General features: G+C 41.2%; 88 protein-coding genes, 1 tRNA gene and 1 rRNA gene (1 of these 90 cut by a window edge). 40 read left to right on the forward strand and 50 right to left on the reverse strand.

The window, feature by feature from the left end:
• The 3 genes in view from bshC to ATK78_RS16320 are tightly spaced (at most 59 nt apart) and all read left to right on the forward strand, a layout consistent with a single transcriptional unit that may run on beyond the window.
• A protein-coding gene (gene bshC, locus ATK78_RS16310; protein WP_133577171.1) for a bacillithiol biosynthesis cysteine-adding enzyme BshC crosses the window boundary here: on the forward strand, positions 1 to 583 show its 3' portion. 1,004 nt of this gene lie to the left of the window's left edge; 583 of the gene's 1,587 nt are visible here — the last part of the coding sequence; its start codon lies beyond the left edge, outside the window; the stop codon is at positions 581 to 583.
• 6 nt (positions 584 to 589) lie between these two features.
• A complete protein-coding gene (locus ATK78_RS16315; RefSeq protein ID WP_133577172.1) occupies positions 590 to 1,675 on the forward strand; it encodes an Ldh family oxidoreductase in 1,086 nt (361 codons plus the stop codon).
• Positions 1,676 to 1,734: 59 nt separating this feature from the next.
• Positions 1,735 to 2,244 (forward strand): hypothetical protein, encoded by a 510-nt coding sequence (locus tag ATK78_RS16320; RefSeq protein WP_133577173.1) that lies wholly within the window; start codon positions 1,735 to 1,737, stop codon positions 2,242 to 2,244.
• Between the two features lie 62 nt (positions 2,245 to 2,306).
• On the opposite strand, the gene lepB is transcribed toward ATK78_RS16320, so the two are convergent.
• The 5 genes from lepB to ATK78_RS16345 are packed head-to-tail and all read right to left on the reverse strand — an operon-like array spanning position 2,307 to position 6,663.
• Positions 2,307 to 3,506 carry a signal peptidase I gene (gene lepB, locus ATK78_RS16325; RefSeq protein WP_133577174.1) on the reverse strand — a complete coding sequence of 400 codons (1,200 nt, stop codon included), beginning with the start codon at positions 3,504 to 3,506 and terminating at the stop codon, positions 2,307 to 2,309.
• Positions 3,507 to 3,517: 11 nt separating this feature from the next.
• Complete coding sequence (gene dapB, locus ATK78_RS16330) at positions 3,518 to 4,258, reverse strand: 4-hydroxy-tetrahydrodipicolinate reductase (RefSeq protein WP_133577175.1); 741 nt, start codon at positions 4,256 to 4,258, stop codon at positions 3,518 to 3,520.
• 45 nt (positions 4,259 to 4,303) lie between these two features.
• Positions 4,304 to 4,930, reverse strand: coding sequence for a DUF5683 domain-containing protein (locus ATK78_RS16335; protein WP_133577176.1), 627 nt, complete (start codon positions 4,928 to 4,930; stop codon positions 4,304 to 4,306).
• On the reverse strand, positions 4,930 to 5,850 hold the full coding sequence (locus tag ATK78_RS16340) for a ParB/RepB/Spo0J family partition protein (RefSeq protein WP_133577177.1): 921 nt from the start codon (positions 5,848 to 5,850) through the stop codon (positions 4,930 to 4,932). Before ATK78_RS16340 ends, ATK78_RS16335 begins: the two co-directional genes overlap by 1 nt.
• Before the next feature lie 9 nt (positions 5,851 to 5,859).
• Positions 5,860 to 6,663 (reverse strand): ParA family protein, encoded by an 804-nt coding sequence (locus tag ATK78_RS16345; RefSeq protein ID WP_133577178.1) that lies wholly within the window; start codon positions 6,661 to 6,663, stop codon positions 5,860 to 5,862.
• A 180-nt stretch (positions 6,664 to 6,843) separates the two neighbouring features.
• Here ATK78_RS16345 and ATK78_RS16350 point away from each other — a divergent pair, with 180 nt between their 5' ends.
• Entirely contained in the window at positions 6,844 to 7,365 is a 522-nt protein-coding gene (locus ATK78_RS16350; RefSeq protein WP_133577179.1) for an NADPH-dependent FMN reductase, read from the forward strand.
• On the opposite strand, the gene ATK78_RS16355 is transcribed toward ATK78_RS16350, so the two are convergent.
• A complete protein-coding gene (locus ATK78_RS16355; protein ID WP_133577180.1) occupies positions 7,352 to 7,810 on the reverse strand; it encodes a hypothetical protein in 459 nt (152 codons plus the stop codon). The two genes, ATK78_RS16350 and ATK78_RS16355, sit on opposite strands and share 14 nt — an antisense overlap.
• Before the next feature lie 46 nt (positions 7,811 to 7,856).
• Here ATK78_RS16355 and ATK78_RS16360 point away from each other — a divergent pair, with 46 nt between their 5' ends.
• Complete coding sequence (locus tag ATK78_RS16360) at positions 7,857 to 9,488, forward strand: ABC transporter substrate-binding protein (RefSeq protein WP_133577181.1); 1,632 nt, start codon at positions 7,857 to 7,859, stop codon at positions 9,486 to 9,488.
• A gap of 28 nt (positions 9,489 to 9,516) precedes the next feature.
• Here ATK78_RS16360 and ATK78_RS16365 read toward each other — a convergent pair whose 3' ends face one another.
• The 3 genes from ATK78_RS16365 to ATK78_RS16375 form a co-directional block, all read right to left on the reverse strand.
• On the reverse strand, positions 9,517 to 11,931 hold the full coding sequence (locus tag ATK78_RS16365; RefSeq protein WP_133577182.1) for an outer membrane beta-barrel family protein: 2,415 nt from the start codon (positions 11,929 to 11,931) through the stop codon (positions 9,517 to 9,519).
• A 409-nt stretch (positions 11,932 to 12,340) separates the two neighbouring features.
• Positions 12,341 to 15,139 carry a leucine--tRNA ligase gene (gene leuS, locus ATK78_RS16370; protein WP_133577183.1) on the reverse strand — a complete coding sequence of 933 codons (2,799 nt, stop codon included), beginning with the start codon at positions 15,137 to 15,139 and terminating at the stop codon, positions 12,341 to 12,343.
• Between the two features lie 48 nt (positions 15,140 to 15,187).
• Complete coding sequence (locus tag ATK78_RS16375; RefSeq protein ID WP_133577184.1) at positions 15,188 to 16,423, reverse strand: chloride channel protein; 1,236 nt, start codon at positions 16,421 to 16,423, stop codon at positions 15,188 to 15,190.
• 185 nt (positions 16,424 to 16,608) lie between these two features.
• On the opposite strand from ATK78_RS16375, the gene ATK78_RS16380 reads away from it, so the two are divergent.
• From ATK78_RS16380 to ATK78_RS16415, 8 genes are all read left to right on the forward strand, one after another.
• Positions 16,609 to 17,487, forward strand: coding sequence for a cell division protein FtsX (locus tag ATK78_RS16380; RefSeq protein WP_133577185.1), 879 nt, complete (start codon positions 16,609 to 16,611; stop codon positions 17,485 to 17,487).
• Complete coding sequence (locus tag ATK78_RS16385) at positions 17,487 to 17,708, forward strand: DUF3098 domain-containing protein (protein ID WP_133577186.1); 222 nt, start codon at positions 17,487 to 17,489, stop codon at positions 17,706 to 17,708. The genes ATK78_RS16380 and ATK78_RS16385 overlap by 1 nt, the downstream gene beginning before the upstream one ends.
• 6 nt (positions 17,709 to 17,714) lie before the next feature.
• On the forward strand, positions 17,715 to 18,509 hold the full coding sequence (locus tag ATK78_RS16390; RefSeq protein WP_133577187.1) for an undecaprenyl-diphosphate phosphatase: 795 nt from the start codon (positions 17,715 to 17,717) through the stop codon (positions 18,507 to 18,509).
• 129 nt (positions 18,510 to 18,638) lie between these two features.
• Positions 18,639 to 19,355 (forward strand): tRNA pseudouridine(55) synthase TruB, encoded by a 717-nt coding sequence (truB, locus tag ATK78_RS16395; protein ID WP_133577296.1) that lies wholly within the window; start codon positions 18,639 to 18,641, stop codon positions 19,353 to 19,355.
• Between the two features lie 4 nt (positions 19,356 to 19,359).
• On the forward strand, positions 19,360 to 20,223 hold the full coding sequence (locus tag ATK78_RS16400; RefSeq protein WP_133577188.1) for a YitT family protein: 864 nt from the start codon (positions 19,360 to 19,362) through the stop codon (positions 20,221 to 20,223).
• 24 nt (positions 20,224 to 20,247) lie between these two features.
• A complete protein-coding gene (locus ATK78_RS16405) occupies positions 20,248 to 21,186 on the forward strand; it encodes a bifunctional riboflavin kinase/FAD synthetase (protein WP_133577189.1) in 939 nt (312 codons plus the stop codon).
• A gap of 70 nt (positions 21,187 to 21,256) precedes the next feature.
• Positions 21,257 to 23,479: a cation:proton antiporter gene (locus tag ATK78_RS16410; RefSeq protein ID WP_133577190.1), complete on the forward strand. Its 2,223-nt coding sequence runs from the start codon at positions 21,257 to 21,259 to the stop codon at positions 23,477 to 23,479.
• A 44-nt stretch (positions 23,480 to 23,523) separates the two neighbouring features.
• Positions 23,524 to 24,561 (forward strand): DUF2157 domain-containing protein, encoded by a 1,038-nt coding sequence (locus ATK78_RS16415; RefSeq protein WP_133577191.1) that lies wholly within the window; start codon positions 23,524 to 23,526, stop codon positions 24,559 to 24,561.
• Between the two features lie 49 nt (positions 24,562 to 24,610).
• Here ATK78_RS16415 and ATK78_RS16420 read toward each other — a convergent pair whose 3' ends face one another.
• Both ATK78_RS16420 and uvrA read right to left on the reverse strand, forming a co-directional pair.
• Complete coding sequence (locus ATK78_RS16420; RefSeq protein ID WP_133577192.1) at positions 24,611 to 25,231, reverse strand: lysine transporter LysE; 621 nt, start codon at positions 25,229 to 25,231, stop codon at positions 24,611 to 24,613.
• A gap of 14 nt (positions 25,232 to 25,245) precedes the next feature.
• A complete protein-coding gene (gene uvrA, locus ATK78_RS16425; protein WP_133577193.1) occupies positions 25,246 to 28,047 on the reverse strand; it encodes an excinuclease ABC subunit UvrA in 2,802 nt (933 codons plus the stop codon).
• Between the two features lie 265 nt (positions 28,048 to 28,312).
• Here uvrA and ATK78_RS16430 point away from each other — a divergent pair, with 265 nt between their 5' ends.
• The 4 genes from ATK78_RS16430 to recA all read left to right on the forward strand — a co-directional run bounded on the left by ATK78_RS16430 (position 28,313) and on the right by recA (position 31,190).
• Entirely contained in the window at positions 28,313 to 28,888 is a 576-nt protein-coding gene (locus ATK78_RS16430; RefSeq protein ID WP_133577194.1) for an RNA polymerase sigma factor, read from the forward strand.
• Positions 28,889 to 28,985: 97 nt separating this feature from the next.
• Positions 28,986 to 29,180 carry a hypothetical protein gene (locus ATK78_RS16435; RefSeq protein ID WP_133577195.1) on the forward strand — a complete coding sequence of 65 codons (195 nt, stop codon included), beginning with the start codon at positions 28,986 to 28,988 and terminating at the stop codon, positions 29,178 to 29,180.
• 190 nt (positions 29,181 to 29,370) lie between these two features.
• Complete coding sequence (nth, locus tag ATK78_RS16440) at positions 29,371 to 30,039, forward strand: endonuclease III (protein ID WP_133577196.1); 669 nt, start codon at positions 29,371 to 29,373, stop codon at positions 30,037 to 30,039.
• Between the two features lie 131 nt (positions 30,040 to 30,170).
• Positions 30,171 to 31,190 (forward strand): recombinase RecA, encoded by a 1,020-nt coding sequence (recA, locus tag ATK78_RS16445; protein WP_133577197.1) that lies wholly within the window; start codon positions 30,171 to 30,173, stop codon positions 31,188 to 31,190.
• 77 nt (positions 31,191 to 31,267) lie between these two features.
• Here the strand turns inward: recA and ATK78_RS16450 are convergent, their stop codons facing one another.
• Positions 31,268 to 31,489, reverse strand: coding sequence for a hypothetical protein (locus ATK78_RS16450; RefSeq protein WP_133577198.1), 222 nt, complete (start codon positions 31,487 to 31,489; stop codon positions 31,268 to 31,270).
• 21 nt (positions 31,490 to 31,510) lie between these two features.
• On the reverse strand, positions 31,511 to 32,512 hold the full coding sequence (gene tsaD, locus ATK78_RS16455) for a tRNA (adenosine(37)-N6)-threonylcarbamoyltransferase complex transferase subunit TsaD (RefSeq protein ID WP_133577199.1): 1,002 nt from the start codon (positions 32,510 to 32,512) through the stop codon (positions 31,511 to 31,513).
• 68 nt (positions 32,513 to 32,580) lie between these two features.
• On the opposite strand from tsaD, the gene ATK78_RS16460 reads away from it, so the two are divergent.
• Positions 32,581 to 37,011 (forward strand): translocation/assembly module TamB domain-containing protein, encoded by a 4,431-nt coding sequence (locus ATK78_RS16460; RefSeq protein ID WP_133577200.1) that lies wholly within the window; start codon positions 32,581 to 32,583, stop codon positions 37,009 to 37,011.
• 2 nt (positions 37,012 to 37,013) lie between these two features.
• On the opposite strand, the gene ATK78_RS16465 is transcribed toward ATK78_RS16460, so the two are convergent.
• From ATK78_RS16465 to ATK78_RS16475, 3 genes are all read right to left on the reverse strand, one after another.
• Positions 37,014 to 38,225, reverse strand: a complete 1,212-nt coding sequence (locus ATK78_RS16465; RefSeq protein ID WP_133577201.1) for a bifunctional 3,4-dihydroxy-2-butanone-4-phosphate synthase/GTP cyclohydrolase II — start codon at positions 38,223 to 38,225, stop codon at positions 37,014 to 37,016.
• A 157-nt stretch (positions 38,226 to 38,382) separates the two neighbouring features.
• Positions 38,383 to 39,819 carry an LptF/LptG family permease gene (locus tag ATK78_RS16470; RefSeq protein WP_133577202.1) on the reverse strand — a complete coding sequence of 479 codons (1,437 nt, stop codon included), beginning with the start codon at positions 39,817 to 39,819 and terminating at the stop codon, positions 38,383 to 38,385.
• 30 nt (positions 39,820 to 39,849) lie between these two features.
• Positions 39,850 to 40,230: an START-like domain-containing protein gene (locus ATK78_RS16475; protein WP_133577203.1), complete on the reverse strand. Its 381-nt coding sequence runs from the start codon at positions 40,228 to 40,230 to the stop codon at positions 39,850 to 39,852.
• A gap of 108 nt (positions 40,231 to 40,338) precedes the next feature.
• Here ATK78_RS16475 and ATK78_RS16480 point away from each other — a divergent pair.
• A tRNA-Met gene (locus ATK78_RS16480) sits at positions 40,339 to 40,412 on the forward strand.
• Between the two features lie 158 nt (positions 40,413 to 40,570).
• Here the strand turns inward: ATK78_RS16480 and ATK78_RS16485 are convergent.
• Both ATK78_RS16485 and ATK78_RS16490 read right to left on the reverse strand, forming a co-directional pair.
• Positions 40,571 to 40,768, reverse strand: a complete 198-nt coding sequence (locus tag ATK78_RS16485) for a PTS sugar transporter subunit IIBC (protein WP_133577204.1) — start codon at positions 40,766 to 40,768, stop codon at positions 40,571 to 40,573.
• 7 nt (positions 40,769 to 40,775) lie between these two features.
• Positions 40,776 to 42,239, reverse strand: coding sequence for a recombinase family protein (locus ATK78_RS16490; RefSeq protein WP_133577205.1), 1,464 nt, complete (start codon positions 42,237 to 42,239; stop codon positions 40,776 to 40,778).
• Positions 42,240 to 42,562: 323 nt separating this feature from the next.
• Here ATK78_RS16490 and tcmP (ATK78_RS16495) point away from each other — a divergent pair, with 323 nt between their 5' ends.
• Positions 42,563 to 43,642 (forward strand): three-Cys-motif partner protein TcmP, encoded by a 1,080-nt coding sequence (gene tcmP, locus ATK78_RS16495; RefSeq protein WP_133577206.1) that lies wholly within the window; start codon positions 42,563 to 42,565, stop codon positions 43,640 to 43,642.
• Between the two features lie 3 nt (positions 43,643 to 43,645).
• Positions 43,646 to 44,407, forward strand: coding sequence for a DUF5131 family protein (locus ATK78_RS16500; protein WP_133577207.1), 762 nt, complete (start codon positions 43,646 to 43,648; stop codon positions 44,405 to 44,407).
• On the opposite strand, the gene tcmP (ATK78_RS16505) is transcribed toward ATK78_RS16500, so the two are convergent.
• Positions 44,404 to 45,249, reverse strand: coding sequence for a three-Cys-motif partner protein TcmP (gene tcmP, locus ATK78_RS16505; protein ID WP_133577208.1), 846 nt, complete (start codon positions 45,247 to 45,249; stop codon positions 44,404 to 44,406). The two genes, ATK78_RS16500 and tcmP (ATK78_RS16505), sit on opposite strands and share 4 nt — an antisense overlap.
• A 378-nt stretch (positions 45,250 to 45,627) precedes the next feature.
• Between tcmP (ATK78_RS16505) and ATK78_RS16510 the strand changes: the two genes are divergently transcribed.
• The 3 genes from ATK78_RS16510 (at position 45,628) to ATK78_RS16520 (ending at position 50,891) form a co-directional block, all read left to right on the forward strand.
• Entirely contained in the window at positions 45,628 to 46,626 is a 999-nt protein-coding gene (locus ATK78_RS16510) for a Hachiman antiphage defense system protein HamA (RefSeq protein WP_133577209.1), read from the forward strand.
• A complete protein-coding gene (locus tag ATK78_RS16515; protein ID WP_133577210.1) occupies positions 46,626 to 49,265 on the forward strand; it encodes a DEAD/DEAH box helicase in 2,640 nt (879 codons plus the stop codon). Before ATK78_RS16510 ends, ATK78_RS16515 begins: the two co-directional genes overlap by 1 nt.
• Positions 49,266 to 49,427: 162 nt before the next feature.
• The gene (locus ATK78_RS16520) at positions 49,428 to 50,891 is read left to right on the forward strand and encodes a hypothetical protein (protein ID WP_133577211.1); all 1,464 of its coding nucleotides are present in this window, start codon (positions 49,428 to 49,430) and stop codon (positions 50,889 to 50,891) included.
• Positions 50,892 to 51,423: 532 nt separating this feature from the next.
• Here the strand turns inward: ATK78_RS16520 and ATK78_RS16525 are convergent.
• From ATK78_RS16525 to ATK78_RS16535, 3 genes are read right to left on the reverse strand one after another with little or no spacing between them, the layout of a single operon-like run.
• Positions 51,424 to 53,070, reverse strand: a complete 1,647-nt coding sequence (locus ATK78_RS16525) for a hypothetical protein (protein ID WP_133577212.1) — start codon at positions 53,068 to 53,070, stop codon at positions 51,424 to 51,426.
• On the reverse strand, positions 53,048 to 53,713 hold the full coding sequence (locus ATK78_RS16530) for a hypothetical protein (RefSeq protein WP_133577213.1): 666 nt from the start codon (positions 53,711 to 53,713) through the stop codon (positions 53,048 to 53,050). Before ATK78_RS16530 ends, ATK78_RS16525 begins: the two co-directional genes overlap by 23 nt.
• Complete coding sequence (locus ATK78_RS16535; protein WP_166664902.1) at positions 53,713 to 55,734, reverse strand: reverse transcriptase family protein; 2,022 nt, start codon at positions 55,732 to 55,734, stop codon at positions 53,713 to 53,715. The genes ATK78_RS16530 and ATK78_RS16535 overlap by 1 nt, the downstream gene beginning before the upstream one ends.
• A gap of 586 nt (positions 55,735 to 56,320) precedes the next feature.
• Here ATK78_RS16535 and ATK78_RS16540 point away from each other — a divergent pair.
• Complete coding sequence (locus ATK78_RS16540) at positions 56,321 to 57,715, forward strand: Fic family protein (RefSeq protein ID WP_133577215.1); 1,395 nt, start codon at positions 56,321 to 56,323, stop codon at positions 57,713 to 57,715.
• Positions 57,716 to 57,719: 4 nt separating this feature from the next.
• On the opposite strand, the gene ATK78_RS16545 is transcribed toward ATK78_RS16540, so the two are convergent.
• The 4 genes from ATK78_RS16545 to ATK78_RS16560 all read right to left on the reverse strand — a co-directional run bounded on the left by ATK78_RS16545 (position 57,720) and on the right by ATK78_RS16560 (position 60,480).
• Complete coding sequence (locus tag ATK78_RS16545) at positions 57,720 to 58,055, reverse strand: DUF2200 domain-containing protein (protein ID WP_243732556.1); 336 nt, start codon at positions 58,053 to 58,055, stop codon at positions 57,720 to 57,722.
• Between the two features lie 222 nt (positions 58,056 to 58,277).
• Entirely contained in the window at positions 58,278 to 59,588 is a 1,311-nt protein-coding gene (locus ATK78_RS16550) for an erythromycin esterase family protein (RefSeq protein WP_133577217.1), read from the reverse strand.
• Positions 59,589 to 59,632: 44 nt separating this feature from the next.
• Positions 59,633 to 59,833 (reverse strand): helix-turn-helix domain-containing protein, encoded by a 201-nt coding sequence (locus tag ATK78_RS16555; RefSeq protein ID WP_133577218.1) that lies wholly within the window; start codon positions 59,831 to 59,833, stop codon positions 59,633 to 59,635.
• Between the two features lie 2 nt (positions 59,834 to 59,835).
• Entirely contained in the window at positions 59,836 to 60,480 is a 645-nt protein-coding gene (locus ATK78_RS16560; RefSeq protein ID WP_133577219.1) for a DUF2975 domain-containing protein, read from the reverse strand.
• 349 nt (positions 60,481 to 60,829) lie between these two features.
• Between ATK78_RS16560 and ATK78_RS16565 the strand changes: the two genes are divergently transcribed.
• The 6 genes from ATK78_RS16565 to ATK78_RS16590 all read left to right on the forward strand — a co-directional run bounded on the left by ATK78_RS16565 (position 60,830) and on the right by ATK78_RS16590 (position 64,395).
• Positions 60,830 to 61,240 (forward strand): hypothetical protein, encoded by a 411-nt coding sequence (locus ATK78_RS16565; RefSeq protein WP_133577220.1) that lies wholly within the window; start codon positions 60,830 to 60,832, stop codon positions 61,238 to 61,240.
• A gap of 47 nt (positions 61,241 to 61,287) precedes the next feature.
• The gene (locus ATK78_RS16570) at positions 61,288 to 61,737 is read left to right on the forward strand and encodes a DinB family protein (protein WP_133577221.1); all 450 of its coding nucleotides are present in this window, start codon (positions 61,288 to 61,290) and stop codon (positions 61,735 to 61,737) included.
• Positions 61,738 to 61,965: 228 nt separating this feature from the next.
• Positions 61,966 to 62,820 (forward strand): bifunctional helix-turn-helix domain-containing protein/methylated-DNA--[protein]-cysteine S-methyltransferase, encoded by an 855-nt coding sequence (locus ATK78_RS16575; protein ID WP_133577222.1) that lies wholly within the window; start codon positions 61,966 to 61,968, stop codon positions 62,818 to 62,820.
• A 7-nt stretch (positions 62,821 to 62,827) separates the two neighbouring features.
• Entirely contained in the window at positions 62,828 to 63,541 is a 714-nt protein-coding gene (locus ATK78_RS16580) for a 2OG-Fe(II) oxygenase (protein WP_133577223.1), read from the forward strand.
• A 4-nt stretch (positions 63,542 to 63,545) separates the two neighbouring features.
• Complete coding sequence (locus tag ATK78_RS16585) at positions 63,546 to 63,791, forward strand: Ada metal-binding domain-containing protein (RefSeq protein WP_133577224.1); 246 nt, start codon at positions 63,546 to 63,548, stop codon at positions 63,789 to 63,791.
• Positions 63,778 to 64,395, forward strand: coding sequence for an alpha-ketoglutarate-dependent dioxygenase AlkB family protein (locus ATK78_RS16590; RefSeq protein ID WP_133577225.1), 618 nt, complete (start codon positions 63,778 to 63,780; stop codon positions 64,393 to 64,395). Before ATK78_RS16585 ends, ATK78_RS16590 begins: the two co-directional genes overlap by 14 nt.
• A 122-nt stretch (positions 64,396 to 64,517) precedes the next feature.
• Here ATK78_RS16590 and ATK78_RS16595 read toward each other — a convergent pair whose 3' ends face one another.
• Positions 64,518 to 65,333 (reverse strand): helix-turn-helix domain-containing protein, encoded by an 816-nt coding sequence (locus ATK78_RS16595; protein WP_133577226.1) that lies wholly within the window; start codon positions 65,331 to 65,333, stop codon positions 64,518 to 64,520.
• Positions 65,334 to 65,375: 42 nt separating this feature from the next.
• Positions 65,376 to 66,407, reverse strand: coding sequence for an SDR family NAD(P)-dependent oxidoreductase (locus ATK78_RS16600; protein WP_133577227.1), 1,032 nt, complete (start codon positions 66,405 to 66,407; stop codon positions 65,376 to 65,378).
• A gap of 302 nt (positions 66,408 to 66,709) precedes the next feature.
• Between ATK78_RS16600 and ATK78_RS16605 the strand changes: the two genes are divergently transcribed.
• A complete protein-coding gene (locus tag ATK78_RS16605; RefSeq protein WP_133577228.1) occupies positions 66,710 to 66,943 on the forward strand; it encodes a hypothetical protein in 234 nt (77 codons plus the stop codon).
• A 176-nt stretch (positions 66,944 to 67,119) separates the two neighbouring features.
• Here ATK78_RS16605 and ATK78_RS16610 read toward each other — a convergent pair whose 3' ends face one another.
• From ATK78_RS16610 to ATK78_RS16630, 5 genes are all read right to left on the reverse strand, one after another.
• Positions 67,120 to 68,529, reverse strand: a complete 1,410-nt coding sequence (locus ATK78_RS16610; protein ID WP_133577229.1) for an alkaline phosphatase — start codon at positions 68,527 to 68,529, stop codon at positions 67,120 to 67,122.
• Between the two features lie 169 nt (positions 68,530 to 68,698).
• Positions 68,699 to 70,249 carry a RagB/SusD family nutrient uptake outer membrane protein gene (locus ATK78_RS16615; protein ID WP_133577230.1) on the reverse strand — a complete coding sequence of 517 codons (1,551 nt, stop codon included), beginning with the start codon at positions 70,247 to 70,249 and terminating at the stop codon, positions 68,699 to 68,701.
• 10 nt (positions 70,250 to 70,259) lie between these two features.
• Entirely contained in the window at positions 70,260 to 73,391 is a 3,132-nt protein-coding gene (locus tag ATK78_RS16620) for a SusC/RagA family TonB-linked outer membrane protein (RefSeq protein WP_243732557.1), read from the reverse strand.
• 87 nt (positions 73,392 to 73,478) lie between these two features.
• Positions 73,479 to 74,483: a FecR family protein gene (locus tag ATK78_RS16625; RefSeq protein ID WP_133577231.1), complete on the reverse strand. Its 1,005-nt coding sequence runs from the start codon at positions 74,481 to 74,483 to the stop codon at positions 73,479 to 73,481.
• Between the two features lie 136 nt (positions 74,484 to 74,619).
• On the reverse strand, positions 74,620 to 75,228 hold the full coding sequence (locus ATK78_RS16630; RefSeq protein WP_133577232.1) for an RNA polymerase sigma factor: 609 nt from the start codon (positions 75,226 to 75,228) through the stop codon (positions 74,620 to 74,622).
• 183 nt (positions 75,229 to 75,411) lie between these two features.
• On the opposite strand from ATK78_RS16630, the gene ATK78_RS16635 reads away from it, so the two are divergent.
• Positions 75,412 to 76,356, forward strand: coding sequence for an AraC family transcriptional regulator (locus ATK78_RS16635; protein WP_133577233.1), 945 nt, complete (start codon positions 75,412 to 75,414; stop codon positions 76,354 to 76,356).
• 78 nt (positions 76,357 to 76,434) lie between these two features.
• A complete protein-coding gene (locus ATK78_RS16640) occupies positions 76,435 to 77,277 on the forward strand; it encodes an oxidoreductase (protein WP_133577234.1) in 843 nt (280 codons plus the stop codon).
• Positions 77,278 to 77,343: 66 nt separating this feature from the next.
• On the opposite strand, the gene ATK78_RS16645 is transcribed toward ATK78_RS16640, so the two are convergent.
• Positions 77,344 to 77,859, reverse strand: a complete 516-nt coding sequence (locus ATK78_RS16645; protein WP_133577235.1) for a DinB family protein — start codon at positions 77,857 to 77,859, stop codon at positions 77,344 to 77,346.
• Positions 77,860 to 77,966: 107 nt separating this feature from the next.
• Between ATK78_RS16645 and ATK78_RS16650 the strand changes: the two genes are divergently transcribed.
• The 3 genes from ATK78_RS16650 (at position 77,967) to ATK78_RS16660 (ending at position 81,755) form a co-directional block, all read left to right on the forward strand.
• Positions 77,967 to 78,341 carry a nuclear transport factor 2-like protein gene (locus ATK78_RS16650; protein WP_133577236.1) on the forward strand — a complete coding sequence of 125 codons (375 nt, stop codon included), beginning with the start codon at positions 77,967 to 77,969 and terminating at the stop codon, positions 78,339 to 78,341.
• 23 nt (positions 78,342 to 78,364) lie between these two features.
• The gene (locus ATK78_RS16655) at positions 78,365 to 78,937 is read left to right on the forward strand and encodes a Crp/Fnr family transcriptional regulator (protein ID WP_133577237.1); all 573 of its coding nucleotides are present in this window, start codon (positions 78,365 to 78,367) and stop codon (positions 78,935 to 78,937) included.
• A gap of 220 nt (positions 78,938 to 79,157) precedes the next feature.
• Positions 79,158 to 81,755: an alpha-L-arabinofuranosidase C-terminal domain-containing protein gene (locus ATK78_RS16660; RefSeq protein WP_133577238.1), complete on the forward strand. Its 2,598-nt coding sequence runs from the start codon at positions 79,158 to 79,160 to the stop codon at positions 81,753 to 81,755.
• Between the two features lie 88 nt (positions 81,756 to 81,843).
• Here ATK78_RS16660 and ATK78_RS16665 read toward each other — a convergent pair whose 3' ends face one another.
• The 12 genes from ATK78_RS16665 to ATK78_RS16720 form a co-directional block, all read right to left on the reverse strand.
• On the reverse strand, positions 81,844 to 83,727 hold the full coding sequence (locus tag ATK78_RS16665) for a rhamnogalacturonan lyase (RefSeq protein ID WP_133577239.1): 1,884 nt from the start codon (positions 83,725 to 83,727) through the stop codon (positions 81,844 to 81,846).
• A gap of 9 nt (positions 83,728 to 83,736) precedes the next feature.
• On the reverse strand, positions 83,737 to 85,674 hold the full coding sequence (locus tag ATK78_RS16670) for a glycoside hydrolase family 97 protein (RefSeq protein ID WP_133577240.1): 1,938 nt from the start codon (positions 85,672 to 85,674) through the stop codon (positions 83,737 to 83,739).
• Between the two features lies 1 nt (position 85,675).
• The gene (locus ATK78_RS16675; protein WP_133577241.1) at positions 85,676 to 86,536 is read right to left on the reverse strand and encodes a glycoside hydrolase family 16 protein; all 861 of its coding nucleotides are present in this window, start codon (positions 86,534 to 86,536) and stop codon (positions 85,676 to 85,678) included.
• 53 nt (positions 86,537 to 86,589) lie between these two features.
• Entirely contained in the window at positions 86,590 to 87,276 is a 687-nt protein-coding gene (locus tag ATK78_RS16680) for a DUF4998 domain-containing protein (RefSeq protein ID WP_133577242.1), read from the reverse strand.
• A 36-nt stretch (positions 87,277 to 87,312) separates the two neighbouring features.
• On the reverse strand, positions 87,313 to 88,524 hold the full coding sequence (locus ATK78_RS16685) for a DUF4959 domain-containing protein (RefSeq protein WP_166664903.1): 1,212 nt from the start codon (positions 88,522 to 88,524) through the stop codon (positions 87,313 to 87,315).
• 37 nt (positions 88,525 to 88,561) lie between these two features.
• Positions 88,562 to 90,514: a RagB/SusD family nutrient uptake outer membrane protein gene (locus ATK78_RS16690; protein WP_133577244.1), complete on the reverse strand. Its 1,953-nt coding sequence runs from the start codon at positions 90,512 to 90,514 to the stop codon at positions 88,562 to 88,564.
• A gap of 16 nt (positions 90,515 to 90,530) precedes the next feature.
• A complete protein-coding gene (locus ATK78_RS16695) occupies positions 90,531 to 93,728 on the reverse strand; it encodes a SusC/RagA family TonB-linked outer membrane protein (protein WP_133577245.1) in 3,198 nt (1,065 codons plus the stop codon).
• 559 nt (positions 93,729 to 94,287) lie between these two features.
• A complete protein-coding gene (locus ATK78_RS16700; protein ID WP_133577246.1) occupies positions 94,288 to 95,598 on the reverse strand; it encodes a BNR repeat-containing protein in 1,311 nt (436 codons plus the stop codon).
• Positions 95,599 to 95,618: 20 nt separating this feature from the next.
• On the reverse strand, positions 95,619 to 96,863 hold the full coding sequence (locus ATK78_RS16705) for a DUF2264 domain-containing protein (RefSeq protein ID WP_133577247.1): 1,245 nt from the start codon (positions 96,861 to 96,863) through the stop codon (positions 95,619 to 95,621).
• A complete protein-coding gene (locus ATK78_RS16710; protein ID WP_133577248.1) occupies positions 96,860 to 97,975 on the reverse strand; it encodes a glycoside hydrolase family 88/105 protein in 1,116 nt (371 codons plus the stop codon). The genes ATK78_RS16705 and ATK78_RS16710 overlap by 4 nt, the downstream gene beginning before the upstream one ends.
• Before the next feature lie 3 nt (positions 97,976 to 97,978).
• Positions 97,979 to 100,147 (reverse strand): family 43 glycosylhydrolase, encoded by a 2,169-nt coding sequence (locus ATK78_RS16715; protein WP_208112384.1) that lies wholly within the window; start codon positions 100,145 to 100,147, stop codon positions 97,979 to 97,981.
• Between the two features lie 204 nt (positions 100,148 to 100,351).
• Complete coding sequence (locus tag ATK78_RS16720; protein ID WP_133577249.1) at positions 100,352 to 102,331, reverse strand: alpha-L-arabinofuranosidase C-terminal domain-containing protein; 1,980 nt, start codon at positions 102,329 to 102,331, stop codon at positions 100,352 to 100,354.
• A 368-nt stretch (positions 102,332 to 102,699) separates the two neighbouring features.
• Here ATK78_RS16720 and ATK78_RS16725 point away from each other — a divergent pair, with 368 nt between their 5' ends.
• From ATK78_RS16725 to ATK78_RS16735, 3 genes are all read left to right on the forward strand, one after another.
• Complete coding sequence (locus ATK78_RS16725; protein WP_133577250.1) at positions 102,700 to 104,244, forward strand: alpha-N-arabinofuranosidase; 1,545 nt, start codon at positions 102,700 to 102,702, stop codon at positions 104,242 to 104,244.
• A gap of 18 nt (positions 104,245 to 104,262) precedes the next feature.
• Positions 104,263 to 105,237, forward strand: a complete 975-nt coding sequence (locus ATK78_RS16730; protein ID WP_133577251.1) for a family 43 glycosylhydrolase — start codon at positions 104,263 to 104,265, stop codon at positions 105,235 to 105,237.
• 222 nt (positions 105,238 to 105,459) lie between these two features.
• The gene (locus ATK78_RS16735) at positions 105,460 to 106,089 is read left to right on the forward strand and encodes a hypothetical protein (RefSeq protein WP_133577252.1); all 630 of its coding nucleotides are present in this window, start codon (positions 105,460 to 105,462) and stop codon (positions 106,087 to 106,089) included.
• Positions 106,090 to 106,107: 18 nt separating this feature from the next.
• On the opposite strand, the gene ATK78_RS16740 is transcribed toward ATK78_RS16735, so the two are convergent.
• The 4 genes from ATK78_RS16740 to rrf form a co-directional block, all read right to left on the reverse strand.
• Positions 106,108 to 107,298 carry an aspartyl protease family protein gene (locus ATK78_RS16740; RefSeq protein ID WP_133577253.1) on the reverse strand — a complete coding sequence of 397 codons (1,191 nt, stop codon included), beginning with the start codon at positions 107,296 to 107,298 and terminating at the stop codon, positions 106,108 to 106,110.
• Between the two features lie 81 nt (positions 107,299 to 107,379).
• On the reverse strand, positions 107,380 to 107,565 hold the full coding sequence (locus ATK78_RS16745; protein ID WP_133577254.1) for a LytTR family transcriptional regulator DNA-binding domain-containing protein: 186 nt from the start codon (positions 107,563 to 107,565) through the stop codon (positions 107,380 to 107,382).
• Position 107,566: 1 nt separating this feature from the next.
• The gene (locus ATK78_RS16750; protein ID WP_133577255.1) at positions 107,567 to 109,327 is read right to left on the reverse strand and encodes a S8 family peptidase; all 1,761 of its coding nucleotides are present in this window, start codon (positions 109,325 to 109,327) and stop codon (positions 107,567 to 107,569) included.
• A gap of 349 nt (positions 109,328 to 109,676) precedes the next feature.
• A 5S ribosomal RNA gene (gene rrf, locus ATK78_RS16755) occupies positions 109,677 to 109,788 on the reverse strand.
• Positions 109,789 to 109,990: the final 202 nt, after the last annotated feature.

A 109,990-nucleotide genomic window follows, 5' to 3' on the forward strand; every position in this document is an offset into this window, starting at 1 on the left:
CAACCTTGCTTATATTGGCGGAGGTGCAGAAGTAACCTACTGGCTGCAGTTAAAAGCAAATTTCGACCATTATGGCGTAGATTTTCCGGTACTGCTACTCCGTAATTCTGCGCTGGTCATCGACAAAAGAAGTGTAGACCGGATGCAGATCCTGGGCATCAGCCATAAAAACATTTTTAGCGATACTGAAACCTTAAAGGTCGACTGGATCAAAGCCCATGTCAATTTGCAGCTTACCCTTGATGATGAAGAAAGAGCCATACGGGCAACTTTTGACCAAATCAAGCTAAATGCCTACAAAATTGACAAAACCCTTTCTCAGTCTGCTGAGGGAGCTAAGATCAAGGCTTTAAAACTCATTACCAATCTGGAGAAAAAAATGCTGAGGGCTGAAAAGCGCAAGCATGAAACTTCTTTATCCCAAATCGAAAACCTGAAAGAAAAGTTGTTCCCGACAGGAGTATTACAGGAGCGCGTATTAAACATTGCACCTATGTTCGTTTTGTATGGTGACGATTTTATCGATTCACTGATCAAAACCTTTAAACCCTTAGACCATCAGTTCACCGTTCTGTTTGCATAATATCCAATGACCTTTTACACCTTTACAGAAGAAAAACTCCGGGAATTTACAGAAAATGTATTTCTTAAAATGGGATGCACAACCGCAGATGCTCAACTGGCTGCTGATGTGTTGCTTCGGTCTGACCTGAGAGGCATTGATTCTCATGGTGTAGCCCGTTTGAGCGGTTACATTCGTTTATGGGAAAAAGAACGTATTAATGCTACCCCGGTAATTAAAGTAGTGTATGAAACGGCGACCACAGCTACGGTTGATGGAGATGGCGGCCTGGGATTGGTTGTTGCTCCTTTTGCCATGAAGATTGCCATTGAGAAAGCAAAGCTTTATGGTACAGGCTGGGTAGCAGTAAGAAACTCCAATCACTTTGGAATTGCCGGATACCATGCGTTACTGGCTGTTGAGCAGGAAATGATCGGCATCAGCATGACCAATGCAAGTCCGCTGGTAGCCCCTACCTACGCAAATGAGCGCTTATTGGGTACCAATCCGATGTGCTACGCATTCCCTGCAGGAAAGTATCCGCCAGTAGTGGTAGATATGGCAACAGCCGCAGCAGCAAATGGTAAACTCGAAATTGCACAGCGTGCAAACCTGCCCATACCTGAAGGATGGGCACAGGATAAAGACGGCAACACGTCTACCAACCCGCACCAGTTAAAAGAAGGTGGTTCTTTACTTCCCTTAGGCAGCGATAAGGATCATGGCAGTCACAAAGGTTACGGTTTAAGTGCGACAGTAGACATTCTTTCTGCCGTACTTTCAGGTGCCAATTACGGACCATGGGTTCCGCCATTTGTATCTTTCCTGGAGCCCCCATCAGATCCTGTTGGTGCCGGTATCGGACATTTTTTCGGTGCCATGCGTGTAGATGGTTTCCGCCCTGCACAGGAGTTTAAAGACCATCTGGACAACTGGATTGAGCGCTTTAAACAGGCCAAAACCGTTGATCCGGATAAGCAGGTTATTATTCCCGGAGAGCCGGAATATGCGTTTGAACAAGAACGCAGAACAGCAGGAATCCCTTTGATTGATGCGGTAGTTCATGACTTAAATGAACTTGCTGATAAATTAGGAATCTCCCGGTTAAATTAGTCAGCTATCTTAGTAATTTTCTGGTATCTTGTGCTGTTTATTCAGCGCAATTCCCATTTATGAAAAGAAAATTACTACTTGTTATTTTACTGTCTGCTGTGGCTCTTGACCAGGTTAATGCTCAGCAACGTCTCCCATCTATTCACAGAGCCAAAATTGGTTTAGGACCCGATGTTATCGTCGCGAGAAAAGAGGTTGGATACGGAGGTTCTTTAAATATCCAGGTTCCTATACTTACAAAGCTTAGTCTAACTTCCACAGTAAGTTATTACAGCTTCTATACCCTGGAAAATAAAAAAAAGGTTAACACATTTGATCCTTCATTTGTTCCTGTTAAAGTTGGAGCAAGATATTACGTATCTGATGCAGTCTATCTTCATGGGGATGCGGGCTATGCTTATCCAAAAACTGATGGTGATATAAAAAGTTTTATCATCACACCCGGTATTGGATTTGAGTTCCCTTATAAGAAATCAGCTTTCGACTTCGGTTTCCGTTTTGAATTCTGGACGGATTCGCCGAGAACTTTTGCCGCACTAAATGCTGCCTGGAATTTTGGGTTCCAATAAAAAATCCCCCGTATACAAATCAGCTGATTTGCATACGGGGGATTTTTATATCCTGTTGATCCTTATTTTATGCCTCTCAATAACCTGTTCCAGCGTATTTTGCTGAAGAACGACGCATTGGTATCGTAGCTCATCCAGATGAACAGTGCTTTACCAACGATATGATCTTCCGGTACAAACCCCCAATAGCGTGAATCCAGTGAGTTGTGCCTGTTATCACCCATCATCCAGTAATAATCCATTTTAAACGTATAGCTGGTAGCTGGTTTTCCATTGATTAACCAACCTGTTCCTGAACGTTCTACTTGATTACCTTCATAGATCCTGATACTCCTTTCATACAAGGGCATAGTTACACTATCCAGTTGAACGGTCCATCCTTTTTTAGGAATAGCAATTGGCCCGAAGTTATCAGCATTCCATTTCCTGTTCTTATCAAAAGGAAAAACATCACCTTCCGGCACTCCCGGTGTCTGAACACTTTCTTTAACCGATTGGACGAAGTCAAGCTTTTTAACCTCAGCCATCATTTCTTCAGTTCCGTTAAAGGAGTAAACGGAGCTGTTGGGATCCATTTTAATATCTTCTGATACATTAAAGCCCATATCTTCAAACACAGAAAAATTAACCTCATTGGTTTTAAATACCACCTCATAAGTTATCTGCCCTGTATTTTTCAGTTTCTCTGCTTTTCCGTTCACGTAGACAAGGCCATTTTTCATGCTGATTACGTCCCCTGCAATGCCGATACATCTTTTGATGTAATTTTCACGCTTATCAACCGGACGGCTGATAATGGTGTATGAGCTGTTTACGTATTTCCATCCCAAGCCACGTACCAGTCTGTAATAGTCTGTATCCTGGGCTTCAAGAGCAACGGTATCACCTTGCGGGTAATTGAAAACAACCACATCATTATTCTTGATATCTGAAAATCCCGGTAATCTGCGGTATTTCCATTGTACGCCTTCCCAATATGCTTTTGTTCCTGTCAATGGCATGGTATGATGGGCAAAAGGAAATGCAACAGGAGTCATTGGAATCCGTGGTCCGTAGTTCACCTTACTTACAAACAGGAAATCTCCGATCAACAGGGATTTTTCCATAGAAGCGGTTGGAATGGTGTATGCCTCAATGAAAAATACCCTGATTATTGTAGCAGCAATCACTGCAAACAAAATGGCATCTACCCATTCCCTGGTTTTAGACTTTTTCTTTTGGGGCTTGGCAGCTTTATTTTTTTGCCAGAATTTCCAATTCATATATGTATTCGTTATTTAAAATCAAATATATCGGTTATATTATAAAAACCTTGTTTATTTTCAAGCCATTCTGCCGCCACTACTGCTCCTAAGGCAAAGCCTGAACGATTGTGGGCCGTATGCTTAAACTCAATCTCATCTACTTCCGAACTGTAAACCACGGTATGTGTACCTGGTATATTTTCAATTCTGTGCGATTCGATCAGCAGCTGTTCTTTTTTTAATACGTCATCGAATGGCGTTCCTACCAATTCGTTTACCCATTCTATTTTCCGGTCCAGATTTTCAATGATCCCTTCTGCAACTGTCATAGCTGTACCACTTGGTGCATCTAATTTCTGCGTGTGGTGAATCTCTTCAACCTGCACTTCATAGGCCGGAAAATTGTTCATTAGTTTTGCGAGCACCTTATTCATGTGAAAGAAGATGTTAACGCCTATACTAAAGTTTGATCCATAAAGCAGGGTATTGTTACGCACAAGGCACTCATTCTTGACCTCCTGAAGCTGACCATACCAGCCGGTAGTGCCCACAACAACTGGAAGATTGGCATCGAAACATGCATAAATATTATCTATGGCTGCATCTGGCGCACTAAAATCTATAGCTACATCTGCTTTACGCAAATTGGCTGTAGTTAGATCTGCTCTATTGTCAACACTGATCTTTAAGACAATTTCATGTCCTCTATCTACCGCAAAACGTTCCACAATTTGTCCCATTTTGCCATAACCGAGTAATGCTATTTTCATATATCTTTTTTTTGAAGCCGCAAAGCGCTTGTTATATTTAACTGATTAAAATTGAAGGGTAATTCTTACACCTGGCCTTATCGTATTAAAGCCATACATTTTATTGGTTTGGATCAGATCCGGAGATACCTTAAAGGTAAGATCTTCGTCAACGCTCCAATATTTTAGGCGGGCATCAACATAGGCATCCAATATGTTTAACAGGTAAAGACCGACATAAGAGAAGATGACCACTTCTTTATTTCTCCGGTAGGTATCTCTGGCAGTGATTAAACTTGCGTCAGAAATAGACTTGTAGGGGCTGGTCTCAGAAGGTTTACCATCTACATTATCTGCCCGGTCTTTTAACTCATCATAGTACACATGATACATCTTATTGTTATCAATGTAGGATAAGGTGAGCAGGGTAGCTCCGGTATAGATCCCCGCAACTTTAGCAAGTCTATACAGGTTTGGTCCGCTTTGAATCTGGCCAAGACCAGGAACGATCATTGACCTGAACAAAGCTTTTCTACCCTCAATACGACCTACATTGACGTAAGCCGGCTCTTTTAAGGTATCGACTCTTGCTTTTCTGGTTGTGCTGTCCCTTTTTGTGCGGACAGGCTCCTGGGCATTTACTGTTAACGCCATAAAGAACAACAATCCCGATACCAGTAAAAATTTGTTCATTACCAATCTAATAGTTCTAAAATACGACTAAGGTCGTCTTCAGATACAAAAGGGATCTCAATTGCACCTTTGCCATTCTCTCCTACTTTCAGTTTAACTTTAGTAGAAAACTTAGAGGCCAGGTCACGTTGCAGTTTTTGATATTCAAACGATGCTGCTGCAGGTTGTTTAGCTGGTTTAGGCTTTACCTGAACACTATTGATGCTTCGAACCAGTTCTTCTACTTTACGAACGGAAAGACCTTTGTCAATAATTTCGTCATGTATAAAAAGCTGTTTTTCTACCTGATCTACATTAATCAGTGCACGGGCATGGCCCATAGAGATCTTCTGGTCACGAATAGAAATCTGAATGGCAGGTGGTAATTTCAACAGGCGGAGGTAATTTGTAACAGTAGACCTGTTTTTACCAACTCGTTCACCAAGCTGTTCCTGTTTAAGGCTGCATTCATCGAGCATCCGCTGAAAGCTTAATGCAACCTCAATGGCATTTAGGTTTTCACGCTGGATGTTTTCAATAAGCGCCATTTCAAGCATTTGCTGATCATTGGCATTGCGTATGTAAGCAGGTATTTCTGTTAGACCGGCAAGTTTGGAGGCCCTTAAACGACGCTCTCCGGAAATCAGCTGGTATTTACCTTCTGACTGCTTTCTAACTGTAATTGGCTGTATCAATCCCTGAACCCGGATGGACTCTGAGAGTTCATTTAGAGCTACCTGATCAAATTCGGTACGCGGCTGATAGGGATTGGTTTCGATATCACTGATATTGATGTGGCCAATTGCATTGCTATTGCTTCCCTCTTGCCTGGTTTCACTTACCGGGTTTACTCCGTTCTTGGGTGGATGGGTAGCCTCTGTGTCATCCAAAAGCGCACTTAATCCTCTACCTAAACCTGTTTTTCGCTGAAAAGATGTCATTAATATCGTTTATATAATCGCTATAGTTTCGTCCTGAACTTCGGTAACCAATCCGTTTTTACGAACGATCTCACGCGCCAGGTTCAAATAATTTATCGCTCCCTTACAGTTTGCATCGTGCATAATTACCGATACACCATAGCTTGGCGCCTCACTTAAACGGGTATTTCGCTGAATGATGGTATCAAACACCAATTCCTGGAAGTGCGTTTTCACTTCTTCTACTACCTGGTTAGACAAACGTAAACGAACGTCATACATGGTAAGGAGGATCCCTTCAATCTCCAGTTCAGGGTTTAAACGGTTTTGAACAATTTTAATTGTATTTAGAAGTTTACCAAGTCCTTCCAATGCAAAATATTCGCATTGTACCGGGATAATTACAGAATCAGCGGCAGTCAATGCGTTGATCGTAATTAAACCTAAGGATGGAGAACAGTCCACAATGATAAAGTCATACTGGTCTTTTACCTTTTCCAGAACGGCCTTCATCTTATACTCCCGGTTATTCAGGTTGATCATCTCAATTTCTGCACCAACTAAATCAATGTGCGCAGGAAGAAGATCAAGGTTTGGGGTTTCCGTTTTCTGAATAGCTTCCGAAGGTTCAATATCATTGATAATGCATTCGTATATGCTATTTTTTATGCTTCTTGGATCGAAGCCAATTCCGGAAGTAGAATTTGCCTGAGGATCTGCATCAACCAATAAGGTTCTATACTCAAGAACGGCCAGACTTGCAGCTAAGTTGATTGATGAAGTAGTTTTACCTACACCACCCTTCTGATTTGCCAATGCGATAATTTTACTCATTTATCTTATTAATAATTAGAATTGTTCTGTTAAGGCGTATTTTTCTCGGTGTAAATCTATAAAAAATGCTATTTTTGTGCTGTTTCAGGCATTTTTAAAAGAGTAGCTAAGATACAAACTAAATGATAAAATCGGTAGTAAAGCCATAAGTGTTTTACACATCTTATTAACAATTTTTACATGGTAACTATCATATCCGGCACCAACAGACCTCTAAGTAATACGCTGAAAGTTGCCAAATATTATCAGGATACACTGGCATCAAAAGGCTTAAATGCTAACCTTTTCAGTTTAGAGGATCTTCCTGATTCGTTAATTGTATCTGACCTGTATGGAAAGAGAAGTCCGGAATTTGAAGGCATCCAGGAACTTATCCGCAAGACCAAAAAATTTATCTTCCTGATCCCGGAGTATAACGGCAGCTTCCCTGGTGTGCTTAAAACTTTTATTGATGCGTGTAATTTTCCGGAAAGTTTTTATGACAAGAAAGCCGCTCTCGTTGGTCTTTCATCCGGCAAATACGGCAACATCCGTGGGGTAGATCATTTTGGCGGCGTTTGCAGTTACCTGCATTTAAATGTACTGCCGCTAAGGATCCACATCTCATCCATCAAAGTGGAACTGGATGAAAACGGATCACTGTTTAAAGAAGATACGGTTAAGTTTACCAGTGAGCAGATGGATAAGTTTATTGCGTTTTAAAACTCATCCAGGTTTTTCCTTCATTACCAAAAACAAAATATCCGGGGTACAGCATTTCAGCAAGATCTTCCAGAGCCTCTACCGCTACAGCAGCATCACCTGCTAAAAGAGCAGCGTCATCCCATAAGTAAACCCGGCTATATTCTACTGAAGGCCATTCCGGCCGGAGGAGTGACGGTACCACGCCCATAAGCTGCAGCATACCCATATCTTCTTCCATATAGATAACCACCCTGGCATTCATCACGTCACTTTGTAAGATACCACCTGCATCATTAACCAATCCTTCCAGGCTCCAGTCTAATGTGTTCTTAGTATCCAGACAGGCAACAGTAACCTTATCCATAAACTTGATCTTATGCTGAATTATATCTACCCGATCCTGAAGCATTTCACGCTGTGCTTCGTCTTCCACCTTATTTATAACCGCATTTAAAAAAGACATATTGATTTATTTACTAATTTGGTGCAAAATTAGTATTCCTTAGCTGATGCATCGTATTATAATCAATATTTTTTGCGGCCTGCTGATCGCCCTTACTGTATCCTGCGGAAGTACTTCTTCAGACAACGGCAAGAAAGTGTTCAACATGAACCTGAACGACAACCTGACCTCTCTGGATCCGGCTTTTGCACGCAATCAAAACGCAATGTGGATGATCAACCAGATCTTTAACGGCCTGGTACAAATTGACAGCGACCTGAATATTATGCCTTGTATTGCCAAAAGCTGGCAGAACTCTGCTGATGGGCTAACCTACACCTTTATTCTGCGCAACGATGTTTACTTTCACAACCACCCCCTCTTTAAAAACGGAAAAGGAAGAAAGGTTATCGCTGCTGATTTTGTATACAGCTTTTATCGTTTAATAGATCCAAAAGTAGCATCATCCGGGGGATGGATCTTTAGCGACAAAGCTACCGGCATCGAGAATTTCAAAGCGATTAACGACACCACATTCCAGGTGCACCTGATCAAACCTTTTCCTGCGTTTATGAAGCTGCTCACTACCCAATACTGTTCTGTGGTGCCTAAAGAGATTGTGGAACATTACGGCAAAGATTTCCGCAGCAATCCAATCGGCACCGGTCCGTTTAAATTTAAGCATTGGAAAGAAGATGAGATCCTGGTGTTGCTAAAAAATGAAAACTACTGGGAAAAGCAGGACAACCAGCGCCTGCCCTTTCTGGATGCAGTTAAAGTGACATTCATCAGTGACAAGCAAAGTGCATTTATGAACTTCTTAAAAAAAGAACTCGATTTCTTTGACAAGGTTGATGGCAGTTACCGGGATGATATTTTAACCAAGAGCGGAAAAATGACCACCAAATACAAGGGCAAGTTTAATATTCGCAAAAGCCCTTACCTGTGTACGGAATATGTTGGCATCATGGTAGACAGCTCCAAAGCCATTGTAAAGAACTCACCGCTAAAATATAAAAAGGTAAGACAGGCAATCAACTACGCGATTGATAAGCCAAAGCTCATCAAATACCTGAGAAACGGAGTAGGTATCCCTGCAACATCGGGCTTTATCCCGGAAGGTATGCCCGGGTATGACAGCAGTGCGGTAAAAGGCTATCACTATGATCCCAAAAAAGCTGCGCGCTTACTGGCAGAAGCCGGCTTTCCTAATGGAAAAGGAATGCCCATGGTTACACTGAGCACATCAACTACTTACAAAGATCTGATTGAGTTTATACAGGGTGAACTTCATGCCATAGGCATGAATGTTAAGGTAGATGCCAGCCCGAGTGCGAGTTTACGCGACCTCATGTCTAAAAATGAAGTAAATTTCTTCAGGGGCTCCTGGATTGCCGATTATCCGGATGGAGAGAATTACATGGCCATGTTCTATTCGAAGAACAAAGTTCCTAATGGCCCGAATTATACTGCCTACTTTAACAAAGACTTTGACCGGCTGTTTGAACAGAGTTATTTCATCAGCAATGATGAACAACGCTACCTGCTGTATCAGAAAATGGACCGGATGGTTTTAGAATATGCGAACATTGTTCCTATTTTTTATGACCAGTCTATCGTTATGACCCAAAATAACATTAGCGGATATGCCATAAATGCGCAAAACCTGATGATCCTTAAAACAGTTAAAAAGAAGTAGTTCCGGCAGTACCGGAACTACAGGCTATTTATTTCTGCTGCTGAACGCCACCACCCATTCCACCCTGGTCTTCTTTTTTCAAGTCGTCATTTTTGATTGTTTTCTTCTCTGTAAACTTCAGTTTACCAAATTTATAGCTGAAGTTTAATCCAAATGAGCGCAATGGGTAATGAATATCTGTTCGCTGCACTGAGGTAGCTGTACTGTTATTCGTTTTGATGTTCAGATCCCTGCTGAACGGGTTCAATACATTCAAGCCAATGGTTGCCGTTTTATTGAATATTTCTTTTTTTACTGCTCCTCCATAAAAATACATGGCATCTGTTTTACCTTGGAATGTACGTTTTGGTGAGTTGATCACTCCCCAAAGTTCCGTATTCCACCCGCCAGAAAATGCATAGGCAGAACGTGCATAAATGGTATAATTTAACAATGTTCCGGTACTGATGTTATTGGCGGCGTTATTAACTTCATAAGTATTCAATCCAAAATTACTCATCAACGTCCATTTTGGTTTCGGATTGTATGATCCAAACAGATTGAATCCGTACGACTGGCTGGTGCCTACGTTGATATAGGTGGTGAGGTTTTTATTAACCCCATTTTCGGTAACCGGATTGATCGAACTTTCGATCACATCCTGTGTGCTTCTATAAAATACAGATGCATTGATCACCGATCCTTTAATGAACGTAGAATAGCCAAATTCGATATTATCGGTTAACTCGGGTGACAGTTTCGGATTACCCTCTAATGGGTTATAAATGTCACTTTCATTCCTGAACGGGTTCAGATAAAATAAACTTGGGCGCTGTACCCTGCGGTTATAACTCAGCTTGATTGTAGTCATCCCTTTTAAGGTTTGCGAGACGATCAAACTTGGGAATAGGTTAAAATAATCATTATTGAAGCCCTGGGTATTACCAGCCATTCCATCGATCATTGTATATTCTGCCCTTAGCCCTGCCTTTGCAGTGATCTTTGGTGTTAACTTAAAGCCTATAACCCCATATGCCGAAGCCACATTCTGATCGTAATCAAAGTCTTCGGCATTTAGATCGTAATCACTTACAATGTTCCTTACTATCCCCTTTAACCCAGTTTCAAGCGTTGTTGTCTTACTAAACGGGTAGGTATAGTCTGCTTGCAGCGTGTACTCATTATTTTTTCCGGTATTGTCCCTAAACTGCACAATTTCGGGAACGCCGGCTGTTAAAAAGCGATTTGTAAATTCACTCTCGTTCCTGCCGGTAGACAGCTGTGCGGAAATGCTGAATTCTTCTCCTTCTTTTTTGCTTGTTTTGCGGTAATCAACATTCCAGTCCATATTGTTAAAGCTCATGTCATTATCCCTAATGTTCTGAGAAAGGACTTGGTTTACCAGGATGTCGTTAGTTCCGGGACCTCCGTTAGAGAACCGGTTTAACTTAACGGTTGAGCTGATGTTGTTATAACCATTGATGTCATAATCCAAACCCACACTGCCATTGTATCCAACCCTGGACCAGTCTGAATATCCGTTTTGAGAAACCGTATTGGTAACCCCATTGATTACAGAGCTGTTAAACAGCACTACATTGGATTTTTGCGGATAGGCATGATTTACACCCAGGCTTGTGGTTACAGCCAAACGGCCTGTTTTAACATTAAAATTAAAAGCTCCATTATTGGACCGTGTTCCTGCTGTAGCATTGATGCTTCCGCTGGTTCCTTCTGCGGTCTTCTTTTTAGTGATGATGTTGATGATCCCGCCTGATCCTTCTGCATCGTATTTTGCAGAAGGGCTGGTAATCACTTCTACACTTTTGATCTGCTCTGCAGGGATCATCTTTAACGCATCAGCCACGCTGTTTGCCATGGTACCAGATGGCTTGCCATTGATCAGTATCCGTACTGCACTTCCGCGAAGCTGAACGTTACCGTTCATGTCTACAGAAAGCATCGGTACTTTACGCATCACATCTGTTGCATCGCCACCGGCGTTGGTTGCATCTGCTTCAGCGTTGTAAACCAGCTTATCTACTTTATTTTCAATCAAAGCCTGCGCACCAACAATGGCTACTTCTTTAAGCGTACTTTCTGTAGGACTAAGGTAAATGGTGCCGGCATTCAGATCTGGTTTCTCAGGAGTAGTTTTCACTGATATGATCCTTGATTTGTATCCCATAAACCCAATAGACATCTTGTACTGATCAGGTGTAACATTCTGCAAGGATACTTTTCCTCTTTCGTCAGATACTGCCCCGTTAACTGATTTGTTGTCTTTTTCTTTTAATAAAGAGACACTGGCGTAATCAATCGGTTTTTTAGTTAAAGAGTCTAAGATCACTGCGGTGATCCTACCTGTTACTTTTGGTTTTTGCACTGCGCCCCCTAAAGGGAATTGTGCCTGCGCACTAAATACGAACCCAAAAGCCAATATAAATAGTATAGTTTTTTTCATATAATTTGTATTTCTTCCATTAGTCTACGCAAGGTATATTTTGTTACAGCCTGGAACTATAGAATGATGACCACCTGCGAACAAGAGTCGGTGAAACGCGTCTTTTTATCGGTTAAATTATATAGCCACCGGATACAATACGTAAACGTATTCCAGTATAGGACAGCATGCATAGTCAATTCAAAATTAATTAGGCAAAAGGTATAGCCTATTTAGGATAAGACATGACATTGGTAAGCCAATTCCTTTTGCTTTTCTTTTGCTACCCTTTTGCTATTGTTTTGGTATCCTTTTGCTCAGAGCAATAGAACAGCAGTTTAAAGGCAAAATTATAGCACACAGACAGCAAAGTTATTTACAGTACCTGACCGTAACTTAGCAGTACGCGATCAGGTACTTTATTTTAAATTTAAAGTACGATGTTAACAATACGTCCTTTTACTACGATCACTTTCTTTGGCGTTTTACCATCCAGGTATTTTTGAACCTGCTCATCAGCCATTACTGCATCTTCAATTGCTTTAACGTCCAGTGACAGGCTTAAGTTTAAATTTAAGCGTGTTTTACCATTTACAGAGATTGGGTAACTAAACTCATCTTCTACTAAATAGGCCGGGTTAAACTCGGGGTATTTAGCATAAGACAAGCTTCCTTCTTCATGCCCAAGCTGCGCCCATAGTTCCTCACAAATGTGCGGTGCATAGGAAGAAAGTACAACTACCAAATCTTCCAATACCTGCCTGTTCTTACATTTCAGATCGGTAAGCTCATTAACCGCGATCATGAAGCTCGATACAGAAGTATTGAATGAAAAGCGGTCAATATCGTCCTGAACTTTTTTAATGATCTTATGCAGTGCCTTTAATTCTGCTTTTGAAGGAACAGAATCACTGACATTAAATACCCATGTATCGTTATGGAACAACCTCCAGAACTTACGAAGGAATTTAAATACACCTTCAATGCCGTTTGTATTCCAAGGCTTACTTTGTTCCAGCGGTCCTAAGAACATTTCATACATGCGCAGCGTATCTGCACCGTAGTTTTCGATCAGTATATCCGGGTTTACAACGTTAAACTTAGATTTAGACATTTTCTCTACCTCGACACCACAAATGTATTTGCCGTTCTCCAGGATAAATTCGGCATCTGCAAATTCTGGTCTGAATAGCTTGAACTTTGCAATATCCAGGACCTCATTTTCAACAATATTTACATCAACATGCAATGCTGAAGTTTTATAATCTTTCTTTAAGCCCTGAGACACCAAAGTGTTGGTACCTTTTCCATTTTCGTCAACCACACGGTAAACAAAGTTACTCCTGCCCTGGATCATTCCCTGGTTAATCAGCTTTTTGAACGGTTCTTCTTCCTGCACATAACCCAGATCTTTTAAGAACTTGTTCCAGAAACGGCTGTACAGCAAATGTCCGGTTGCATGTTCTGAGCCACCAATGTACAGATCTACATCTTTCCAATATTCAATGGCTTCTTTAGAAGCAAAACTGCCATCGTTCTGCGCATCCATATAGCGGTACCAATACCAGCTAGATCCTGCCCAGCCCGGCATGGTGCTCAGTTCATATTCATACTGATCTTCATAACTCCAGTCTTCAGCCCTGCCCAATGGCGGCTCGCCGGTTTCTGTAGGCAAATATTTATCAATTTCAGGAAGCATTAAGGGAAGCTCCTCTTCTTTGATCAGGTATGGAAGTCCGTTCTTAAAATAAACCGGGATGGGTTCTCCCCAATAACGCTGGCGGCCAAAAATGGCATCACGCATGCGGTAATTGATCTTTGCCTTACCCGCTCCTTTTTCTGCAAGCCAATTGTTTAATGTGGGGATAGCCTCTGCATAGGTCATTCCGTTAATAAATCCGGAATTAATGTAGGTACCTTCCTTAGTGGCATCAGCCTGAACATCTATTTCTTTTTGCGCATCAAGGATCTGTACAATTGGCAAGTTGAAGTGCTTTGCAAATAACCAGTCGCGCTGGTCACCGCTTGGTACGCCCATTACCGCACCAGTTCCATATCCGGCAAGCACATAGTCTGCAATCCACAGCTGAACACGTTCACCACTAACCGGGTTAATGACATAGCTACCGGTAAAGGCACCCGAAACTGTTTTTGTATCCGCCATGCGGTCCAGCTCAGATTTCTTCTTTGTCTGCGTAATGTAGGTCTCTACTGATTCCTTTTGAGCAGGCGTGGTCAACACCGAAACCATTTCATGCTCTGGAGCAAGCACCAGGTAAGAAACGCCAAATATGGTGTCTACCCTTGTGGTAAATACTTCAATGTAGTTGTCAAACGATGCCGGTGCATTCTCTATCGGGAACCGTACGCTCGCGCCTACACTCTTACCAATCCAGTTGCGCTGCATTTCTTTAACTGGCTCTGGCCAGTCTATCGTATTTAAGCCTTGCAGTAAACGCTCAGCATAAGCAGAGATGCGCATGCTCCACTGCATCATTTTCTTCTGCTCAACGGGATGACCGCCACGCTCAGAATATCCATCCTTTACCTCATCGTTGGCAAGTACAGTTCCGAGTGCAGGGCACCAGTTCACCGTGCTTTCCCTCAAATAGGTTAGGCGGTATTTTAACAGTTCTTCCTGTTTTTCTTCCGGGGTCATGGTAGCCCAGTCTGACGGCATGAAAGACTTAATATCTTCATCACATACCGCCTTAACATCGGCACTGCCCGAGGCATTAAATTTCTCAATTAAGGTGGTGATGTCTTCTGCGCGGTCATTTTCCAGGTTGTACCAGGAATTGAACAGCTGCATAAAGATCCATTGGGTCCATTTATAATAAGAAGGATCACTGGTGCGGACTTCCCTGCTCCAGTCAAATGAAAACCCGATCTTATCCAGCTGGCGTCTGTAGGTATTGATATTGGTTTCTGTAGTTAATGCCGGGTGCTGACCGGTTTGTATCGCATACTGCTCTGCTGGCAGTCCAAAGGAATCGTATCCCATTGGATGCAGTACATTAAAACCCTTTAACCTTTTGTATCTTGAAAATATATCAGAAGCGATGTAACCCAGCGGATGACCCACATGCAAGCCTGCCCCGGATGGGTAAGGGAACATGTCCAGCACATAAAACTTAGGTTTTGAGGTATCTGTATCGGCTTTAAACGTTTGGTTTTGAGCCCAAATTTTCTGCCACTTTTGTTCTATTTCTTTAAATTGGTAATCCATTACAACATTTCCTTTATATAGGGGGCGAAAATAACTAAATAAAGGCTGTTATAGAAACTGTTTGATTAAAAAGTGCTTAGGGGTTTTATTTTCTGCCGGATTATAGATGTTATGTGAGCCGGAAATGAGGTAAGACACGGTACAGGCAACAATCACATAAATACCACAAGAAATGCCAAATAGCTCCAATGCCATTACGCAGCAGGCTACCGGTGTTTTAGATGCCCCGGCAAAAACGGCTACAAAGCCCATTCCGGCAAGCAGGCTGATGGGTAATGGAAGCCAGATAGATAAGGCACTGCCCAGCGTTGCCCCGATAAAAAACAATGGCGTTACCTCTCCGCCTTTAAAGCCCGCACCAATTGTCACTGCGGTTAACAGCATCTTTAAAGCAAAGTCCTCAGGCGCAGAATAATGCAGAAAAGAATCGACGATTACAGGAATTCCCAGTCCGATGTATTTATAGGTGCCCAATAGCATCACCAGGACAACAACCAGCATGCCACCTGCAAATGGCCTGAGGGGCGCGTACTTTATCGCTTTAAACACTTTGCCAAACAGATGGGTAAACTGCACAAATGCAACTGCAGCCAGTCCGAAGGCAATCCCGGCCAATACAGATATGCCTATCCCCTGAAACGAGATTACCGGGATCTCCGTAATCGCATAATGGGTATGGCCAACGCCCCACAGTTCAGTCACGCCTGCTGCGATAAAAGCAGCCGCAATTGCAGGAACAATTGCTTTGTATAGGATCCTGCCCATCAGCAAAACCTCAAGCCCAAAGATCGCACCTGCCACAGGCGTACCAAATACAGATGCAAAGCCAGCGCTTAAACCGGCAATCAATAGGATGGTGCGTTCTTGTTTAGTCAGTTTAAAAGGCCTGTGCAGTTGATCTGCTGCTGCAGCAGACATCTGCAGCGCTGTTCCTTCCCGACCGGCCGAGCCTCCGAATAAATGGGTAATGATCGTTCCCAGTAACACCAGCGGTGCCATTTTAAATGGGATCACGTTACCGGGATTGTGAATGGTATCCAGCACAAGGTTATTGCCGCGCTCCACGTCATTACCCAAATAATGATACAAAAGCCCGGTAAGCAAACCAGCTACAGGCAATAAATAAATGATGCGGATGTGTGCCTCCCTGAATGTGGTTGCCCAATTTAGTGCCGTTAAAAAAATGGCTGATAACGTGCCCGCAGCAATACCCACAATAAGCAACAGCAAGATCCATTTTAAGAAAATGAAAATATACGCGTTATAATTTATTTTTTCAGACATAAATACCTTCCAAAACTATAGAAAACTAAGCAGGTTTTCATGCAGAAATCCTTAATTTTAAGTCGCCCAAACTAATTTTCTCTAAATTTCGTTATATGGTTTTACTGCGATTAACCGATAAAAGGCATATAATTTAAATTTGTTGGGTATATTTTTTTATTTTCGCAAAACATAAAGATAAATACATGGAAGAATTTGAAGTGAGCGATGCTTCTAAAAAGACTAAAACCATTTATATTTCTACAATCTTCAGTATTGCATTGGTTTTACTAATGCTGGGCATGCTGGGGTTGATACTTGTTCATGCAAAGAACCTTTCCAACTACGTGAAAGAAAATATTGTGTTGAATATCATTGTAGATGAGGGCGCAAAAGAAACCGATGTATTGCAGTTCCAAAAAGAACTGAATGCCAATCCTGCAATCAAACAAACCCAATATGTAAATAAGGAGATGGCAGCAAGAAACCTAACCAAAGACCTTGGTGAAGATTTTGTTAACTTTTTAGGATACAACCCGCTGCTTTCTACTGTTGATGTGTACTTGAAGGCAGATTATGCGAACAATAAAGGTATTGAAGATCTAAAAACCAGCATCGCCAAAAACCCAGTGGTTAAAGAGGTAATCTATCAAAGTTCACTGATCGATATGGTGAATAAAAATATCAATACCATTGGCCTGATCATTTTAGGCTTTGCTGCCATCTTACTGATCATCTCTGTGGCACTTATCAACAATACGATCAGGCTGGCCATTTATTCTCAGCGTTTCCTGATCAAAAGCATGCAGCTTGTTGGTGCTACACGCAACTTTATCCGCAAGCCATTTATCCTGCTTGCCGCTTTACACGGACTTATTGCAGCATTTATTGCCATTTTAATATTATTGGGTCTTTTATATTATGCCCAGAAAGAAATTCCTGAGATTGTGATCTTAAGGAACTATACTGAATTTGGTATCGTTCTACTTGGTTTAGTGGGTATCGGCATCTTTATTACTGCCATCAGTACCTCATTTGCAGTGAGCAAATATTTACGTTTAAAAATTTACGACCTTTACAGATAATGGCAGAGAAAAGAACTACACCTGCAAGCCAGGAAAAAACAGAATTAGTATTTACTAAAAAGAACTACCAATTGTTACTGATCAGCATTGCGATCGTTGTACTTGGTTTTATTTTAATGATCGGCACTACTGATATTTACGATTTCAGAAAGACCTTACTTGCTCCAATGGTGGTGTTGTTTGGATTTGGGTTCGGCGTTTATGCGATCTTAAAGAAATAGTAATTCATGGATTATTTACAAGCCTTTATTCTTGCTGTAATAGAGGGTTTGACTGAATTTTTACCGGTATCGTCAACCGGCCACATGGTTATTGCCAGTTCTTTTATGGGCATCGGCAATGACGACTTTGTTAAGTTATATGAAGTGGCCATCCAGTTAGGTGCCATTTTAGCTGTTGTGGTGCTTTATTGGAAAAAGTTCTTCGACTTTTCTAAATGGCAGTTCTATGTAAAGCTGATCATTGCAGTTATTCCTGCATTGATCTTCGGAAAGCTTCTAAATGATTTTATTGATGAGAAGCTTGGCGACCCCCGGTTTATTGCAATCGTTTTATTATTAGGTGGTATTGTCTTGTTGTTTATAGACCGGTTTTTCAAAAAGCCCCAAATTAACAATGAAGCTGAAATTAGTAACCTTACTGCATTTAAGATTGGCTGTTACCAGGTACTTGCCATTGTTTTCCCTGGATTGAGCAGAAGTGCAGCAACCATTATTGGTGGTATGCAGCAAAAGCTAAGCAGAAATGCTGCCGCTGAGTTCTCTTTCTTCCTGGCTGTACCTACCATGTGCGCCGCTACAGGATATAAACTTCTGAATGGTTATGAACTGTTGAATTCAGAGAACGTTAAATTCCTTCTTTTTGGAAACGTTGTTGCGTTCATTGTTGCCATCATTGCCATTAAATCTTTCATCGGATTTTTATCCAAACACGGCTTCCGGATCTTCGGATGGTACCGGATTGTAATTGGTGTGGTTATCCTTGCACTCTACTTTTCGGGTGTTGAAATGAACGTACTATAATGGTTGCCCTGGCTGAAGGCATCGTTGAATTTATCTGCGAGTTGCTTTTTCAAGCCGGGCTTGATACGGGTATTGATGTAATAACAAGAAAAAAGAAACGTGCTAAAAGAAATTGAGCGAGAACGAGAGATGTCTGAATCTGAAGAACCCATACCTGCAAAAATATTTCCTGAATTTAATTTTGCTGAAGGAGAATTACTACTCATCAACAAACCCTATAAATGGACCAGCTTTGATGTAGTTGGTAAGATCAGGAATTCCCTAAAGCCTTTAAAGCTAAAGGTTGGCCATGCCGGAACATTAGATCCGCTGGCTACAGGGCTATTGATCTTATGTACCGGAAAATTAACCAAGCAAATAGACACCTTTCAGGCAGAAGAAAAAGAATATACCGGAACCCTGGTACTTGGTGCCACCACCCCTTCTTTTGATTTAGAGACGGCCATTGACCAGACCTTTCCGTTAGATGGGATTACTGAAGAAGCCATTTACACTGCCACTGCTCCTTTTAAAGGCAGCATTCAGCAATATCCCCCGGCGCATTCTGCAGTTAAAGTAAACGGAGAACGCTTATATGTTAAAGCCAGACGTGGAGAAGAACCAGAACTGCGGTTGCGTGACGTAACGGTTTCTGAATTCGAGATTACCCGCATCGCGCTTCCTGAAGTCGACTTTAGAATCGTTTGCAGTAAAGGAACATACATCAGGTCGCTGATCTCTGATTTTGGCAGGCACCTGGATAATGGCGCTTACCTGTCCAAACTTACCCGTACACGCAGCGGCAGCTTTTTGCTTGAAAATGCATTTGAGGTATCAGATTTAGTTAGCTATCTTCGTAACAAATAGTGTTATGCAAACCCATCTTCAAAACAATAGCTTAAGGTATCTCAAAGATCTGCTGCTGATCACCCTTGGAATTGTATTTGCTTGTTTTGGCTTAAAGAGTTTCTTAATGCCCAACGACTTTATCGATGGTGGCGTAACCGGCATTTCTTTATTGATCAGCCGGCTAACCGGTTTTGAACTTTACTATTTGATCCTTATAATCAACATTCCCTTTATCCTGCTTGGCTACAAACAAATTGGGAAAGGCTTTGCAATTAAAACAACCATAGCAATTATTGTTTTGGCGCTGATGTTGTTCCTGGTTCCTTTTGAGCCGGTAACGCACGATAAATTACTGATTGCAGTTTTTGGCGGACTATTTTTAGGTGGCGGCATCGGCTTGGCGATGCGTGGCGGCTGTGTTATTGACGGCACTGAAGTACTTGCCTTATATATCAGCAGGAACAGCATTCTTACAGTAGGTAACATCATATTGGTATTGAATGTGCTGATCTTTGGTGTGGTTGCTTATTTCCTGGATATTGTTACGGCGATGTATTCTATCCTTACCTATCTTTCTGCGTCGAAAACCGTAGACTTTGTGGTTAACGGACTGGAGCAGTATACCGGTGTTACCATCATCTCTGATAAAAATGATGTGATTAAACAATTCATTACTGACAAGATGAAGCGCGGTGTTACCGTTTATAAGGGTGAAGGTGGTTATGGCATTAAAAAAGATATTGACATTTTATATACTGTTGTAACCAAGCTGGAGATGAGTAAGCTTCAATCGGAGATCAGACAAATTGATCCGGATGCTTTTGTTGTACAGCAACAAATTGCTGACATTAAAGGAGGCGTGGTTAAACGCCAGGCTTTACATTAAGCAGCTAATAGAGAGATACATTTAATGAAGATATACAATCACCTTTCCGAGTTTAAGAAACTAAATAATGCCGTTGCTACCATTGGTACCTTTGATGGGGTACATTACGGACATCAAAAGATCATTAAGCGCTTGTGTGAACTGGCGAAAGCCAATGGCGGAGAAAGTGTGATCCTTACCTTTTTTCCTCATCCCCGGCTGATCATAGACCCGGAGAACCAGGACCTGAAGATGATCAATACCATTCATGAAAAGGCAAAGATCCTGGCTGGTCTTGGTGTTGACCATTTGATCATTACTCCGTTTACCCGCGACTTTTCTAATCTTAGCCCTTCAGAATACATTAAAAACATACTCGTTGACACCATAGGCATCAAGCAAATCATTGTGGGTTATGATCACCGTTTTGGTAAAGACCGGAAAGGCGGTATGGATGATCTTATAGAATTTTCAAAGAAGTGCGACTTTAAAATTGAAGAAATTCCGGAACAGGATATCAATGATGTTGCGGTAAGCTCTACCAAGATCCGTAAGGCGGTATTAAATGGAGAAGTTGCCCTGGCAGCAAGTTTTCTGGGCTACAACTTTTCCATCTACGGTCGCGTCATTAAAGGCGACAAGATTGGCCGGACCATCGGCTACCCTACGGCTAACATATTTGTTGAGGAGACCTATAAACTCATCCCTTCCGACGGAATCTATGCGGTAACTGTAGAATTAAACGGCGCATCTTTTCAGGGCATGGCCTATATCGGACAGCGTCCTACCATCAATGGGATGACGCGAAACATCGAGGTAAACATCTTCGATTTTGATCAGGAGATCTATGGACAGAACATCAAGATGAATTTCCTTGAATTTCTACGGCATGACGTTAAATTTACGGGGCTTGAAGCTTTAAAAGAACAATTATTTAAAGACAAAGAAGCAACGCTTGCTTACTTCAAAAACCAATCTTTATAGAATTTTTATGGGTTTTTATACGTAAAAACGCCCTTTTTATTGTATATTACGGCAAAACACAATTTTGCCTATGATTCATTTACCAACTTTAATCTCTGATTTAGGACTTATTCTTGCCGCTGCCGGTGTAGTTACACTACTTTTTAAAAAGATCAAACAGCCGCTTGTTTTGGGGTATATTCTTGCGGGTGTACTGGTTGGACCTTATCTCGATTTTCTGCCTTCTGTTAAAGATCACGAAAGCATTACCATTTGGGGCGAGATTGGTGTGATCTTCCTTTTATTTAGTTTGGGATTAGAATTCAGTTTCAAGAAACTGGTTAAAGTTGGCGGCTCCGCATCCATTACCGCCATAGTAAAAGTTGGCTTCTTAATACTTGCCGGATATTTTGTTGGTAAAGCCATGGGATGGAAAGACATGGACAGTCTGTTCCTCGGTGGTATTTTATCCATCTCATCCACCATGATCACCATCAAAGCATTTGAAGAACTTGGTATTAAACATAAGAAATTTGCAGGCCTTGTTTTTGGTGTACTGATCGTAGAAGATCTTGTGGCCATCTTATTACTGGTGCTCTTTTCTACCCTTGCTGTTAGCCAGCAATCGGCAGGAACAGAGATGCTGTTTTCCATTCTTAAGCTCGGTTTCTTTTTAACCCTTTGGTTTTTAGGCGGTATATTCTTAGTACCTACATTCTTAAAGGCAACCAAAAAGCTGATGAATGATGAGACCATGCTGGTGGTATCGCTTGCACTCTGCCTGGTCATGGTACTGCTGGCAGTACAGGTAGGCTTCTCTCCCGCCCTTGGTGCATTTATCATGGGTTCTATCCTCGCAGAAACAACACAGGCAGAACGGATCGAACATTTAACCAAATCGGTAAAAGACCTGTTCTCTGCCGTATTCTTTGTTTCAGTAGGGATGCTGATTGATCCCGGTGTACTGGTAGAATATGCGTTTCCGATCATTGTGATCACACTGGTTATCATCCTGGGTAAAATTATATTTACGGTACTCGGCGCGTTACTTGCCGGACAGCCTTTAAAAACTTCGGTACAGGCGGGTATGAGTTTGGCACAGATTGGAGAGTTCTCATTCATCATTGCCACACTTGGTGTTACCTTAAAGGTTACCAGCGACTTTCTATATCCCATTGCTGTTGCTGCTGCCGCAATAACTACATTTACTACACCTTACCTGATCAAACTTTCAGAGCCATTTTATAATCTGCTAACCCGCATTTTACCCAAAAGATGGCTGGATGCCATTGGCCGTTACAGTACAGGCACAGAAGGCATAACCCGGCTTAGTGACTGGAAAGTGCTGCTTAGGGCGTACACCTTTAATACCATCATCCACTCGGTAATTATCATTGCGGTGATATTTTTGGCATCAAGATTCTTACAGCCATTTATAGTGGAGAATATTGGGAACGGCATGAATGGGACCATCATCAGTGTGGTGATCTCCTTCATCCTCATGTCTCCATTTTTATGGGCTTTATCTATCCGGAGAATCCAGAAAACAGCCTATGCCCATTTGTGGTTAAATAAGAAATATACGCGGGGGCCTTTAATCTCTATCGAGTTTTTCAGGGTTGCGCTGGGTGTTTTCTTTGTCGGCTTTTTAATGTACGAGTTTTTTGACACCTGGGTTGCTGCGGGTATTGCCCTGCTGCTGACCATTGTAGGCATGATCGTTTTCTCCAGAAAGCTGCAGGCTTTTTACGATAAACTGGAGAAGCGCTTTTTACTGAACTTAAATGCCCGCGAAGCACAGAATGCACAACCGGAGATCTTACCCTGGGATACCCACCTGGAAGAGCTTGTGGTGGCCCCGGAGTCTAGCTTGGTTGGTAAAACATTAATGGAACTGTCTGTTAGAGAAAATTATGGGGTTAACATTGCACTGATTGAACGCGGTACCATCATGATCCCTACACCTGGACGGGAAGACCGCCTGTATCCGCATGATAAGGTGCTGGTGATTGGAACAGATGATCAGCTGGCTGCCATTAAAGAACTTTTTCAGGGAAACATTGATGAGCATAAAGAAGCATCGTTTCCTAAAAAGGACATGACGCTGCAAAAGATCGTCATCAACAGCAGCTCACCTGTATTTGGTCAGACCATCCGCAACTCAGGGATCCGTGAAACCACCCAGGGTCTTGTAGTTGGCATAGAACGAAATGGTGAGCGCATCCTAAACCCGGATTCGAACCTGATATTTGAGAATGAAGATGTGGTATGGATTGTGGGCAATAACAAAAAGGTACCGGATTTGTTAAAGTAATTTAGATATTTGATTTATTCTAACAGACAGCAGCTTTCACAGCAATGAAGATAGACCAGGAAAAAAGTGATTTTTTAGATGAGATGCTGAACCACTGGCAGGAAGAAAACCTGTTGTCTGAAGATACCGTAGAGAAATTGCGCAGCAGCTATGAGGCTAAAAGTTTCGACTGGCGCCGGCTGGCTCAATATTCATTCTGGGTGGCTATGGCTTGCGGGGTAATTTCATTAGGTGCACTATTGATCGACAATAAGATTTTACACTACCTGGAAAGCTTGTTTGATGCATCAGACCTGATGATCAGCATCCTTTCTGCTGTTGCAGCGGTTATAGTCTACTACCTTGCATTTAAAAGAAAGAAATCAAAATCTAACCAGGTATTTAGCAATGAGGCCCTCGTCTTTAGCGGGGTGATGCTTACCGCAAATGCAATTGCCTATCTGGGCAAATCCCTGGATAATGGGAGCTCCCATTTTTCGCTGCTCATCCTGTTCTCGGTATTTGTTTACGGCATTCTGGCTTTTGTATTTAAGTCGAGGCTCATCTGGGCCTTTGTACTGATCTCCCTTGGTGCATGGTTTGGTACAGAAACCGGTTACCTATCCAGGTGGAACTATTATTTTGCCGGCATGAACTATCCGCTCCGCTTTGTATTTTTTGGGCTGATCGTTACTGCAGTCTCTTTCATCTTTAAGAACAATAAGAAACTGGTTATTTTTTACCAGACCAATTACATCTGCGGAATGATCTATTTATTTGTTTCCCTGTGGCTGCTTTCGGTATTCGGCAATTTTGGGACACTTGAAGAATGGTATTCAATTAAACAGCTTAGCCTTTTTTACTGGGGAATACTATCTGCATCCGCTTGCATCGTCAGCATCTTTGCCGGCTTAAAATACCGGGATGATATTGCAAGGGAATTTGGCATTACCTTTCTTTTCATTAATCTGTATACGCGTTACTTTGAATATTTTTGGGACAGCTGGCACAAGGCTTTATTTTTTAGCGTACTGGCTGCATCATTCTGGCTCATCGGACGTAAGGCAGAAAAGATCTGGAACCTGGAATTTCTTAAAAATTAGCACATTAGAAATCGCTTTTACTGCGGGTGGCCTCTTATACCTTATATGCTTATTTGATGAAATGTATATAGACTATTTTGCCGATGTGGTATGCGGACAGTATAAAGAACAAAATAGCGATACTTTTATTGACCAGGTAACTGCTTAATGCAAACTTCTCCTGAATATATTGAGCAAAGCGGGCAAAGCCATACAAGGCCAGCGCGGCACCAATACCAGAACCGATGCTAAATATAGAGATCGACAGGTATCCAATGTCTATCCACTCATGAGAGATCAGGTAAGTACCTACAAATAACCAATATGGAATCTGCATGGGATTGACGACACCCAATAACATCCCGTACCGGATGCTGTCTTTTTTCGAGTAATCTGCCTTAGGCATTTCCTTTCTTGATCTCCAGGTAATTACACCCAGTACCCCAAACATTAAGACCATGACCACGTCGATCACGTCACCCAATTTGATCTCGCTGGAAAGCCACTGCACAAAGCGCATTACGCCAAAGGTAAACAGGATCTCTATGGATGCAAAAGCCCCAATAAAGTATAGTGCCTGCCGGATTCCGCGCGTTATGGTAATCTGAACTACGGTCAGGTTTATATTTCCTGGAGGGATATATCCAACCATATTTAAGATGATACCCAGGAAGAAGGTTAATAAAAGCATGTGCGAAGATAATATTATTTCAAATGTGCTTTCAAATACTTCGCAGTATATGATTTTTTTGAGTGAACCAGATCTTCTGGTGTACCTTCAAATACCACATGACCACCTTGATCACCACCCTCCGGACCGATATCTATTACCCAGTCTGCAGATTTGATCATATCCATATTGTGCTCAATCACCAAAATGGTGTTTCCCTGTTCAATTAAGGTATTCAGTGCAATCAGCAGCTTTTTAATATCGTGGAAGTGCAAACCCGTTGTAGGCTCATCGAAGATGAACATCGTTTTATTGGCATTATTACCTTTAATTAAAAAAGATGCAAGCTTGATCCGCTGGGCCTCACCACCAGAAAGTGTATTTGACGACTGCCCCAAATGAACATAGCCCAATCCAACATCAACCAAAGGCTGAAGCTTGTTTAAGATCTTTGTTTCATTTTTGAAAAAAGCGACAGCTTCTTCGATGGTCAGGTCCAGAATATCCGCTACATTTTTATCCTGGTAAGTTACATCAAGTACCTGCTGTTTAAATCTTCGTCCGCCGCAGGTTTCACAGGGCAGATAAATATCAGCCATGAACTGCATTTCGATCTTCACTTCTCCCTCACCCTGGCACACATCACAACGTCCGCCTTCCACATTAAATGAAAATGCTGCAGGTTTTAATCCAGCAGCTTTAGATGCCGGCAGCGCAGAGAACAAGGCACGCACATCATCCCAAGCCTTTACATAGGTTACCGGGTTGGATCTTGATGATCTTCCTATCGGATTTTGATCAACCATTTCCACCTGGCTAACCAGCTCATAATGTCCAAATATACCGTCATAAGAACCCGTTTGCTCTCCTGCATAATTACCAATTGCTTTCTGAAGCGCCGGATACAGGATCTTTTTGATTAAGCTTGTCTTTCCGGAACCGGATACCCCGCTAACTACAGTAAATACGCCAAGCGGAAACTTCACATCAATATTCTTCAGGTTATTCTCTCGTGCACCTTTAATCAGCACATGGTCTTTCCAGGTTCTGCGGGCGTTGGGAATTTCTATTTTCTCTGCTCCGGAAAGGTATCTGCCGGTCAGGCTTTTTTTATCTTTTATGATTTCTTTATAGGTACCGCTAAAAACGAGGTTCCCGCCATGCGTTCCGGCTTCAGGGCCTATATCAATGATGTGATCTGCGGCTTTCATCATTTCTTCCTCATGCTCAACCACCAAAACAGTATTACCCACATTACGAAGCGACAGGAGCACCTCGATCAGCTTATTGGTATCACGGGGGTGCAATCCGATGCTTGGCTCATCCAGCACGTAAATAGACCCTACCAAACTGCTTCCTAAGGAAGTAGCCAGATTGATCCGTTGGGATTCTCCGCCGGACAAGGTATTGGAAAGGCGGTTTAGGGTTAGGTAGCCCAAACCTACATTGTTCAGGTACAGCACACGATTACTGATCTCTGCCAGTAAACGTTTGGCTATCTTCTCATCGTTCTTAGATAGGTTCAGGTTATTAAAGAAATTGAGGATGCCGGAAAGCGGCATCAGCACGACATCAATAATTGACTGATCATTGATCTTCACATAAGAAGCATCCTTACGCAGCCTGGATCCTTTACAATCCGGGCAGGAAGTTTTACCACGATAACGGGAAAGCATTACCCGGTACTGGATCTTATAGGTTTGTTCTTCAAGTTCCTTAAAGAAAGCATCCAGTCCCTCGAAATATTTATTACCGGTCCAAACCAACCGCTGCTCTTTCTCTGTAAGCTCATTGTAAGAACGGTGAATCGGGAAATCAAATTTTGAAGATGCCTTAACAAACCGGTTTAGCCATTCCCGCATCTTCTCTCCCCGCCATGGTGCAATGGCATTGTCAAAGATACTTTTACTCTTATCCGGAATTACCAGGTCTTCATCAATCCCGATCACATTACCATAACCTTCACAGCGTTTACACGCGCCATATGGATTGTTAAAACTGAAGAAGTTAGGAGTAGGCTCTTCAAAGCGGATACCATCCAGTTCAAAGCGATCACAAAAGTGGGTCAACTTCCCTTCATGCTCCACATAGCAGTCTCCTTTTCCCTCAAAAAAAGCAGTTTGTGCCGAGTCAGCCATGCGGCTGATGGTTTCTTCTTCTTCATTAACTACAATACGGTCGATCAGGATCTTTACCGTATGTTCATCCTGAAGTTCAAAGTCTTTAAAATCAGCATCTTCAAGTATCGACTCTATCTTTTCGATCTTATCTTTATAGGAGATCCGTAAAAACCCTTTCTGCAGCAATACGGCAAGCTCTTCTTTTATTGAGCGGTTGTTGTGCGGAAACAGCGGGCAAAATATAGTGGCCACGCGGTCTTCACCGAGTGAAGTAATAAAATCAACCACGGTAGTCACGGTATCTTTCTTCACCACCTTTCCGGAAACCGGCGAGTACGTTTTGCCTATTCTGGAAAACAGCAGTTTCAGGTAATCGTAAACCTCTGTGGAGGTACCTACGGTAGAGCGTGGATTGGAGGTAATTACCTTTTGCTCAATGGCAATGGCCGGGGCAATCCCTTTAATATAGTCTACGTCCGGCTTATTCATCCGGCCCATAAACTGACGGGCATAAGATGACAAACTTTCAACGTACCTGCGCTGGCCCTCTGCGTATAAAGTATCAAATGCCAGGGAGGACTTGCCAGAACCAGACATACCGGTAATGACTACCAGCTGATTTTTTGGTATCGCTACATCAATATTTTTAAGATTGTGAACTCTGGCACCCTTTATGATTATATGTTTATGCGGATCTTTATCGATTTCGTTATTCATTGTTTTCTGGATAGAATACTGCTAATATACCTCAAAAAATGAATATGCCGTTCTTTGAGGAAGTGCAAAAATAAGGCAATGAATCAATTTTAATTTTTTTTTAACACTTTTTATATTGAATTCTAATAAAAAAATGGTTCTTTTGAACTAATAAACCAACTTACCCATTCACCATCTAAACTTAACAGGAGAAACGATATCGAATCAAACAACTACTAAGTATTTTTTTAGCAACACAGCAAGGGAATTTAGTTAGGGAACTCCTATGAAATTACAAGAACATAATGATCAAGAACTGGTATCCATGTACCTCACTGGTAATGAATCCGTTTTAGAAGAACTTCTGCGCAGGCATAAGACCAAGATCTATACCTCCATTTATTTATTGGTAAAAGATCAGTACCTGGCCGAAGATATTTTTCAGGACGCATTGATTAAGGTGATCAATACATTGAGATCAGGTAAATATAACGAGGAAGGTAAATTTCTTCCCTGGGTGATGCGTATTGCACATAACCTGGTTATTGACTTTTTTAGAAAGGAAAAACGCGCTCCGTCTATTATCAGTGCGGATGGTTCCGATGTATTTGACATGCTCCAGTTTCATGAAGAAAGTGCTGAGGACCGCATGCTTAGGGAACAGACCCATTTAGATTTGAGGGCGATGATCCATCTTTTGCCAGACGACCAGAAAGAAGTACTGATCATGCGCCATTATGCAGACCTGAGTTTTAAAGAAATTGCAGACTTAACAGATGTAAGTATAAATACGGCACTGGGTAGAATGCGTTATGCATTGAGCAATCTTCGTAAGATGATGAAGGTTAAAGAAATATCCTGATTTATATAAAAAAAATGTTACACAGAATTATTGTGTAGGTTAAACTAAAGTAGTAATAATATCGTTAATTAGGAAAACTAATACATGTTTATTGCTTATGATAAAAACCTCTACTTCTGTTAACCCATTAAATTACGCGCATTCCGGTCTTGATATTCCGGGAACAAACGAGCTTGAGAAAAAGGATGTCCAGTTCTACGATAGTCTGAGACCGCATTTAGATCAGCTGGCTAAAGATCCTTCTGACGATGTCATTGCTAAGATCTTAGCTTATTCCAGCATTAATCGCTAAGAAACGTTGAGCGCGTTGATCGTTGAGAGTGTCAGCAACGTTAACGTTGAGAACGTTGAAAGTACTAAGAACTTTTAAGATCTTCTTCAAAGGAACCTGAGCGTTGAGTGCCTTACGTAATTTTAAAAATGATTTAAAGCCGTCAATATTTTGACGGCTTTTTTATTTCCATGTTTATATATATTTGCAGATGCTTAAAAAAGACAGGTATAAACTTTTTGTGTCTCACTTCTCTGCTAAACAGCCAAATGCCGAAACGGAACTGCATTACAACAACCCTTTTCAACTGCTCGTGGCTGTGATCTTATCTGCTCAATGTACAGATAAGCGGATCAACCAGGTAACCCCTGCCCTTTTTCAGCGTTTTCCAAATGCCAAAGCACTGGCTGATGTTACGCCAGATATTGTGTTTGATTACATCAGAAGTGTAAGCTATCCAAACAACAAGGCTAAACACCTGGTTGGAATGGCCACAATGCTGCTCCATGAATTTAATAACGAGGTGCCGTCAGACATTGACCAACTGCAGAAAATGCCTGGCGTTGGGCGGAAAACGGCAAATGTAATTGCATCTGTAATCTATAATGCTCCAGCTATGGCAGTTGACACCCATGTTTTCCGGGTTTCTAACCGGATTGGACTGAGTAGTGGTAAAACACCGCTTGCAGTAGAGAAGGAACTGGTTAAAAATTTGCCTGAACATACCATCCATGTAGCCCACCATTGGCTAATCTTACATGGAAGGTACGTTTGCGTGGCCAGATCGCCTAAATGCAGCATATGCGAAATCACAAACATTTGCAAGTATTATCAAAAGAATAATAAAATAACTAATTTATTTAGTGATCCGGCACTATAAATAAAATTATTATCTGTTATTTGTTGTTTTAAATTAAATATTAACATATATTTGCTAATAATATTAGCAGATCATAAATTATCTTTTTTAGTAACGCAGATGATTTATCTTTACGAACAGAATATAAGAACATGAGCACAAACGCAAACGCAGACAAATTAAAAGCATTACAACTTACATTAGATAAGTTAGAAAAATCATATGGTAAGGGAACGGTTATGAAACTGGGTGATAGTGCTGTTGAGCCTATTGAGTCTATCTCTACCGGATCTATCAGCCTGGATATTGCCTTAGGAATTGGCGGTGTACCTAAAGGACGTGTGATTGAAATATATGGCCCCGAATCATCAGGTAAAACAACCTTAGCTACACACATCATTGCTGAAGCACAAAAAAAAGGTGGTATCGCTGCATTTATTGACGCAGAACATGCCTTTGATAAAGGATATGCTAAAAAGCTAGGTGTTGATGTAGACAACCTGCTAATCTCACAGCCAGACAACGGTGAGCAGGCCCTTGAAATTGCAGACAACCTGATTCGTTCCGGTGCTATAGATGTGATCGTAATTGACTCTGTTGCAGCCCTGGTTCCTAAAGCAGAGATTGAAGGAGAAATGGGTGATTCTAAAATGGGACTACAAGCCCGCTTAATGTCGCAAGCCCTGCGTAAACTAACAGGAACAATCGCTAAAACCGGATGCTGCTGTATCTTCATCAACCAATTGCGTGAAAAAATCGGTGTGATGTTTGGTAACCCGGAAACAACAACCGGTGGTAATGCGTTGAAATTTTATGCTTCAGTACGTTTAGATATCCGCAGGACTTCACAAATTAAAGATTCTGATGAAGTATCCGGAAATCGTGTTAAAGTTAAAATCGTAAAAAACAAAGTTGCCCCACCTTTCCGAATTGCTGAATTTGATATCATGTTCGGTGAAGGAATCTCTAAGACTGGTGAGATCATCGACCTTGGTGTTGACTTTAACATCATCAAAAAAGCAGGATCATGGTTTTCCTATGGAGATACGAAGCTTGGACAAGGAAGAGATGCCGTTAAACAATTGCTAATGGACAACCCTGAATTATCGGAAGAAATTGAGGCAAAGATCAGGGCTGAAGTAACCGGCGATAAATTAGAAGAGAAATTATAATCAATACAAGATAAAGCGAGCGGGACAATCTAAACAGGTTGCCCCGCTTTTTTATGATCACATATTACCGATTCTTATTACCGGTAACTCGGAGCCTGTGACTTGGCAGGCACCAATGAATTGGCCTCTATGAATTTACTGTCAAATTTAACAATGGCATAAATCGCAATAATGGCCATAAATACCAATACAGACAGCCCCAGATAATTTCTTTTTTTATCTTTTCTAATGATCCACACCAGGAAAATAATTAATGGGATCAGCATTAGCCCAAAAAAAACAAAACTCATTACACTCATAATTTCCTCTGATTATATTAATTAAAATTCCATCCTTGACATAGGTGACACATCCTGACCCACAAAATCCTTCTTTAAGTATTTATGATATCCGGCAATAGCGATCATTGCCGCATTATCTGTACAATATTCAAAAGCCGGAATATATACCTTCCAGTCCAGTTCTTCTGCCAGTCTGGTTAGCTCAGCCCGTAAACCACTGTTCGCAGAAACTCCTCCTGCTATCGCAATGTCTTTAATGCCGTATTGTTTTGCAGCTTTTTTCACCTTATTCAGCAGAATATAAACAATGCTATGTTGTACAGACGCACAAATATCGTCCAGGTTCTCTATTATGAAATCTGGATTTTCCAGTTCCTGCTTTCTTATAAAATATAAGATCGATGTTTTTAAACCGCTAAAACTATAGTTTAAATCTTTGATCTGAGGCTCTCCAAATTTAAATGCAAGTGGATTACCCAGCTTTGCATGCTTGTCGATTAACGGGCCTCCGGGATACGGCAAATTCAATATTTTAGCCGTCTTGTCAAAAGCTTCACCCGCAGCATCATCCAGCGTCTCCCCCACAATTTCCATATCAAAATAATCCTTTACCAATACAATCTGGGTATGCCCTCCGGAAACCGTCAGACAAAGAAAAGGAAATGATGGTTTAGGATCATCAATAAAATGCGCCAGGATGTGGGCATGCATATGATTAACCGATATTAATGGCAGATCTAAAGCCAGTGCAAATGACTTGGCAAAAGATACACCGACCAATAAAGAACCTAATAATCCCGGACCACGCGTAAAAGCAACTGCATCCAGCTCTTTTTTGTTAACTTTAGCATCAATTAATGCTTGCTGTATAACAGGTACTATATTTTGCTGGTGTACCCTTGAAGCTAATTCAGGGATGACACCACCATAATTTTCGTGAATTGTTTGGTTTGCAATAACATTGGCTGTAATTTTGCCGTTGTTACAAATAGCAACCGAAGTTTCATCACAAGAAGATTCTATAGCAAGGATTACCGACACGTTTATTATTATTAAGCTACAAAACTATTAAAAAACTATTAAAAATACTTCTTTGGATTGTCGCATCAGTGTTATTACTTGTTGCCGTACTGGTATTTTCACTCCAGTTTAAGCCAGTTCAAACATTTATTGCTAAAAAAGCCGCCGCCTACCTATCGAAAGAACTCCATACAACGATCTCTATTAAAAGCGTTTATATCAAACCTTTTAAGTCTGTAGTATTTGAAGACCTGCTCGTTTTGGATCTGCAGAAAGATACCTTATTAAGCACGCCTGCTTTTATGGTCGATCTGAACCAACTTTCGTTAAAAAACCGGATCATCGATGTAAATACCGTACAGATCAATCGCGGATCATTTTATTTAAAAGCTTTAAAGGACAGTACCACCAACCTGGACTTTATCATTAATTACTTTGATTCCGGAAAGCCTAAGGTTAAATCAACTAAAAAACCTTATGAGATCTCTTTTGACCGGGTTATCATCAATAACCTCAGTTTTAAATATAAGAACTTTAAAAAAGACACTGTTATTAAAGGTGTAAATTTTGACGACATTGGTTTAACGAACTTGAATGGGATCTTTGAACAGATCAATACAACTGATCACCTGCTGCAGGCCGACATCAAGAACCTGACCTTTAAAGAGAAAAGTGGTTTTTATCTGAAAAACTTAACCTCCTTTGCCACGATTGACACCAATAGCATTGAGTTAAAAAAACTGATGCTGGTTACAAACAGAAGCCGGTTGTCCGATTATTTTAAGATGCGTTTCAATAGCTTCAAAGACTTTAGCGATTACACCAATAAGGTGCGCATGAACGCAGAGTTTAAAAATAGCTTTCTATCTTCAAAAGACGTAGCCTATTTCTCTCCCCAGCTTGGCAACATGAACTTAAATTTGGGTATTGATGGTAAAATATCAGGATTGGTCAATAACCTTAAGGCTAAGAAGCTCTCCATTCAGGCAGGGAAAGCAACTTATATTAAAGGGGATTTTATTGTTAAAGGCCTGCCAAATCTTAACGAAACCTTTATGGATCTTAAGATTGAAATGGCGGGAACGAACAAAACAGATCTTGATGAGCTCTTAGCCAATGTAACCGGAAAACAGAAAAAATTAATCCCTGTTGTTGTCAGCAAATTCGGCAACATCAACTTTAACGGTTCCTTTACTGGTTTTCAAAATGACTTCATTGCCTATGGGGAGTTTAAAACTGCATTGGGCCGTTTGGTATCGGATGTAAATATGAAAATTGATAAGCAGGGCGTACCTTCTTATACCGGAAATATAAAGACCCACGATTTTAATCTGGGTGCTTTAATCAATGAAAAATCATTAGGAAGACTAACCGCCTCGCTTTATGTAAAAGGCAGGGGAACTGAAATTAACAGTCTTTCTGAAAAGCTTAATGGTGATATTGATTACATTGACTTTAATAAATACCGTTACCGAAACGTTAAGATTGACGGAACATTTAACAAGAAATATTTTGATGGCAGCTTAAAGATCAATGACAAGAACGTTCAGCTTGTATTTGATGGGGGTGTGAACTTAAATCCTAAATTGCCTGTATTTAATTTTAAGGCCACCATTAAAAATGCGCGGTTAAGAACACTGAAGCTATATAAAGATTCATTGAAGATAGATGCCACATTCAGCACAAACTTTTCAGGCACCAACCTAAATAACATTCAGGGTAACCTGCTGATCCAGCAAATCAGACTGGATAATGTGAAAGGGATCTATAATATCGATTCTGTACAACTCAAAGCCAGCGGAACGGGCAAAGAAAGAAGCCTGACGGTTAATTCCGATATTCTTGATGCGAGTATCAAAGGGCAGTATGACCTTAACTCCCTTCCTGATTACTATAAAGCCCTCGCTAAACGGTATATTCCTTCCCTTAAAACAGACAATAAACCATTCGGAGAACAAACTTTTCAGTTTGACCTGAAGATCAAGCGATTCGAACCTGTGGCAGAACTTCTGGTTCCTGGATTGGAAATTGAGGATCAGGCGGTCTTTGTCGGCAATTTTGATTCGCAAAATAACATCGCCACCTTAAACGGATTCGTCAAAAAGCTGAAATATAAAGGCATGATCGTCAACAATATCATTGTCGATGAAAACACGTCTACCAACCAGCTTCAGGCTATTATCACATCAGACCGCGTAGATCTGAACGACAGTCTTTACATTAAGAATGTCAACATCTCAAACATCCTGCGTAACGACAGTTTATCGCTCAATGTTAAGTTATCAAATGCGGATGATGCCAATCAGCTGGATTTAAACGGACTGATCGAATTTGCCAGTGACACCACTGCGCGCGTAAGTATTTTGCCATCTATTCTTAAGATCAACAGTGAGGACTGGAAGATCCAGGAGAAGGTGCGGATTAGTTTCCATGAAGGAAAAACAGAGATCAGCAATTTCGATCTGAGCAACGGAAATCAGTTGCTGACGATTGATGGTGTGCTTTCCAGCGATCCTAAAGATGTGATGCTGGTCGGATTTAAAGAATTTGATCTTAACACATTAAATCCTTTTGTTAAAACCCTTGGTGTAAAGCTGGCCGGAAAAGCCAATGGCGAAACCAAATTATATGACATCATGAAATCGCCAAGGATCTCTGACAACCTTAAAATTGATTCCCTAAGCTTTAATGACACTTATATCGGTGTACTGAGCGACACTTCTTCCTATGACCGCGGCAATAACCTGGCTAACATCTTTACCCAGATTGTAACCGGCGATAAGGAAACATTTAAAGTGACAGGAAACCTCGATCTCACTAAAAAACTCATCGACCTGAATGTAAAGCTGGACGATAGTGAACTTGCAGTGTTAGAACCGTTTGTAAAAACCCTGGTATCCAATCTTAAAGGGCAGATCTCTGCTGATCTAACGATCAATGGCCCTTTTAGTAAACCTGCGATCAATGGTGATCTATCCTTTAATAAGGGACAAATGACCATCAATTATCTCAAAACTGCTTACACCTTGTCTGATGATGTGAGTGTGGAGAACAGCGTTATCGGCATTGATGACCTGAAACTGGTTGATGTTGACGGGAATGAGGCTGTAGCCAATGGCACGGTAGACCTGAATGTGATCAGCACACCTACCATTGACATTACGGTTGTAGCTAAGGATTTTATGGCCTTAAACACCACAGAAAAAGACAATGCGCTATACTTTGGAAAAGCTTACGGTAGTGGTACCTTTAAATTTAAAGGACCTACCAATAAGATGTTCATTGACATTGATGCGAAGACCGAGAAGGGAACAGTGTTCAACTTACCGCTTAACAGCTCAGAGATGGTTTCTACTAAAGACTTCATCACATTTGTAAGCAAGGATACCGCAAGTTACGTTAAAAAGCAAACCAGTTTTGACGGACTAACCATGAGCTTAAAGCTGGTAGTGGATGCCAACAGTACGGCCAATATATTTACATCTCTTGGAAACTTAAGCGGCAAAGGGTATTCGAAAAACCTTGCCCTGAATATCAATAGTCTTGGTGATTTTGAAATGTCTGGTGATTACATCATTGAAAGCGGAAGTTTTGACTTTACGGCACAGGAGATCATCAATAAAAAATTTACCATCAGACAGGGCGGTACGATCCGGTGGACTGGAAACCCGACTACCGCACAGATCAATTTAAAAGCCATTTACGCCTTAAGAGCTGGCTTAAGTGATTTGTATACTGCAGCAAACCGGGATGGTGGCACAAACACCAATGAGCGGGTTTTAACGGAAGTTGAGATGGGCTTAACGGGATCTTTATTAAAGCCGGATATTAAACTCGATATCTTCTTCCCATCAAATCCTGCTGTCAAAGAAGATTTGCAAGCTTATTTTAATGACGACAATAACCGGAACTTACAGGCATTGAGTTTAATTATCAGGCGCAGTTTTGCTCCCGGAACAGGAAAAGAAGCTTTGGGAAAACAACTTACCTCTGGTGTAACGAGTACGGCAACAGAACTCTTGTTTAACCAGTTTAACAATGTGCTGTCGTCACTTAACCTGGACTTTGTTGACATCAATATTAAGTCTTTAAGTGAGGCCAATGCATCCTTCCGGTTCTTTAATGACCGGCTGATCTTAAACGCGGGTATTGTAGACCGGAGAAGCACAAACGATCTGTCACCAATTGGCTTTACCAGTAATAACGTGGGTGGTGAAGTTGAGATTCTAACCTTAATTAAAAAGGATGGTACCCTGGTAGGAAAACTGGCAAACAAACCACCTACACAGCAGAGTAATTTCTTTAATACAGGTATTAGTCAGAATAACAACGTTACTTCACTGGGTTTGATCTATACCCAGCAATTTGATAGTTTCAGAGAATTTATACAGAAGCTAACCGGAGAATACAAACGGAATCAAAAAAAGAAAGCGGATACTGCTGAAAAACCAGTACCCGCTAAACCTGTTCTCAATAGGGCAGCTATAATTAACGACAAGAAAACGACGTCAAAGAAATAGCCTTAGCCTTTCATAATCTGGTGGCCCATTTTATCTCTTTTCGTTTTCAGGTAAAGTTCATTGTGAACATTACTTTCAATCTCTATAGCGATATTCTCCACAATCTCTAAACCATAACCGATTAATCCGGCACGTTTAGTTGGGTTGTTAGACATCAATCTCATTTTAGTTACTCCCTGTGCTCTTAGTATTTGTGCACCAACGCCATAATCTCTTTCATCACCTTTAAAGCCCAATTCAATATTGGCTTCTACGGTGTCAAAACCAGCATCCTGAAGATTATAGGAACGTAGTTTATTTACCAGTCCAATGCCACGGCCTTCCTGGTTCATATATACAATTACACCTTTACCTTCTTTATGGATCATCTCCATGGCCTTATGCAGCTGAGGGCCGCAATCGCACCGGCATGATCCAAAAATATCACCGGTTACGCAAGAACTGTGTACCCTTGTCAATACCGGTTCATCTTCCTTCCACTCCCCTTTGCTAATGGCCAAATGGGTTGCATTATTATCAGTCTGCGTGTAAGCGGTCATTTTAAAATCACCCCATTCCGTTGGCAGGTTTACGGTAACTTCTTCTTTGATCAGGCTTTCTTTACTTAGCCTGTAGGCGATAAGATCACGTATTGAAATGATCTTTAGCTGATGCTGTGCAGCAATTTTAATCAGATCTGGTAAACGTGCCATTTCACCATCGTCCTTCATGATCTCAACAAGTACACCCGCAGGCTCCATGCCTGCCAGTCTGGCCAAATCAACAGAGGCTTCGGTATGTCCGGAACGTCTTAAAACGCCGCCTTCTTTAGACCTAAGCGGAAATATGTGACCGGGTCTGCCTAATTCTGCAGGATCTATATCCGGATTGATCAAAGCCTTGATGGTCTTTGAACGGTCTGAGGCTGAAATTCCAGTGGTACAGCCATGACCAACAAGATCAACAGAAACGGTAAAATTCGTTTCAAAAGCTGCAGTATTCTTTCCAACCATCAAGTCTAAGCCCAATTCATCGCATCTTTCTTCTGTTAAAGGAACGCAAATCAGACCCCGGCCATAGGTTGCCATAAAGTTTATCATTTCAGGGGTAGCATTGGCAGCAGCAGTAACAAAATCGCCTTCGTTCTCTCTGTCTTCATCATCTACTACAATAATCGCTTTACCCGCTTTTATTTCTGCAATAGCTTCTTCTATTGCATTAAGTTTGATTTCCATTTCTCGAATCTATTAATAACCGGGTATATAATAATCAACCGGTTAATCATCCATATGATGTTACAAAGTTACAACCTTAAGCGTCAATATTATCGCACAAATATCATAAATAAGTAATGAAAAGTATCGTGCTGCAATCAGGATAAAAGCCTTAAAATCAACTGGGATCACCAGTTAATTTCTTCTTTTTGAAAAGATTAACTATAAGTTGTTTAAAATAATTGACATCAAATAACGCAGAATCTACCGTTGCCTTATAGGTTAAAAATGCACCAAGTGGTGAAAGAACAATGATGGCGAGCCACATTCCTAAAAATGGAAGTAAAGTACCTGTCAATGCAGACTTTTCTGCAACCGTTGTGATGATGTGGTAGAGCAGGAAAAATACAATGGCCATTACCACAGGTAAACCCAGTCCCCCTTTCCTAATGATTGCTCCAAGTGGTGCACCAATAAAGAACAACAGTACGCACGAAACGGCCAGCGTAAATTTGCGCTGGTATTCGATTTCAATCTTAATCAGGTTTCTAACCCGGTTCTCATGATCTTCTATCCTGCCGGAAGTTGCCTGTTTTATAGAGGTTGCCAGATCTACCGCACTCTGAACTACGGCAAGACGTTGTTGTGATGGGATGGAACTAACAATATTACCATTGATATCCTTTACAGGAACCTTCACTTTGGTATATCCCTTGGTAAAGTTATTTTGCTTGTAATAGCTGCTTATGTTGGCTACAGCAAAGTGATTTATGCTATCTAATTCTTTAGAGAGGGAATCGCCTTTCTTTGTTAGTCCTTTCAGGTTTAGCATTTGGGTATTGTCCCGGAAAGCCTGCTCATCGGTACGGTTCATTTTAAAGCTGGAGATGTCCAGCTTCTGAACACTTTCGCCAAACCTGGACCGGGTCATTTCCTGTCTTGGGTTGGTGTAGGTATTCCGTCCGTTAGATTCCTCATAGCGAACACCGTCCTTTAGCTTGATTAAAAGAAACTGGTTGTTGCTTTCCATCTTTCCCTCTTTGGCAATGATGATCTTTGCAATTCCATTTGGGCTGTTGTGATCATAGATCATTACATTGTAGAGTGTTACCCCATCCTCGCCTTTACGGTCTACCCGAATAGAATATCCTGGAACACTGTTGTTAAATACGCCTTCTTTAATTAGAAAAGACAGTTTTTTATTCCTGATGTCCCACAATAACGAACCAAATTTAAGGTTTGCTTTGGGCAGCATATAATCTGAGAATATAAATGAGCTGATTGCCAGGCCAATGATGAGCACAAAAAGTGGCATCATCGCTTTCTGTAGAGATACCCCTGCAGATTTGATGGCTACAAGCTCGTAGTTTTCTCCGAGTGTACCGAACGTCATGATGGAAGACAGCAAAACCGATAATGGCAATGCCATAGACACGTTTGATGCCGACGCATAACACATCAGTTCCAGTATGGTATACCACTCAATGCCTTTTCCGATTAGATCATCAACGTATTTAAACAGAAAAAACATTAATAAGATAAACATCACAATAAAAAATGTGACGATAAATGGCCTAATGAATGCTTTGAGCAGAAGTAAATGAATCTTTTTCAATATACAAATGTAGACAAAGCTATCGAAAAACTAGGCACCTATTACACTGTGCAGATAGTTAATCTGGTTATCCCAGATCAGTGTTCTTTCTGCGCGTGTTTCATCCGTAGCAAAATCGGTTATAGAAAGGGCAACATCATTTGTTAGTTCATCCTGAACAATTTCCATTTCAAAATAGCAATGCGGCTCATCGTCCACCCACTTAAATTTGACCAGTTTGTTCTCTTTGATGCTTAACAGCTTTGCCTTTTGAATTTCATCATCCCATGTGAATGTATAAACCTGGTCGCGGAAAATTACGTCATCCGCAAACCATTGAGACAAACCGTTAGGTTCGCTAATAAAGCTGAATAATATGCGAGGAGACGATCTCAATTCATATTCCAAAGTAAATTTTTTCTTTTCCGACATCGTTAAACACCTTATCCCTGAGTTAATAGACTATTTTTTTAATATTTGTTTCTAAAGAAAAGTAAATTATTCTATATTTGCAACTCTTTAAAAAAAAGGACGACACCCGGCGGGGTAGCTCAGATGGTTAGAGCGCAGGATTCATAACCCTGAGGTCGGCAGTTCGATCCTGCTCCCCGCTACATAAGGAAACAACATATACAGGTTGTTTCCTTTTTTTATGCCAATAAAAATCTGTGGTCCAAACTGTTACAACTTGGACAAATCGTGTTCGACAATCACTAAAAAACTTTTTAGACTTTTATCCAAAACGGTCTAAAAAGTAGCTCTAAGAATATACTTAAGTCGATTTTAATAGGTTCGACTTCTTCTTAGGGTTTTGAGCGTTTTGCACATCTTCTATTTTGTTATAATTCTTTGCCACCAGATAAAGAAATTCCAAGATAACATCAGCTTCCCTATCATCAACAGCGACACCATTCTTAGCCAAAATAGAAATTGCCCGTTTAACCGAAATCTTTCTTTCTATAAAGTTCATATCTAAATTAATCGTTTTTGTTCAACACCAGTATTTTTGATAATGCGGAGTGTAATTCCAAGGAAATTTCTCCTGTAAAGAAGTCCACCTTGGACGGAGGGATAAGCGTGATGAGATGCTTTTTATCGGGAATGTCCAACATAGCGTAATTGCCAAAAATTTCTGTAACAGATCCATGATCTAATTGACGCTTTAGATCAATATTGTTTAGCTTATCGAGCGTGTCACTAAGCTCTTTCTTGAGAATTGCAGATCTTGCCAGATATTCTTTTTTGAATTCACTATAATCGTCAAATTTAAATTCGTCTTCTACATACATTTTTCTGGCTTTAGAAAGTGTTGATTGTTGCCTTGCCAGCTCTCTTAAAAGTTCTGCTCTTTCATTCAAGCATTCTGTCCTATTCGTATTTAGATTAACATCATCCAAAATAAGATCAAAAAGATGTATAGCTTTATTGGAAAGGACTAATTGTTGGAGTTTACGTTCATAGTTATAATTTAAGAGTACTGCGTTGATTCTCGTCCTACATCTTCCGCGGCAATGATAATATGGATATTTGTATTTTGAACCTTTGGAAAAACTTCCGCAAACCCTTTTGCCACAAAGCGGACATACCAAAAAACCTGTTAGAAAAAATGTTGCTTTTAGCTCTTCCGATCTCCTAGAAACCCTTCTCTTTGTGTTGATGATATCCTGCACCTTATAGAAAGTAGACACTGAGATCAAAGCTTCATGATTTCCTTTAACCATCTGCGTTTCTTCAGCATTCAGCTTCACTGGAATCAGACCGCAATAAACTGGATTACGAATAATCTTGGAAAAATTTGAAGACGAGCAGAGAAAGCCTTTATCGGCTGCCATCTTTCTAACATCCGTGATTCTGTAGATATTTTTTGCTAACTGAAGAAAAACCCACCTGATAACACTCGCCTCAGGTTGTTTTGGTGCAATAAACTTTTTACCATCCAGTCCAGTACGGTTTACAAATCCCATCGGTGCCTTGTTTGGATGTCGCCCCATCTGCCGAGCTCTGCGCATTCCATTTGCTGTATTGAGGGCACGTCTGGTATTTTCTGCTTCCGGAACGGATAGATAGACTGCAAGCATCACCGAACTCTCCGGAATATCGAGATCGACAGGCTGATCGATGGCCATTGCCTTGGCATTGTACTTCCGTAATATACCGATCATCTCGTAGGCATATTGTATGTTACGACTGAACCTATCCCACTTGATGAATAAGATATTCTTTTCTTCTTTGGTACGTTCCTTTTTAACGGCCGATACAAGTTGTTTCCATTCGGGCCGATTGAAGTTCTTTGCTGAAAAGTCCTCCCTGTAAACTCCCTTAACATTTATATTATTGGAGTCACAATATTTGAGCAATCGATCCTCTTGTTCAGGCAAGGAATAGCCCTTCCTTTTTTGTTCGTCTGTACTTACACGGACATATAGATAAGCTGATTTCATATGGACATTATATAAATTCTTAATATAAGTTCTGCATTTTTTAGGAAATCAGAATGCTATTATGTTGGATATAGCTCAGTTTAACTCAATAAATAATCAACTATTTAATTATTGTTATCCTACTATTTTCTGCTAAATTTAAAGAACTGATAAAAATGCTCCCATGGTTAAAACATTTTCAAAGATGGATACCGGAATAACCCTAATTAGGAATTTCGCCCCACATTCAAATCAAGAAAAAGAAGTCTCTTTTTTCCCAACTACAATTTATAATAAAAGGAAATACTTTTTATTGATTACTAATATTTTTAGTATATTTACTTATGGCAGGTAAAAATCTGTTCAGAAAGCCTTTTGACGAAGGGACGATTGTAAAACTTAAACTTTATACAGATTATTTAAATGAATGGGCTCCCGTTTTTTTATCAAAAAAAGTTCCAATATGGAAGACGATACAAATATTCGATTTCTTTGCCGGGCAGGGAAAGGACTCACTTGATAACCCCGGAAGTCCTTTGATAGCTTTGGAAGTAATTAGATCTTTTGAAAAGCTAATCATTGAAAGGGAGCTTACAGTCATACTTCATTTCAACGAGTTGGAGGAGGAAAAGTATAATGCCCTAGTTGAGTGTCTTGAAGGTTGTGAAGGAAATTTTAAAATTAGAACGTATAAACAAGATTTTCAAAGTTTATTTAACGAGTGTTATGAATCAATGAAAGAATCTGCCAATTTTCTATTTCTCGATCAAAATGGAATAAAAGAAATCACTTCAGAATTATTTGCAAGAATAATTGTTTTAAAACAGACTGATTTTTTATTTTTTATATCATCATCATACTTTCGGAGATTTGCAAATACTCCAGAATTTCAAAAACATTTCCCTTTCGACCCAATTGAAATGCAGAACATAGAATACTATCATATCCACAGAAAAGTCCTTGCTCATTATAAGTCACTGATCCCAGTTGGAAAAACATATTATTTAGCACCGTTCTCCATTAGAAAAGAGCGAAATATTTATGGACTAATTTTTGGGACCAATCATACATTAGGTATAGAAAAGTTTTTAAATGTAGCATGGAAAAATGACAAATTAAGAGGAGAGGCAAATTATGATATTGATAGTGAAAAAATTGACATTCGCTCTCCAAGCCTTTTTCCTCAATTTAATATTCCCAGTAAAAGAGACGTTTTTGAAAAAAACCTAACTGCTAAAATACTTTCAGGGGAAATTTGTAAAAGAAATGATGCCTACCTATTTACATTAAATGAAGGCTTTTTACTAAAAGATGCGAATACAGTTCTCAAAAAACTTTGGAACGATAAAAAAATAAAATCTGTTATTGAGTATATTTCAACAGATTTGCACAAACACAAACAGGACATACCTATAATTATATAAATTATGGCACAATCAAATATCGAATGGACTGAATTAACCTGGAACCCCGTAACAGGTTGTAGCAAGATTAGCCCTGGCTGTAAATTTTGCTATGCGGAAACAATGACTAAACGCTTGACAGCAATGGGAGTAGAAAAATATAAAGATGGGTTTAAAGTACGCACTCACCCAGAGACATTAACCATTCCCTTTACCTGGAAAAAACCTAAAGTTGTTTTTGTTAATTCCATGAGCGATCTATTCCATCCAGATGTCCCTATTGAATTCATAAAGGCAGTGTTTGGAGTTATGAATAAAACTCCCCAACATATTTATCAGGTATTGACCAAAAGATCTGAAAGGCTTGTTGAAATAGCTAATGAATTAACCTGGTCATCAAATATTTGGATGGGTGTTTCTGTAGAAAATGAAGATTACACTTACAGGATAGATGATCTTTCGCTAACTCCTGCAAAGATTAAGTTCCTATCCATTGAACCGCTTATTGGCCCAGTAAGAACCTTGAATCTACAGGGTATTGATTGGGTAATTGTTGGAGGAGAATCTGGCCATAAGGCAAGACCTCTAGAAAAAGAATGGATTGATTATGTCAAAGCTAAATGTGAAAAAGAAAAAGTTGCATTTTTCTTCAAACAGTGGGGGAAACCAAAATTCAATGCAAATCAAAATGACCCGACAATTGATGCAAAGCATCCAAAACATGCAAAAGGGGGCTGTGAATTAGATGGGAAAATTTTCAGAGAGATGCCAATAAAAGCCGCTTAAGTTTTCTTTTTATTATGTATCCTTACAAGGTCATTTGCTATCTTGATAGCACTGGCATTGTTCGAAGCACAAAAGAAATGGTACATTAAAGAATTGTTACTGTTGACAATTATATAAGGTTCTGAAACAAGCTCAAAGACAGTCATTAACTTTTTGCTATAAATCTCAAATAGCTTATCGTTTGCTTTTGTAGATTTAGTGATGACCTTTCTCGGGCCAAATAAATCCGTCACAACCTCCTCATCATAAATGCTTGTTTTTATTATTTCTCTATTGACTCCAAAAAACTTCTCCAACCGTTGCCACCAAGCTTCTGAAATATTCAGATCTCGCTTTAACAATCTGTTTGCACCAACCCCTGTCGGGCTCAAAATCCAAAGGTCTACACCCAATCCTTTTAACAGTTCTATCGAGGTCCAGTCTAAATTCATCCCAAATGGATCCAAGAAAACTAACGCTTTTCTGAAAGAATTTTCACGAAGATATGATGCCAATCTTTTCAATACATCATTACAGTCTTCTGCTACTACAAAAACATTGTTAGTAGGTCGCTTTATTTTTAGGGCCAATTCCAGAAGCAGCTTTTTTTCTTCATCCTTTTCAACAAAATAATAGATATCGAAACTCCGTGGGATGGCTATGCCTACTACTTTTTGGGCCGCTCCTTCGATAACCTTAAAATCCTTCACATTGCCAATCTTAATTTCGCCACTGCCAGCGAACCCATCAAAATAAGTAAGATGAAAATTTTGATTATTCATTATGTACAAATATGCAGAAGCATATTTCTCTAAAATTTCAATTTTGGTTTCTGTCCATATACCACCAAATTCGTTTTGCATATCGAACGCTTTAAGTTTAAAGTAATGTAGTGATTTTCTTAAAAAAAGAAAAATAATTACCTTTATTTAAACCTTAAAAATATTAGTTTTCAAACAATTATAGAAAAGTCATTTCACCAATGCTTTTGACATTAAAACGCATCGCATAGACCGCATTATTACTATCAGCATATGTTTTAACATCTAGATAAACCAAAATATTCACCCTATTCTTATAGTGACAAAAAAATTGTAAACGCATTGATTCCCAACATGTAGGAATACTACCTAGCAATTAGACATTTTTCTATATCGGTGGAGATAAGGGACTGATTGGCAGGCCGGAAAGTTAAATCATTTAAGAATAATTATTATGTTTGTCATAAATCACGCTTCTGAATGACTCTTCTCAATTTAGTTAACATCAACAAGGGCTGGATTGACCGCGAGCTTACGAATCATTATGCAGAAAATGTAAATGATAAGCTAAAGGTCAGGCTTTTCACGATTAAAGCCTCCGGTACCACGATTTCACCGAATTCGCTTGCGAACGCATTGCTGGATTTTCTGCCCGACTATTTCAAGACCAAAGTTGAAATCGATGCAGAAGTCAGGCGACAAATGGATGCTTTTGTCGCTGAGGGCTCCACTGCCACGGAAATTGAGATGCGCGAACAAAGCATTGCCCTGGTCCAGAACCGCACCTATCGCCAGGCCTCTAAGTTTTTTAATAGAAAATCAGCTGACAATAAAACTGGAAAATACGGGGAGCTATTGTTGTTCGCCTGTGCAGAAGCGCTCTTCGACTGCAAGATGATCGCCCATAAGATCACCAATATAACCAACTATCATGATGAGGTTAAAGGTGGGGATGGCATATTCCTAGGCAACTATCTGCTGAGTGATTCTACAAAGAAAGCGGCTTACTTTATCGGAGAATCCAAAGTTTGGAAGCAATACGCTTCCGCCCAGACAGATGCTTTGAATTCGATAAACCGATTTTATGACGATGATGTACAGGCCAACTTTACCGGACTTGAATTTTTTATTGCCAAAAAGGATATCAATAAATTCGATGATGGCCAGATCGATATCAACCAGATTTATGACCGACTAAACCCGACTTCAAGTGCTTTCAAAGATCAGGTTGCGGTGCACCCTATCTTGATCATGTATGATTCTCCGAGTTATACCAGGCTGATGACCGAGGCTGCCGACAACGTTGCCCTGGAGGCATTGATCGCGGAATCGGTCAAGGCTAAACTGCTCAGGACACTTGAGCGTGTTTCGGCAAAGGTTGGGGCTTATAAGCACCTTAATAAGGTTTATCTGGACTTCATTCTCATTCCCACCGAAAGCGTAGATGCGTTTAATAAAGCCATGGACAATCTGATTTGATGGAAGAAAATAGTTTATATACGCAGGCTTTTGACCATCAGGATCTAAGTGCGGTCATCTCCGATTTATCGTTAAACCTCTTATCGGAACGTTTTAGCGCTATTGTCAAAACTGGTATTGATCGGGAGAAATTAAAGAAAGCGGTATGGCTGGCCTCCGTGCTTTCGACCAGTGAAGACAATCTGCACCAGAAAAGGGCGCAGTTATTTGCCTCATTATTATTTCTGGCCTTTCAGGATGACATTGAGGTATTAAAGAGCTGTTATGTGCTTTTTTCCCGGCTGGGTAATCTGACAGGCACGAAGTTTTTAGCAAACCTGTATATTGACAGTCAGCAGACCCCGGTCGATTTGCAATCGAAGTATGCTTTCAATGATATGCTCAATCAGGAACTGCTCAGTCAGCGTGCGCGGCATATCATCAATACCTACAAAAATTCCTTTCTGGTTACTGAATTTCAAAAAGCACTCTGGACGAACCTGGGCAGCGAAAACAACCTGGCGATATCGGCGCCAACCTCTTCCGGGAAGTCATTTATAATCAAGCAATTCCTGATCAATAAATTTCATGAGACGGGTCCCTTCAAAGCGCTTTATATCGTCCCCTCGAAGGCACTGATCAATCAGGTGAGTGAGGAATTTTATCTGGAGATTGATGAGCAGACGCATATTAAAACCTCCTATCTGGAGGAGGCGGAAAAGTTTGAAAAGGAACTGTATATTCTCACCCCTGAAAGGTGTATTAAGTTACTGGGCAGCGGGATTCCGATAACATTTATTTTCGCGGACGAAATACAGGGCGTAGAGGATCTCTCGGGCAGGGGTCTGGTCTTCGAGTATGTTTATAATGAATTGCCTATGGCCTTTCCTGAGGCTAAAATCATTACTGCGGGACCAAATATCAAGCTGCCTGAAGCGACATTTGTTGAAATTTTCGAGAAACCCTGTGCCAAAGTCGCTACCGCGGCCTCTCCCGTTTTTCAGCTTAAGGTCATCCTGAAGTTAGCGGAGCACTACAACTTTGCAGTCGAAGTCATTTCCGATAGCGGGAAGTCCAGGAAATTTATTCAGGATTTTGGTTTTAACTCCGTTTCGGTGTCGACAGAGGGTACAGCGGTCGCCAACCTGATCCATAAGATTGCGCCTGATGACATCAATATTGTTTATACCAAAGGGGGCGCGCTGGCTGAAAACTGGGCGCTGAAGTATAGCCTGATCGCCCCTCAGCCAGAAGTCCGGGATCCCGACATCAATGAACTGATCAGTTTTTTAAAAGAAGACATTCACCGGGACTATTATCTGGCCAAATGTCTTCAGCACGGGGTCGCCTATCATCATGGAAGTCTTCCGGATCTGGTTCGGAAGGAAATCGAGGAGCTGTTTGCCAAAGAAAAGATTCAAACGATTTTTTGTACATCGACGCTCCTTGAAGGGGTGAACCTGCCGGCCAATAACCTGTTTACGCTCCAGCCCAAAAAAGATAAATATGATCTGAGCAAATTTGAGTTCGGGAATCTGATCGGGAGAGCGGGCAGACTGAATGCCTCCCTTTACGGAACGATATATTATATCGAGCGAGCAAAGGATGATATTGCGGCCTGGGAGTATTTTAATTCCGATTACAATAAACAAATCAGGACATTTTCCACTGCGGCACTGAACTACCTGGATATCAGCGAGCTGTCTCTGGAGATGAATGATATCCAAAAACAGGATGCCGAATCGACCTCCAGGGCCAGGCAGATAAATGTTTTCTTAAAACATAAGTTCATCAAGGGAGAAGAGGTTTTAATGAACTACCTGCAAAAACAGGATTTTACAGGAGACCGGCTGACCCAGATCATCTCAACCCTTAATGGGCGTATGTCATCCCTTACGATTTCCAAAAAAGTTCTGGTGAATAACCCTTCGATCGACCCTTTATTACAGGATCGCCTGTATAAAACGATCATTAACGGGGACATCCGGGAATGGGTGATCAATAAAAATGCCGCTTTCAATGATTATTTAAGTTTCGCAGAGGTAGACAACATCCCTCACCACTTTCGGCCGTTTTACCTTCAGTTTGTTGCGATCGTGGAGAAGCTGGACGCCGTATTTCAGATTGTAGAGGAGTGTAAGGTCAAGTACCACCGTTGGATCTCACCCCGTTCGATGTGCCTGCAGGCAAAAAGATGGCTTTATGGCGACCCGATTGGAAAGATCATCAGCAGTAATATTGCCTATCTTGAAAAGAAAAACCGTCTGGATACTAGTCAGCTGGATGAGGTGAACCGGGTGATCAATGAGACCATCAAATATAATTCAACCGTTACCACACATTTGCTTCCCAAGTACGTCAAAATCTTAATTGATGTACTGGAGTCAATCCTGACCGACGGCCAAAAAGAGGAATACAAACTCACGCTTAGCCTGGCGACGATGCTGGAGCTAGGTACGCAGGAACCAGCGGTCATCAGGCTGATTTCTGCAGGCATCTCTCGAAATGTGGCTTTGAATATCTTTGACATCTATAAGAAAAAAGTTCCCAGCTATCAAAGGGAGAATGTCGATATTTTAAACTGGTTATCCGCGCAGCATCAAGTTGAGGGCCTGAAGCCCATTTACAACCGATACCTGAAACGATTAAAACTATTGTAACATTGCAAGAGAACGTTTTGCGATATACTGTATCACAATTGGCGAGCAGTAGGCGCGTATTTAACATTAAACCACCGTTATCCTTGATAAGCTAAAAATATTACTGTATAACAATTTATTTATCTTGATCTAATAACAAACAAATTAATTTATACGCTCATTATGATTCAAAAATTCTTTCACGCATCTTTCGATGCGATTGACTCGCTTACTGCACCGCAAACATTAAAACTGGAAACCGATCATTATTTATTAAATGGATACGACATTTTGATCGGTAAAGCTGAAACTGGATTTTCAGCGAAAATTAATTTTATGCCTTTCAAAGGTTATAGTTCGAGTCAGATGCACACTATCGAATTTACCGAGCCGATTAAACTTTTAAACAAGGACAAAAATCTATTCCTGCCGGAAAAATCGATCTATCTAAACCAGTTTTTCAGAGACTTCAATAGCGACGATCCTACTATAGAAATAAAAGGCAATATTAGCCAAATTTCGACATGTGCGCAAAATACAGATTTTGATAACACATATTTAAGGCTTATTATTCCTGTGGATTCGGATGAAAAATTACGGAACGTTAGGGGCTGGGAGTTTAAAACCGATCTGAAATCGAAAAACAGAAATTTGATTAAAGTTAATATCGGAAATGCAGAATATCATTTTTTTGAGTTCCACACAGATAGCGCTGCCTATCTGGTGGTTGATACAACAGAACCTTCTAATGAAAGCGAATTTAAAAAAATCAGTCATGCTATTTTACTTGCCCAAGGTTTTCTGTATGGAAATCTGTATTTGAGCGAGGGCTATATTTTATCATCACAGTCAGCAGATTTTGCAGACATTAAGAACGTTAGTTTCTCAACGTACCGCGAATCCATCATGACAGGATACCGCATACATACCACTAATGCCTATTCGGTACATAACATGACTGGTAAAACTGAAGAGGAAATCTCAGCGAAACAGGAGGAAGTTCAGGAATGGATCAACGACATTATAGAAATTGAAGAGTCGATATTCAGTGCACTATCCGAATTGTTTTATAATTCCGAACCCATCTCCAGGGCAGCAATTGTTACGCTCCAGGGAAACCTACTTTCGTTAGAAATCAAGGGCTCAGCCTACAGCCTTGCCCTTGAAGCAATAACTAAGGTGATAATGGATGAACACAAGGAAGATAGGCCAAAGCCTGTATCTGCTCCTATATTTAAAAAGCTTAAAGAAAAAATATATAGTGTGCTGGATGAAATTCTTCCTGAACGTCCGGAAAACGCAATAACACGTAAAATTTTAAATGATCGTTTAAATAACTGGAACAGCCCGACAAACGCCGATAAACTGAAGAAATCTTTTCATTTTGTCGATTATGAGTTAAATGAATATGAAATTAACGCTTTAAAAGCAAGAGACAAGTTCCAGCATGGTGAATTGCCAGTTAGTGATAATGCCGACGACGTGGTGTTCAAAGAAGTTTATTTTATGTGCTTGATTATGCACCGTCTGATATACGTCCTAATTTTAAAGCGTATAGGTTATTCCGGATATATAATCAACTATCCACAGATGCATTCGTATATCACCAAAAGGGATCTGAAAGAAAAATCGTTCTACAAACTATAAACGTTCAGCGCCATCTCATCAATTTCGCAGTTACCTCTAGTCAAGGCGAAACTAGATTTAATGGCTTTTAGAGTTTAAAAATGCTTTGATGATTTAGGTATAAAAATAGAGGAATTGGATACAAAATATTCCTAGGAAGACTTTAAAAAACTCCGGTTAAAATATCTAGTTGAGGCGGAGAAAATGTTCGGTCCGAAAATCGAGTGCGATTTTGAATGGATTCTTACGGCCAATACCGTACCAAAGTTTAGTTATGTGGATAAACCGTGACGGTTGACTCCATCTTGCCGAAAACTAAATTTATATTAAATCCCACGTCGTTATGAATTTCGCGATACGGGCTACCTAGAATGGTTTTTCCAGTAAACCTCCAGATGCTGGCTAATCCGCCTACAGTTTGGGTAGGAATCACGTGTACACTTTTGCTAAATACCCAATGGATCAAAACTAAGTCTATCATGAAAAACCACCAAAATCGAGGAGAAGTCACTTTCGTTGAAACATACAATCAAGAATTTAAAAATAATAAAAGCTAACTATGGGTTCTGAATAATTTCAATATCGCTATTAGGTCTTCAAAATCCTGTAACTTTATAGTAGTCGCGCTTCCATGAGAGATGGAATTTCTTTTTTCTACCAATTGACCAATTCGTATAAGATAAGCATTGTCTTTTGAAAATTTGAAGGCCATTGTGAAAGATATCTTTCCCAGCCCCCTTCGTGCTCTCACTTTCTTATTAGAGGTCTGAATCTGAAAATTGTAGTTTATTTCATCATGGACCATTTTATAATTAGTGCCAACCTTCATTTGAATGATTGTTCCAGTAAGGTCCATAACTTCTCCATGCGTGCCTGTAACCAACGCATCAGTATGCTGTTCAATCGGTAAAAATAAGCTTATGAACGCCGTCTCCCACATGCCAAGCTTTAAAAGCTTAAAAAACTCATTTAGCGAATTTTGAGAGTAAGCCATAAAGCTTAAATCACTATTACCAGTCTGAGAGATAGCTTGTTCTTTTAAAGTGAAAAACTTCCTTAAATATTTCTTTTCAAAACATATCTCTACCTGTTTTTTAAAGCTTTCATAGTTTTGAAGACTTAAATTATCTGGAATAAGGTATTTAGGAGACTCTTTGATATAGTAGCCGTCAGCTCCAAGATCTATCAAATCACGCATATTCCAAGCCTTGTTGGAAGCGGTAAAAATCATAACCTGAGCACCTTCATTGATGGTTTTAATTTCTGCCAGTATCTTTGTCCCGCTATAATAGCCGATTGGATGAACAGTTCCTGCAATATCTTCTTTCCAAGGTAGTAAACGTAAATCCAGTAAGATCAGATCCCATTCTAAATTAATTTGAGCACGAATGTCTGCCATAAAATTAGCTTCGGAAAGATTATTACCAGTAAGGGGAACAACAGTTGCCCTATTAAAAATTTTGGTCAAGGCTTGAACCCAGCCTTTATCACCCTCATCATCAATATAAAGGATTTTTTTCCCGGCAGCAGGTATTAGGTTAGGTGTAGATGTTACATTATCCGCCACTGAAGCGGCTGTTCGGCTTCTGTTAACACTTAAAAGATATTTAAAATATAGAGAAGGCTTACGCTGTAAGGCAGGAGTAGAAGCCGTTAAAGATCCTAAGTTAGCAATCTTATCGAGCTGTATAACACCCCACTCGTTTGCCATAGAATGAGGCCCGATGGTTTCGGGGCCTTTTATAATTACGTTGTCTAAAACCTTATTTTTAAATTCAGATTTGGAAATAGGCGTAGTAAAATTTAAGTGAGCTTTAATCTCTGTGGAATCTAAAGGGGCCAATACGCTCCCTTCTGTAGCCGCGATAAGTGCATACCGATTACTTTGGTTTATCAGTAGGGTTTCAAGTGAGCTGTCAGAAATTAGAATGATGGGAATCAGGTTATCCTCTCCAATCCGTTCGCTGAGGCGGATATGCAGTGCAATTCTCAGTCCCAACTCATTATTGCCACCTTCTCCAAGGGAAACGGGGACTATCAGTTTTTTGATTGAATTCTGTGCGAAAATTCTCGCAACGTAATCATCAATTTCTTTATCTGTGCGAAGGTCTACATATTCGATCGGGGATACGCCAATTTCGTGTGTGATCTTTTTGCTAAAAGGGTTATTATCGTCATCAAGAATAAATGCTCCGTCCATATCTTACATAAAATTTAATAATCTTGTCAAGTAAATTTATATAGCTGCGCCCGTCGAGGTCTGCAAATTGCTTTTTGAGCTCTTCTCCGGACTCTGAAATTGTAGAAAATTTTTCGACCAAATCTATCGCATCCTTTCGAGCGATCTCCATTCCATGAACTGCAATAAAGTTAGCGATCTGTGCATGCAAGTCTTCGAGTTCCCGATGTTTAAAGTTCTTGCCATAGGCTAGGATTTTGAGCTGAATTTCGCCAATCGTTTTGTAATGTAAAATGAAATCTTCAAGGTTTGTATAGAAAAGCCTTTTATTAAGTCCAGTAATTTCTTTTTGTTTAATTTCTCCCTGTTCGAAGCCAGTGAAACTATTGCTGAATAATACAAGAGGACACTTGTCTATTCTTGCTCCATCCTTGATGTTTTCGGCGACTTTGGTGCTGCCTTGTAAAATTTCACCAGCGGAATTGAAATCGGGAAAGGAATCATGAAGCAAAATGCATGCGGCAGATTTTAACATACTAAAATCATCACTTTCGCTGCGTCTGTTCCAAACAGTAAGCACATCACTATAAGTACCATCGGCAATATAGTTGCAACCATACTCACGCTGCTGTTCACGTCTGTTATCATCAATTAGGTAGATCATCAGTAGAATCTTAATAAATGTGTAAATCCCGAAATGAGCTCTTTGTTGACCGGTCTTTTTTGGGAGAGTTTTTCCTTGTCGCTGAGCATATCAACTTCAAAATCTCCATCAGCAAAACTAGCTCTAACTGCCCAGTTGCAAAGTCCATGAAAAAGCTTTAACGCATCTGAGAAATTACCGTTAAGTAACTCTTTAGGAAGCGCATTTTTATAACATCTAGAACCGACGTGCGTAATCTCCAGAACTTTCATAAGACTGCCGTTGACTTCTTGTTTACTGAAAGCAATATGGATAGTTTTTGAAATCCCAATTCGCTCAAGTATCCCATCTAAGAGATGCCTGACGCCGCTTAAAACCAGTTCAACATCTGTATAGAATTCAGCGGCTTCCAAATTTGAATAATCAATCTGTAACTCATCATAATCCTCTCCAAATTTTTCCCGGACCGTGCTTTCAATGCGATTGCGTAAAGCGGGTGGTCGAAATTGTATACTTTCTTTAAAGGGTCTGATTAAATTGTCCCGTATTAGTTTTGAGCGAATCGGGTGGGTTCCAGGATTTAGGCGTACCCATTCTTTTATTTGCTTTGAACTCCAACCAATATTAATTTCTATACGTTTGCCATCTTCATACTTCCACCAGTTTGGTTCTTCTTCGAACGCGAATTGATAAACTCTAGCGTATAATTGTTTGGTGATGTAATTTTCTTTAACGCCTCTGAAAAAATCTCTGACTGCATACATCATTATCCTATCGTAATCAAACACCGCATCAACCATATCAAAATCATGAGTAAGATATTTAAGTCCATCACTGTCTTGAAAAAACCTTAAAAATCTTGCTAAATCTTTTGGTCGATGTTCGCTGAAATCACCCTTGTGCGTTGACGATGACTTCTGTTTTTTTTCAGCAAAACGCTTATTGGCTAATTTTTTAAAACGCTTGGAGAGTTTAAGATATGTAGGATGATTTTCTCCAGTAACCATTTTCATATAATTCAGCCTGCCATCGAGGGTCGAATGTAATGTCGATTCCATCTCCTTATCAGAAATCAAGCTACGGTCATTGAAAAATTTTATTTCAGCCTCGTGGTAACCATACTTTTCCCAATAGTATATATACATACGCAGAGGCTTAAGATATTCCCTTTTAACGTTAGTCTTTTCGTTTACGACGATTCCAGTAACCTCTTGACGGGCGCTTTTGCCTAAAAGTCGGGTTTTAGATTCGTTGATTTGGAAGCCCTGTTCTGAAATAATCCTCACAAGTTCAATTAAGAAAGCAGAGCCTTCCTCAAAAACGTTATTATTACCTGAAAACGTAATATCATCAGCATAGCGCGTGTAAACCAATTGGTTTGCCTTGGCAAGTGATTCAAGTAAATTGTCTAGGTTTTGGCAAACGGCATTAGAGAGTAAAGGCGAGGTTGGGGCCCCTTGAGGTAATATAAATTTACGGGAGGAATTTCGTATCCCTTTCTTCAATGGCGCTCTCATAGTACAAAGTCCAGAGAGATGTTCTGCGATACTTTTTCGCTCTCCAGAGAGGTTAAATGGAGGACGCATTAATGCTTCTTTAACCATCTCACTATCAATAGAAGGAAAAAAGTCTTTCAAATCTATGTTAAATACATACTTTTTGCCCACATGTACTACAGCGTTGGAAACTACAGATGAACCTTTCTTAAAACCATGTGAACATTGATGTCCTTGAAAAACACAGGAAAGAAGAAAGTTAATGAGCCGATGGATAAGCATAAGCTCTTCAGAGGGTGCGCTGATGTGGCGGTATCTTCCAGAACGCTTTTTTATAGAAAAATTACTATAGGTTGGGCTATCTTCGCCAATTTCGAATTGACTCAAAATCTGGCAGCAGTATGTCTGACCAAGATCATTTATATCTAGCAAACTCACCAGATGCACTAAGATCTGATAAAATTCCTGTTGCGAAGCACAGGCATGAAACTTGCTGGCGACTTCCTGCCGCTGTTCCTGGGTTATCTGCTTTAGTGGATCTTTCAAATTAGTAAAAGGATGGGGACTAGCGAATTCAATATAGTAAGTCAAGATATAACCAGATTTCTATCTCATTATAAAGTGAACATTTCCCCTGGCCATAAGGCCCGGTGAATGTGCCGATCATTGGCCGCAGAACGGCCCAGCACAGGATCAATTTCTTTGCTGTCCCTATCCATTCCAAATATAACATTTCATAACTAAATACAACAGAAAGCATCCAAAAATCATTTTAAACGACATGTCTACTCCCGCCATAGCTTATCATCAACCCGATTATGAAAAACACTTACAATAATTTCTTTTTCCTGTACTGCCCCTCAACTCTGTTCTTCAACACTTTTTCAAAATTTACAATCGCTTCACAATGCTCATAAAAGTTCGACATATTGCCGCTCGACTCTACTAAAGGAAACATCAATAACATGGTGTTTCCTTTTTTTATGCCTATAAAAATAGGTGACAAAAAACTCCGATCTTCCTTAATAATGTCACGATAATTGTATTGCGACAAAAATAGCGATAATTTTGTCGTAATAACTAATATCCCGACAAAATATCATATATTTGTCGGGATATTAGTTTAATCATTATGAAAAAGGTTAGAAATCATACCGAGAACTTGTTAGCAATAATAAATTCTTATCCTAACGGCATCAACATCAATGAGGTTGCCAAAGCATTCACCAAAGGCATTTCTACTCGTAGTTTACAGCGCTTATTATTAAAACTAAGCAATGAGGGACGTATCATGATTAATGGTGCGGCACGCAGCACAAAATATCACCCAATAATAAAAGAAGAAGAAAGACAGGAAATAGGAGTAGCAGAGCCGGCTGCTAAATTTATCCGCCCGGCACCCCGTATCATTCCGCTATCTGATAAAGGTAAATATGCACTCACGCGCATTAGCACTCCCATTCAACAGCGAATACCAGTGGGCTATCAGCAGAACTTTTTAAAATCCTATCAACCCAATATTGACAGTTATCTTTCTGGCGAAGAAAAGAAGCATTTAGCTGCATTAGGAAATACTGGCATTGACAGGCCTGCGGGAACCTATGTACAACAGATTTTGAATCGGCTGCTGATCGACCTCTCCTGGAACTCAAGCAGGTTGGAAGGTAATACGTATAGCTTACTGGATACTGAAAGACTCATTTTGCAGGGACAGGCAGACGATAGCAAATCTGCAAAAGAAGCACAAATGATCCTTAACCATAAAGATGCCATAGAGTTCATTGTGCAAGCTGCCCAAGACATTGGATTTAACCGATATACTTTTCTGAATCTTCATGCTATGCTGGCCAATAATCTTCTTACAGATTTGGAGGCCCCGGGCAGATTAAGGTCAATGGCGGTTGGCATAACAGGCTCTACCTATATCCCTCTTGCCATTCCCCAACTAATCGGTGAATACTTTGATCTTATACTGGAAAAGGCCAAACAGATCGAAAACCCATTTGAACAATCATTCTTTCTGATGGTGCATTTGCCCTACCTGCAGCCATTCGATGATGTAAATAAAAGGGTATCAAGACTTGCAGCCAATATTCCTTTGATAAAACAAAATCTTTCCCCACTATCCTTCATCGATGTTCCGGAAGATCTATATTTCAAGGGAATGATGGCGGTATATGAACACAATGATATCAATCTCTTGAAAGAAGTTTTTCTATGGGCCTATGAACGATCTGCGCAAAAATATGCTGTGATCAGGCAGTCCATCGGAGAACCTGACATCTTCAAGCTAAAGTACCGTGATTCCATTAGAAACCTCATTACAACAATTATTATTAATGAATTGGATTCAAAAGATGCGCAAAAAAGAATAAAAATTAATGTTGAGGAACTACCTAAAGAGGATCGGGAGCAGTTTATCTCATCTGTTGAAACCGAACTCATGGCAATACACGAAGGAAATTTCGCAAGATATAGGGTCAGTCAGCGGGAATTTTTTAACTGGCAGAAAATTTGGAACACTTAAATTCTCAGCTTTCTCTCAATATCTTGTCCATCTTCCTGCCCTTGGCCAACTCATCAACCAATTTGTCCAAATACCGAACCTGCTGCGTCAAAGGATTCTCGATGTCTTCAATACGATACCCACAGATTAGCCCGGTAATGAGCCCTGCATTTGCATTTAGCGACGCCTGTTGAAAGAAGGCTTCAAAGGTTACCTTTCTTTCGATCAAGTCTTGCAATTTCTTATCATCAAACCCAGTTAACCAGGTTATAACCTGATGTAATTCGTCTTTCGTTCTACCTTTCTTTTCCACTTTTGCTACATACATTGGATAGACCGAAGCAAAGGTCAACTTTGCCATACGCTGATTGTGTATATCGGAAGTATTCATATTTTAAACTTTAACGTTAATCCTTATTTTTCACTTAGCTAGTCTCAAATTACCAGACCATAACATACTACCTAATAAATTTAATGAACTAAATTAGAACAGTTGAAAAATATTGGGAAAAACTGAAATTAAATTCCATAAACAGGTATCAACATCTGTAAAACCATCCGATAATAGCATTTAGATGTCGAATTACATTTTAACAGGCAGTGCTCTGGTCATGATACTATTAAAAATTACAGCATCGAAAATAAGTGGCCAGCTTCTCAAAAAATCCTTATACCCGTAAGGTCTCATGGCTCGTTTCTTACTTAGCCATTGTCCATCAGGCAACAAGCAATTAGATTTGAAATCTAAAAATGCATTTTTAAACCCAGCTTTATTAAACAGTGCTTCAAAAGAGTCCTTTGTCTGAGATCCAATCTGGTGCGGAGTTTGCATATTGTACCACGCCCATTCGCCACTGTAGGCAGTAAAACATATAGAATATACTTTCTTACCTAAGCTGTTTTTTATATAATCACCCATAACTGGTGGATAAATCTCAGTTGCCGGAATGCTTTTATTGTCAGGCGACCTACCTATATGCCAGCTGGCAGCCCAAACGATAATCTTATCATTAGCATATCGATTATTTGTTAGCCAAATCAGGTTCTCTGCCATTAAAGAATCCCTGATCGTAGCCGCATTAGCAAGCTCGCCCGATTCAATCTTTTTCTCAGCCAGGATAGCAGGTAAATATTCCCTTGTAGATATCCAGATCTGTTTCCAATAGCTCGTCACATCATCAGGAGGTAATGAAGAGATATCCTTGATCTTCTGATCTAAGATGTGCTTAAAAGCAGGCAACTTCTCTCTAATACTGATCCGTTCTGCATTCGCAACGGCTTGATCCTGAGTAAACCCAAACACAAGTGCACGATACACTTTATAAAACGTATCCTGTTGCATCTGGTTCTCGAATGGAATATCATACTTTTTTAAGAACATCAGAAAATCTACAGGAAGATCCCGTTTTAAAAAAAAGCCATGAAGCTGAGTATCAAAACCTGTAATCCGCAGTGGTTTCGCCGTTTTAACCGAACCAGCAATATATTTTGCAAGCGGTAAAAATTGTTGCGTATGTCCCCACAATTCAAATGTTGAATTCTGAATGGCATTTAAAGGATCTTTATCCCAATGAGCAACACTCCATGCCCTTTCAGCATTATAAAAGCTACTTTCAAAAGCGAGAACATTGAAACCCATCTGCTCATGTAGAAACCTTACCATCCTTGTTTTAGCTTCTATAGTTGTTCCGTCTCCATGAGTTTCTTCCCCTAAAAGCACCAGCCGTGCATCGCCTATTTTTCGCTTCAAATCTGCAAAGTCCCTGTAGTCCGCATTGTTGAAATCTATCGCTATTTCCGAGGCATTTTTCTTGATAAACCGAACCTCCTTTTGTCCGTAACTCTGAAGTCCAGGCAGGCAAAGTATCAATAAGATTAGTTTAATTCTTATCATGTTCAATAATTAATCATAAAGGGTTTATTTAGTTTACCGAGCTTTCAGCTGATATCAAGAATATCACCTGGTTTGCAATCCAATACCCGGCATATGGCTTCTAAAGTGTCAAATCGTACACCTTTAGCTTTACCTGTTTTTAAAATAGAGAGGTTTACTATGGTTAGCCCAACCTTTTCTGATAGCTCTGTTAGTGACATTTTCCTTTTGGCCAGCATGATATCCAGATTAATAATGATAGCCATACTTAAATAAATGTTTCGTTTTCATTCTTAAGGTCTACGCCGGCTTTAAAAGCTAAGCCAAATGCCAGTAAAGCAAGTCCAATCAAAGTCTCAGTGCCTATTAACTTAGTTAGATTTTGGATATCGTAATTAGAATCATTTAGATTCAATTTAATCATACAATTGATGAATAACTCCTTAGTTATCCACCTGAAGATCGGCAAGAATAAAAGCACAACGGCTCCTGACATGATCAAAGAAGTATTCCGGACTGTAAAAACGCTATCCATACTAAAGGACATAAAAAGTCTCTTGACGCACAATAGTAAATAACCGATTGAAAGCCAATAAATCAGCTGTGAAAGTTGAAATAAAACCGCCGGTAACGAGAAAAGTTCAGCATAGGATTTAAACCGCATGGCTACTAAAGCCGTATGAGTAGGCTCTACAATAGTTTTACTGTTAAACCAAGTGTCCAGTGTTCTTGCAGACTTCAAATTCTTTGGCTTCGCAATTAAATCATATACTTCATACTCTTTAATGCTTTTACTTAATCTCGGTGCACCGGAGGAGAATAACTTTATGATTAAAAATATACTATAAAACACCAATACCAACGTGGATATAAAGTTCAGGGTTTTAATGGTTTTGTTTTGTGATAAGTTCATACCTAACATGATTATACACACAAACATAGGTATTATTTAAAATAAAACAATAATATTTTATCGTTTTATTTTAATAAAACGAAATTAGAACCCTCTCTATTAACACAATTATAATGGCACTTAATGTCTGTTCCGTACCAAATAACTTTAGTTTTTATTGCAAATACTTTAGTAATCATACCACAAATTCATCATAACCAATGAGTCAATGCCGATGATAATCGGCTCCCGTATCCTGATTTTCCGTTAAGCTATGAACTGCTAAATGACGATAACCTCAATATTTACAATACAGTAACAGTACAGAAAAGAAAATAAGCGTTAACTTAGTGCATTAACTCATCTACAAATGAAACCATTCACCTTTTTTCTTGCCTTATTGCTAACTACCCTTGGCGCATCATACGCCCAGACTAAAAATAAAGCACCCCAAATTAACTACCTGATGGTGGATGGTAAAAAAGCACCCGGTACGGCTTACTTAAACCCCGGAGAAAAGTATCTCGTCAAAGTATCAGCCGCAGATCCCGAGAATGATAAGATCACGGCCAAATGGGAGTTGTTTCATGAATCAGAACTGACCGCAGCAGCAGAAAAAAAAAGAAAACCAATAGCCATACCGGATATGGTAACTGGGTCATTAGAAAATGTCATTCTTGATGTACCAATTGAAGCCGGACCATACCGATTGTTTTTACAGGTAAGCGACATCCATAAGAATACAAGCAGCACAAGTATCGCACTCATTGTCCTCAAATAAATAAAACAAAGCACATTGGTTGCAGGCAACTATCTTTTTAATACATCATGATCGAACAATCTATAGAAAGACTTCAATCTTTATGTGATAACATACCAGGATTATTATTAGAAATTGACGAAAACACTTTTTCTATGAAACCCAATCCTGAAAAATGGAGTAAAAAAGAAATCATAGGACACCTTATTGACAGTGCCACCAACAACCACCATAGGTTTGTAAGGGGACAATTTGAAGAAACTCCTGCAATAACCTATGATCAAAACAAATGGAACCAGGGCAATTATTACCAGCTGATCAACAGCACCCAGATCATTTCGTTTTGGGAAGCATATAACAGACAATTACTGGAACTGATAAATCACCTGCCAAAAGAGAAATTAAACCATAACATAAACGTAGGTACAGAAAATAATCCTACCATTGGATTTTTGATTGACGATTATGTTCAGCACCTGGAACATCATTTAAAACAGGTTCTTGAATACAGCCTTTGATACATTTAATTGGTAAATTATAAGCAAACCGGACAAAACATTAATCAGGTTTATTTTTCTACACTGTCCTTTAAAGCTGGCAGAATTGTTGGCAGTCAAAGAATGTAATAGACAGCGATAATCAATATATACAACTCTGTTAAATTCACAGCAATAGAACATCAGCAAGTTTCGGATTTTATGACCCTTAATGTATCTCTACATTCGTACTATAAAATTTAAAAGAAAATGACTGAGCAAGAAAACATAAACTATAAACGAATTGCTGAAGCAATAGATTATATCAAAACCAATTTCAGGGAACAACCGAACCTTGATGAAGTCGCAGAAAAGGTACATCTAAGTTCCTTTCACTTTCAGCGGCTTTTTTCTGAATGGGCAGGTACCAGTCCGAAAAAGTTTTTGCAGTATATTAGTATAGCACACGCCAAAAAATTATTGAAAGAAAATCAAGCCACTCTCTTTGAAACCGCTTATGAAACAGGGCTGTCCGGAACAAGTCGTTTACACGATATGTTTGTAAATATAGAAGGCATGTCACCAGCAGAATATAAGAATGGCGGGAAGAACCTTTTCATCAATTACAGTTTTGCAGAAAGCCGTTTTGGAAATATGGTTGTAGCATCAACGCAAAAGGGCGTATGTATGATGTTTTTTTATGAAGATGAATCATCTGCATTTTCAATTTTACAAAATCAATTTCCAAATGCATCATTTACCAGGAAACTGGATCTGTTTCAGCAAAATGCTTTATATATTTTCCAAAATGACTGGAGCAAGCTGCCCGAAATAAAGCTCCATTTAAAGGGGACAGATTTTCAGCTAAAGGTATGGGAAACGCTGCTTAAAATTTCAATGGGGCAACTCTCAACCTATGGAGAGATTGCAAAAAAGATAGAAAACGCAACTGCTTCAAGGGCTGTAGGTACTGCGATAGGTAGTAATCCCGTTGCTTTTCTAATCCCCTGTCACCGGGTAATACAATCTACAGGAAATTTGGGTGGCTACATGTGGGGCAGTACACGTAAAACGGCGATCATAGGTTGGGAAAGTGCACATACTAATGAAAAGCCGGATCAATAAAAAATCAATGGAGAACATACATTCTAAACTTGACACTGTAAATTGGGAATACTTCAGGGAGGAAATGCACAACAATGGCTTTGCCATCATTCCAAACCTCCTGACCGATGAACAGTGTGAGGAAATAAAAAACAACTATACAAATGCGGACCTATACAGAAAAACGGTCGTGATGGAACGCTACCGGTTCGGCCTTGGAGAATACAAATATTTCAATTACCCCCTTCCTACCCTCATTCAAAGCATTCGTACAAATATTTACGCTCAATTAGCTCCAATTGCCAATGCCTGGTTTAAAGTACTAAATATAGACAGGATATTTCCGGAAACACATCTGGAGTTGCTGCAGCAATGCCACGAGAGCAATCAGTTAAAAGCAACGGTTTTGATTTTAAAATATGGCAAAGGAGGATACAACACTTTACATCAGGATTTATATGGAGATGTATATTTTCCCATCCAAACCGTTTTATTCCTAAACGACCCAGATCAGGATTTTACCGGTGGAGAATTTGTGCTAACACAGCAAACGCCACGCGCACAATCCAAAGCAATCGTTTTGAAACCAAAAAAAGGCGACATGTTAGCTTTCACTACTAATTTTAGGCCTGTAAAAGGATCAAGGGGATATTATCGGGCAAACATGAAACACGGTGTAAGCGAAATCCATAGTGGAGAACGTCATACTTTAGGAATCATATTTCATGACGCATTGAGTTAACCGCATGATCCTTCACATAGAAATCAGCAATGCTGATTTAAGGAATAAGCTAAAAGAAAAGACCATTCGCTTTGGAGGAAATTGTAAACTTAAAATTTACGGAACCCTGCAATGTAAATCGGGCAAACGGATGAAAAGAGAAAACAGGGTCTTCTTCCAATCAGAGGAAGATGCTTTGCTAAACAGTTACCGCCCATGCGGAAGTTGTATGAGTTCAGAATATAAGAAATGGAAAGATGGAATTATTTGAAAGAACGGTAGACGAGTTTGCCAATTTATTACCTAAAGATGGGACGGTCAATTATTTCGGGAAACTACTGAACCAAACAGCCGCCAATCATTATCTGCAAGTCTTATTAAACGACATTGACTGGAGAAATGATGAGGCGGTTATCTTCGGCAAAAGAATAATCACCAAACGTAAAGTAGCCTGGTATGGAACAGAGCCATTCCAATACACATATTCTAATACCACAAAACACGCATTACCCTGGACAATGGAATTATTGGAGTTAAAAACTTTGGTAGAACAAAAAACTGGTGAAACTTTTAACTCTTGTTTATTAAATCTATATCATAATGGAGACGAAGGAATGGCTTGGCATAGCGATGGAGAAACCGATCTTAAAAAAAATGGAGCCATTGGTTCGTTGAGTTTTGGAGCAGAAAGAAAATTCAGCTTTAAACATAAAACAACAAAAGAAAAAGTAGAATTAATTCTCGAACATGGAAGTCTGTTGATCATGAAAGATAGTACACAAAAACATTGGCTTCACAGGCTTCCACCAACCAGGCTGATTTCAAATCCAAGAATAAATTTAACATTCCGGACAATTGTTAATCAAAATTTATAGTCTTTAACAAGTTTTCTAACTCCCTCAACTCTTTCCGTCAGGGTTCGCATTAAAAATCTTTTTTCCTATAATTAACTATATTTTATCTGCCAACAACTGATAAATCCGATCTGACTTGATATCTATTCAACCCGTTCAGTAGGTGCATAACCAAACCGTTGCTTAAATGCATAACCAAAATGAGAAAGGTTTTCAAAACCAGTCTCCAGATATACCTCTGAAGGCTTTCGGTTTTTCTCCCTGATTTGATAATGCGCCAGTTCCAGTCTTTTTCTCGTAAGCCATTTCTGCGGCGTTGTTTGAAAAGCTTTTTTAAAATCACGCTTAAAAGTAGTCAGACTGCGGCCGGTTAGATATCCGAATTTTTCCATAGACATGTTAAACATATAATTTCGCTCCATAAAATCAACGATGCCGATCTTTCCAGGTTCAGCAAAATTTGCCAGCAACTGGTCAATACCCGGATCAATTGTCCTGACAATATGGATCGCCTCCTCTATTTTCAATGAAGCAATTGCCTGAGGCAATTTTTCTTTGAGCTCAAAGTAAGGAACTAGAGATGCCAGGCAGCTTTTAAGTAATGGATGCTGTCCAAAAATCTGAAACGCAGGCTGTGCCGGCACCGCAGCTAAATGATTTGATAGCCCATTTTTCTGATAGTAGTCTTTAAGCTGGCCCGATCTGAGGTGCATCGTCACCGATTGATGTGACAATCCGTCCTTGGGATAATTGAGAACAGTGGCCAGCAGATGACGGGGAAAAAGCAAGGTGTCGCCAGCTCCAAATACATGGGTATGGTCTGCCTGCACAATTTTTGTTTCTCCGGAGATCAGCCAAACCAGCAGATGATCTTCGAACAGCACGTCTGCTTTGAAGAACATATCTTCAAAGCAGGAACGCTTAATGTCGTCATGAATATATTGCAGTTGATGGGCCATAGTCGTCAGAACTAAATTAGTGAATTAATTGCACACCAACGTCTAATCTGCCGTAAATATCAACTGGATAAGCCGCTCTGTGAGCTGCCATAACCGTCGGGCATCGCTTGCATCCAGTGAATATGGCTTTACCCCACGAAGTGTTGAGGGCCGATCATATTGATGATCGATATTTCCAAGGTCAAGTTCGGCTATATCTGCATCCTCGCAATACACCCCCCCAATACCTTCTAACAGGGAACTGGTGGCACACCATAAAGATGTTGCAGCACCCTGGCTTAGCGTTTTGAGCTTTTGCGCCACTTCAGGATAAATATCACCATTTGCATCGTGGGTACCCATTTGCTGAAATAACGCCATTGGGGCAACCCGCCCAAGATCTGTACCATTCACTGAACCAGGATGAACAGCGAACGCCCGAACGCCAGATGGTTTGCCCCGATGATCCAGTTCCACAGTAAATAAGTTATTGGCTGTTTTCGATTGACCATATCCCTGCAGGGTCTCGTATTCACGATGTTCAAAGTTGGGATCGTTAAAATCAAATGGGGCCATCTGATGCCCGAAAGATGAAACATTGATCACTCTTGCACCGTTGGCTTTTTTTAGTGCAGGCCAAAGTCTGGCAGTAAGCTGAAAGTGGCCCAAATGATTGGTAGACAACTGCGATTCATTGCCTCGGGAATCACGCTGGAGCGGCACCCACATAATACCCGCATTATTAATCAAAAGGTGCAGCGGACTTCCGGTCTCAAGATATTTATGCGCAAAAGCATCAATAGAATCCGGACTCATCAAATCCAGCTGTGATACAGTAACGTTTATCAATCCCTCCAGGTTCTTTGCAGCTTTATCCAGATCGCGTGCAGGAACAATTACACTAGCTCCCGCAGCAATTAGTGCCTTAACGGTTTCTAAACCAATACCAGCATAGCCACCCGTAACAATGGCATACTTTCCGTTCAGGTCAATTCCCTGCATTACATCTAATGCAGTGGAGAAAGCATTAAAGCCTGAACCAATGGGCTGTTGTAAAGCACCATTGTAGTTGTCTGTTATTTCTTCTTTTTTCATGCTATATTTTTATTAACAGCACAAAATTAGATAGATATGCTAAGATAAGTTTTGTTTTAAAGACCTAAATGTTTTGTTTTAAAGGCCACATCAGACCATAAATTACACCCATTTGAATTGGAATAAAACTCAACCATTAAAGAAACAAGATTAGGCTTATTGAACACATTTCAGGCAAAGCGAATCATTAAGCAGTCTGGTTATCAAACTACAATTTAGATTTTGGGCCTGCGTGTGCAATAAAAATCAAACATCCGTGTTAAAGAGGTTGTAAAGTAAACTTGAAATAAACACCGGAATATATGGGATTGAAAATGCGCATAACGTATAATGATAAAGATTATGTCTATGAAATTATAGATGGCGCTTCGATCAATAAAGAAACAACCGACTTAAAGATCATATTAAACGGTCATCAGCTCAGCTTGCATAAAGATGCCAGTAAAAAATGGGTGGTGACAGACAGTGAAATAACTATAGATCCTGATTTTGCCCAGGCCATCGGGAGGTCAGTATCACTCCGGTACCGGATGTGATGCTCGTTCGGCTGGATAATGGAGAGAAAAACAAGTCTACGAAAATGGATCACTCGGGGTAATAGAAATATACCCTAAGTAAATACTACAGTTAATAACAGGCAATAAAGACTAGCTGGAATCATTTAGATAATGTCCGGCTAGTCTTTATTTAACCTGGCTAATTATATTAATAATTAAGCTCCCAATCCTGCAGCACGCAGCATCAGTTGATGAAGATCTGTATTTTTAACCATAGGCTTTAGCATCTCACTTCCCGGGCCATACATTGCCAGCTCCACGTAATCACCCGAATGGCCCATAGAACCCCAGGAAACAGAAGTATGCTTCACCTGCATTTCTGCCAGCAGCTTAAACGGAAGTTTTTTAGGATTATATAAACCCGTTCCATCCATCGTTTGGTAATGTGTCAATAAGGATGCGGCTTCTTCTTGTTTAAAAACCAAACCCTGGGCTGCTTCAATACGCTCAATAACCTGTTTCGGTGTATGGTTGCTGGTAATCCCGTTTAAGATCCAGTCGTTGGTATGTTTAAAAGATTTAATCTTATCAAAGTTAGCATTTACATCACCACCGGCAGAGAATAACCCAGGATTTGCATTTCCATGATCTGTAGTCAGGATGATCAGTGTGTCTTTATTTTTCTCCGCAAAAGCGATGGCAACACCTACAGCCTCATCAAAAGCAACCTGGTCATAGATCAGTCCGCCGGTATCATTGGCATGTGCACCCCAGTCTACTCTTCCGCCTTCGACCTGCAGCACAAAACCTTTCTTATTCTTTTCCATCAGCTTAATGGCCGTGTCCGTCATCTCCGCCAAAGTAGGCACAGCTGCAGCCTTCGCGCTGTCATTATTTCTATCCAGTGTATAAGGCAATCCATCTTCATGAAAAACACCCAATACTGGTTTAGAGTCCGCAGCACTTTTGCTCAGCATTTCCTGACGGTTCCTTAAAACAGAAAAACCACCTGCTTTAAAACTTTCAAAAAGATCCTTCTTATCCTGTCTTTTATCGGCACTAAAGAACTCCGTTCCACCACCCATCATCACATCAAAACGAAGGTCAAGATATTGTAGCGCAATACCTTCCTGATCATCTCTGCCACCACTATTTACGCAAAACCCTGCAGGCGTAGCATGGGTAATCGGTACAGTAGTTACACAGCCTACAGATTTACCAGCAGCTTTGAACTTTTGAAGAATCGGTTTATGCAGCGTTCCGTCAGCACCAACATTGATAGATCCATTGTTTACGCGTACACCCCCGCCCCACGCAGAACTTGCAGCAGCAGAGTCTGTAACCAATGCATTTGCAGACGCAGTGTCCATCAGCGATCTTACCGCCTTTTGCTGCTCATAAAGCGATAACCAGTGTGATGACCTTCCATCTCTGCGCTGTATAAATAAGTTGGCCATCGTCAGTGTGCCGATGCTCATACCATCACTCACAAGAAATATGATATTTTTAGCTGTTTTCCCACTAATGACTGGAATTTCATGATCTGCAGCGAAACCAGTTAGTGGTGCCAATGCAGTTCCTGCAGCTAGTATGGATGTATTTTTGAAAAAGTCTCTTCTTTTCATTTTGATATTTTAGTAATCATAAAGCCGCCCTTAAAGAGCAGCCTTACTTTGTAGTTCATTAAATCATGCAGTTAACGCAGACAAAGTTAAGTACATCAGATAAGCTTAATATTTACATTACATTAGCTTATCAATACCTTATTGTCACAATTCTGAAGGTTAACCAAGCTTATGGGGTATAACCCGGATTTTGCTTAAGGTTCCCGTTGAGGTTAATCTCACTCTTCGGGATTGGGAAAAGTTCCTGCCTGCCCGGTACAAACTTTCTACCCAATTCATTGACGGCATTGATCTTACGATCGGCAATGCCCAGTGTGATCAGGTCAAACCAGCGTTGTCCTTCCATACCCAGTTCAACACGGCGCTCATGGATCACCTCTTCATTGAATGCTACGGGAGTAAGGCCAGATTTAAAATTCGGCATATTCACACGGTTACGCACTTGATTGGCAGCCTCATAAGCAACAGTTGTTGCACCATTTACCTGGTTCTCTGCTTCAGCAAGCATCAACAATAAATCTGCATATCTGAACGCGATCAGGTCAAGTCCCCTATCGCCAGAACTTAATGCACCAAATGTATATTTCCTCAATGCAAAGTCAGTTTCCAAAGAAGCATTTCCAGCTTTACCGGTATATACACCAAAAAAGTAACTGCTGCCAGGCAAATATACGGTAGCAGCCAAACGAGGATCGCGGTTTACATAAGGCCTTAGGGGCGTAACGATTGATGCCGCATCAGTAATAGGTAAACCATCGGTACCGTAAAAATCAGTCACAAAATTACCATGAATAGAGATCCTTGCCGTTTGGTTGGCCTGGTTAGGTGCATAGTTATTATGAATGGACTGACCTTGTCCAATTGCAGCATCATATTTTATCTGGAAAAGAATCTCCGCATTGTCTTCACGGTCCTCAGCAAACACGGCTTCATAGTTGGACTGCCCATTGGTTCCATCACCGATCTTAAGCAGCTTAGCACCACCAGCTATCGCAAAGGTATTCGCCGTTTTAATTGCTCCAAGCGCATCAGACCAGCTGCCTTTACCCATACGGGCTTCATAAAGCAACACCTTTGCCCGCATACCTAAAGCAGCCTGTTTGGTTAATCTTCCGGTTTGCGACAAATAAGGTTTTACATCGAGTGCATTCCCTGCCTCATTTAATTCTGTTTGTATGAACCCGATCATTTCTTCCCGTGGTGCTTGTTTTAGCGACAAAGCTTCCGTACGTGAAATGGATTTGGTAACCAATGGGATATTTCCGTAAAGATAAACCAGGCGCATATAGGCCATTGCCCTAAGAACCCTTGCTTCAGACCTGATGATGTTCCGCTCTGCACTGGTCATATCACCGGGTACCTCAATATTATCGAGCAGCGTATTGGCGCGCTGTATCACCTGATAGTTGTACAGATAATACTCAGCCAGCTTTTCAGAGTTATCTGTAACGCCTACCCCTTTAGAAAAATTGATAAGCTCTGCAGCCCTGGTATTTAAAATCGCATTATCAGAAATGCCATCCAGTTCTATTGGATTGCCAAATACAGCACCCTCACGCAGCGAACGGTAAACTCCAAACAAGCCCGGATTAAGGCTCGATGCATTATTGTAAAACACTTCAGGTGCCAATGTATCTTCCGGCAGCTTCTCCAGGAAGTTTTTCTTGCATGCACTCAGTGAAAGCGATAGTAGTAAAAGAATAAAGTATTGAAATTTCATCTGTATTAAATTAAAAGGTTACATTAAGACCGGCAGTAATAATTTTTGCCTGTGGAAGTGAAGTGGTTACATAAGCTTCTGTATCCAGACGCTCCGGATCGAAGTCTTTAAATTTGGTGGTCGTCCACAGGTTTTGTCCGTTTAGATAGATCCGGATACTCTGTGCAGGAAGTCTTGTAATATTTTTCTTACTGAAGGTATATCCAAGCTGTATATTTTTTAAACGCAGGTAATCTCTTTTCTGTACCCAGAATGAAGAAGGTAAACTTTCTACAGTCTTCCCATTATAACCGCTTCTGTCAGACCAGATCCTTGGCATCGTTGTACTCGGATTTTCAGGAGTCCAGCGGTCTTCCCATATTTTACGGACACCAGCTCTTGGAAACGGACCGTTTAACCTTGATATAAATGCATCAGCCTTACCGATGCCCTGAAACAGTGCCGCAAAATCAAAACCTTTATAATTTGCGCTCAGGTTAAATCCAAACAACCACTGCGGCTGACGGTTTCCCATCACCACGCGGTCCTTTTCAGTAATCACACCATCATTATCCGTATCCTGAATCCTGAAATCACCAGGAACCGGCTTACCAAACAGCGCATGATCAGGTGCATTGCTAATCTCTTCAGTACTCTGGAATATACCCTGGGTAATGTATCCATACATGGCATTGATAGATTCGCCGCGCATCAGGTAAATGTTGTTTATAGAACTGATCTCTACACGGTCTTCTGCTCCCCCAAGTGTCGGATTAATGGCAAGCACTTTATTTTTGATATAAGTTACGTTGGCACCAAGACCAATGTTCACATCACCAATCCGGTCCCTGTAGTTAATGGCGCCTTCCCATCCTTTATTTTCAACAGAAGCCGCATTTACAATAGTTGGGCTCACAATCCCCGTTACCAATGGATTTCTTAATTCGGTGAGGATATCATCCGTTCTTTTAACAAAATAATCAGCCTCCAGTGTAAACTTAGCGTTGAATAAGCCAAGCTCCAGGCCGATGTCCGTAGTCGTAGTAGTTTCCCATTTCAAATCAGGGTTTCCCAATGTTGCCAGTGCAGCACCAGATACCTGTCCGGTTCCAAGCACATAATTATTTTCCAGGGATACCTGCGATGCAAAAGGATAAAGCGCGGTATTCTGGTTACCCAACTTACCCCATGATCCCCGTACTTTCATATAGTTAATAATGTCTTTATTCCAAAAGCCCTCATTAGAGACCAGCCATCCTGCAGAGAATGAAGGGAACATGGCCCAACGGTTATTCTTTCCAAAGCGGGATGAACCATCCCGGCGCAGGTTAGCTTCCAATAAGTACTTACCATCATAATCGTAGTTGATCCGCCCAAAGAACGAACGCAGTGCCCACTCTCCTTTTGTTCCGGAAACCAATATTGTTTTCGTTCCCTTTCCAAAAATGATCTGACTTGGCGTGGCAAATCCTTCCTGCGCCAGGCGGTTGTTTTGTTGTGCCGAAGTTTCCTGGTTAAACCCTGCCAATCCCTTGATGCTATGCTTACCAAAGCTTTTTTCATAGTTGGCCTGCAATAAGGTAGTTACATTGAACTTGCTGGATTGTATATCGGTCATATTACTGGTTGGGTTTGTAAGGCTCAGCTGAGTGCTTGTAATCCAGTCGTACTGCTTAAACTCCCTGTTTATATCCTCCACATGTCTGATCTGGCTGTTAAAAGCTACCGTTCCTTTGATCTTCAGATCCTTTAAAGGTTCGTAAGTCAGGAAAGCACTGCCAAGCAGGTCATTGTTAAGTGCCTCAGTAGCCTGATTATCCAGGATAGCACGTCCGCTAGCCCGATCATTCCGGAGACCAAGTTTCGCTTCAGGACCAGCATATCTGCCTTCTGTATCATATACCGGGGTTAAGGGATGCTGTGTTAACCCGCCTTCAAAAACAAGGCTGCCTTTACCGGTAAGCTCGCCAACATTTTGCTGGCTTGCCAGAGAACTGTTGCCACGGGCATAGGAGAATGAAATTCCAGCATCAAATTTCTTTGACAGGTTCATATCCAGGTTTAAACGGCTATTGAAACGGCGGTATTTCTGATCGCCGTCAAGCAATCCTGCCTGATCCAGGTAAGCCGATGAGAACAGGTAAGACACACGCTCCGTGCCACCATTTACGGATAGGGAGTGTTGTGTAATTGGAGCAGCATCCCTGAATACTTCATCAATCCAATCTGTAGAAGGCAACTGTGCATACCGTTCAATATCTGCATCGGTATAGGATACAGTACTTCCTGTATTTTGCATCGCTTCACGGTAAAGCTTAAGGTACATGGCATTATCGGTTACCATCTCTGGCAATACCGTTGGCGTAGCAACCCCTGAATATACATTATAGTTAATAGATGTTTTATCGCCCATCTTGCCCCTTTTTGTAGTAACAAGGATTACCCCGTTCGCAGCCCTGGATCCATAGATTGCGGCAGATGACGCATCCTTAAGGATACTTACCGAAGAAACATCTGAGGGATTGATGTTATCTAAAGGACCCTCAATTCCGTCAATTAGGATTAACGGGTTGGCATCATTCAATGTACCCGTACCGCGAATCCTGATGCTTGCCTGATCGTTTCCGGATTCACCCGTATTTGCATTGATATACAATCCCGGAGAGGCTCCGGCAAGGGCTTGCGACAATTGCGTTACAGGCCTGCCGGCAATCTGCCCTTCTTTAATAACCCCTACAGATCCGGTAAGGTTCTCTTTCTTTTGAGTACCATATCCAACAACAACAACCTCGTTCATCTGGTTGGACTTACCCTCTTCCATTTTAATTACAATCGTGATTTTTTGTCCCGCCTTAACAGCATATTCACACCTTTTTTGTGTCTCCATACCGATAAAGGAAACAGAGATACAGTAATTGGTATCTTTTGGCACATTTGCAAAAACAACCATCCCGTTGGTATCTGATGCCGATGTTTTTGAAAAAGATTTAGAGGTATTTGAAATATTGACCGATGCACCGGGCATGGTCTCCCCTTTAAGATCCTGAATGATGACACTGATGTTTCCAGTATCCTGAGCATACGTCTCCGTACTGAGCAGCAGTAAAATGACGGCTATTTTGAAGCACCTGTGCAGCACTTTCTGCATTCTTTTTTTAAGCATTTTCTTTTAGTTTATGAGCAATAGTTTCCCATTACAGCCAATATTCAGCTGTTTGGCACCTGCAGATACCAAATGATCAGGGATTATTTATTTTGAAATGATGAATGTTTGATGATCCTTTTTAAGTACCAGGTTATTAGCTATGGCTATGGTTTTTAAGATCCGTTCCGGATCGTCAGTTTCAGAATAGCTGCCATAAAATGCCATGGAGCTAACCTCTTCCCTGTTAAATTCAATGTTGACTTGATAGTAAGCCTGAATTTTCTCAAAAACTTCGTCAAGAGAGGTATTATCGAAAACGAGAAGCTCCCGCTGTACAGCTTTCAACAGATTAGGTGAAGGGATACGTTTTTCCTGGTTTCTTACTTTTGCCAGACCGGTGTTGACCTGATAGTTTAAAGATTGTCCGGGAGTTAAATAAGCCAGCGTATATATTTTATGAAATGATTGTTTTTTGATCACTACTTTTCCGGTAATCAGCCTAACATCAATCTCCCTGTTATTCTCCTGCTGTTCTATCCAGAATGAAGTTCCCAATGCAGTGGTTGTAATATCACCTGAGAATACCACAAATGGCTTATGCCTGTTTTTAGCAACATTAAAAAAGGCCTTTCCGGTAAGCTCAACCTTTCTACTGTCCGAAGCAAAAGGAACCTGCCACAACAGCGTACTCCCGCTTTTCAATTTAACAACAGAACCATCAGCCAGCCTTACTTCCTGAATCTTTCCACTGTTGTTTAGCAGTCTTTTAAAATTTACGGTAACCCTGCCGGCAATCGCAGCAGCGTTTCCAGTATCCGGTTGGTAGCGGCTAATAAAATAGTAACCACCGCAGGTCAATATAAGCAGAATCGCTGCCGCAATATATCTTAAAGGTTGCATCAGGCGAACAATCCGTGCTGGCGCCCCCTTTCCATTGGCCCGGTCTATTTGATGCTTCATCAATTGGCCAATACGATCTTCAACCTGCTGGTCTGCCGGAAAGTTTAATTGACGCACCCATTTCCGAAGCAGCAATTCCTCTTCAGGCGTCGCTTTTCCGTCATGGTGCTTATTCAGCAGCTCTTCTAATGATGGTTTTTCTGGTTGCATATACGGTGTAGTTGCAGTAAATGAAAAAAGTACTATACCAGCCGTGTTAAGGTTATATTAATAAATCAGAATATTGATGTTAAGAACCATACTAAGAAAATAACAGGGCCATAGCGTATTGATCTTAAGCGGGGAACTAAGAAAACAACCAGATTAAAAAGAGAGAACTGGCAGCACCAGGAACCTGCTTCTCCGTAGATTTGCGCAATTTTATCATCGCATTAGACAGTTGATTTTTGACCGTCTGTGTAGAAATGCCCATGATTCCGGCAATCTCAGCAATGCTCAGGGATTGCCTGTGTTTTAAGTCGAACACCTGCTTCATTTTTTCAGGCATCTGTTCAATGGTATCAGTAACCAGACCAATCAACTCGGTATAAGCCTCTTCATGTTCGGTTTCCATATTACTGGCCAGGGTATCCCCGTCCAGCTGGCTAATAAAGTAGGTATAATTTTGAAGGTGTTTTTCTTCAAGTCCCTTTTTACGGAAGTGCATAAAGATCTTATGGAACAGCGCAGATACCAGGTAGTTATCAACAGACTTTTCAATTTTCAGGGCCTCCCTGCGATTCCAGAAATCGATAAAAAACTCCTGAACAATATCCAGCGCATCTTCTTCATTCCCCGTTTTGCTGAGTGCAATCCGGTACAGTTGGCGCCAATACCTGTCATAAAGCACAGTAAAGGCCTTATAATTTGATTCAGAAATCAGATTAACAAGAGATTTATCTGAATACAATTCCATCAATCATCATCTTATTGGTGTCCACAGCTGCAAAAGTAACTGCCGTTTATTAACACACCGTTAAGCAATTAAAAAAATTAGACGCTTGTAAAATCATTTCATTTAGAATTTATGCTGGTGTCATGGCACTAGTATCGTCAGCCCATATCCTACGTAATTGGTGAAAATCCTGTAACTTAGTATATGGAAAAATTGGATATTCCCCGTTTAGCGTTAGCATCATTTGCCGAGGTTAACTACAAAACCCCTTTCTTAAAAGTGCAGCATTACCCGGTCAATGCCAGCTATTTTAGCATAGAAAACAGGGAGAATTATCCGGTGGTTGATTACATATCTCCCAACCGCAGGCAATTTTTTAAGATCTTTCACATGACCGCCGGTACAGGAATACTCACTGTTGGCCTGCACCAATATATATTGGGCCCGGGGGATATAGCATTTCTCCATCCTGATGAGATTATGTCCTGGCAAACCACTTCTGAAGATACAGGCGGACACTTTTGCCTGATCCACCCCAGATATTTTGAAGATGATGCCGACCATGTACTGCATTCCTTAAGAACCTACCCTTATTTTAAGGCATCAAAAGCTGTGATCCGGTTAACAGACAGTCAGTCTGCTTCTATTAATCAATATTTTGAGTCAATCATGAAGGAAGAAAAGGGCAGCAATGACGATAAGAAACAAGCCATTTTACTGCACCTTCAAATGATCCTTCTGGAAGCTAAAAGGGCTGGCAAAAATTTGGCTGATATTCAGGTTCCTGAAAGCTATGGTTACATCTATGGATTCCTGTCATTGCTGGAATCTGCTTTCCAAGTCAAAGGACCCAATGTCACTGTAAAGATTAAAACGGCCGCAGAATTTGCAGATCAACTGAACATACACCCCAATTACCTGAACGCACTGGTCAAAGAACAAACAGGAAGAACTTTAAGAGAACATATCCAGGAACGAATGCTGTATGAAGCCAAGGCATTGCTAATCCAAACCGATTGGGATATCAGCAATATAAGTAACGGATTGGGTTTTTCCGGGCATGCGGCCTTTACCTCCTTTTTCAAGAAAAAGGAACACATATCTCCGTCAATATTCAGAAAAAATGCCGCTTCACAGCTAAATAGTTGAAACTCGCAAGTATCCCTATAGTTTGAATAAATGCCGGTCGGGCCAATGTTAGTTTCTTTGTACCATAAATTTAAAAACATGGAAAATCAAAGAAAAACATGGTTCATAACAGGCTGCTCACAAGGCATAGGCCTGATATTGGCAAAACAATTACTTGCAGAAGGATATAACGTTGCGGCAACTGCTCGTAACCTGGATGCACTTAAAAAGGCGATAGGGGTATCTTCACCTCAATTCTTGCCCTTGCAGGTTGATTTGGTCAACGAAGAAAGTGTTCGCAGCGCAGTAGCATCCGCCGTCGCACATTTTAAATCTATCGATTTCCTGGTAAACAATGCCGGGTACGGTTTAATCGGTGGAATTGAAGAATCATCCAATGAAGAAGTACAGGCAAGTTTTGACATCAACGTATTCGGTTTGCTGAATGTAACCAGGTCTGTCTTGCCACACATGAGGGCAGCTAAATCCGGGCACATTTTCAACATGTCTACAGTCTTTGGCCTGATTGCCGGTGCAGGCTGGGGAATTTATTGCGGAACCAAATTCGCCGTAGAAGGAATGTCTGAGGCCCTGGCCCAGGAAGTTAAACCATTTGGCATTAACGTAACAATCATAGAACCCGGTTATGTACGCACAAATTTCTTAAGCAGCGGATCAATTGCCAATCCTAAAAATCCGATAGCAGAATATGGGGCAATTGCAGAAGAGATCCGTAAACATAAAGAAGATGTACCGGGAAACCAGCCTGGTGATCCTCAAAAAATCGCGGAAGTAATCATCAGTCTTAGTAAAGTAAGCGAACCTCCACTTCGCATATTGCTTGGCTCAGATGCATTGCAATTTGCCAATTATAAAATACAAATGCTGCAAAACGGTATTGAAACCAATAAACAGATTACGCTTTCAACCGACTTTAAATAAAATCAAAATCCATGTATAAGGCACCCGTCATAATTCGGGCGCCTTATTTTTATACTTCCTGACGCTCTACGGCCTGTAATTTTTAACAACAGCTGCTGTTACCATCAGCTGACCAACATGGCGCATCGTATGCTCCGCAGCATGAAACAGTAATCCAATTACTGTTGAAGGCAGACCGGCACGACCAATTCCACGGTAATCTGCCAGGATTGATCCATCGGTATCCTTAAGCTGCTGCATCGCAAGATCTACCTGGTTATTGAACCGGTCAACCAAGGCTTCTACAGAGTATCCTTCTTCAGCATCTTTCCCTTCTTCATACAGCTGTGAAAACTGAAATTCAGAAAGACCTTCTGCCCGCGCATAGGTAAATACGCGATCCAGTACCCCACTCAAATGCTGAAGATGAAAGCCGGTAGAAGCCATTCCTGCCGGGCGCTCCCAAAGTAATTCTTTGGGAAATTCATACATATATTCATTAATCTCTTCTCTGGCCTGCAGCAGCGCATGGGCTACAGGCTGCAACATCGGAATAATTTCAGGTAACGGGCCTCTTTGCCAAACTTCAAGCTGCTGTGACATGTGTATATTTTTTAAGTATCCAGCATAAAGTTACTGCTTTTATTAAACTACTTTAATTTTATTCCGGTTCGGGTATCCGTCCTTTGTAGTACAAAAAATCAATAAAGATGATGACATCAGTAGAAGAAATGATCGAACAATACGTTGCTGCCTGGAACGGAAAGGAACTGGAAGAATTTAAAACGGATTTTGCAAAGTGCTGGGCACACGATGCCACCTATACAGACCCCAATTATAATGGGATAACAGGAGTAAATGGCCTCGCAGAACTGGCCTATGGATCCCTGGAAATTATCCCAGTCAGGGCTTTCTATATCCTGACCTCCCCGGATTACCACCACAACGTTGGCCGTTATACCTGGAAAGTAGTGTTGCCGGAAGAAACAAAGGAAGGATTTGATTACTTTGAATTTAATGATAATAATCAAATTACCCGTTTGGTAAGTTTCTTTGGGCCATTAAATCCTTATAAAGAAAAGTAGCCGGTAAAATTTATCTTTACCAAATGCACCAATTGATCCTTGATAATTTCGCCATGCACATTGTGCTCGATCCCGAAGAGATCGCCTATGTGAAGTCTAAGCTGCAAAGTAAGACGGTAAAGAAGAAAAGCCTATTATCAGAGGCGGGCGATATATGCAGGAACATCTATTTTGTGAATAAAGGTTGTCTGCGTGTTTTTAACACAGACAAAGATGGTGAAGAACATAATATTCTTTTCTGTCCGGAAAACTGGTGGGCAGCAGATCTGGCCAGCTTTTCCGGACAAACGCCTGCATTTTATTCAATCGATACATTGGAAGATACCGAAGTGCTTTATTTTAGTTATTCCGCATTGGAACAGCTCTATATTAAAATCCCAAAATTTGAGCGCTTCTTCCGGATATTAACCCAGAATGGATTCAGTTTATATCAACGGCGCATGACCGCTAACCTTTCAAGATCTGCGGAAGAACGCTATGAGCGATTTCAAAAGCAATATCCCAAATTGGAACAGCGCATTGCACAGAAACACATTGCGTCATTTCTAGGGATAACCCCCGTTTTTTTAAGCATGATCCGCAAAAAGAATTTGTAGAATTACTTTACCTCGTGTTTTGTAACGCAACGGGTAGATAGACTAACGAATTTTACAAAAGAAATTCATATAAATTTTCATTTCCAACAAAATAAACGTTAATTAGACATTTAATAAAGATGCCAAATATAACACGAACCTTATCGTGATCCGCTTTGCTAAGAGGACGTACAAATGTGCAATACTACGCACTAAAATGAGGTTCTAATTTTAACTGAAGATGAAAAGAATGCCAATCGTAATATTCTTGTTTATAATGCTGCTGGTACCCGATGCCTGGTCAATGAACAAAACAATCGACGAACCCGATTCGGTTTATCTCCTTTTCTATGCCACCACAAAAAACGGCAGCCATAACGGGCTCCACTTTGCGTATAGTGCCGACCGGATTAACTGGACCACCATTGGAAATGAATTTAGTTTTATAAAAAGTGACTATGGCGCCTGGGGAGCGGAAAAGAAAATGATCAGCCCCAATTTAACACAATCACCAGATGGCACATGGCACGCCGTGTGGAGCCTTAACGATCAGGACCATACATTTGCACACGCTGCTTCATCCAACCTCATAGATTGGGGCCGCCAAAGTTATCCCCTCCTATCAAAGGGCCTCAACTGCCTGCGCCCGGTAATCCGTTACGATAAAAATAATCAATACTACATCATCACTTATGCAGACCGTTCTGAACAATACTATACCACAACAACTAAAGATTTCAAATCATACAGTCCATCCCTGGAAGTACCTGCCAGCGAATATAAAAACCCAAGCCTAACCGTGCTTTTACCTTCCGGTAAAGTAACCGGACAGGTTCATCGGGTAGCCTGGCGTATGGTTAGCCAGCTGATCAAAGAGCAAGATCTCAAACAATTTAAAGAATCGCAGAACCAGGAATCATCGTTACAGGATGCACAGCGGTTTGCCGGATTAAAGCCGGTAACCGCAGCGCTGACCATCCATCCTGAACGGGCCAAAGCAATCAGCGATATGCTGCTGGGTATTTTCTTTGAAGACATCAATTATGCCGCTGACGGCGGATTATACGGAGAACTAATCCAAAACAGGGACTTTGAATACAACCTGAACGACAAAAAGGGAAATGATAAAAAATGGGACAGCATGCATTCCTGGATCTTAAAGGGAGCCATCAGCAGTTTAACCATAGACACCATTCAACCAGTTCATAGAAACAATATGCATTATGCCGTACTTGATATGAAGTCTCCAGGTACCATACTTGTCAATTCCGGATTTGATGGCATCTCCGTAATAAACGGGGCAAAATATAACTTTTCCCTGTTCAGCAAACATGCAGAACGTAAGGCGATAACTGTACAGGTGAGCCTGGTTAACAAAAAAGGAGAATCCATTGCAACGAAAAATATAATCCTCAGCCCTGGTGGATGGAAAACAACCTCCGTACAGCTTACAGCACAGGCCGGTGCAGATGATGCCCAAATTGAGCTAAAGGTGATGTCTGCCGGAAGATTATCACTGGACATGATCTCACTTTTCCCTGCCGGCACATTTAAAGGACGAAAAAATGGACTCCGTGCAGATCTGGCACAAAAGATCGCCGATATACATCCGAAGTTTGTTCGCTTTCCTGGCGGCTGTGTTGCCCATGGCGATGGCATTGAAAACATTTACCACTGGAAAAATACAATTGGCCCACTCGAAAGCCGTAAACCCCAACGGAATCTTTGGGGTTATCACCAGACTGCCGGACTGGGCTATTTTGAGTACTTTGCATTTTGTGAAGACATTGGTGCCGCGCCGGTACCTGTAGTCGCTGCAGGAGTTCCATGTCAAAATTCGTCAGCAGGTGGAAAAGGACAGCAGGGAGGGATTCCAATGGATCAAATGGATCAGTACGTTCAGGATATCATAGACCTTGTTGAATATGCCAATGGAGACGTAACCACCAAATGGGGGAAAAAACGTGCTGAAGCCGGACATCCCAAACCATTTAACTTAAAATACATTGGCGTTGGTAATGAAGATCTGATTACCGATATTTTTGAAGAACGCTTTACCATGATCTATAACGCACTCCAAAAGAAGCATCCGGAAATTACCGTGATCGGAACAGTAGGTCCATTTTTTGAAGGCACTGATTACCGGGAAGGCTGGGATCTTGCTGCCAAACTAAAGGTACCAATGGTAGATGAGCACTATTACCAGACCGCGGGCTGGTTTATCAACAATCAGGATTTTTACGATAAGTATGACCGCTCAAAATCTAAAGTGTATCTGGGTGAATATGCGGCCAGCATTCCGGGAATTGGAACCAATCATGAAAGTGCATTGGCCGAAGCGCTATATTTAACCGCACTGGAACGTAACGGAGATGTAGTAAGCATGTCTTCTTACGCCCCCTTACTCGCCAAAGAAGGACATACCCAATGGAATCCGGATCTGATCTATTTTAACAATACCACCGTCAAACCAACAACCGGCTACTATGTACAGCAGTTATTTGGGCAGCATGCAGGAAACGAATACCTGCCCGCTTCAATACAATTATCAAACAGCCAGGAAGCCGTAAAAAAACGAATTGGGTATTCTGTGGTTCGCGACACCAGCAAAAAAGAACTCATTCTGAAAATAGTCAATATGCTGCCGGTACCCGTCAATTCAAAAATAGATCTCAAAGAATTGCCCATTACCGATGGAAAGTTTATAAAGACCGTTTTAGAGGGCAACCCGAGAGATAAGAATACGGTTCCTGTAGTTTCTGAGGTAACATTTGAAAGCAACCTAAATATCGAATTACCTCCATATTCATTTACAGTATACCGCTTAAAATTAAGGTAACAGCATCCAGGAACCGAGGCTGCAGCCTTTTATAGCTGGCCTGCAAAAAACAGAACCGCCGCGGCAAGGATGGCATATTTTAAGATACTCATCTCTTTGTTGCTTTTATGATCTTAAGATTGGGTAAGGCAGGCATGTGCATGGTTTCATCGATGTAATAATCGGTATGGGGAGGCTGGTTATAAGCAACATTCTGCCACGCAATACTTAACCGGTATTGCGGATTATGCATAAAGGTATACAGGCGGTGTTTGGTAGGAATATCAGTTGTAAAGATTCGCAATTCCCGATGGTCAGCAGTACCATAGATCACCTCTTCCCGCCAGTCGCCAAACAGGTCTGCGGAGAGCACTGGTGTAGCTTTAGTACCATTATTGGCAATACAACCAACCGCACTCAGCAGCACAGATGTCTTTTCCTGAAGATAATCCCATTTATAAACAGCAGTGCCGTTTAGCAATTCACTGAGCAGGTCACCATCCCAGTAAATGCCCATATTACAGGGTGGTGTCTTATCGGCTATACGATTTCCCTTACGGTCAAATATTCCAGTAATCCCGGCACCGGCAACCCAGCATTCTGATCCCGCATACCGGGGATCAATATTAAGTGCCAGTCCTCTTCCCGGCCCTTCCCCATCATCACCTGACTTTACAGAAGCCTTTTTCCAAAGGTTCTCCCCGGTTTTGGCATCACGAAAATGCGCGCCGGCATCGTCAAAACGCTCTTGTATATCAAACACCTCCAGCCCGGGACGTTCCGGATCCAGATCCGAAACATGGAGGGCATCACCATGGCCTAAGCCGGTACTATAAAGCCCCTTTCCATTATCATCTACAACCATCGCCCCATATACAATCTCATCTTTACCATCCTGATCTACATCGGCAATAGACAGGCTGTGGTTTCCCTGTCCACGGTAAGCTTTATTACCCGCAGTACCGTCTTCTGTATCAAATACCCACCTCGATGTGAGTTTTTTGTCTTTAAAATCCCATGCCGCAATCACGGTTCTCGTATAATAGCCTCTGGCCATGATCAGACTTGGGTTCTTGCCATCCAGGTAAGCTACGCCGGCAAGGAAACGGTCCATCCGGTTTCCGTAACCATCGCCCCAAAGTTTTTTTAGCTGATCAGAACTTGGTGCTGACGTGTCCGGATGCCTTGGCGGAAGATAGGCCGTAGTAAAAAGTGCCGCCCCGGTAAGACCATCAAAAATCGTTAGGTATTCAGGCCCGGCCAATATATAGCCGCTGGCGTTACGCCAGTCCCTGGCCCCCTCCCCAATGATCTTCCCTTTTCCATCCCTGCTTCCATCTGCAGTCTTCATCGCAAGCTCAGCTTTTCCATCACCATCAAGGTCATAGACCATGAACTGGGTATAGTGCGCCCCTTCGCGGATGTTGATGCCCAGATTGATCGTCCACAATAGCGTACCATCCATCTTATAGGCCTGAAAGATTGGAGGATCAGTTATTCCGGAGTGGCTGTTGTCATGACCAGTACCCGTTTGATGCAGAATGATCTCATAACTGCCATCACCATCCAGATCTCCAACAGAGGCATCATTCGGTGCATAACCCGCTGGGGTTTGCAGGGGAACAGACAGGTAGTTTGGCGCATTAGCCTTCACCAGGAACTCCGCACTTTTCTGTTGCTCATTCCCCTTTACTACCGCCCTTACATAATAGCGGTTGTCCAGGCTAATTTGGGTTGCGCTGTCGGTAAAGAAGGTGGAAGCGCTCAATGGCGCTGGGTTTAACCGGACCACTTTACCCTGGCTGCTCCGGTACAGGTTAAAAGAAGTTTGCGGATGATCTGTGGCAAGCAAACGCCAGCTAACGGCAATATGCCCACGCTGCGTGGTAACGGCAACAAGTCCCCGGTCCAGGTATTCCATTTGCCGCTGCGCAGCGACCGTGCTAAAATAACAGCTAAAAATAATCAGGAGTAATTTCTTATCAAATTTCATGTCATCAGCTTATTCTAAAACCATCAAAAAACCACCGGAAGGTTTAATCACTATTTCCCTGGCCGTACGGTCAGCATTGTAAATTTCATTCACGAACGAAAAATCATCTGCTCCGTCACCAATAAAATTGGCTTTCTGTTTACCAAATAAAGATAAATTTATAGAGATCTTCTGACTAGTAGCCTGGCTGTTAATTCCAGAGATGTACCATTTTTTACCTGATCTCCGGGCAACTACAACAAATTTACCAGGGTATCCAGCTATAAACCTCACATCGTCCCAGGCAGATGGAATGCCGCGCAAAACAGTTCTTACCTTTTCATCAACATGAGACATCCCTGCCGGAGATTCGGCATAATGCTGAATGCCCGATAAGAACAAAACTGACAGTGCCAGCTGAAAGCCGTTACTCGTTTTCCGTCTGGTATTGGACTGTACCTTATATAAATTTACAGGCGTGTAATCCATCGGATCAAATGCATTTCTTGTAAATGGGAGTACGGTACAGATCTCTGCCTCCCGGTCTGCATCCTTCTGGTTAAAGGTAACATTCTCAAAGCCCCTTACGGCTTCTGCAGTGAGCAGCTGTGGGTACGTCCGCGCCCATCCCCTTGGCAATGTGGCACCATGAAAGTTTACCAGCAGACCATATGCAGCCGCATCATGGAGAATATCGATATAATACTTAATAACCGACTGTCCATCACCGGCAAAGAAATCTATTTTGACTCCTTTAATGCCCAGATCACGAATCCGGGAAAATTCTTTAACCCGGCTTTCATGCGTCAGCATTAAGTTTTTAGGTGTGTATTTAACGGTGTTCCAATCACCAGCAGAATTGTACCAAAGCAGCAAGCCAACATTCTTGCTCTTCGCATATTCAGAGAGCTTTTTGATCTGATCATATCCGATCTTACGGTCCCAGTCAATATCGATCAAACAATATTGCCAGTTCATACTGGCGGCAAGGTCAATGTAACAGATCTGCTCATCATAAACGATAAAATCATCTTTAGAGTTGATCCAGCTCCAGGATGCTTTTCCCGGCTTAACAAAAGACAGGTCTTTTAACCCGGTAGGTTTTGCGAGGTCAGTGCCCGCGGTTGAAGTGATCATTGCAGACAGGTCACCGATAGTAATCACACGCCAGGGAGAAGAAAATGGAAATGCCGATTGCGGCAGCAGCCCCTTTCCGGAAATGACCTCCCGCGGATCTGGAAATCCGATTGTAAAATTGCCAGGCTTTGCAGCAGACAATAACCGGGTAGCACAGTAATTGCTGTCCAGTCCTGCCTCTGTAACCAGTACCCAGCTGTCCTTACTTTTAAACAATGCCGGGTATACCCAGCCTGTTTTATTTTCACCAACAGCTTCAACCGGAACATCAACGTGATAATGTTCTTCATAAGCGGGATTGCTGCTTTCCCATCCGGATTTTGCAACCTGCATGGGTTGTAGCCAGGTCCGTGTTCCCGCAGGGAAATTAAACGCTGTATTTTCTTTTAAAACCTGCTGTAAACCCGTAGACTTCCCCGATAACTGGTATTTGAATGCAACCGCATCATTAGATACCTGGAAAACAATACCTAGGGTTTGCAGATCAGCATTCACATAGTTGAAGGTTCGCTGATTTGCCTGGTAGCTGATCTTTGATTTCTTGGCATACACCATGGCATAACGGTCTTTAATGCGCTGGATTTTTGAAGCAGAGACCAGCCGGAGCGCATGAAACAGGTCTCCATCTTTTAAAAAAAGTCCAAGGGCAGAAGAATCAATAACGGTGGTATGTTTGTGCTTTACGCGATAGTAAACTTCTCCACCGGCACTGCTCCATAATTCCGCAACCAGGTTTCGATCAGGACTGGATACCAAAAAGGGTTTAGTTTGTGCAACTGCCTGCACCACACAAAAGAATGCGAGGATCAAGCCAATCTTTAATTTAAACATCTTATTTCTGATAAACACTTACATAATCCACCTCAAAACGGTTAGGAAATTTGGTATCACCAAGCACTCCGCCATTTAAGCCACCCATAGCCAGATCAAGCAACATATAATGCGGTTGCTTAAAGGGATGCGTACTGCTGCCGTCTTTATTATATAGCTGGTCCATTGCAACAGCAATGAGCAGTTGATCATCTACAAACAGAGAGATCTCTGTCTCAGTCCAGTCCATACGCCAAATGTGAAATTCTGAAGCCCATGCGGCCCCTCCGAGTTCATCAACCGCTTTCGTCTTACTGTGCCATTCGGCCTGATAACGTTTTGAAGTACCAACCGCTATATTGGCCAGTATCCTGCCTTTATAATATTCCATGATGTCAATTTCACCATTGGATGGCCATTCTCCGGATACACCCAGTGTCCACCATGCCGGCCAGAGCCCAGCACTTACATCAATCTTGCCCCGCATTACAAACCTGCCATACTGCCAGGAATGCAACCCGGAGGTATTGATGCTGGATGAAGTATATTGAATGTATTCCCGGCTGTCCCTCCAGTCCTTTCCATCCTTTTTATAGCGGGGGTTGGGCTTGGTTTCCTTCCTGGCTTCAATGATTAGCCTGCCATTTTCACACCAGGCATTATCCGGCTGATACCACTGAAGCTCCTGGTTACGCGCAAAGCCCCGCTCATGATTCCAGCTTAACGTGTCGGGTCTGCCGGCACCATTAAATTCATCCGCCCAGACCAGTTTATAGCCTTCTTTTAAATAGGCAGATGAAGGATTTGCTTTCTGGGCATACACTGCTGCCGAAAAGACGATCGTAAAAAAGAAAACCCGGGGTATCCGATATAAAATATTCATCTGCTATGCAATTTATGCAAATACCCGAAAGCATGAATACTTCCGGGCATCAATTATCGTGTAGTAAAGGCTGTGGCAAAAGTATCAATGCTGGAAACATCAGGCTTAAAGATCGTTCTGTATTTAAATCTGGTAGTCTGATAATTGAACCCGTCCAGCACGGTAGTTGTGGATGCCTGGGTAACTGGTGTTAAGGTGATCAGTGTTGCTCCATTAACTACATACTGCGTTTCTGTGAACTGCACGCCGGTAGACAGATCCATTTGCTCCCAGTTGATGGTCGTTTTATTGGATGCAAAAGCCAGGGATGAAATTAACCGGTTACTCATTTTGCGCCGGTAAGCATCACCATAAGAGGTACCGATGGCGTTTACGGCAACAGAGCGGTTTCCTTCCAGATCATACGTATAGATCACAAAATTCTTAACACCCTCAGCTACCGAAAAGATCTTACTAAAGACAGCTGGAGAACCGCTGGACGTAATGGCATACTCTACCGAATCTTTCATGTCGTTCCAAAAGATCCTGCACTTTACAATTTTAGGATCTGCTTTCAGCAAACCGCTAACCAGCACACGGCCCTTGCCGGATGAGATCTTCACACTATCCAGTTTTCCGGTATAGTAAACCTCACCATCTTTGGTATATTTCTTAAAATCATCCCATTTTGAACAGGAGGCCAGCAGCAATAGGATAACAGCTACGATCCCCAGATTTTTATATATGAAAGTTTGTTTCATTTTTTTTTCGTTTAATATACACGTGTAATTGATGAATTAGTTCCGCGGATCGCCATATACCTTCAGCTCATTGATGCTCTGGGCAGTACCTCCGGCAAAATTCTCTATACATCTGATTCGCAGGTACCTTATTTTAGGGGCCGTTAAATCCACATCCCAGCTAAATCCCGCTGCTGCCGTGGCCTGATCTTCGGCACTATCGGTTCCATAAGGAAGTCCGGACGGCTTGTTCAGCTCATAGGTACCCAGTAGGATCCAGCTGCCATCCAGGGCACCAGTTAAATTCGGGCTGACAGATCCATAGATCTCAAACTTTTTCATGGTAGACAGATAGTACCACCTTGTACCTTCAGGAAAAGGACGGATCCAAACCCGGCTTAATTTAGCAAGTACACCCGTATCGAATGTAATCATATGCGGCAACGGCCCGCCATTAACCTGGTGTGTAAAACTGGTATATGGCCAGCCATATTTGCCATCCCAGATACCCGGTATTCCTACAGCGCCATTCGTTACCTGCGGCGCATCACCCGGCAGTACAAGTGTTCTAAACTTGGTAATGGAAAGTTCAGCCTCAAAAATGGGCTTAATGTCTTTATATAACGTATCCGTACTGTTCCCCCATCTGTCTTTTACAAAAAAGGCAAACTGACTACTCGTGGTGTCCAGACCGCGGATCTTGGAAAGGATGACATCTGTTGAGGTAAACACACTTTTTTGATTGTCCACTTCAAACTCACGGATCACATTCTTCTTCATTACTAAAATAGAAATGTTTCCTTTAGTCGGGTTTTCAGCAGCCAGGTTATACCCACCAAAAGCATTCAAAATGACCATGCTCTTAAAAACCTTCCAGATAGGGGCTTCCAGCGGAGTCACTTTAACCGCTACAGGATCAGAAAGCACTTCAGACCGGCTTACCGAATACAACGTAATCTCATGTTCCTTTGTGTCGGCAAAGCCCTCAACCATTAAGGAATTATTATACGAAGACGATCTTACTTCAATGGCCTGCCCGGTTGCCAGCGTATAAACCGCCTTTACATACAGCAAATTCTTATCAGCCGGAATGCTGTAAGAGATCTTGGCCTTGCCGGATAGGTTCTCTACAGAAATATTAGACACCACCCCCGGAACCGTTTTATCTATAATAGATGGCTCCTTAAAGTCCAGGTCTTCTTTGCAGGACTGGATGGCTGCTATTCCTAAAATCAGGAATACGAGTTTTTTTAATGTGTTTAAGTTCATTTGATGATCTTTTAAATGACTAACTATATTGTTCATACTACCAACCCGGGTTTTCTACCAGCTTTGGATTTCTCCTGGTATCGTAATTACCGATGGGCCAGAAATAATCTCTCGGTGCAATAAACTTCATGCTCCAAACCACACGCTCCACATTATAGGTCTCCGTCGTCTTACCATAAATATTTAGTGCAGTAATGTCTTTATTAAATTCAGCGGCAGCAAGTTTCCACCTTCTCATATCCCAGAAGCGCTGTCCTTCAAAAACAAACTCGATCAGGCGTTCCCGTTGTATAATTTCTCTCAGACCATCCTGGGTCGTATACCTTGCAGGATTACTGGAGAAGTTTGTCCAGGACTCTACAACACCTTTTAAACCTGCCCTTACCCTTACCCTATCCAAATAGTCAATGGCCAGACTGGAAGCCGGCTCTGCCTCATTGAGTGCTTCCGCATACATCAGGTACAGATCAGCAAGGCGAATCTCCGGCCATGGATAACTTCTCCAGGAAGGTGCATTCGTACTGTTCGTTGTAGATTCCCAATGAACCAGTTTCTTGATAAAATACCCGGTTTCATTCCAGTTCGTTACGTCTCCAAAACCACCCCTATTGGTATTTTTAGATTGAATATACATGGTATTCACATCACTGCTGGTTGCATTTCCATCACGCATATACCAGATGCCCCCGTCAAATCCGAGGTCGGCATAAAACCGCGGTTCACGGTCAAAATTTAAACGGGCGGTCTGATAGGCAGGCTCTATATTGAAGCGTTCAGCCGTAGTAGCTGTTCTTATGGTCGTATAGTTAGAAAAATTCAGTGTTTTATCTTCTTCAATTGGAACACCGTTCTTAGTGTAGAACATCCTCGCAATACCGATCGGGGTAGACCATTTTCCCTGAAGCTGACCCCTGTTGGTATTGGCACCCCTGATCAATGGCGGCATACAGGCAAATTCATTGGCAAAATAACTGTTGGAAAGGCCCCATACCACTTCAGGGTTCCAGCGGTCCGTAACCGCATTCCGTATGTTTAACTGGGTCCTGGTTTCCGGACTCAGTCCATAAACATCATTTTTATATTCATAAAGTGCATTGCCGCTTTGTTCAGCAGCTTCTATAGCTGCTTTAGCAGCATCTCTCGCCTTAATCCATTTGGTGCCATCATAAGTAGTATTGAACAGCAATACACCGTCTTTATCTTTAAAATTTGCATAGTCTGCATTTCCATTAAAAAGAGGACTAGCTGCAAGCAGCCATAATTTTGCTTTGATAGCCAGGGCAACAGGCTGCGTAATTCTTCCCAGCTGCGTATTCTCATCAACAATTCGTAACGGTAGTTTTGGAATGGCTTCATCCAGCAGACTGGAAATAAAATTAACACACTCATCAACCGGCATGCGTTTTTGCAAACTCTCTTCCGCAGCCAGATCCTCGTTGATAATGGGAATAGGGCCATACATCTGCAGCATATAATAATGATAATAGGCTTTTAAGAATTCCACTTCACCAATCCAGCGCGTACGTTCATCCAGGGTCAGATCCGGCACCTTATCCATATCCTTAATATTTTCCAGGAAAATGTTACAGTGGCGGATACCCCTCCAAATTTTTAAATGATCATAGCGGGTATTGCCCGGAGTTCCTTTTCTCGCTCCTCCCCATTCATCAAATAAAGGTGCATCTTTATTTTGCTGCCCTTTAGCAATCCGGTAGGCAGCATGCCAGTTAGACTGATCAGCTTCAGGCGGAATAATCTCAGCAGCCGTAAACATGCTCGCATTATACCAGTTATCCCCATTCTTTGGAAGAAAGGAATAACAGGTAAAAAGATACTTTTCTGCCTCATTGCGAAGCTTAAACGCATTCTCTATGGTTGCCACATTGTCCGGAACAACATCCAGGTATTTCTTGCAGGACGTAACACCCACAATGAAAAGCAATAATACAGCAACTATATAATGTGTTTTTTTAAGGAAATAATTTTCCATACTGACTAATTTTAAATTATAAGTTCAAAGAAATACCTAAATTATAAACCGATTGAAGGGGGTAATTAAGTCCGTTACCACCCATCTCCACATCCCACATCTTAAACTTACTTAAGACAAAAAGATTGATGGCAGAAAAGTAGATCCGGGCGCTCTTAATATGGATCTTCTCCAGGTTAGTAAAATTATATCCGAAGTCGACATTCTTTAACCGGATAAAACTTCCGTTACGCATCCACCAGGTAGACCGGTTGTTATTTGGGGCAACCCTCCAGGTACTCAGGCGTGGCCAGAATGCATACAGGTTCCGGTTATCTTCCGACCAGTGGTCGTCTGCAATCGCCTTCAGCAAACCGGTTTGATATCCGCCTTCCAGGTAGAAGGGCTGCATTGGCGTCGGATCAATAAAGAACGTGGAACGGGCAGATCCCTGGAAATAAAAGTTAAGATCAAACTTCTTAAACCGGATGGAAGATCCAAAGCCATAAATGATCTCAGGCTGCGTAGGATACCCCAGGGCAACCTGATCATCTGTAGTCACTACACCATCGCCATTGATATCCCGGTACTTGATATCTCCTGCCAATAAACCGTTATCGCCAAATTGGGTAGGCGAATTTGCAACATCAGCTTCATCTAAAAACAACCGCTCCGCAATGTATCCCCATTGTTGGCTAGCCGAATATCCCATACGGGATAAATAAGCAATGTTACCCGGATACTGCAGTTCGTCTGTTCGAAGAACCTTACTGGTGGCATACGTAAATGTTCCCCTGAATTCAGCACTCAGGTTCTTACTTAAATTTGTCCGGTAATTTGCAGATAGGTCTACCCCTTGTGATTTCAGTGAACCATAGTTGGACATCGGGGTGGCCATCAGCCCGGATGCATTATCAATGTAAGTTACCGGTTGTAAGATCTGGGTTCGTTCCTGCTTAAATGCATCAACAATAAGGTCGAATGCGTTGAAAAGACTTAAGTCCATCCCCAGGTTCAGCTGTTTTGATTTTTCCCAGGTAATGGCATCATTCGCATACCTCGAAATGGAAACCCCATTTCTGTAATACGTTCCAATACCGTCATTCCGTCCAAAAGAGGAACCAAAGCCGGCATCTTCCATATTTACGTTAGACATATACAAAAATCGTTCGTCTACGTTCCCGATCTGGTCATTTCCTACAACCCCGTACGTAGCCCTGAATTTTAAATTGGAGATCACATTTCTAAGCGGCTCAAAGAATTTCTCATTAGAAATACGGTATGCAATACCCCCTGAAGGGAAGAAACCAAACCGGTTCTTCTCAGAAAAGCGCTCCGAACCGTTATAACCAAAATTGAATTCGGCCAGGTAACGATCGTCATATCCGTAAGAGAACCTGCCGGATAACCCATTGTTACGGTTTGGAAGTGAACGGATCAAAGATCCGGCATTGCCAGCTTCATAACTGGAGAAATAAGTAACCAGCATTCCGCCAACAGAATGTTTCTCAAAGGCCTTGCTGTAGTTTACGGAAGCTTCCATCCAGAATCTGGAATCCACCAATTTATCCCCTTCTGTGTAGTTTAAGTATTCAGTTCCAACAGTCCCTACAGAAGTAGCTGAGCCATCATTCAACACATTGATGGCGTAAGAACCATCCGTAGGATCTATGGTAGAAGAATAGTAGAATGGATTGTAAAATCTATTTAATGCAATCCTGGAAGTTCTTCTGATATAAGACATTGCCCGCGCACTTAATCCCTCGGTAATGCCATTCAGATCCTGTTTAATTTCGAGCTGGGGATTCAGGTTCGATGTTTTGTAGGTTTGATAGCCCTTTACCATCTCTGCATAGGGATTAACAAACAACGTACTCGTTTCTGAAGCACCGGTATTTACGGTGCGCCCGCCGCCAAATAACGGATGCTCAATATATGGCAGTTTGGATTGCGGGTAAACCGCAGGGAACATCACAGGATTTGACCGCAACGCATTGTTAAAGGTTGTTGCCCCGCCACCTATAGGCCCATTGTAATCATCAAACTGTCCGTAGATCCGCAGTAATAAAACGGTAGACTTGGTTACATTCAGATCAATGTTAGACCGTACGGCATAGTTATTCAGCTTGATGTTGCTGTTAAAATTATTGATGGGATCCACATTCAGCACCCCATTATCCAGGTTATATGTACCTGCTATATAATAACGGGCCTTATTGGTTCCGCCGCTAATGTTTAAATTGAAGCCCTGGTTAACGGTATAATCTTTTATTAACTGATCAACCCAATTGTTATTCGGGTACAGATATGGATCATCACCAGCCATGGTATGGTTAATCTTGTTTTGGTTGTATGGCGGGATACCAAGAGGCGTACGGGTTACAGAAGCCTCATTGGCCAATTGCATATAGGTGATGTTATCTGCCAGTTGAAAGTTCTTCGTATTACTGGAAACACGGTTCTCCCCCCTGAAGCTAAACCTTGCCGCACCTTCTTTACCCAACCGGGTATTGATCAAAACAACGCCATTCGCCCCCCTTGCACCATAAATGGAACTGGCAGCAGCATCCTTAAGTACAGAAAAATCAGAAATATCATCCGGCTGTAAACGGGCCATGTCTGTAGGCGTAGATTCTATCCCGTCGATTAAAATAAGCGGATCCCGTTTTCCGGTACCAAACGTAGAAAGACCACGGATGTAAAAAGTAGAGTTGTCTGTCCCCAGCCCCGGTTCACCACTTTGCTGAAACGCAATAACCCCCGCAACCTTTCCGGCAAGGGCATTGGTTAAATTGGAAGAAGGAGTTCGCAGGTCCTTTAAATTGACAGAAGTAATGGCACTGACCATACTCGCTTTTCTCTGCTGTGCACCAAAACCCACGATGGCAACTTCTTCCAGCGACTCGTCATTGGCGATCAGTGTGACATTGATGACGTATATCCCGTCAGCATTGGGCCTGTAGGCTGCAACCGTAATGGTCATGGGTTTAAAACCAACATTAGAAAACACCAGTTTTCCAGACAATGGTGCTTTAATCGTATAACGGCCGTCACCATCGGTTAATCCGCCAGTGTTAGTACCAAATACCTTTACACCTGCAGATGGAATACCTCCAATACTATCCCTTACCACTCCGCGAACGGTAACATCCGCCTGTGCAAATGTACTTTGTACGCTTGCCAGTAAGAAGCAAAAGATGAAAACCTTAAAAATCGCCTTAATATTTTTCTTCATAGCTATCTTATTTATGGATACGTTGATGATGAGTTTGGTAAGCGGCCCTGTGGCGAAGCCTGAAATGACTGGAACGGAGTATTCCTGTATCCCCGGTCTTTAAATAGATGTGGTTCATATTTTGGTTTAAATTTGGTTCTCAATATAATAAATGTCTGACTATAAGAAACATACACAAAAAAGGCATATTAAAAATAAGTCAGCAGGTTCCAGCAGCAGTTATAGGCCAGCCGGGATGCCGCATTGGCATTAAATTTCAAAAAATAGGGCAGGTAAATGCTTAAGGCTCGAAAATGGAATTATGGATTATGCTTTTGTTCATGTTTATAGTTGGTTTGGTTAGAAGATATTGTATTCGTTTATAGCACAATTAAGAAAAAAACACTTTAATTAATCGTCTAAATGACGTTTATTAAAAGTATTCACTATTGCCTCAAATATATAGCCTAATCTTAACAAGATATAACCATATATTAACCTAAATAGTTAAAATGTAGTAAGAATTTAGCATAGCGGATGATAGCGAATACCGGCTGCAGAAATGGTTCTCAGAACGCAGCTATTTTAGGCTTACCGGTTTCCAGCTCAGAACCTGGATATCGGAAGGTTTGTTATTAGCCTTTCCCTCTCCATCAATCTGCACTACTTTCTGAATGAACAGATCGAGTCTCTTTTTAGATTTCCAGAGTTCGGTATCGTAAGCAGGCTCCCATTCACCAAGGCTATCGCTGTTCAGGTCTGTAAACGTCCAGCTATTAATCGTGATGTTCTTATTTATCGCTACAGAAACCTTGTTTTGCCGTTCTTCATCCCTGAATATTAAGGCAGTACACCAGGCATTCTTCTCCTTCCAGGTCACAATTTGCGGCCGTGATATGGGAATACGCTTTGTACCGGTACCGCTCAGGCTAAAGGGCGTTTTACGGAAGTTTAAATTTTGCACCTTCCATGCTGAACCTTCCTGGTAAACGACATGATATTGAGGAATATTGCTGTCTTTATCTCTCCAGTACCCGGCAATTACTGTTCTGCCGGATTTATCGGCGAACATTGACGTTTGGTTGATCAGTTCGCTGTTCTGTGGAATTCTGCATATATATTCAGCATTACCGGATCTTATAGGCAGTTCATACCGTTCGCCGTTTGATTTTTCCCAGCTAACTCCGCCATCAAAAGATCGGGCGTAACACAGATCATGATTACTGGCAACATCCGGACGCTCGCGCCATACCCAGGATATATGTATCGTCCCTTTTTCATCAATAGCCGTTTGCCAGTAAGCATTTCTTTCGCCAGCTCCGTCAATTAAATTATTTTGTACACGCTGCCAGGCATGCTGCCTAACTACATACCGGTTAATCATCAAATTTCCGTTTCCAGATCCGCCGTCCCGGTAAAAGAACAGGAGATCACCATTTTTTAAACGGTAAAACTCGGGATAGGTTACTTTCTGTTCCAGCTCCCGCTCTCTTTCTCCTAACATATATTCCTTTTCACCTAAGACTAATGATCCGGGTTCAATTGCTCTGGCATAATTCAACGGATTATTATGCTGCCCCCAGGCTACATGAAGTACACCAGCTCCGTCAACTTGAATGCTAATGGATTTATGCGCATCCGCTGCATCGCCTTTATATTGGCTCCTGCGTACGGTCCACTGATCACTATTGATGTTCCGGCAGGCCAAAACGACATATTGATCGGCATCGTAATATCCGGCATACTGTATTTTTTGATGCGTTGCTAATGCATTCTTTCTAAAGATCACCGTATTTATAGAATTATTCGACCAGCCATTATTTGCGATCGTACTTACTGATGGATTGCCCTGCCCGGCGGCAGAAAAACACAAGGCCATCAGGCAACTCATAAACATAAATTTCATCATCATCATCTAAGGTCAGCACTGTGGTCATTCGGAAAATCTTCTCCGCTCCAAATCTTTTGGGCACTCCATTTTTGAGCCGGGTCTGACCAGAACGCATCAGTGGCAGAAAGCCCTAAAGGCAAAAAGATACTGGTGCAAAGGTATGGGCTGCCCTGGTTGTTATAAAAATCACCAATATTGGGCTGAGACCCATAAAGTCCGAGGCTAAGCCATCCATTCTGATACGTAGTTGGGCTTTCTAATGTTTTTTTAAGTACCGCAGTCAGGGCACAGCGAACCTGTGCAGCAGAAAGTTCTTTGGGTAGTGAATTACGTAGTGCCATATCAGCAAGGTGATGAAAAGCAGCTCCGCGATAGATCAGCGATCTTCCCGTAGCCGGATAAGTTCCATCCGTATTGATCAATCGTTCCTGGATAACTGCAAAACGTGCATTGCGTTTCCGGATCTTTTCAAACATGGATGAATATCCATTGGTCTTCTTTCCAATTACATCAGACAATGCAGCCAGATACGGATGGATCACAAAGCTGTTGTAATAGTCAAAAGCATACGATTGTCCGTCTTTATACATTCCATCACCTACATACCATTGTTCCATTTGCTGCAACGCAAAATCTACCCGCATAGCATCCCAATCATATCCATATTTAGCCAAAAAAGCCTCATTAACTGCAGAGAAAAGGAGCCAGTTGGAAAATACGGGCTTAAATTTACGGGTCATCCGAATGGAACCTGCCAATCGTTCCTTCTCTCTCTTAGCCAGGTTCTCCCAAATCCATGGTGCCCGGATCAGCCCTAAAGCGAGGAAAGAGGCATCCACCAATTGCTGACCTCCGGTATCAAAACGCATGAAATCTTTTGCATTAGAATCCAGCGCATGTTCCAACCCCATTAAGATCCATTGTCTGTATTGCCTGCGCAGTGCAACCTCTTCCGCATCTCCATCTTCAAGCTGTAACCAGGGGGCAATACCAGAAACTACCCTGCCCAAAACTTCCAGGTACTGGACTTCGATCCGCTGTGCCTTATTGTCCACATGAATGGAGGTTACCTTTGGCATATTGATCCGCAAACTATCATTGGCCAGGTTGTACAAAACAGGTTTCACCATTTTATCCATTTCCTTTAACCAGAACTTGCGGTCGCTGATCACGGGTACTGTTCCTTTAGCTTTCTTCCCCTGAGAAAAAAGAGTTCCGCTCTGGATCAGAAGGAGCACTACAAATAACAGTCTAAAACCGCTCATTTTTCAACTTTATCTAAAAATCTATACAGCTCGCAACCGGCAAGCAAAAATGCCCCAACACCAAAATTGGATGTAGAACTTGCATTTACTACCTGACCAGGAATTGCCTTTTCTCCAATCGGTTGTACATACCCAACCTTTCCATCGGATTGCAGCGCCATTTCAGAAAGGTATTTCCAGGCGTTCAATGCTGCAGGAAGATACGCTTTTTTACTCAATACACCATTGTTAATGCCCCACAACAATCCATAAGTAAAAAATGCAGTGCCGCTGGTTTCTGGTCCTGGTGCATGATCTTTATCCAGCATGCTGCGGGTCCAGTATCCTTCCTCCTGCTGGCATTTCACCAATGCCCTTGCCATACCTTTATACCGGGCAATGTATAATTTGCGGTATGGATCATCTGCAGGCAGGTCCTTAAGCACCTTGGCCAAACCGGCAAATACCCAACCATCACCCCTGGCCCAAAAATCTTTTTTGCCGTTCACACTTTTATGCATGGGATAAACATACTTGGCATCCCGGTAATATAAGCCGGCTTGTTTGTCGTACATGATGCGGTTTGCATAAGCAAAATATTCATGGAGCTTATCCAGGTAAAGCCGGTTTCCAGTCACCCGATACAATTTAGTCATCACCGGCATCACCATATACAAACCATCTGCCCACCACCAGTAGTCACTTGCAGCAGTACTCATTTGATACGCCATAACTTCTATGGCCCTTTCTATTTTGTAGCTTTCAGGATGAAGATTGTAAAGATCAATATAGGTCTGAAAACAAATCTGCCAATCGCCAAAAAGCACATGATCGTCCGTTTCACCATATTTATATTTCCAGGCTTGCTTATCCTTAGACTTAGCACCCATCCACTGGTTGTGAATGGCCCATGCCTCTGAATACTTCCTGTAGCTTTCATTTCCGGTAATGGCAAAAGCTTCCATATTTCCGGTATGGTAGGCAGCCTCATCCCAGAAAGCCCTTACTTCCGGTTTATTTTTCTGCTGCCAATAACCGTTTGCTTTGTCAATCAGCTTTAAAACGGATGTCTTATCCTGCGCGGAAACCTGCAGCATGGTAACAGCCAATAAAAGAACAAATATCCTTTTCATCGTTTATTTAATTAGTTTAACCCCCTTCAATGTAGGCTTGACAGATTTAATACTGCCATCAGCATTAAACTCCAGTTTATCCAGGCAAACCTCTCTGTTATATCCGGCAGCTTGCCCCATCAAAATACCTGCCGGACGGGTAAACCGATGATATACAATATACCACTCATCTTTACCAGGCACCTGGATCACCGCATTGTGACCTGTAGCATAAATTCCCTGACCTTCATCTTTGGTAAGAATGAGGTTATCGGGCGGAATGGTAATGGTACCCAATGGGGAATCAGAAATGCCATATCTCACCCCATAGTTTTTATCGCGGGTATCATTTTCAGACCACATGATGTAATACTTTCCCTTTCTAAAGAACACTTCTGTGCCTTCCCGGAATGTCCGGTCAGGCGTAATCACTTTTAAAGTGCCCTGATCAATAGAAACCATATCCGGATTGAGCAAGGCACCCGCCAAATACCCATTGCCCCAATACAGATAACTATTACCGGTCTTTGGATCTGTGAATACATCCGGATCGATTTCTTGTCCGCCTTTTATGCCCGGAGGCCTGGAAGAGATCAGCGGACTCCCGCTATCCTTAAACGGACCTGCCGGATCATCGGCAACGGCAACGCCTATTTTTTGTGCTGCAGTAAAATAATAATAGTACTTATAGGCACCATTCACTTTCTTTTCAGCAATGGTAGGTGCCCATGCATTTTTTTTAGCCCATGTCACATCTTTCTGCAGATCAACGATCACACCTTCATCTTTCCATTCCGCAAGATCAGCAGAAGAGAAGGTTTTAAAATAGGTTCCGCTCCAGCCGGTAAAACCATCCGAGGTCGGATATATATAATATCTTTTGGTCTTATTGGAATACAGGATCTCCGGATCTGCGTAGTATCCGTTCAAAACAGGGTTCAGATCAGCAGATGCAGTAACCGTATAGATCTGTTCCTTATTTCCAGGAAGAGTAACCTTAATTTTTACCGGACCATTTATAAAATTGTAAGGTCCCTTTGGTTGGATAGCCATACCGGGGAAAGTAATGAATCCGGGGTCAAAGGATCTTAAGAACGTACCATTCTTTACCGGTAAGTATAAGCTGGAATTTACCGTATCCAAAATGATGTTATTCTTCTTAATAGCTTCTGATTGCGGCGACTTCATTACATTTTCAGCAGAATACCATTTATGAAGCAGCCTTTCTGATTCCGCTGCAGTGATGGGCAGCACAGTACCATGGCGCGGGTGAAAATCCATCTTCACTTCATGGTCAACCACTGTAAAATGCTTTAGGTCTTTAGTCTTCGTAAACTGATAACGGCCTTTCGTATATACATCATACATTAAAATATAACCATCACCGGTATTCAGCTTAAAAACCCCGGCACCTTCAACAGGATCAGTAGTTTGCTGCACATAGCCTTCCTGAAGCATGTATCCTTCTTTCAGTTTATCGGAAATGGCGACCTTAATACCCGAGCCCGCTCCTTCTGTTTTAAAGAATAAATGATACTTTCCGTCATTGAATACGATGTCGCCATCAATACAGGCTCCGTTGGTAGGACTAAAAAAAAGTTGTTTGGGCGTAGTTTCCAGATCGGTAAAGTCTTTATTGGCATACGCATAATAAATAATATCGGGATCATTACCATGCTTCATAGACCAATAGATCATATACCTCCCAGCTTCGGCATCGTAAATGGTTTGGGGAGCCCAAACACGAAGCAAATTCTCCTGACCGGGAAATCTTTTCTGTATGTTAACAATACTTGAGGTCCAGTTGATGAGGTCTGTAGATCTCAGCAGCACCATCGCCCGGTTTGAACTCCATCCCTGCGCAGCCACCATATCGGTAACAACCATGTAAAAAGTCTTGCCATCCGCACCACGTAAAATATGCGGATCGCGTACCCCGCCAGTAGAACTGATCAGCGCAGAACTGATAACCGGCTGGTTATTATTCAATGCCTTGTAAGTATACCCATCTTTACTGATTGCAAAACGAATGGACTCTTGTGTCCCGCTGTTTCCGGTAAAATAGGTAAATAGATAAGCTGCCGGCTTTATGGCTTGCTGTGCATATCCCAAAAAGGATGTACAGCAAATCAGGAACAGCAGGAAGCACTTCATTACAACGTTGATTAAATGGGTCATTTTTAAATTCTTCATTCCGTATTCTTATATCTGTATTTCAATTATAATTTATTCCCGGTACATCTTATTCCAAAACCGTAATACGCCATATTAATTTTAGTATTCAATTACACCTTATCCCGGCAATAACTGTATGAATTTAATGATATTATGCTTCATTTCAACAACATCTGATTCCAGGCAGCAATAGTATGGAACCAACTACTAATAGCATGAAAACTAATTGTATTTTACTTTAAGCATGACCAGTGAATTTGGAGGTAATGTAACAGTAGCCGTTTTACCCTTCAGCCTTATATCCTGCTCCTGGGGACTGACCAGCGCAGGGTTCTCCATAGAATTCCGGTCTGTCAAATTCCCTTTTAATACGGTAAGCTTGCCAGAACTTCCAATATTTTTCCAGCTATCCAGGGTTATTTCCCTGATCTTTGATTCCGTATCTGTATTGACCAGTTTAATAATGATCTCTTTTTTTGTACGGTCTGCCACAGCAGAAACATACAGCTGATCAGCACCTGAAATGGATTTATTGTCTATTGATGCTGAAAGTGTGTGCGTACCCTTATTGGTAGAAAACAGTTTTTGCACCAGGTAATTGGGTGTGCCATATACATTCAAATTATCTGCCCAAATTAGATCCGGTGCCCATTGCCAGCCTTCTGTATTGGCAAACAGCGGTGCATAAGAAGCCATGTTGACCACTGCAGCGTTACGCTCCAGTCCGGTCATGAAAGCAGCTTCAGCAATGGCGGCCTGCCATATATTTCTATTGCTTCCGGTAATCTTACCATCAACATGGGCTGCATATTCGCCAGCAAAAATCTTAGGCCCATTTCGGTCATACTGATCATAGCGGCCTGCATTTTTAAGGAACCAATCCGGCGATCGGTAATAATGTTCATCAATAACATTCGCATCCATCGCACGCAGTTCGCCATTTAAATAGCGGAAGCGTTCACTATCCGGGTCTGTGCCTGAACTATAAATGAGCTGGATCTCCGGGTATTTTGCTTTAATGGCTTGTTGAAAAACCTTGGCACGCTCCACATACTGAGGTCCCCAGTTTTCATTTCCAATGCCTAAATATTTTAAGTTAAAAGGCTTAGAATGCCCCATTTTTGCCCTTACACTACCCCACTCAGAAGTTACATCACCATTGGCAAACTCAATTAGATCAAGCGCATCCTGCACATAAGGATCCAACTGTTCTAAGGGAACCACTTCTGCGGTATTAAACTGACAGGCCATACCACAATTCAGAATAGGCAGCGGTGCTGCACCAAGGTCTTCCGCCAATTGAAAATATTCAAAAAAGCCAAGCCCGAAGGTCTGAAAATAGTCTGGCGCAGGGCGATGACTGAATTCTACATTCCAGCGGTTCATGATCAGCTGTCGTTCTTCAATCGGACCAATTGTTTTTTTCCACTGGTACCGGTTTGCCAGGTCAATGCCTTCCACAATGCACCCACCCGGAAAACGAATAAATCCAGGTTTCATATCGGCAAGCATCTGGATCATATCTGAGCGCATGCCTCCCTTACGTCCTTTCCAGGTATCAGAAGGAAATAAAGAGATCATATCCAAATCCAATAAACCCGTACCTTCAAACCAAATGTTCAGTTTCGCTTTTCCGGAAGCATCCGTTGCATCAAAGCTCATCCCCTGCTTTTGCCAGGTTCCGGATGTATCCGCAAGTTTAAAGTGCGTTTCAGCAATCGTATTATTTTGTTCATCAGTTAGCGAAACGTATAAGGTAACATGGCTGCGCTGCTGCCTGTACATTAAGGAGAAGTCGTAACGAACACCTTTTTTAATGCCCATCCCCTTAAACCCTTCATTGATGATACCCACGTCACCTTTCATAGCGGCATTAACATTTAACCTTAAAAAACGGGGGTTGGCAACCTGATTTTCCTGCCGGTTCAGTACCAGCACATCGCCCTCAGCGATCTTTTTCCCCTTTACAGACCATCCCATGAGCGGTTTAGCAAATTCAAAGGATCGGTTTTTAACCAATTCTGCATAAATACCACCATCTGCACCCATGTTGATGTCTTCAAAGAATACCCCCCACATGGTTGATGCAATTTCTGTATCAGCTTTGCCAGCCCGCACCAGTATACCTTCTTTTTTCTGCGCATTGACACGAATTACAGTACACAGTACCAGTAAGAAGATGATGTTTTTTTTAAAATTCATTTCAGGCGGTGTTATATTTTCAATCTGTCTATTTAGTCCTGTTGCCTTTCCTGGCAGAACGCTTCGTCTAAACATATTTATACCGCAACCCTAATGGCATCGCTAAAAAACCCAGGGTAAGGGGTAGTTTAAAATAAGAATTATACAGGCTCATATATTTGGTTAAATTTCCAATCCGCTCAGCAACACGTAAATTATTAATGTTGCAGATCAAATTAAGACCAATGTAGAAAAAATATATTAAACGTCAAACTAACATTTATTATTTTATGTAACTTTGAATAACCGCTTTGAATAACAGCTTTGAAAGTACGTATCAAAACTTAAGATCAAGCTAAGGTTAAAACCAAATCAATATATTCCTTTTTATGAAAAAAATACTCCCGTTTATCCTGCTGTTCTTTGCCCTGAGCAGCAAGCTTACTGCACAAACCAAAATTCAATTTATAAATACCAATGGAGATCCACCTGCAACCATAAGCAAGTATATATACAGCCACTTTGCAGAACATCTGGGTAGCGGCATCTATGGAGGTTTTTATGTAGGTGATACCTCACGGATCTCAAACACCAATGGCGTACGCAATGACATTATAGCCGCGCTAAAAATAATGAAGATCCCTTCGCTGCGATGGCCTGGAGGATGCTTTGCCGACACTTACCATTGGAAAGACGGGATTGGGGAAAAGACCGGTCGCCCGGCTATTGTCAACCGCTGGTGGGGCGGATCACTGGAGGATAACAGCTTTGGCACCCACGACTTCCTAAACCTTTGCGAGTTGCTGGATGCCGATCCGTATATGGCCGGAAATATAGGAAGTGGAACCGTACAGGAACTGGCAGACTGGGTACAATATGTAAGTACAGACACTAAGAACCCAATGTCTGATCTGCGCCGAAAAAATGGCAGGGAAAAGCCATGGAAGGTAAGGTTTTGGGGTGTAGGAAATGAAGCATGGGGCTGTGGCGGTAACATGACACCAGAGTACTATGTCAATGAATATAGAAAATATGCCACCTTCATGACGGACTGGACAAACTCCGATAAACTGTTCCGTGTAGCATCAGGAGCCAACGTAGACGATTACCACTGGACAGAAACGCTAATGAAAGGAATTCCTAAGAACATGGTGGAAGGAGTTGCGCTGCATCATTATTCATTTGTGGAATGGTCAAAAAAAGGATCAGCAACCAATTTCACAGAACAACAGTACTTTAAGACCATGAAAACGGCATGGCGGATGGAAGAACTGGTAACGAAGCACTCGGCTATTATGGACAAATATGATCCAGGTAAAAAGATTGCACTGGTAGTAGATGAATGGGGCGGCTGGTATGATGTTGAAAAAGGTACAAATCCAGGTTTCCTGTATCAGCAAAATACCATTCGGGATGCGATGATCGCCGGGGTCACACTAAATATCTTCAATAACCACAGTGATCGGGTACGCATGGCCAACCTGGCTCAATGCATCAATGTATTACAAGCAGTGATCCTAACCAATAAAGAAAAAATGATCCTCACACCCACCTACCATGTAATGGAAATGTATAACGTACACCAGGATGCCCTGCGAATACCGGTAAGCATCCAGTCGGAAGAATATACGCTGGGTACGGAAAAACTACCCGCAGTTTCTGCGTCCGTTTCTAAAGACAAAACAGGAGTAGTACACATCTCACTTACAAACATCAGCGCCAAAAATGCACAACCCGTAACTATCGACCTTGGTGATGGGAAATACCGTTCGGTAACCGGCAGGATTCTGTCGTCTGCAAAACTGCAGGATCATAATTCTTTTACTGAGCCGGATAAAATAAAACCCAATGTATTTAAAGGAGCTGCACTTAAGAATAATCAGCTTAACTTGTCCCTGCCTGCAACATCTATTGTTGTACTAACCCTCAATTAAACAATAGCCAAACAGCGCATGAAAGCGAAAAGCATTAAATCCAGTTGCTATCTTTTTTTCTGTTGTATCTTTCTGTTCAGCATCCATGCTTATGCACAGGAGCTAAAGATGAATATCCCTGTACACGATCCGGTAATGATTAAGCAGGATAGTATATATTATATCTACTGTACAGGTAATGGAATTGCAGTATGGTCGTCTGCAGACAAGCAGCATTGGAAAGCAGAACCAGCCGTCTTTTCCAGCGCGCCGCAATGGGCAGTTACTGCGGTTCCCGGATTCAAAAATATCATCTGGGCACCAGATATCTCCTGGCATGACGAGCGGTACTATTTATACTATTCCATATCTACCTTTGGCAAGAACAATTCCTGCATCGGGGTCGCCACAAATACCACCTTAAACACAAACGATCCAGCATATTCCTGGGTGGATCATGGTCAGGTAATTGGATCTGTACCAGGAAAAACCAACTGGAATGCAATCGATCCGAATTTGATTGCAGACCGTGACGGAACACCCTACCTTACTTTTGGGTCATTTTGGGAAGGGTTAAAAATGGTGCGCTTAACCAGGGACCGTCTGCATATTGATCAGCCAGTAAATACAATGGAGACCATTGCAAGCAGACAAACGAGGGAAAATGCGATAGAGGCGCCATTTGTGTTTCGAAAAGGAGAATACTTTTATCTCTTTGCTTCCATCGATTATTGCTGTAAGGGTGAACAGAGCACCTATAAGATCATTGTTGGACGGTCTAAAGAATTACCGGGTCCTTATGTAGATTCTAAAGGCGTCGCGATGAAGTCTGGCGGAGGAGATATTGTACTGGAAGGTGATCAGAATTGGTATGGGGCAGGCCATAATGCAGTAGTCAATTTCGATGGCCAGGATTACCTCATTTTCCATGGTTATTCAGCAGCAGATAAAGGTAGAGCCAAACTCCGTATCGAAAATCTAAACTGGAAGAACGGCTGGCCAGTTATACAATAATGATCAACGCTCATAAATAATCAATATTCTAAATAATGATCAACGCTCATAAATGATGATCAACGACATAATCAATGATCAATGCTCCCAATAGTGATCAACATTCTAAATCTTAAGAAAAATAACCAATGGAATATTACACTTAAGAGTTCAATACCACTGAAAATCAGACCACTACTTGGAATTAATAAATAAAATTGTATATCTTGGTCAAAACTATTTATGAAAAAAATTACGCTTCTCCTGATTTTATGTAGTGTATACAGCTATAGTTTTGCACAGCGCGACAGTTCCTCAGTATCCACGCAAAAAGATACACTAAATCAAATAAAACTAAACTCAATTGTCTTTTTAGAAATTTATGCCGGTTACTCTGCGGGGGTAGATGGTGGTCTTTCTTTAAACTATCAGTACAAAAAACAATTGTTCAGTCTTCGCTATTCAGGATCAATTGAGCTAAGTACAGACCCCGATAAATTCACCTGGCTTTTCCCGTTCATAGACCGTACAGAACTTACAACTGAAGTTGCTGCTTTATATGGATGGAGACGCATCACTAAGGGTCATTCATACAGCATTTCTGCAGGAGTATCACAGAGTCACAAAACTGTAGAATATGCAGATAAAACATTCGGACGGGAAGTATACAATTATACAGGCATTCCTTTAGAATTTAATATCAAATGGTTTAATAAGATTAAACGCGACCGTATCCTTGGCATTTTTCGCGTTGATAAACCAACAGCATTCAGCGGAAGCATAGGATTCAAATTATATGGAAATATTTCTAAATTCAGCACTGTCGGCCTTGGCCTTACCTATGGATTTGGATACCATAAAGTATACGAATAAATAAGAAAGTTTGGGCTTTTATTCCAATAAGATCGATGATCTCAAATTAAATTCAACCTTTTTACCTGCCCTTAAAATGGTAACTTTTGCGGTATCCTTACCCGCAGTAATACTTTTAAATGCATAACTGCACGCTTCATCTTCAGTCAAATTAGAAAGATCTGTTCCATCTATGTCAACAATCTCTTCACTTAATAAAAGCCCGGCCTTTTCTGCATCAGAGTTCTTATAGATCGCTCCGACAACTGGCTTATTATTTACAAATTTAACGTTAAAGCCAAATCGCTTAAGCTTGGTTTCATCAAATTCAGATTCTTTGGTCATATAAATTTTATGTGTATTCCAATCGATGACAACTTTATAATTTTTCAAAAAACGATTGCCTAGAATGCTTGATCCATTTTCTCTGAATTCAAAGACCTGGTCCTTTAGCACAACTGGTCCCATTTCCAGAGCAGGCACCTTTGAATGGATATTTGTCAAGTCTTTTCTTCCACCATACAAACCAGCACTTGTACTTCCGTAAGATTGTATACTTTTAAAATCTTTAATGACTTCCTTATAACCAGATGCCCCTAAATATAAACTTCCGTTAGAACCGGTATCGAAAGTAACCAGTGTTGTTTTATTTCCTATTTTAATTGGAACCAAGGGTGTGTTTTGGATCTTTTTAGGGCTAAAATCTACGACAGCGGTATTTTCAGCAATCGTAAAATTCGACAGGTCATTACTAATAGTTACCAACCTATTCTTATAATCAAGCTGCCAGATGGCTTTGGCCATTTGATTGGCACCGATAATCCCGTCAAATTTTAAGCAGCGCATTTCAAATACTTTATGAATATCCATCACTAAAGCACCAGTGTTCTCAAAACTAAGCTTCCCAATTTGAATGTTTGGGATCACAACCAATTCTTCCTTATTCTTATTGCCCTGTGAATCTGCCGTAGTTGAATTCGTTTGCGCTTTCAAATTCAAGATAGCCGCCAGTTCGGTAGAAAGCACTGTCGGTGCACCAGTATCCAGCAAAAAATTATAACTCTTGCCGCCAATGCTTACCTGTATAACCGGAACACCATTGTCAAAATTGAAAGGGATCTTCTCTACAAAGTCGGTCTGCTTCAGGCTTCCTGCCTGAAGAATATTCTTAACCGGACTACAAGAGCATAAAATGATCGAAAGCAGGAGGACACAAAGGATATTTTTCATAAATCAGCTTGATTTAACCCAATATACGCTTTGCGTTTAATTAACAGTTATTTAAGCTTAAAATTCTGCACCTGATCGTTTTTATTTTGCATTCAGCTTATTATAAACCAATTCTTTATAGGTCTGGCCAATAGGCAGTTCAATTTCATTTATTTTTAGAAAGTTCCCTTCCAGGTAGCTGTTTTTTTGCTGAGATACAATGTAAGACCGGTGGATCTGTATAAAAAGATCTTCAGGAAGGATCTTCTCCAAATTACTAACCCGCATTCTATTTTTGAGGATACTTCTCAGCAAGTTTTAACGCTTCGTATGCATTTACTATTCCACCACTAACACAAAGGTCAGTAAATGGAACCCGAATGCTCTCATCCCTTTCATTCTTATTTTTAACCTTTTGAGTCACCTTGGTCACGGACTTCATAATGATATCTCTGACTTCAAAAGGTTTCAGCTTCGGATAGTAGCTTAAAATCAATGCCGACAGTCCGGAAACCACAGGGGCAGCCATACTTGTTCCATCAAATTCCTCATACTTGGAACCAGGAACGGTAGAGTTGATCATAAATCCAGGAGCAAATACATCAACCGTATTCTTCCCATAGTTCGAAAAATCAGCTTTTAGTGATGCGTCGTTCGCATAAGCGCTCGCGCCTACCTCAATCCAGTTATTGGCATGCGGTAAAGTAAACTTAACCGTATCCATCACAGGTTTAACAGGTGCAGATCTTGAAGGTCTGCCCATCATTCCCTGCTGCTGCATTTGAGGAGTAGGTTTAAATGGAATAACAGCAGCTGCTTTCTTCTTCATCTCTTTTTTATGAGCGAGTGCTTCGGGGCTATCGTAGTATTTAGTAGGATAATTTTCTGTAATATCGTTATTGGCATTATCATTTCCTGCCGCATGCACCAACAACACGCCTTTTTCTTCCGCATACTTAACGGCTTCATCCACCACTTCCTTATTCCATTTAAAGCCCTTACCGAAACTCATGCTAATTACCCTGGCACCATTATCTACCGCATAGCGGATTCCATTGGCCACATCCTTATCACGTTCGTCACCTTCAGGAACAACGCGGATCGCCATGATGCTTACATTATTGGCAACACCATTAATTCCAATATTATTGCTTCTGTTCGCTCCAATGATACCAGATACATGCGAGCCATGCTCAGCATTTGGTCCGGACACATCATTGTTGCCATAGAACCGCTCTTTTGCATTGGCATAATCATCACCAACAAGTTCTTTTCTCTGGTCATATGCAATGTTCAGATTGTAACGAAGCATCACATCGTATTGCTTATAGGCCTCTTTCACTTCTTTATAGAACTTATCGATGCCATGACTATCTTTTGCACCACCACGAATGATCTTTTTGATTTGTTCCTCTTCTTCGCTATCTGCTGTATAGCGATCCAAATCTTCCAGTGAAGGCACCGCTTTATTATTGATCATAGCTACCGAATCCATAACCTTCTTGATCATGCTGTAAATGCTGAACGTCTGGTGTGCGACATTATATTTTTGTCCAAATTCTGCATTAGCACGTGTATACAATGCAAATTCCTCTTTCTGTGTACTGTCTAATACGGTAGATCTGATGGTAGATCTGTATTTAGGTGCATAATCTCTTAAGATCCTTACAAGTTCAAGGTTGTCATAAGCAAGATCACCCTTTTTAGAACCGATGAAATTCCATCCATGCACATCATCAATATAACCATTGCCATCGTCATCAATACCATTACCAGGGATCTCCTTTTTATTGGTCCACAGCACATCTTTCAGATCTTCGTGATTAACATCTACACCACCATCAATAACAGCAACGATTATCTTTTCCTTTGGCTTTTTATTTTTGAGTAATTCCGTGTATGCTTTTTCTGTACTGATACCGAAATAACCATCCTTAACAAGGTCGAGGTTATACCAGTTGGCAGGAAGCTTAACATCTTTACTTTGCGAAAACGCAGCAGCATTCAAGAACAAAAGAAGCCCAACAACCCATATCTCTTTAAATTTCATTTTTAAGTGCTTTTTAGAATTAACGTAAAATACAATTATACGGTTTTAATTATGTTTGAGTAAAGATTTAGCATTTTTTAACATTCAATCCAGGAGATTAAATAGTGTATTTTAAATCGTACAATTCACGTACATAACAATTAAAAAGCGATATAGTTGAACTATTTTGAAATACAATACAAGGGCAAAGAAATCATTATGTTTTTAACCATATTTAACATTTCCTAAAAAAATGGTTCAATACTTTAAAGATCTGCTCAATGAAAGTATGATTTGAAACCTGTTATAATTTTAAAAACGGTTATAAACAAGAAAACCCTGCAGCATTAGCTACAGGGTTTCTTTTAAGATCTGGCACCGACCTACTCTCCCACGTGTTACCGCAGTACCATCGGCTCTGGTGGGCTTAACTTCTCTGTTCGGAATGGGAAGAGGTGGACACCACCGATATAGGCACCTGAATATTTTTAATGTTAACGGACATCCCGCTGTACTTACCTTACGGTATACTGCAACTGTCCATAACAATGACATATTATTGAAAGAAGTTAGTTAGGAAGAACAAACAACAGTTCTATGCTCTTGAAAGCTTCGGATGATTAGTATTACTCGACTTTGATGTCACCACCTTTACATCTGTAACCTATCAACGTAGTAGTCTGC

This window comes from Pedobacter metabolipauper (genome assembly GCF_004362715.1).
Classification (GTDB): domain Bacteria; phylum Bacteroidota; class Bacteroidia; order Sphingobacteriales; family Sphingobacteriaceae; genus Pedobacter; species Pedobacter metabolipauper.

Excerpts from the sequence above, each read along its gene's own strand:
- ATK78_RS16670 (WP_133577240.1), bottom strand. The coding sequence starts at position 85,674 with ATGTTTAAATTAAAGATTGGCTTGATCCTCGCATTCTTTTGTGTGGTG.
- ATK78_RS16690 (WP_133577244.1), bottom strand. The coding sequence starts at position 90,514 with ATGGAAAATTATTTCCTTAAAAAAACACATTATATAGTTGCTGTATTA.
- ATK78_RS16450 (WP_133577198.1), bottom strand. The coding sequence starts at position 31,489 with ATGAGTGTAATGAGTTTTGTTTTTTTTGGGCTAATGCTGATCCCATTA.
- ATK78_RS16730 (WP_133577251.1), top strand. The coding sequence starts at position 104,263 with ATGAAAGCGAAAAGCATTAAATCCAGTTGCTATCTTTTTTTCTGTTGT.
- ATK78_RS16610 (WP_133577229.1), bottom strand. The coding sequence starts at position 68,529 with ATGAAAAGAAGAGACTTTTTCAAAAATACATCCATACTAGCTGCAGGA.
- leuS (WP_133577183.1), bottom strand. The coding sequence starts at position 15,139 with ATGGATTACCAATTTAAAGAAATAGAACAAAAGTGGCAGAAAATTTGG.
- ATK78_RS16650 (WP_133577236.1), top strand. The coding sequence starts at position 77,967 with ATGATGACATCAGTAGAAGAAATGATCGAACAATACGTTGCTGCCTGG.
- dapB (WP_133577175.1), bottom strand. The coding sequence starts at position 4,258 with ATGAAAATAGCATTACTCGGTTATGGCAAAATGGGACAAATTGTGGAA.
- ATK78_RS16660 (WP_133577238.1), top strand. The coding sequence starts at position 79,158 with ATGAAAAGAATGCCAATCGTAATATTCTTGTTTATAATGCTGCTGGTA.
- ATK78_RS16700 (WP_133577246.1), bottom strand. The coding sequence starts at position 95,598 with ATGAGTTGCCTGATGGCCTTGTGTTTTTCTGCCGCCGGGCAGGGCAAT.
- ATK78_RS16590 (WP_133577225.1), top strand. The coding sequence starts at position 63,778 with ATGGAATTATTTGAAAGAACGGTAGACGAGTTTGCCAATTTATTACCT.
- ATK78_RS16475 (WP_133577203.1), bottom strand. The coding sequence starts at position 40,230 with ATGTCGGAAAAGAAAAAATTTACTTTGGAATATGAATTGAGATCGTCT.
- ATK78_RS16645 (WP_133577235.1), bottom strand. The coding sequence starts at position 77,859 with ATGTCACAGCAGCTTGAAGTTTGGCAAAGAGGCCCGTTACCTGAAATT.
- ATK78_RS16630 (WP_133577232.1), bottom strand. The coding sequence starts at position 75,228 with ATGGAATTGTATTCAGATAAATCTCTTGTTAATCTGATTTCTGAATCA.
- ATK78_RS16315 (WP_133577172.1), top strand. The coding sequence starts at position 590 with ATGACCTTTTACACCTTTACAGAAGAAAAACTCCGGGAATTTACAGAA.
- ATK78_RS16550 (WP_133577217.1), bottom strand. The coding sequence starts at position 59,588 with ATGATAAGAATTAAACTAATCTTATTGATACTTTGCCTGCCTGGACTT.
- ATK78_RS16665 (WP_133577239.1), bottom strand. The coding sequence starts at position 83,727 with ATGAAATTTGATAAGAAATTACTCCTGATTATTTTTAGCTGTTATTTT.
- ATK78_RS16710 (WP_133577248.1), bottom strand. The coding sequence starts at position 97,975 with ATGAAAAGGATATTTGTTCTTTTATTGGCTGTTACCATGCTGCAGGTT.
- ATK78_RS16640 (WP_133577234.1), top strand. The coding sequence starts at position 76,435 with ATGGAAAATCAAAGAAAAACATGGTTCATAACAGGCTGCTCACAAGGC.
- ATK78_RS16750 (WP_133577255.1), bottom strand. The coding sequence starts at position 109,327 with ATGAAATTTAAAGAGATATGGGTTGTTGGGCTTCTTTTGTTCTTGAAT.
- ATK78_RS16385 (WP_133577186.1), top strand. The coding sequence starts at position 17,487 with ATGGCAGAGAAAAGAACTACACCTGCAAGCCAGGAAAAAACAGAATTA.
- ATK78_RS16435 (WP_133577195.1), top strand. The coding sequence starts at position 28,986 with ATGATAAAAACCTCTACTTCTGTTAACCCATTAAATTACGCGCATTCC.
- ATK78_RS16345 (WP_133577178.1), bottom strand. The coding sequence starts at position 6,663 with ATGAGTAAAATTATCGCATTGGCAAATCAGAAGGGTGGTGTAGGTAAA.
- ATK78_RS16740 (WP_133577253.1), bottom strand. The coding sequence starts at position 107,298 with ATGAAAAATATCCTTTGTGTCCTCCTGCTTTCGATCATTTTATGCTCT.
- ATK78_RS16655 (WP_133577237.1), top strand. The coding sequence starts at position 78,365 with ATGCACCAATTGATCCTTGATAATTTCGCCATGCACATTGTGCTCGAT.
- ATK78_RS16695 (WP_133577245.1), bottom strand. The coding sequence starts at position 93,728 with ATGAAGAAAAATATTAAGGCGATTTTTAAGGTTTTCATCTTTTGCTTC.
- ATK78_RS16595 (WP_133577226.1), bottom strand. The coding sequence starts at position 65,333 with ATGGCCCATCAACTGCAATATATTCATGACGACATTAAGCGTTCCTGC.
- tcmP (WP_133577206.1), top strand. The coding sequence starts at position 42,563 with ATGGCAGGTAAAAATCTGTTCAGAAAGCCTTTTGACGAAGGGACGATT.
- ATK78_RS16335 (WP_133577176.1), bottom strand. The coding sequence starts at position 4,930 with ATGAACAAATTTTTACTGGTATCGGGATTGTTGTTCTTTATGGCGTTA.
- lepB (WP_133577174.1), bottom strand. The coding sequence starts at position 3,506 with ATGAATTGGAAATTCTGGCAAAAAAATAAAGCTGCCAAGCCCCAAAAG.
- ATK78_RS16540 (WP_133577215.1), top strand. The coding sequence starts at position 56,321 with ATGAAAAAGGTTAGAAATCATACCGAGAACTTGTTAGCAATAATAAAT.
- ATK78_RS16375 (WP_133577184.1), bottom strand. The coding sequence starts at position 16,423 with ATGTCTGAAAAAATAAATTATAACGCGTATATTTTCATTTTCTTAAAA.
- ATK78_RS16575 (WP_133577222.1), top strand. The coding sequence starts at position 61,966 with ATGACTGAGCAAGAAAACATAAACTATAAACGAATTGCTGAAGCAATA.
- ATK78_RS16555 (WP_133577218.1), bottom strand. The coding sequence starts at position 59,833 with ATGGCTATCATTATTAATCTGGATATCATGCTGGCCAAAAGGAAAATG.
- ATK78_RS16520 (WP_133577211.1), top strand. The coding sequence starts at position 49,428 with ATGATTCAAAAATTCTTTCACGCATCTTTCGATGCGATTGACTCGCTT.
- ATK78_RS16340 (WP_133577177.1), bottom strand. The coding sequence starts at position 5,850 with ATGACATCTTTTCAGCGAAAAACAGGTTTAGGTAGAGGATTAAGTGCG.
- ATK78_RS16410 (WP_133577190.1), top strand. The coding sequence starts at position 21,257 with ATGATTCATTTACCAACTTTAATCTCTGATTTAGGACTTATTCTTGCC.
- ATK78_RS16415 (WP_133577191.1), top strand. The coding sequence starts at position 23,524 with ATGAAGATAGACCAGGAAAAAAGTGATTTTTTAGATGAGATGCTGAAC.
- ATK78_RS16430 (WP_133577194.1), top strand. The coding sequence starts at position 28,313 with ATGAAATTACAAGAACATAATGATCAAGAACTGGTATCCATGTACCTC.
- ATK78_RS16560 (WP_133577219.1), bottom strand. The coding sequence starts at position 60,480 with ATGAACTTATCACAAAACAAAACCATTAAAACCCTGAACTTTATATCC.
- ATK78_RS16585 (WP_133577224.1), top strand. The coding sequence starts at position 63,546 with ATGATCCTTCACATAGAAATCAGCAATGCTGATTTAAGGAATAAGCTA.
- ATK78_RS16390 (WP_133577187.1), top strand. The coding sequence starts at position 17,715 with ATGGATTATTTACAAGCCTTTATTCTTGCTGTAATAGAGGGTTTGACT.
- ATK78_RS16600 (WP_133577227.1), bottom strand. The coding sequence starts at position 66,407 with ATGAAAAAAGAAGAAATAACAGACAACTACAATGGTGCTTTACAACAG.
- ATK78_RS16405 (WP_133577189.1), top strand. The coding sequence starts at position 20,248 with ATGAAGATATACAATCACCTTTCCGAGTTTAAGAAACTAAATAATGCC.
- ATK78_RS16725 (WP_133577250.1), top strand. The coding sequence starts at position 102,700 with ATGAAAAAAATACTCCCGTTTATCCTGCTGTTCTTTGCCCTGAGCAGC.
- truB (WP_133577296.1), top strand. The coding sequence starts at position 18,639 with ATGTCTGAATCTGAAGAACCCATACCTGCAAAAATATTTCCTGAATTT.
- ATK78_RS16720 (WP_133577249.1), bottom strand. The coding sequence starts at position 102,331 with ATGAATTTTAAAAAAAACATCATCTTCTTACTGGTACTGTGTACTGTA.
- ATK78_RS16625 (WP_133577231.1), bottom strand. The coding sequence starts at position 74,483 with ATGCAACCAGAAAAACCATCATTAGAAGAGCTGCTGAATAAGCACCAT.
- ATK78_RS16465 (WP_133577201.1), bottom strand. The coding sequence starts at position 38,225 with ATGGAAATCAAACTTAATGCAATAGAAGAAGCTATTGCAGAAATAAAA.
- ATK78_RS16485 (WP_133577204.1), bottom strand. The coding sequence starts at position 40,768 with ATGAACTTTATAGAAAGAAAGATTTCGGTTAAACGGGCAATTTCTATT.
- tcmP (WP_133577208.1), bottom strand. The coding sequence starts at position 45,249 with ATGCAAAACGAATTTGGTGGTATATGGACAGAAACCAAAATTGAAATT.
- ATK78_RS16355 (WP_133577180.1), bottom strand. The coding sequence starts at position 7,810 with ATGTCTTTTTTAAATGCGGTTATAAATAAGGTGGAAGACGAAGCACAG.
- ATK78_RS16380 (WP_133577185.1), top strand. The coding sequence starts at position 16,609 with ATGGAAGAATTTGAAGTGAGCGATGCTTCTAAAAAGACTAAAACCATT.
- recA (WP_133577197.1), top strand. The coding sequence starts at position 30,171 with ATGAGCACAAACGCAAACGCAGACAAATTAAAAGCATTACAACTTACA.
- ATK78_RS16500 (WP_133577207.1), top strand. The coding sequence starts at position 43,646 with ATGGCACAATCAAATATCGAATGGACTGAATTAACCTGGAACCCCGTA.
- ATK78_RS16570 (WP_133577221.1), top strand. The coding sequence starts at position 61,288 with ATGATCGAACAATCTATAGAAAGACTTCAATCTTTATGTGATAACATA.
- nth (WP_133577196.1), top strand. The coding sequence starts at position 29,371 with ATGCTTAAAAAAGACAGGTATAAACTTTTTGTGTCTCACTTCTCTGCT.
- ATK78_RS16360 (WP_133577181.1), top strand. The coding sequence starts at position 7,857 with ATGCATCGTATTATAATCAATATTTTTTGCGGCCTGCTGATCGCCCTT.
- ATK78_RS16715 (WP_208112384.1), bottom strand. The coding sequence starts at position 100,147 with ATGAAGAATTTAAAAATGACCCATTTAATCAACGTTGTAATGAAGTGC.
- ATK78_RS16510 (WP_133577209.1), top strand. The coding sequence starts at position 45,628 with ATGACTCTTCTCAATTTAGTTAACATCAACAAGGGCTGGATTGACCGC.
- ATK78_RS16420 (WP_133577192.1), bottom strand. The coding sequence starts at position 25,231 with ATGCTTTTATTAACCTTCTTCCTGGGTATCATCTTAAATATGGTTGGA.
- ATK78_RS16620 (WP_243732557.1), bottom strand. The coding sequence starts at position 73,391 with ATGCTTAAAAAAAGAATGCAGAAAGTGCTGCACAGGTGCTTCAAAATA.
- ATK78_RS16615 (WP_133577230.1), bottom strand. The coding sequence starts at position 70,249 with ATGAAATTTCAATACTTTATTCTTTTACTACTATCGCTTTCACTGAGT.
- ATK78_RS16365 (WP_133577182.1), bottom strand. The coding sequence starts at position 11,931 with ATGAAAAAAACTATACTATTTATATTGGCTTTTGGGTTCGTATTTAGT.
- ATK78_RS16675 (WP_133577241.1), bottom strand. The coding sequence starts at position 86,536 with ATGAATATTTTATATCGGATACCCCGGGTTTTCTTTTTTACGATCGTC.
- ATK78_RS16580 (WP_133577223.1), top strand. The coding sequence starts at position 62,828 with ATGGAGAACATACATTCTAAACTTGACACTGTAAATTGGGAATACTTC.
- ATK78_RS16515 (WP_133577210.1), top strand. The coding sequence starts at position 46,626 with ATGGAAGAAAATAGTTTATATACGCAGGCTTTTGACCATCAGGATCTA.
- ATK78_RS16685 (WP_166664903.1), bottom strand. The coding sequence starts at position 88,524 with ATGAACTTAAACACATTAAAAAAACTCGTATTCCTGATTTTAGGAATA.
- ATK78_RS16350 (WP_133577179.1), top strand. The coding sequence starts at position 6,844 with ATGGTAACTATCATATCCGGCACCAACAGACCTCTAAGTAATACGCTG.
- ATK78_RS16605 (WP_133577228.1), top strand. The coding sequence starts at position 66,710 with ATGGGATTGAAAATGCGCATAACGTATAATGATAAAGATTATGTCTAT.
- ATK78_RS16530 (WP_133577213.1), bottom strand. The coding sequence starts at position 53,713 with ATGATCTACCTAATTGATGATAACAGACGTGAACAGCAGCGTGAGTAT.
- ATK78_RS16705 (WP_133577247.1), bottom strand. The coding sequence starts at position 96,863 with ATGAGCGGTTTTAGACTGTTATTTGTAGTGCTCCTTCTGATCCAGAGC.
- ATK78_RS16400 (WP_133577188.1), top strand. The coding sequence starts at position 19,360 with ATGCAAACCCATCTTCAAAACAATAGCTTAAGGTATCTCAAAGATCTG.
- ATK78_RS16490 (WP_133577205.1), bottom strand. The coding sequence starts at position 42,239 with ATGAAATCAGCTTATCTATATGTCCGTGTAAGTACAGACGAACAAAAA.
- ATK78_RS16635 (WP_133577233.1), top strand. The coding sequence starts at position 75,412 with ATGGAAAAATTGGATATTCCCCGTTTAGCGTTAGCATCATTTGCCGAG.
- ATK78_RS16320 (WP_133577173.1), top strand. The coding sequence starts at position 1,735 with ATGAAAAGAAAATTACTACTTGTTATTTTACTGTCTGCTGTGGCTCTT.
- ATK78_RS16735 (WP_133577252.1), top strand. The coding sequence starts at position 105,460 with ATGAAAAAAATTACGCTTCTCCTGATTTTATGTAGTGTATACAGCTAT.
- ATK78_RS16545 (WP_243732556.1), bottom strand. The coding sequence starts at position 58,055 with ATGGCAAAGTTGACCTTTGCTTCGGTCTATCCAATGTATGTAGCAAAA.
- uvrA (WP_133577193.1), bottom strand. The coding sequence starts at position 28,047 with ATGAATAACGAAATCGATAAAGATCCGCATAAACATATAATCATAAAG.
- ATK78_RS16745 (WP_133577254.1), bottom strand. The coding sequence starts at position 107,565 with ATGCGGGTTAGTAATTTGGAGAAGATCCTTCCTGAAGATCTTTTTATA.
- ATK78_RS16525 (WP_133577212.1), bottom strand. The coding sequence starts at position 53,070 with ATGGACGGAGCATTTATTCTTGATGACGATAATAACCCTTTTAGCAAA.
- ATK78_RS16680 (WP_133577242.1), bottom strand. The coding sequence starts at position 87,276 with ATGAAACAAACTTTCATATATAAAAATCTGGGGATCGTAGCTGTTATC.
- ATK78_RS16565 (WP_133577220.1), top strand. The coding sequence starts at position 60,830 with ATGAAACCATTCACCTTTTTTCTTGCCTTATTGCTAACTACCCTTGGC.